This is a genomic window from Pseudomonas sp. USTB-Z (genome assembly GCF_019691255.1).
Classification (GTDB): Bacteria; Pseudomonadota; Gammaproteobacteria; order Pseudomonadales; family Pseudomonadaceae; genus Aquipseudomonas; species Aquipseudomonas alloputida.
This window is the reverse complement of sequence record NZ_JAECZP010000002.1, coordinates 57,672-169,501: the sequence shown is the minus strand read 5'-3', so window position 1 is coordinate 169,501 and position 111,830 is coordinate 57,672. Positions and strand designations below refer to the sequence as shown.

The window sequence follows — 111,830 nt, the reverse complement described above, 5'->3', positions numbered from 1 at the left end:
GGGCCGGCGACCGGGCGGTTGATGCTGGCGAACTGGCCGCCGGAGGCTGCGTCGTTGCGCCAGACTTTGGGTGGCACGTAGGCAGGCTTGCTCATGCATGAATCTCCTTCAAAGGCGCGAAAACGGTCACGTGAAAACGTTGACCTGCATCTATGCCATGGGTTCGACGCAATGCGCAAATGCACAGGGTGCAGGCGCAGCTTGCATGACGGCGGTTTCATCCAGTTTTCATCCGGCACAACGCCGTCCGGTTTTATGCTGGGTTATCCCTTCGTCCTGCAAGGAACCGCTGGCCGATGACCCTTGCACGCTGCGTGTTGGCGCTGGTCCTGCTCGGCGGCCTGTTGGCCCGCGCCGAGGCCGCGCCGTGGGTTGCCGGCCTGCACCTTATGACCTTGACCGACCCGGTCGATAGCCGCCCGATGCAAGCGCTGGCGTTCTACCCGGCCGTTGGCAAAACCCGTATCAGCCGTATAGACGGGTATCCCGTCGACGTGGCCGAAGAGGCGCCCGTCGCCATGGGGCGATTCCCGTTGCTGGTGCTGTCTCACGGCAATACGGGCAGCCCATTGGCTTTGCATTACCTGGCCACGTCGCTGGCGCGGCAAGGGTTCGTGGTGGTGGCGGTGGTGCACCCGGGGGACAACGTGCGCGACCACAGTCGCCTTGGCACCCTGAGCAATCTTTATGGGCGGCCGCTGCAAGTCAGCGCGTCGATCACCGCAGCACGTGATGATGCAGTGGTCGGGCCTTATCTGAATGAAGGCAAGGTGGGCGTGATTGGCTACTCGGCCGGCGGAGAAACCGCGTTGATCCTGTCTGGCGCACGCCCCGACCTGGACCGTCTGCGTCAGTACTGCCTGGAGCGCCCGCATGACACAGACGCCTGCAAGACCCACGGCATCCTGATTGCCGACCGTAGCGAACTGGCGCCCGAGACCGACCCGCGAGTGGGGGCGGTCATGTTGATGGCGCCGCTGAGCCTGTTGTTCGGGCGCCATGCGCTGGCCGGGGTGCAGGTTCCCGCACTGATCTACAGTGGCGACAGCGATCAGCTTGTGGCCGTAGACCGAAATGCCGAGGCCCTGGCCCGCAAACTGCCGGTCACACCGGACTACCGCCTGTTGGCCGGTGCCGGGCATTTCGTGTTCATGGCCCACTGCGATGCCGAGCAGTACGCGCGAATGCCGGCGCTGTGCAAGGACGCCGACGGCGTCGACCGCCGGCATATCCATCATTCGCTGCAGCGAGAAACGGCAGCGTTCTTCAGCCAGGCGCTGGGCGCGCCAGCGCCGGCTGAGCGTTCAGCTACGGCGGGCGCGCCGCGCCAGCCACAACGTTAGGCCAACCCCGGCCAAGGCGAGCAGGGCCGCCACGCAGAAGATCGAGGCATACCCCAGGTGTACCGCCACGGCGCCCATCACCGGGCCGGCAATGGCCAAGGCCATGTCGAAGAACACAGCATAGGCACCCAGCCCTGCGCCGCGGCTGCTGCTGGGGACTTGCTTGATCGCCTCCACGCCCAATGCCGGGTACACCAGCGACAGCCCGAAACCGGTCAGCCCGGCACCAACCAGCGCCCAGGGCGGTGACGGCGCCAGCCACAGAAGGCCCAAGCCCAGCACTTCGGTGGCCATGCAGGCGACCGCCACGTTGTAGCCACCAAAGCGGTTGACCGCGTTGACGAACAGCAGCCGCGAGATGATGAAGCACACACCAAACGCACTCAGGCACCAGGCCGCACCGGCCCAGCCGCGCTCGAGGTAATACAGGGTGACGAAGGTGGTCAAGGTGCCGTAGCCGATCGAGGCCAGGGTCAAACCCAGGCCACACGGGGCAACCCGGCCGAACGCCGACCAGAAGGGCAGGCGCTCGCCGCGCACCACGACCACGTCGGGGCGCTTGCGAAGCACCAGCAGGGCAAGGGTTGCCAGCACCAACAAAGCCGGCCCCAGCACGCTGAAGTTCAGCCCGTCCACGGCCAGCACGCCGATCGGCGCACCGATGGCGATCGCGCCATAGGAGGCGATGCCGTTCCACGAGATCACCCTGGCAGTGTGTTCGGGGCCGACCTGGCTGATGCCCCAGCTCAAAGTAGCCACGCCGATCAGCCCTTGAGCGATGCCCAGCAGCAAACGTCCACCGAGCAGCAGTGCCAGGCTCAGCAGCGGTAAGGGGAGGGTCCAGGCTGACAGCAACGTCAACACCCCGCAACCGGCAATCCCCAGCAGGCCAAAGCGGATGGCCTGTTTCCCTCCCAAAGTGTCCGCCACCCTGCCTGCAAACGGGCGGCTCAGCAGCGTGGCCAGGTACTGCAGGCCAATGGTTACACCGGCGATCACTGCGCCAAATCCGAGCTGGTCGTGCACATAGCTGGGCAGCACCGCAATCGGCAGGCCGATGCAGAGGAAGGCAATGAAGGTATAGAAAACGATCGACAGGATCTGCAGGGTGATGTGCAGCGTGTGACTGGCGGGGGCAGGTTGTTGCGCGGTCATGGGCTCTTTCGCGGGCGGGCGGTTGGGCGTGGACCCATCATGGCCGTTGCGCGAAGGAAAAGAAAGCAGGCTAACGAATTATTCGTCGGGTAGTGTCAGTCGGTGGGAGGGGGCTACGCCGGCAAGCCCGCGAAGCGGCCCAGCCACACAAGGTGGCCAGGCCTTGGCCTTCAATCAGACCAGCACACCCTGGCTACGCAGGTAGTCATCGTAAGTACCGCTGAAGTCCACCACACCATCGGGCGACAGCTCGATGATGCGCGTGGCCAGCGACGACACGAACTCGCGGTCGTGGCTGACGAACAGCAGAGTACCCGGGTAGTTTTCCAGCGCCAGGTTCAGCGCTTCGATCGATTCCATGTCCAGGTGGTTGGTCGGCTCGTCCATCACCAGCACGTTCGGTTTCTGCAGGATCAGCTTGCCGAACAGCATGCGACCTTGTTCACCACCGGAAATCACCTTCACCGACTTGAGGATTTCGTCGTTGGAGAACAGCATGCGCCCCAGGGTGCCGCGGATAACCTGCTCACCAGAGGTCCACTGGCCCATCCAGTCGAACAGGCTCATGTCGTCTTCGAAGTCGTGGGCGTGGTCCTGGGCGTAGTAGCCCACTTCGGCGCTGTCGGTCCACTTTACCGAGCCCGCATCCGGGGTCATCTCGCCGACCAGGGTGCGCAGCAGGGTGGTCTTGCCAATACCGTTGGGGCCGATGATCGCAACGCGCTCGCCCGCTTCGACGGTGATGTCGAAGTTCTTGAACAGCACCTTGTCGTCGAAGGCTTTGGCCATTTTTTCGACGACCACGGCCTGGCGGTGCAGATTTTTCGTCTGTTCGAAGCGAATGAACGGGCTGACGCGGCTGGACGGCTTGACCTCGGCCAGCTGGATCTTGTCGATCTGCTTGGCACGTGAAGTGGCCTGCTTGGCTTTGGAGGCGTTGGCCGAGAAGCGGCTGACGAAGGTCTGCAGCTCGGCGATCTGGGCTTTCTTCTTGGCGTTGTCCGACAGCAGCTGCTCACGCGACTGGGTGGCTGCGGTCATGTACTCGTCATAGTTGCCCGGGAACAGGCGCAGCTCACCGTAATCCAGGTCAGCCATGTGGGTGCAGACGCTGTTGAGGAAGTGCCGGTCGTGGGAAATGATGATCATGGTGCTGTTACGCGCCGTGAGGATCGTTTCCAGCCAGCGGATGGTGTTGATGTCCAGGTGGTTGGTCGGTTCGTCGAGCAGCAGCACGTCCGGGTCCGAGAACAGCGCCTGGGCCAGGAGGACACGCAGCTTCCAGCCCGGTGCCACTTCGCTCATCGGGCCGAAGTGCTGGTCCAGCGGAATACCCAGGCCCAGCAGCAGTTCACCGGCGCGGGACTCGGCGGTGTAGCCGTCCATTTCGGCGAACTCGGTTTCCAGCTCGGCGACGGCCATGCCGTCTTCTTCGGTCATTTCCGGCAGCGAGTAGATACGGTCACGCTCGGCTTTGACTTTCCACAGCTGGCCGTGGCCCATGATCACTGTGTCGATCACGGTGAATTCCTCGTAGGCGAACTGGTCCTGGCGCAGCTTGCCCAGGCGGGTATTCGGCTCGAGCATGACCTGGCCTGCGGACGGCTCCAGGTCACCGCCGAGGATTTTCATGAAGGTCGACTTGCCGCAACCGTTGGCGCCGATCAGGCCGTAGCGGTTGCCGTTGTTGAATTTGACGGAAACGTTTTCGAACAGCGGCTTGGAGCCGAACTGCATGGTGATGTTAGCGGTGGAGATCAAAGGGCTTACCTATCAGTAACTTACGACGCTGGGCTTTCAGCTGATACCGATTTGATACCAATCTTGAGTTTTTCCAGCTCGCTCCAGTTGGAGCTTGAATTAAGCCAACGGGCATACGTCGACAGCAGCATCTGAATGCTGTGACCCAGCTGTTGGGCGATAAATGCGGGGTTGAGGCCGGACATTAAGCGTATTGTCGCATAGGTGTGACGGCAGTTGTATGGGGGCGACGCTTGATCCCCAATTCAATCAACACAGGCACCCACCGTTTGTGGGGCTCGGAGATCTGCTTCACGCACTCCGCATTCCTCGACGGCGGGGGCGGGAACGGTGTTTCGGTCACAGCTCCCTTTTCATCTCTGCGGCGATTCGCGTGCAGAACGACGAGTGGTGCCTGCAAAGACGCTACATGCAATTGGAGGCGTTCGAGGCGGTCAGCGCTTATCCTCCAACCAAGCTGCCGGCCGTGCTCAACCAAACGGCGAACTCAGTGGCCAGAGCCACGATGAGTTACACCACTTGAGGCGTGATCAGCTGCCGACTTGCAACGGACGCCCAGAGCATGAGCGCACTTGCAGTTGACCACGTCGCCCATTGCCGTAAAATCGCGCGCCCAAATTCAGCAGGCATGGCAAGAGGGAGCTTGAATGCAGCGGGTGATGATCATTGGTCAGCCAGGGTCTGGGAAAAGTACCCTGGCGCGCAAGCTTGGCGAGCGCACAGGCTTGCCGGTCGTGCACATCGACACGATTCATTGGCAGCCAGGGTGGGTCGAGCGTAGCCGGGACGAGAAGACGCGTCTTTGTCATGAGATCGAGGCCCGTGAGCGCTGGATCTTCGAAGGCGGGCATTCCACCACATGGAACAACCGGCTGGCCCGCGCTGACATGGTGATATGGATTGATCGCTCGGCTCCGCTTCGATTCTGGCGCGTGCTCCTCAGAACGATGTTGAACCGCGGTCGATCCCGGCCTGATTTGCCGGACAACTGCCCGGAGTTGCTGGCCAACCTGCCGGAGTTTTTCAGGTTCATGTGGCGGACGAAAGCCTCGTCTCGGGAGGCGATGAAGCGATTCGTGGCGACGGCCCCGCCGGGCTGTCGCGTGGTCTGCCTGCGGACCAATCGGGATACCGATGTTTTTCTCGCGAGTATGGGCACGCAGCCTGATCAGGTTGTGCAAGGTCATTAGATGCCAGATGAGCTTCTCGCCAATCACCCCGCAGGCAGCACGGCTGTACCGAAACTTGCAGCCAGCCTGAGATCGATGTGCTGGCCGAGGTTTCAGAGCATCGCAATGAGGCCGCGCGAGACGAGGTGTTGCTGACGCAGGGCTAGATACGCGGCAGTGACCTGTCGGCGTTTAAGCTCACTTAGCTGTTGGAAGCCGATCTGTGCTTGGCCGCGAGCGATCACCTCGCCGACAGGCTCGGCAGGTATCATGTGAGCCTTTGCCTCGAACTGTTTGCCGAGCTGCATGCGAGGGACCAGGATTTTAGAGAGGTATACACCGCTTGCGCTGTCGGAGTAAGCGACAGAGGTGCTGTTTTGCTGCACTTTGCGCAAGCTGCTCACCACGGGCGAGCCTGTTTGGGGCGGCCTGAGGGGGTTCACCCATCAAAGGAGCGACCTCTCGTGAAAGCGTACCTCGCCCTTTCTATTGATAGCGTCGCTTAGAAGCCATTGTTAAACAAAGGAAGCAGTTGTATTCAGAACAGCTAGTCCTGATGCTTGATAACAGCACTGCATCTGATAGGGAAGTTGACTGAGTTGGCAATAAAACATTCGTGGTGAGCATCGTCATGCAGGCGTCTTGCAAGATCCAGATCTGACTGGCTGCTGATAATGACCTGAGGCCTTAACTCAGCGTCTTTGAAATGGCCCTTGCGCTGGCCATCCCCTTCAAGCATCCGGCCCACCGGGTAGTCGACATATTCCAGGACGTTCACGTTGTTGACTGCGCACAGATGAAGATACCAAAGCTTGTGGCAGGCCGAGATCGAGGCCAGCAACATGTCTTCAGGGTTCCAGCGTTCAGGGTTCCCGCGAAAGGCGGGGTCGGCAGAGCCAAGGATAGGTGCCTTGCCTGGAGCCTCCACGTTGAAGTCTCTCTGGTACGCCGTATAACTGGCAGTCCCTTCACCCGTGTTACCTATCCAATTTACGGTGACAGCGTAATGGTGTTCTTTCATGGTCACTCCTGTGTCGAAAGACGGCCGGAAAACCTTGCCCATCGCTTGGGTGCGGTTATCTTGCTCTCGATTGAGGGCTTTCCACCAGCATCTATTGTTTGCAGCGACGCATGAGCAATCCGAGCACATGCAATGATCCGAACTGCGAACAGTCCTGATTGCTGGCTTCCTCGTGCTCTCTGTCGTGTCCTGGGCTTGAGGGTATCAAAGCCCTGTCTCAGGCTTGGGGACTCAACACGCACAGTGGTGCTTCAGCTCAACGGCGCCTTCGCCGCCGCCTCGATCGTGTCGAGGTCCAACTCAATTGTTTCGGGCATGACGATTCCTTGGCCGTTCTTGTGACCGGCCTGTGCTTTAGTGGGCGATTGTTGGAATGGATTTTTCTAGCGAGGGATAACGCTTATGTTTGCTGTCGGAATTGCGCTTCTTGCCGTTGGATTAGGCACTTCAAATCCTGGGCTCTGGATACCGGGCGCCGCGCTCATGGCTGCCCGCATCGTGAAACGAGCACGCAGCTGACCCCTTGGCCGCCATATCGCGGCACTGAATAGAGGGGGAAGGGGACAGGGGTTACATCAGAAAGAGTACGGATTTGCCCTCAGATCAGAAGGACCTGCGCTGCGGTGCGGTCGTCCCCGGCTTTGCCCGGATGTGCGCCCACTTGTATCTGTGTGTCCGTAAATGTGTAGTGCGAGACACGGCCTACTACACATGGGCGACAGCACCCTGTAGAGGCCTGACTTTCCGATCATGTCGTAAAGTCACACCGTTACAAAAGGACCGCGCGCGTCAATTCGTTTACCGACCGCCCCTTTGACAGGGGCGGAGGCGGCTCGCGCACAGCGCAGTACAGTGCTTTAGTCGTCGTAGTGGTAGCGGCATTGCAGAACGGTGAGCATACCGGCCTCGAAGAAGTAGACCAGGCGGTGCTCACGGGTGATGCGGCGGGACCACAAGCCAGATAAATCGCCTTTCAGCGGCTCAGGCTTGCCAATACCGGTGAAGGGGGTGCGTAGGCACACGTCAATTAGGCGGTTGACGTTGCCAAGGATGGTGAGATCGGTACTCTGCCAGTGACAGTAATCCTCCCAGCCCTCCTTGGTGAACTTCACGCTTACCTTGTCGCGGGCTTCATTCTTGTTCCGCTGCTTCTGGTTCTTGCTCATTGAGGTCCAGTTCCTTCGTCAAGGCGTGGCCGTCCCGGAGCTGAACGATGGATGAGCGCAAGCGCGAAGCGTTTTTGGACGATCCCAACAGGTGAATGGTCTCGTTCATCCCGTTGTAGTCCTCCAGAGACATCATCACTACGGGTTCGCCACGCTGTCGCGTGATTACGGCGGGCTCATGGTCCCGGCAAACATCATCCATTGTCTGCTTCAGTTCGGCGCGAGCCTGGCTAAAAGTCAGTACGTGCATTTGTCCATCCTCCAGGCTCTGCCCGGGTAAGGGTTGCTCTTTGGACCGCCACAGGTGACGCCCAAAGTTCTAAGAAAGTGAAGCCTGTCGGCCCGCACAGCGGCTCCGTATTGACTCACCGTGCTCTCTCATCTGGATCAGAATCAGAATCGTCATTCCAGTAGCCACAGGCCACAGGTGTCCAGATGGATCCAGCCGTCGCTGGCAACCGCAGGCATTGTACCTAACATTGTACAAGTCAGTAAACCGATTATCGGGTTAGGGCTTGATATGCCGTACGGCCTTCAGCTGAGGCAGTCCTAGTCATGGGCCTTTGCCATTGGTGGGTACTTCCCATCCCGTATTTGAGCGTTCCGGAAGGATGCTCAACAGTCTGGCGGCGAACCTTCATCTTCCCCGGATCATGCTCCAGTCGAATGATGGGCTGGTGATGCGCTTACCGCTGTTAAATGAAAAAAAGCAGATGTAAAAAAATGTAACACACACCTTCAGCAGTGGATTCATTGGAACAGCTGTGTATTCTGTCTCTCCAGTCAAGAATATGAGTTCAAGGTCCGTTCCATGCGTAATCGCGGCAAAATCTATTGGGAATGGGCCAATTCTGCGTTGCATTCCCGCAACTACGATGAGCGCCTTCCCTGCGGCACTTTAATCAACATCCAAGCCCGACTCTCACTTGAAAACGTCACTCAACTTTTCTTGGGTATCTACGGGAAAAAAGGCGTGCTCTTGCTCGAAGAGGTACACCCTGACTGCCGTGGACAGAAACTGTCTGCGGCGATGACCTGGGCGCTCGAGCGTGCTCACGACTGGGTCGCCAAGGCGTTTCCTGCGCCCAAAGCACCAGGGCCTGAACCACTCCCGCGCAGAGGCTCGCGTCTTCACGGATAACGATGCAGGGAAAACGGAACGCTCGTCAGATCGCTTGAGTCGTATCTCCATCAAAAGCGCATTGAGGCGCCCAGTTGGAGAAAGTGATGAGCCTTCAGTCCACCAGTCATGACCTTTACGTGCATGCCTACCTTGGTTACCAGGCATCGATTTACGTGCTGTGGGAGTCGAGCGTCGAATTTCCCACGGGGATGTTGGTCGAGGTAGGGAAGCCGGGCGCAACGGCGCGAACCCTGCGTGTGAGTCGACCATTCTCCTCTTCGACAGAAGCCATTCTCGAAGGGAAGGTTATGGCTGAACAGTACGTGGAAAGTCAAAAAAGCGGAGCTTGTGCTGCCAGGTGAGTTCGCCGAGGTCTGATCGGACCCACCGCAACCACGGGCAGGTCGACCACCTGCGAATCTGTGCAGCTGTTGATAACGGTATTCCCTGTTCGTCGAGTCGAGCCATTTCAACAGTAACCGCTTGCGCAAGTGCCATTGTGGACGGTGGTGTTACCAATCGTCGTGCTGTGCGGGTTCCAAGTCGACGCGGTCCCCGAGTCGAAACCCTGCACATCAGTGGTCGATGATGTTGCGCTACCGGTACTTGGGCCGGCATGGTCTACTACCGCTTCACTGAAGCGGCTCTATCAGCTCGGCGCCTTGGTTGCGCACATTGCCAATGGCTTTGCTCACTCGATACCACTCGAAGGCCTCGGCTGGCTCACCCAGGTTGAGCGCCATCTGCTCGGCCTGTTCCCCGGGCATCGCGGTTTGCATCCACTCACGCGCAAGGTCTGGGGCCAAAACCACTGGCCTGCGGTCGTGCACATCCACCATTCCGCCCTGAGCATCGGCCGTAATGATGACGAACCCATCATGCTCGCTGCCAGCGAACTGGCCGATGCTGGCGCAAAGGGAAGGGCGCCCGTCCCGGCGTCGGATGTAGTACGGCTGTTTCTTCGGTCCGCCTTCATCGACCCATTCATACCAGCCGTCGATCGGCGTTATGCCTCGGTGCGGCCAGATCGCCCGGAAGAAAGGGCCGTGTGCCACCTTTTCGACCCTGGCGTTGATCGGTGCGGCACGGTCGGTCGCCCAATGCGGCCGCCAGCCCCATCTCACCAGGTCCGCCCGCGGGCCTGCTTCATCCACTCGCAGCACTGCCACCGGCGTGGTCGGCGCGACGTTGTACCGGCCAAGTGGCTGGTCGCCGACGTTGTTCCGCCAGGCCTCTGGCAGGCTCAGGGTTTCGACAAAGTCGTGTATGCCTCGGTACTGACTCAACCTTCCACACATGCGCAACCCTCCTGCCAGAGCAAGCATAGCGCTTGGGTGTATTGCCGGTGTGGATGACGCCGACGTGGTGCTGTACGCGCAGTTCTGATGGTGCCGGGCTGAATGAGCGCCCCACCTCCTTCAACACGGCGCCAAGTCTGATCTTCCAGGCGTTATAGGGTCGTTCGAAGGGACCCTTACAAAAATGCAGTACTTACCACCTTCCATCGATTCAAAGGCCACCAGCTTTTCCACCAGCGCGGCGCTCAAAACCTTGCCGGCGTTAAGCAGCAACATGCCGTTGTCGGCGTTCAGGTTGCGCGCAAGCACCATTCCCGGCGCCAGGTCACGGGTGGTACACACCTGGACTTCAGGGTCCACCAGGGTCATATCGCTGTGGAACGAGGCGCAAACCTGGACGAAATCCTCAAGGAGCGCCGGGTCATACAACCGGCCGGCGTACTTGCGCAGGTAGAGCAAGGCCTCATCGCTGTTCATCTGCCGTTCAAGAATCAAACCCCGTTGCAGCTCAACGAAGTCCACGGCCAGCTTGAGCAAGCGAGCGCCGAACGGGATAGCTTCACCCTTGAGCCGGTCGGGGAAACCGCTGCCGTCCCAGTGCTCCTGATGATGCAGGATCAGGCGCGCGGCATCTTTCATGGGCTCAAGGGTCATAAGCAGCGCTTCACTCTGGCGTGGGTAGTCGCGATAGCGGTCGCGGTCGCCGTGCATCAGCTGGTCCGAAGGGGCAACGATCATGCTATCCGGCCAACTCAGTTTGCCTATGTTGTACAGCGCCGCAGCCATGGCCAGATCGCGGCTTATCGCCTCGTCCAAGGCGTGGACCCGACAGTAGCAACGCACCAGTTCGATGATCTGTCGATTGGTCTGCTTGGCTGGAGGCAGCCGCAGATTAGCCAACATCGAGAACACCTCGGTCCCGGTCACATAGCTGTGTTTCAGTTCTTCGTAGGCCAGATCGAGCATGTCAGCGGTCTGCTGCAGCTCCGCGGTACGGGCTGCAACGCGTTTCTCCAAGTCGTTATTGAGCAGTCTCAACTGGGCGTTCTGCCGACGTGCCAGCAGCTCCAGGCGTTGGCGCTCGCGTTCGGAATGCTGGTGGTCCAGGGCCTGGCGCAAGGTCATCAGCAATTCGTCGTCGTTCCAGGGCTTGCTGATGTAACGGTGGATTTGACCGTCATTGACGGCCTTGATGATTGCGCTTGGGTCGGCATAGCCGGTCAGCAAGATCCTGACGGTCGATGGGTGATGCTGATTGATCTGTGCCAACAAGGTGGCGCCGTCCATCCCGGGCATGCGCGCATCGCTCATCACCAGATCAACCGGGCCCTCGGCCATCTGCGCCAGTGCCTGTTCACCGCTGGTCGCCAGCTTCACGTCATAGGGTTGCCCACGCAATAGCCGACGCAGACTGTTAAGGATCGACTCCTCGTCGTCTACCAGCAACACGGTCGGCCGATAGGGTGAATTCAGGGGCGGTTGCACGTCCATGGCAGGCCTCACGTGGTCGATCGATGGAGGCACTCGAGCTCAACGAGCGCTTAGGTCAAAGGCTAGTTCATTTTTCCGTGACAGGTGCCGGGCAAGGTGTGGCGGGTGGCAGGCAAATTGTCTGGAAGGCATCTAACCTGACGGCATGGCACCACCCTTCTGTATGTCCGTCAGCCCAGGGAAAAGGATTCTCCCGGATGTCAGCGCGCACAACCTGTCGTTATCGTTCCGCTCTTCACCTGCAGCGCTTGCGCCGTTGTCTGTGCCTGTGGGTGCTGCTCGTTCTGAGCGGAGGCAGCGGTGCGGAGCCGCTGGACGAGCCGCTCAAGCCGCTGCCTCCGATACCCACTCTGACACCTGGGCGTGTCGAGTTGGGCCGCCAGTTGTTCAACGATCCGCGGTTGTCGCGCAACGGCACACGGTCCTGCGCCAGCTGTCACCGTCTGGACAAGTACGGGGCCGATGACCGGGCGTTTTCCATGGGGGCAGATGGCCTGCCGCTTACGCTCAATACGCCAACGGTACTCAATGCCAGCCTTAATTTCCGACAGTTCTGGAATGGCCGGGTCGAGTCACTCGAGGAGCAGGGGGAGGCCGTGATCACCAGCGCTCACGAGATGGGCGGAGACTGGCGCGTGATCGAGCAGCGCATCGCCGCAGACGTGCATTACCGCCAGGCGTTCAAGGATGCCTACCCGGACGCGGTGACAAAGGACAACATCCTCAGCGCGTTGGCCGATTACCAAAGGACGCTTCTTACCCCTGGCGCGCGCTTCGATCGTTACCTGCAGGGCGATACCGAGGCGCTTACCCTGGAGGAAAAATACGGCTACCAGCGCTTCAAGGACTATGGCTGCATCGCCTGCCACCAAGGGGTGAATATTGGGGGCAACATGTTCCAGAAATTTGGCGTGTTCGGCGACTACATCGCGGACCGCGGCCACCCTACCGAGGCGGATCAGGGCCGCTTCAACGTGACCGGAGAGGAGGCCGACCGGGGCGTGTTCAAAGTGCCGAGCCTGCGCAATGTGGCGGTGACCGCGCCCTATTTTCACGATGGCTCGGCGCCTACGCTGGAGCGTGCGATTGACGTGATGTTTCAGTATCAGCTTGGACGAATCCCAAGTGATGAGGACCGCAGGCTCATCATGCTGTTCCTCAAAACCCTTACTGCTGGAAAGGTGGGTCAGCCATGAGGGTGATTTCCCGGCGCACAAGCCTGATTCTATTCAGTGGGTTGGTCCTTGTACTGGCGTCGATGCTGCTGTACCTGTACCTGAATTCCGGGTCAGAGCAGACCCAGACCTACAACGAATCCCGAGATCTCATTCGTCAGCTCAAGCAACAGGATGCTGTATGGGAAAACGAGGTGCTCAAGGCCCGGGTAGCCGTCTCTCATAACTATGATCCACTCGTGACCCCCCTCAAGGAGATGAAGCGGCTGTGGGCACGATTCGACAGCCGGGAAGCCGAACAAGGGCGCGTTGACTCAGACCAGTGGCGCGATGCCTATGACGGTTTTCTCTCTGCGTTTGGGGAAAAGGCTCGGCTCGTGGAGCAATTCAAATCGCACAATGCCTTGCTGCGAAATTCGTTGGCATTTCTACCCACAGCCGAAGACGGCATTCAGGCCCAGATCAACACCATGCTGGCCCCGAATCAGCCGGAGGTACACGTATTCGTCACTGACACTTATGACCTGTTGCTAAGTGCCCTGGAGTTTGCGCAGGTTACCTCTGTGGAAAGGGCTGCCGAGATAGAGGTGGGGTTAGGTAACCTGGCTGTTAACGCGGAGAACCTGCCCAAAGAATTCCACACGTCCCTTTATTTGTTGAGCAATCACGTGGCGTTGATCCTGCGCGAGCAACCTGTCGTCAACCGCCTGCTCGAACAGATCGAGGCGATCCCGGTTGCCGAACGCCTGGATACGATCACCAGCCTCCTGGACAGGGATCAACAGCAGGTTGAAAGGATCAACCGTAAAAACCATCTCTACACGTTATGGCTATCCGGCTTGCTGATGTTCTCGGTCATTTGCCTGGCTGCGCTGCTGGTGCGCAGCTTCGCCGAGGTGAGACGGGTCAACAACGCATTGCAAAGCGCCAATGACGTCCTGGAACAGCGGGTCGAGGATCGCACCCTGGAACTCAGAAACGCTCAAAGCGAATTGCTTAACGCGGCGCGCCAAGCAGGCATGGCGGAGATCGCTACCAATGTGTTGCACAACGTGGGCAACGTGCTCAACAGCGTGAACACATCCTCTGATCTGATCGCTCGAACGTTGCGCAGCAGCAAAACCCAGGGTTTGGGCAAGGCCATGCAACTGTTCCGCGAGCATGCCACTGACATCGGTCGGTTTCTCGACGAGGATCCCAGAGGCCGGTTGCTTCCCGGCTACCTCCACCAACTGACCGAGGCGATCGCCGAGGAGCAGAAGGAGATGGTGATCGAGCTGGAGCGGATGAACAAGAGCATCGACCACATCAAGGAAGTGGTGGCCACCCAGCAATCCTACGCCGGGGCTAAAAATGTGCCAGTGCCGCTGTCGGTCAACGACCTGGTCGAGGACGCGCTGCGCATGAACGCAGGCGCGTTGATCCGGCATCAGGTGAGGGTAGTGCGCGACTTCGCAGATCTGCCTCTGGTGATGGGCGACCGGCATCGGCTGTTGCTGATACTGATCAACCTGATCAGCAACGCCAAGTACGCCATGTCCGGCCCCGGCAGCGACCCACGGACGATGATCCTCAGGACGCGCATCATTGAGGGGGGCTTGCTGGAAATGAGCGTGCTGGATGAGGGCGAAGGCATTGCGCCCGAAAACCTGCAGAAGATCTTTGCCCATGGCTTCACCACGCGCAAGGACGGGCATGGCTTCGGCTTGCACAGTTGCGCCTTGGCCGCCATCGAGATGAATGGTCACCTGACCGCACACAGCGACGGCCCTGGCCTGGGTGCTGTCTTTACCCTGAGGATCCCGCTGATCGCGGTGACGGAGCCTGCATGAGTGACCTGACCAATCGCCGGATCCTGCTGATCGATGACATGCCGACTATCCACGAGGATTTTCGCAAGATCCTTGCCCCGGCCAAAGCGCAGAACACAGAACTGGACGAGATGGAAGGGTTGTTGTTTGGCGAGCAGATCAAGAACGACCGACCGGTATTCGAACTCGATTCAGCCTATGGCGGTGAGGAAGGGCTCGGCCTGCTGAAGCGTGCGCTGCAGGCCAGCAAGCCTTACGCGTTAGCCTTCGTCGACATGCGAATGCCAGGCGGATGGGATGGCGCTCAAACCATTGAGCACCTGTGGGAAGAGGACCCGCTGTTGCAGGTAGTCGTCTGCACCGCCTACTCGGACTATTCCTGGGATGAGTTGCTCGACCGGCTGCAGGCCCACGATCGCCTGCTGATCCTGAAAAAACCGTTCGACAACATCGAGGTCCAGCAAATGGCCAGCACCTTGCTGACCAAGTGGGAAATGACCCAACGAGCCTCGCTGAAAATGCACCAGCTCGAACAGCGGGTAGAGCGGCGTACCCAGCAACTGACCCAGGCCAGCGAGGCGCTGCAGCAGGAGATCGAGGAGCGCAAGCAGCTGGAAAGCCAGCTGGTGCAATCGGAGAAGCTCGCCTCGTTGGGGCAGATGGCCGCCGGCGTGGCGCACGAGATCAACAATCCGATCGGTTTCGTGTCCTCCAACCTGGGCACTCTGGGAGGGTACTTTCAACAACTGTTAGCGATGCTCGACGCCTATCGCGAGGCCGAACTGATGCTCGGCGAAAACGAAACCACGGGGCGTTTGCAAAGGCTTCGTGAGCAGACTGAGCTGGAATTCCTCATGGAAGACATCCCGATCCTCATCAAGGAGTCCAAGGAGGGAATCGGTCGAGTGGCGCATATCGTCAAGGACCTCAAAGACTTCTCGCGCGTTGACAACGCTCAGCAGTGGCAATTAGCCGATTTGCAGCAGGGCATTGACTCCACGCTCAACATCGTCGCGAGCGAGCTGAAACATAAAGCCGACGTGGTAAAACGGTACCAGCCGTTACCCCCTGTCGAATGCCTGCCGTCGCAGATCAACCAAGTGATAATGAACCTTGTGCTCAATGCCGTCCAAGCCATGGGCCCCGAGCGGGGCACCATCACATTGGGCACTGTTCATCAAGGCGGCTGGGTGTGCATCGACGTTGCGGATACAGGCGCTGGGATAGCACCGGAGAACATCAAGAAAATCTTCGATCCTTTTTTCACCACCAAGCCCGTCGGCCAAGGAACCGGGCTAGGCCTGTCCCTTTCCTACGGCATTGTAAAGAAACACGGTGGAGAGATATCCGTATCAAGCCAGGTCGGAGTAGGAACAACATTTCGCGTGCAACTGCCGGTAAAGCAGAGCGCAACGCTGTGATAGCGCACGCGGGGTGGGTATGCCACAACCCCCAAAGGGCAGGGGATGCGTGCCCCGGCGATCCCGCCAACCAGTCAATGTTTTGCGGTGGCGAGTAGCCGATAGCGTGAGAAGGGCGTGCCGTCGATATCCACCTCTGCGTCAAGGCAAAACCCCAGGCGAAGAATACCTTTGATTCGAGTTCTGGTTGATGGAAGCAATAGGGTAATGGACGCTAGCCCCATCTCCTGGAAAGCGCGCCGTACGATCTCATCGAAAATCACTCTGCCGAGCCCCCAGTAGTCTGGATGAAGCACCAAGGCAAGATCAGCGTCGCCGTCTTCCTGCTGCAGGCCACCCCAGCCGGCGAATTGACCGTCAACGAAAAAAGCCCAGGGACCATAGCCATTCAGTGCCCATTGGGCCTCTTTTTGGGCAACCCACACCTTGCATTTGCGTTCGTCAAAGTCGGGACGACCCAAAGGCATTTGGCGCAAGACATCGGGGTTGTTATTGAGTGCGATGATGTCGGCGATGGGGGCGTCGCTCAGACGCCGGAAATGCAGCTGCATGATGTGCCTTGTCGAACGGCTTTAAACCTGATTTATAGCGCCTGCCATTGCCCCTTTTCAATCTTCAGATTCGTACCAGCTGAGACAATTCATGACATCGAAGAAACTGGGCCGAATACTCCGACGCTGAGTTCTGCGCCCTGGCCGAACGGTATTAGGCAGGATCGATGCATAGGCCGCCAATGGCGCGGCCTGAAGCCCGATTCTCGCGCTAGACCACCGCGCCAAACAAGTGTCCCACCAGTGCCGTGACGCCCATGGCCAACGCCCCCCAGAAGGTCACCCGCCAGGCGCCCGTCATGATGCTGGCCCCGCCAGCCTTGGCGGCAATAGCCCCCAACGCCCCGAGAAATACCAATGACATGCCCGATATCCAGGGGCCCACGCTGTGCTCCGGTGCGACAAACGTCACCGCCAGCGGCAAGGCGGCGCCCACCACGAAGCTCGCGGCGGACGCCAGGGCGGCCTGCAACGGTTTGGCGGTGAGCGTGGCGCTGATGCCCAGTTCGTCGCGGGCGTGGGAGCCCAATGCGTCATGGGCCATCAATTGATCGGCCACTTGATGTGCCAGCTCGGGTGCTACCCCACGCTGCATGTAGATGTTGGCGAGTTCGGCGTGCTCAGCTTTCGGGTCGCTGGCCAGTTCTGCCCGTTCGCGGGACAGGTCCGCCCGCTCGGTATCGGCCTGGGAGTGCACCGAAATGTACTCGCCAGCGGCCATGGACATGGCCCCGGCCATCAGCCCCGCCATTCCGGTGACCAGCAACGTGGCGTGGCTGGCGTTGGCCGCCGCGACCCCAATCAGCAGGCTGGCGGTAGAGACAATGCCGTCGTTGGCACCCAGGACAGCGGCGCGTAGCCAGCCGATACGATCACTTCTGTGTGCCTCGGTGTGCCTGTGTATGAATTTCATTGTTTGACGCGGCTCCCTGTCATCAGGCGGTTCACGTTGCACGGCTGCCGAGCGGGCCGGCAGCCGGCGTCAGCGGGCTTCAATTTGCACCTGCAGCTGTCCGCCGACAATGGATATTTCCCTGAACAGCTCACCTTCGCGCAGCACGAACAGTGCGTCCATCCCGCGTTCCTGAGCCAGACGAGGGCCCTCGGTTTCGCCCAGGACCATCAGCGCCGTGGCCCAGGCATCGGCGAGCATGCACGAGGTCGCCATCACGGTAACGGCGGCGAGCGCGTTGCACAGTGGTGCGCCGGTGGCCGGGTTCATGGTGTGAGCATAGGACTGACCGGCTATGTCGACCCACTGCCGGTAGTCCCCGGAGGTCGCGATTGACATATCGCTAAGCGCCATGACGCCCATGACTTCCCGCACGCCCCTTTTGGGCTTTTCCAGCGCCACGACCCAGCATTGTCCGTCAGGTTTGACGCCCCGGGCGCGCATCTCGCCATCGATACCGACCAAGTACCGCGTGATACCTGAACCTTCCAGGCAACGGGCCAGTTCATCCACGCCAAACCCTTTGGCAATCCCACTCAAGTCAAGGCTCAGCGGCACGCGCTTGCGCACCTGGTTGCGTTGTGGCTCAACCTCCAATGCGCCGCTGGCTAACAGCCGGGTGCGCGGCGCAGGGGAATCGATCACCTGCGTTGTGACCTGCCGCGCCGCTGGGCCGAAGCCCCACGCGCTCACCAGGTCACCGACAGCGATGTCGAAGGCGCCGCCGGATTGCCGGCTGACGCGCAATGCAGCAGACAGCACCGTGACCAGTTCCTTGGGCACCGATACCCATTCCTGCTCGGGGGCGGCATTGAGGCGGTTGAGGTCCGACTCGGGTTTCCAGGTGGACATTTGCTGGTCCACCCGGGCCACGGCGCGGGCCAGCTGCTGGCCAAGTTCGTCGGTATCCATCCCGGCCCCGGCATAAAACAGGGCGGTGTAGCGGGTGCCCATGGTTTCGCCGTTCAGGCTATAACGCTGCAACTCAGTAGACATCTTCACGGTAGCGTCCTTGTGCCTTGAGGATCAGCACGCTGAGGTGGAGGGGCGCCAAGACTTCATCCAGGGCCTGCATCACGCCTTTGGCCATTTCGCGACTGCCACACACCAGCACTTGGGCACCTTTTTCAATCAGCCGGCGCAAGGCGAGGGCATCACTGATCAGCCGGTCTTGTACGTAGCTGCGTTCCTGGACTTGAGAAAAGGCGGCGTGCAATTGCGTCAGGCGGCGGTCCGACAAGTATTGGTTGAGCTCCGGTTCGTAGAGAAAGTCCGAGGCCGGGTTGCGCCCGCCCCAATACAGGTGCATCGGGTGTCGGGCCTTGTTGTTGCGGATAAAACCGGCCAAAGGACCAATACCGGTACCGGCGCCGATCAGAATTACCGGGTGCGTGCCCGATGCCGGACGAAATTGCGGGTTGGGCTGAATGAAGGCGTCAATCTGCGCGCCAATGTCCAGGCCGTGAAGAAATTCCGAGCACATGCCCCCGCTATGTTTACGCACACAGATCTCCAGCACGCCGTCCTGGGAACCGCTGGCCAGCGAGTAGAAGCGCGGGATTGGGCTGCCCGGGGGCAGAATCCCGACCAGGTCGCCGGCCAGAAAATTCGGCAGTCCGCCGCGAGCGTTGAAGCGCAGGACATGGGTCGGTGCATTGACCTGTTCGCCATAGGCAATCCGCTCTGTCAGCTCCAATGAATGGGTGCGCGGCTGCTGCGGGGTGTGAACCAGCGCCAGCGCCTGCCCCAACACGTCGCCCAGCGCGTGGCCCCAACGCGCAAACGCCTGAGGGCACTGGCGGTTGACGGTCTCCAGCCCCAGCAATGGCGAGCCACCGGCCTGCAACATCGCATGCTGCACTTGATGGGCGTACCGACAGAATCGCGCAAATTGGCGGTCGCCCAGGCCCAGCACCGCAAAGGGGAGGCCGGGCTTGACGCCGGTTTTGGCCAGCCGCGTCAGGAACTGCGAAGCCGAGGCCGGCGCATCGCCGTCACCGTGGGTCGCGGTAAGGATGAACACTCGTTTGGCATTAGGGTAATCGCCCAACCAGTCATTCATCGCCGCGCTGTGCACCTGATGGCCGCTTTGGTGCAAGGCGTCATGCAAGGTTTTGGCAAAACCCCAGGTGCTGTTGTTTTCACTGCCCACCAGAATCACGCTGTCGGCGGCATAAGCAGGGCTGTTGTGGCGGAGGCGCGGGCCAGCTTTGCGGCGGCGCCACCATAACAGAATGCCGGTCACGCTCATCAACGGCACGCAGAGGGCGCAGAGCCCGAGCAGCAGGCCCAGCCACCAGAGGCCTTCGCCAGTGTGCAACTGGTAGATCAATTCATAGAGGTTGAGCATTGGGTCGTGGGCTTGATAGGACAGCAAGGCGCCGCTGGCTTGGTCCACGTAGCCATCGCCCTGTGCTGTGCGCAGGGAAAACACATCGCGAGGGTTGCCGGGGCTCGGGTAGACCAGCTCGCGCAGGTCGTTCAGGTCGGTGGCTTGCAAGGCCTGCAGTTTTGCCACCGGCAAGGCCGGGCCGGCGCTGACGTGGGCAGGGAAGGCGGGTTCAGCTTGACTGCCGTCGGCGATAAAACCAAACGTGGTGGCGGACAGGTAGGCCCCGCTCAGTGCCGACAACAACAGTCCGAGCAAGGCCAGTCGCCCGACTTCAGCATGCCAGCGCTGGCTGAAAGTGCCCCGCAGCGGCCGTAGCAGGTTGCGCCAGCCACCCAGGCGTCGGGCCAGCAATAGCGCGCCGGACACTGACAGCGCCAGCATGAGCAGGGCACCAACACCCGACACCCCATGGCCCGGCGTGCCAAGGAACAGCGAGCGGTGCAGGTCTTTCACCCAGCGGGTGAACGCGGATGGCTCGTAAGGGGCGAGCCCTTGGCCGGTCAGTGGGTCGACCTTCTCCGCCCCGGCCTTGCCGTTCTGGTTGTAGTAGACGGTCACCATGCCGGACGCTGAGCGCTGGATCTGCTCCACCCCCGTAAAGTGGTTGGCCACGCGCCCGGCAAGTTGGCCGACGTTGAGTTGCCCGGCAGAAGTGGACGTGCTGTGCAGACGCTCCAGCGCCGGCTCGACAGACAGAATCGCGCCGCTGATGGCCAATACCATGACCAACAGGGCGGCGATCAGGCCAGGAAGGGAATGGAACTGACGAAGCATGTTCAGCCTCCGGAGGTGGCGGGTGCTACAGGTCGTAAGTAAAGGCGTCGACGTAGGCATTGCCGGTCGCGGGCTTGCCTGCGCCCTTGGAGGTCAGCGGCACGCTGACATCGCCGCGGGCGTCGCGTTTGTCCTCGACGGCGCTGTCGATGCGGATCTGATACCCGGCATCAATCAGCGTGTCCGCGAGTTCTACGCTGACTTTCAGCGTGCCCCCACTGCCGACGCTGGCGCCGCTGACCCCGTCGAACTCGCTCGGGTTCATCCCGCTGCCACGGGCCCAGTCGGCCAGGTGCTTGTAATATTTGGCCTTCTTGCCGGCCACCCAGAGGGTTTTCTGGTACTGGCCATTGGCGTCGGTGACGTAGATCGCCAGGTAGGCATCATTGCCGCTGTAGTCCTTGAGCTGCGTGGTCAGGGTCACTTCACGGGCCTGGGCCAGCGCCGGTAGGGTAATGGCGCCGATGAGGCAGGTTGCTGCGATGATCTTCTTCATGAGCGTGTCCTCTTGATCGTCAGGTCGAGAGCCTGGACCTGCCGGCTGACAGCAACCTGAACGGCAGGAACATTCATAGACAGGTGAGTTGTCATTCGGCGAGCGGGCTGCCGAGATAGTCATTGGCATCGCCGTCATTGCGCAAATGGACCTCGAGTGTCTTCAGGCGCAGCGATGCCGGGGAGTAGCTGGCTTCGATGTCATTGCCCTTGCGGTCCAGGCCCTTGAGTTCGTAACAGCCGTCGTCGACCTTGATGCGCTGCACGCGCCAGCCGTATTGCCGCTCTACCTGCTGACGCAAGGTTTCGCGAGGCTGCCAGTCGCTTACTGGGTCGCTGCAGTCGTCACCGGCCAGGGTGTAACCGCTGACCAGCAAGCCCAACAGCGTGGCATTGGCAATAAAACCGGATTTCATGACTTGTCTCCTGTCGAGGGCGGCGTCTGTGGCATAACCTAAAGTGCCTACCTGACAGCCAGCTGAATCTTCAGATTCACATCAGGCAAGGCGATTAAGGTGCTGCAAGGCAACCATCTCAGGAGATGTCAGATGCGGGTTCTATTGGTTGAGGACGCTCCAGGCCTGGGTGAGGCGGTGCGCGAACAAATTGCCGATGACGGCCACGCCGTCGATTGGGTACAGCGCCTGGACCACGCGCGCAACAGCGTCCGCACCACGCCTTACGACCTGATCTTGCTGGACCTGATGCTTCCGGACGGGCGCGGGTTGGACTTTCTGCGTCAACAACGCGCGGCAGGAGACGTGACCCCCGTGATTATCCTGACCGCCCAGGATCAGATTTCCGATCGTATCGCCGGCCTGAACGCTGGCGCCGATGACTACCTGGTCAAACCGTTCGACCTGTTTGAACTCTCGGCCCGCGTGGCAGCGGTGGGCCGCCGTTATAGCGGCAACCCCAATCCACAGATCAAACTCGGTGATTTGCAGGTCGACATGAGTGCCCGCACGGTGCAGCGGGGCAGTGCGACGGTGGACCTCACGGCGCGGGAATGGGCGCTGTTCGAAGCGTTTGTGCAGCGCCCCAGCGCACTGCTGTCAAAGTCGCAGCTCGAAGAGCGGCTGTATGCGTTCGGCGCTGAAATCGAGAGCAATACCATCGAGGTATACATCAGCCGTCTACGTAAAAAACTCGGACGCGAACTGATCGAAACCGTGCGAGGCATGGGCTACCGGTTAATGTCCGCATGAAGCCGTCTTCGAGCCTGCAGATACGTCTCGGCCTGGGGCTGACGCTTGGTATGACCTTACTCTGGCTGGTAGCGACAGTGGGGGCCTGGCTCGTGGTGCGGCATGAGTTGAACGAAGCGTTCGATAGCGCCTTGGAAGAGACAGCACAACGCATCCTGCCCTTGGCTGTGCTGGAAATCAGCAATCGGGAAGAATCCCGGACTGCACAACACGTCGCGACGCTGAAGATGCACAAGGAGTACCTGACTTACCTGGTGCGCGACGCCAAGGGCAAGATCCTGATGCAATCTCACGACGCCAACCCGGAGATTTTCAACCGACAACCGTCTGAAGGCTTTTCCACTTCTGAAAAATACCGATTGTATGGCGCTAGCGCATTGCGCCAGACACTGTTCATCGAGATGGCCGAACCGCTTGGTCATCGTCGTGAAGCCGCGCGGGAGGCCTTGTTTGCGTTGTTGTTGCCTCTAATGGTGTTGATTCCTGTCAGCCTGGCGGGCACTTGGTTGTTTGTACGTTTCAGCCTGCGCAGCGTGCGGGCTTATCGTCGTGCCATTGAAACGCGCGGTGTGGGTGACTTGTCGCCGATCAAGGTGGCGCACCTGCCAGCAGAAATCGATCCGTTGGCGGAGGCGGTCAATCACCTGCTGGAGCGCTTACGCAACGCCCTTGAGGCCGAGCGCAGCTTTACCGCCAACAGCGCTCACGAGCTGCGCACACCATTGGCCTCGACCCTGGCGCAGATCCAGCGGTTACACCACGAAGCGCCGGAAGGTCCGCTGCGACTGCGTGCGCAGAAGATCGAGCAGGCGTTGCGCGAGCTTTCAAGGCTTTCAGAAAAGCTCATGCAGTTGGCCAAAGCGGAGGGCGGCGGGCTGTTGTCCGAAACGCCACAAGACCTGATTCCGTTGCTTGCCCACGGCGTCGACGAGTGGAACCAGCGCAGCGGGCAGCGCATCGAGTTGCAGTTGCCAAGTCAGGCCGGCGTGTACTCGATCATTGACCCGGACGCGTTTGGCATCCTGCTGCGCAACCTGATTGAGAATGCGCTGAAGTATGGTGCAACGGACCAACCGGTCGAAGTCAGTCTCACCGATCAGGCACAGCTGCGGGTAGTCAACAGCGGCCCGGCAGTGCCGCAGTCTGTATTAGAGCACCTGACCGAGCGTTTTGTGCGCGGTCACAGTGAGATCAGTGGTTCAGGGCTGGGCTTGGCGATTGCCAAAACCATCGTGCAGGGGGTAAACGCGCGTATGGCATTGTTCTCCCCGGCAACAGGTCGACGCGATGGGTTTGAAGTCTGCATCTGGTTACCGCTTGCCCCATCCTGAAAGACCCTGGAACTCACCACGTTCAACAGTGCTTTCCTGATACCCGAGCCTCGGCCAGGTTGAATGTAAGGAGATGAAGGCCTGCATCTAACGATCCTTGCTCAGGCAGAACGGGGATGGTCACGCGACTAAGCACTCAGCGCCCGTTTCAACACGTCGTAAATTTTGCCATCACCTGATTGGGCAACGTTGAAACGGAGGAAATCACCCGCAGCCATCGACTGGCTGAACGCATTACCAGGCGCCAGCACTACACCTTCATTCAAGCAAGCCCGAGCCAGCGTTGCTGCATCCTTGCCTTGAGGGAGTTGGCACCAGACGTACATGCCTGACTGGGGCGTTATCCAGGGCTTGATGCCAATGGCCCGAAGCCTCGCTACCGTTCTGTCCATAGCCTCGGCCAGCCTGAGGCGAACACTCTCCATGTGTTTCCGGTACCCGCTATCGGTAATCGCCAGATGGATGATGTCCGCGGCCAGGCGGCCACCCCCGAATGTGGTCGCAATCTTGAGATCGACCAGGCTCTCGATCCAGTCACTGCGAGCCGCGATGTAGCCGCATCGAATCGAAGCGGAGATGGTCTTGGAGAAGCTACCGATCTGGATGACACGAGAGAGGCCATCGAAGGCAGACAGCCGTGGCGCTGGCGCACTCTCGAAATCCCCGAAGATGTCGTCCTCTACAATCACCAGGCTGGAGTTGTCGGCCAGCTTCAGCAACCTGTGTGCCGTGACCGGAGACAGGGTAGCGCCGGTCGGGTTGTGGATGCCTGAATTGGTTATGTACAACCGGGGAGAATGCGCGAGCAGCGCTGCGCCGAAAGCATCGATGTCCGGGCCCGTCGCGGTGTAGGGAACGCCTACGATGTTCACCCTGTGCGCTTTCAGCAATGCGTGAAAATTGAAATAGCAGGGGTCGTCGACCAGCACAGTGTCCCCCGGCTCCAGCAGAAAACGGCAGATCAGGTCGATGGCGTGGGTGCCGGACTCAGTGAGCATGATCTGTTCAAGAGGGGCTTCGATCCCGATGCCTGTCAGCTTGCGTGACAAGAATTGCCTGAGCGGCAGATGCCCAAGTGGCGAGGCGTACTCCGTCAGTTTCGACGTGTCAGAACGGGCAACGGTGCGAAGCGCCTTGCGCAAGCCGGCTTCGAACATCCAGGAGGCAGGTAGCCACCCGCACCCCGGTTTCAACGCATCGCTAGCGGTGTCTAGAGACTGGCGCGAGATCCACAGCGGGTCCACTTCACGATCAAGCCTTGGGCCGAGTTCGGTGAGCACCAGAGGTGCCACTGGCCCGGCTACGTAAAAGCCGGAGCCAGGGCGAGAGTTGAGTACACCCTCTGCCATCAACCTTTCATAGGCCTCAAGCACCGTAGAAACCGACACTTGCATGGCCTGAGCCATCGCGCGGACCGAGGGGATTCTCGCGCCCGGGGTGTAGGTTCGAGAGGCTATCCGCGACTGGATCTCACCCATGACAGTTCGAATTCGCGTTGCGCTCCGTTTCATCACACCCTCAACTGTGCTGGATACATATGCCTAACAGTTCGGTTTAAGTGTATTGGATTGTACATGGCCTGGGCGAGCCTGTCGGTGATGTACTGAACCTTGGCTTATCGAGGACTTACCGATGGAAAAATCAGCAAGCGGATGGCTCAATGGTTTCATAGGCGTCGCCATCTTTGCAGGCTCGTTGCCGGCCACCCGAGTGGCAGTCACGGCTTTCGAACCTACGTTCCTGACCTGTGCCAGGGCAACAATTGCCGCCATGCTGGGTGCGCTTTTCCTGATCGTGCTACGGCAGCCTCGCCCCAAACGGGGTGATTTGTCGCCATTGGCCGTAACAGCGCTCGGCGTCGTTATCGGTTTCCCGCTACTGACAGCATTCGCCCTCCAGCACATCACCTCTGCTCATTCCATTGTTTTTGTCGGGCTCCTGCCATTGTGTACCGCAGCATTTGCGGTTCTGCGGGGCGGTGAGCGACCTCGGCCACTGTTCTGGTTGTGCTCGTTGACAGGTGCCGGGCTGGTCGTTGGCTATGCCTTGATGAACGGAGGCGAGGCATCGGCGGTGGGCGATCTGCTGATGTTGGCTGCGGTTGTGGTCTGTGGTTTGGGCTATGCCGAAGGGGCGCGCCTCTCGCGGACATTGGGTGGTTGGCAGGTAATCAGTTGGGCATTGCTTGTAGCGTTACCGGTCATGCTGCTGCTGACGGTGGTCAATCTTCCAGCCCCTGATGACTTTGCCAGGGTAAGTGCTCCTGCATGGCTCAGCTTTGGCTACGTTTCACTGTTCAGCATGCTGATCGGGTTTGTGTTCTGGTACCGAGGGCTCGTCCAGGGGGGGATTGCGGCTGTGGGCCAACTGCAACTCTTTCAGCCGTTCATGGGGCTTGGGCTGGCAGCGTTGCTTTTGCACGAGCATGTCAGCTGGACGATGCTTCTCGTGACGCTGGGTGCTGTCATCTGTGTTTACGGGGCCAGGAAATATGCCCATTAAATGAACAGCCACGCAGAGCGCAATGCTTATTGAGTCCTTCCACACCGTGCCAGGGCTTGGTCAGCTGTCGATCATCTGCGCCGCTTGCCGGGTTGCCTGGCTGGTGCGCGTGGCCAGCTTGCGCACTTCATCGGCGACCACTGCAAAGCCCCGCCCGGCTTCACCGGCGCGCGCAGCCTCGATGGCAGCGTTCAAGGCAAGCAGGTTGGTCTGGCTGGCGATGCCCTGGATGGTGGCGACGATATGGGTCAGCTTACCCAGGGTCTGCTGCATCACCTGGTGCTGTTGGGCCTGCTCCTCGCGGAGGGTGCTTTCTTCGTGGCGGGCATGAATGTCAGTTATCGCCCCGACTACCCGCAGCGGCGCACCATCCTGGGCACGGCGGGTCTGCCCACGGCCGCGGAACCAGCGGTAGGCGCCGCTTTGGTGCTTGAGCCGGTACTCCACATCGAATGGTGTGCTACCGCTGCGATCGTCAACATGGGCGACAAATGCCGCGATAGCACGGGCACTGTCATCGGGGTGCAGGCGAGAGGTCCAGCTTTCCAGGGTGTTCGGGAATTCTTCAACGGTGCTGCAGCCCAGTAACCTGCGCATTTGTGACGACCACCAGATGGTGTTGTTCGGGTTGGCCGGGTCGCCGGCCACCACTTCGATATCCCACAGGCCGTCGTGGAGCATCTCACGGGCAATCTCGAAGCGTTTGGCGGCCAACTCCACCTGCTGGATGTGCAAGTGTTGTGCATGGATGTCGCGCAGCGTGCCCGTCATAGTGATCGCGACGCCTTGTGCATCGCGCAGCGAATTGCCGCTGACCCGACACCAACGATAGTCACCGCCAGCGGCAAGCTTCATCCGCACGTCCAGCGCGAACGGTGTGCGCCCGCTGCGGTCGGCAAGGTGCCGGGCCAGTGCCTGCAGATGAAGTGGTCGATCAGCCGGATGCAGTTGCTCGCTCCATTGACCCAACTGGGCCAGCCGGGGTGCCTGCAGCGAGGCAGAGCCGGTCCACTCCATCGCGCACTCCGCTGCCGGTGGGGTGGCGACAAGGGTGTGCAGTTGCCAGAACAGTTGATCGGCCCCCTGGGTAACCTCGGTCCAGCGCGTCTGCAGTTGCCGCACGACGTCCTCGCGCTCAGCCAGTCGCTGTTCAAGCTCGCTCACCTGCGAGGCTAGCGCACCGGCCTGTTCCTTGAGTGTTCGCCGCTCGTGCAACAACTGATCAACGCCCGCCAGAATGCGGCGCAAGAGCGGGTGACTCGACGACAACGGTGCGCTAGGTTGATCGGGCCGGTCGAGGCGGTCGGCGAGCGGCGCCAGTACCCAGCGGCTGGTGCGGTTGAAGAACAGCATGCAATACCTCCAACTAGAAAACGGCATCAGCCGGTAATGACTGCGTTTTGCTGGCCGACAAGGCCCGGCTGTCAAACGCGCTCGCCCCTGGCAACCTTGCCCAGGCCAACGGACCGATGGCGATTTCTTCTGCACTCAGCAGGCAATGGTCGAGTTCGCGTTGCAGTGTCTGGGTATCCAGGTCCTGGCCAATGAACACCAGCTCCTGACGGCAATCGCCGACGATGCTGTCCCACTTGGCCATGATGCCCTGCAAGCGATACTTGTCCTGCGGCCACTGTGACGGGTCGATGAAGTTCCACCAATGGCCAACGTAGTCCCATTGAAACTGCTGGCCGCTGTGCACCAGCAAGGCGATCTCGCGGTGGTGGCTGGCAAGCCAGAAATAACCTTTGCTGCGCAGAAGACGGCCGTTGCGCCAGGGCCGTGCGAGAAAATCAAGCAAGCGTTGCGGATGGAATGGGGCACGCGCTCGGTAGACCCATGACGTCACGCCATAGGTCTGCGACTCGCCGGCCGGGGTGTCGTGCGTGTCCATCTGTTTCATCCAGCCGGGCGCTGCGGCAAGGCTGGGCAAATCGAACAGCTGAGTGCCAAGGATGCTCGACAGGGCGACGTTGCCGGCCACCATCGGCAGGATCTGTGCGCCTGGATTGAGCCCGGCGAGAACTGCCTGCAGGGCCTGGTACTGCGCCTCGTCGACCAGGTCGCGTTTGTTGACCAGAATCACGTTGGCATACTCGACCTGCTCGATCAGCAGATCGGCCAGCGGGCGCCTGCTGTCATCCGTGGCGACGTCGGCCCGCGCGACGGTTTCGGGTGAGTCGAGCATGGCCATGAACTGGCTGGCATCGACCACCGTCACCAGCGTATCCAGCCGCGCCAGTTCGCTGAGGCTGAAGCCGTTGGCGTCGAGAAAGGCAAAGGTCTCGGCGACTGGCATCGGCTCGGAAATCCCGGTGGACTCGATCAACAGGTAATCGAAACGCTGCTGGCGCGCCAGCGCGCTGATCTGCTCAAGCAGGTCGGCGCGCAGGGTGCAGCAGATGCAGCCGTTGCTCATCTCTATCAATTCATCTTGGCCACGATACAGCGCAACGTCGCGCTGGACCTGGGCGGCATCGATGTTGACCTCGCTCATGTCATTGACGATAACCGCCACCTTCAGGCCCTGGCGGTTGCGCAGGATGTGGTTGAGCAGGGTGGTCTTGCCTGCGCCGAGGAAGCCTGAAAGGACCGTCACCGGCAGCCGGCCTGCCTGGGCGCCGGCACTCATGCGCGCACCACTCGCGGGCTTTCGACCCTGTCCAGATAGCTTTCGAACAGGTCTACCACCACCAGGCCGTCGTCTGCGGCATCGCCCCACAGGTCCCGCACGCGGAACTCGACATGGTAGGTCGGTTGATGCGCAGCGCTCTGGTCGCCATGGCCAATCGCGTCCGGAAATGGCCACTGTTCAGTGGTACGGTGCAGCACTACGCCTTGTTTGCCGCGCACGTACGCAGGCATGCGCACATGCCCGGCCACGTACTCATCGCGTACGATGACCCGGTCGCCCACTTCAAAAGGCGCTCGGCCGGTAATTGCAGCACGCCCTTGCGCATGAGCGGGGTTGGCCAGCTTGAAGTGCGAGCCGAGTGTTTCATCCAGTTCGGCCTGGGTAATCACGCCTGTTTCGACCAGCAGCGTGGCAGTGGCGATCACATAACGTTCGTAGTATTCGGTGCCGACATGCTGGCGCACGTCAATGCGTTCGACGGCATGACGTATTTCGTCGACGCTGAACTTGTTCAGGTGGTCGACGCCGATGAACATCAGGCTGTAGGCCAGGTGTTCCCAGTCTTGCTTGAATACCTGCTTGTAGCTCAGGCTGTTGATGCGGTGGGGCACTTTGCCAAAGCCCTGGAAACCGCCGAGATCGTGAAAGCCATCCATATTGAACACTCCGGAAGGTGAATGGGGTTGGGCGGTCTTGCTCAGCCAACGCGGGGCAGGGCGACGCCGATCAGCACGTCCTTGGTGACCAGTTGCCGCAACTGCTCTTCGCTCATATGCTCTGAGCCCGCTGGCCGTTGCGGCAGCACCAGGTAGCGGCTTTCAGCGCTGGTGTCCCAGACCTTGACCACCATGTCGCCGGGCAACTCGGTGCCCAGCTCGCGCAATACCGTGCGCCCCTCCCGGACCAACCGCGCACGGAACTCGAAGCCCTTGTACCACTCAGGCGGCAGGCCCAGCACCGGCCAGTTCGTGCAGGAGCACAGGCTGCAGACGATCACGTTTTTCAGCTGCGGAGTGTCTTCCAGGGCGACGATGTATTCGCCCTGTGGACCGGTGAAGCCGAACTGGGCGCAGGCGGCCGTAGCGTCCTTGAGCAGCAGCTCGCGAAACTGCGGATCGACCCAGGCCTTGGCGACGATGCGCGCGCCGTTTTCCGGGCTCCAGCCGTGTTCCATCAGCTGGGTGAGCTGTTCGATGTAACCCTCGGGGATGAGGTCTTTGCGCTTGAGCACTGCAAACAATGCGCGCGCCCGCTCTCCAGGAGTTGAAGTTGCCGTCATGGGATTACTCCTCTCGTCCAACACGGTTGTTGAAATCTGTTGTTGTGCCAGTTGTTTTTTTGCAGGGGCGCAGCGCCTGCTGCCTGGGTCACAGCGTGCGCCAGTCCACCGCGGCCTCGAACGCTGCCGCTGCCTGATAGATCGTGCCTTCGGCATAGTGCTTGCCGACCAGCATCAGCCCGACCGGCAGGCCATCGACCAGGCCGCAAGGGATGGACATGGCCGGGTGACCGGTGATGTCTTGTGCGGCGGTATTGCCGAGCATCTCCAGCGCGCGCGCGACACTCTCGGTGATCGAGCAACCTGGCGCAGGCAGCGGCTGGGCGGTGATGGGCACGGTTGGCATTACCAGCAGGTCGTAGCGCTCCAGCGCCTTGTCGTAGCCCGCGCGAGCGAAACGGGCGAGGTTCTGCGCCTTTGCGTAGTAACGGCCGTGGTAGTGCTCCAGGCCAAACTGGCCGACCAGCATGCACAGCTTGAGCGAGGGCGACAGGGCGTCGGCCTGGGTTCGCCAGCCGGCCTGCTTGTCGAGCAAGGCGACGTCATACAGGCCCTTCCAGTTAAAGCCCGCGCCGTTGCCGTGCATCATCTGCATGGTCAGGCCTTCGCAGCCGATCGGGCTCCATAGCGAGCCCGCCAGCGTATGCTCGGGAACCGATACTTCCTCGACCACTGCGCCCAACGCCTCGAAGCGAGCGATGGCGCTGCGCACCGTTTCGCCAACGCGCTGATCAAGGTTAGCGAGCTGGAACCCTTGCTGGAGGATGCCGATACGCAGCCCGCGTACACCGCGCTCAAGGTAGTTGGCATAGGTATCAACCTCGGGCACGCCCTGGCGTGGGTCAAGGCCGTCGGCACCGGCCATGACTTCGAGCATGAGCGCGTTGTCGCGCACGTTGCTGGTCATCGGGCCGACATGGTCGAAGGTGGCCTCGATCGCCATCACCCCGGTATACGGCACCAGCCCGAAAGTCGGCTTCATGCCATAGATGCCGCACCACGCTGCGGGAATACGCGCTGAACCGCCCTGATCGCCGCCCACCGCCAGGTCAACTTCGCCCGCAGCCACCAGGGCGGCGCTGCCCGACGAAGAGCCGCCGGTGCTGAAACCAGGGCGCAATGGGTTGTGCACGGGTGCCGGGTCCGAGGTGTGGCTGGCGCCGGACAGGCAGTAGTGCTCGCAAGTGGCCTTGCCGAGGATGGTCACCCCGGCGTCGAGCAAACGCGTAACCACGGTGGCATCGAATGACGGTACAAAACCGGCCAGTGGCGCGGCACCGTTCATCATCGGGACGCCCGCCAGCGAGATGTTGTCCTTGAGTGCGACCGTTTTGCCGAGCAGTTTGCCGGTGCTGGCGCCCATTACCTCGGTACGGTAGTACCAGGCGTTCAACGGGTTCTCCCGGCTGGAGGGTCGGTAACCCGCAGTGCGCTCGTAGCGCACCAAGGGGATGAAGTCCGGCAGTTCGTCAACCAGGTCATAGGCGTCGAGGCTTGCCTGCATAAGCGCCAGGTATTCGCTGGCTTGTTCGGGGGTCAGTTGCATGTGGAGGCGGCTGGCGAGGGCCTGCAACTGTTCGAGCGTCGGGCGGATGATGGCCATGGGGTGTCCTGTTTCCGGTGGCAGGCCGCAGGGGCCGATAAATGACTGTTCGAGAGGCTCGCCGCGGCTGGCCCTGGTAACAAGCTAGCGTCAGCGCGCGAGCGGCACTTGGTTGAGCAGGACAGTCGCTTTGTTGAGCAGGACTGCGTTGCGCCAAGTGGGGTGCGTCCTGAATGTGGCCGGGTGGGTTTACGGTTCCAGCTTGGGCACGGCTGCCTGCTCAGCCGAATCGGTGCGTCCGGGCCACACTACGCCGACGCTTTTCATACCTTTGGCCGGGTCCATCGTGGGGTTGGCCAGTACCACATCGCGGTAGGAAGGGCTGCCGATCACGGCAGGTTTGAACTTGACCATGAACTCGTTGACCTCCTTGCGCAGCTCCGGTGGCAGGTTGTAGTCGTTGTAGCACTCCTCCAGGCAATCCAGCGTGGCTTGCCAATGAACCTCGGTAAGCCCCATGCCGCGGTGTGCGGTAACCATGTCCCGGCCGCGGTACTTGGCGTTGCCACCCCAGTGTTGCGAGAGGAAGTCGACGAAGTTGATGTGTTCCTTCTGGAAGGTCGACTCGGACATATGTGCCCAGATATGACCGATCGCCGGGTGGGCCATGGTCTTGCGCAGTACAGCGCCGGCGAACTGGTAGATAGCGTCGTAGCCGCCAAGGCGGGTATACAACGAGGGCTGCTGCTCAGTGGTTGCCTGTTGATCAGTCATGTACTGGTGCTCCGTATCTGCTGGGGGGGCTTGCTGGTGCCGTCGGGCCTGGGGTTAAAAGACCCGCACGTACCTGAGGTTGAGGCGGAAGTTTTCCTTGGGGCCGTTTTCTACCGCGAGGTCACGCCCCAGTTGCACTTGCAACTGGTCCTTGGCGGTGAAGAACTTGTTCGCGGTGACGCGGAAGTTGGTGGTTTCGGCGCGGTCGTCCTGCGCCGTTCCGTCAATCTGGTTTTCCCCGCCCCAGGTGTGACCGAGGCCAATTGCCAGTGAAGTGCCTGGGTCGACGATGTAGCGCCCCATCAGTTGCGCCCCGTAGGAAACCTCCTGTTCACGGCGCGCAGAGCTGGAGCCGAAGTCGTCGTTGTCGCTGTACCAGATGGCATCACCGACCAGGTCGACAGCCCATTTTTCGCCCAAATGTTTGACGTAGGCGGCCTGCAGATCGACCTTCCAGCGGTTCTCGCCAAGGTTGAGCGCGTCGTCGCGGTTGTAATTGCCAGTGGGTGCGGTGAGGTAAACGGTGGCGCCAAGGATGTCGTTGGCATCGTTCAAGCGGTACTTGAGCGGCGCCGTCAGGGTGAGGTCACCGACGCCGCTGGTGTCGCCCAGGGCTGAGGCATCGCCGCTGCTCGATACGCGGCCGAACGGCAGCAGAAATTGCGGCTCCAGGGTCAGTCGATCAGTCAATTGATAGACGTGCAGCAGCCGCAGGATGCCGACGTTGGAGGTCAGTTTGAAATCGGAGCTGACTTTGTGGCCGTTGGCGTAAGCGCTGTCGGTGGTGGAGTGTTGGTAATAGACCACACCGATCGTTGCACCCACCGGCAGCGCTTCATAATCACCCGGATCAACTTCGAACGCTTGCACACACACGCTTGGCACGGCTGCCGCGAGCATCAGGTAACGGAGCTGTTTCATGGACAGAGGTCCTTTATTCTGGGCAAAAAGAGCCCCACTGCCGCAGGGACGGCAGGTGAGGGGCTAAACGTGGAGTTGGGGGCTAGTTGGAACTGACTTTTGCGTCGCGCAACATGCCGGTGTGTGGGTGGCAGTTGATGTATTCGAACACCTGGCTGCTTGCATCCGACACGGAGACTTCGTGATAGAGCCGCAACTTCTCGAGCCCTGCCGCTACCCGAAAGAAGGTGACGAAAATACGCAGATGGGTGGGGTGCGATTCCGCCCAGCGTTCGAGTTTCTCCAGTGAACGCCAGTGGCCGATGTTGTAACTCATGTCGAGTAGATTGCCGTCAGCGTCGATATTGCGTACAAAGCGATTGCTGTAACAGCCCAGCGGCTGGCCGTTATCGCGCAGAAAATCCATACCATCCTGCAAGGTCGGCAAGATTTCATCCAGGTACAGCGAGCGCTCAGCCGCTTCTGCCGCTGCCCAGTCCTGGCCTGAGCGAATCAAGGCGATATTGTCATGGCCGATCACCACTACCCGACCGCCTTTGGCCGGGTCGCCAGCCACGACTCGCAGTTCGCCGTTCGGGTTCATCCAGTCCGTTTGCGACACCGGGAAACGGTCGCGCATCGAGCCCCAGTAACCGTGTTCCTCGATCTCGCCACTGGTGGTGTCCATGATCGCCCCGACCCCGGGCAAATCGCTCTGGAACGCATACAGCGTCTCGAACTGCTCGGCCCGCGGCGCGGTGATTTCGCGGTAGTAACCAAGGCCATCATTCAAGCGTTGCGGCGAACTCCACCAGCCATCCACCTCAGGCGAGCGTAACCAGCGGCAGTAAGCACCGGTATCTTTCCAGTAGCCGACGATCATCAGGTTGTCGTAGCCACTGCTGTCGGTGTGGTGCGTCAGGTCGTGAGTCAGCGGGCCGCCACTCAAGCTAAAGCTGTCGAGAATCTCGCGCATCGCCTGCAAGGCCCGCTCACGCTGGCCATCTCCCCGGTACTGCACCCCCAGATAGGCCATCACTACTTGCTTCAGCTGCTCATCAGCGCGGCCGACCCACATCGGGAAGGGCGGCTGGTAATCATCAGGCACCCGGCGCGATAACGTGCGCGGGCACATGAGGTGTTTATCGATTGCAGATTCCATCACAGGCTCCTTGTTATTTTATGTTCAGAACACGCTCAGCTTTGCCTGGTGCGTTTGCCAGCCGGGCGCGCAGTGCACACGCCGCCCACTCGAGCACCCACGATAAAAACTCTTCGGGCGCCAGGTCGCGCCTATGCAGCCACCTGAACTCGTCGGCGATTCGCTGTTGTTGTAATTGCATGGGCTACCTCATCAGCGCAGTTGCTGGAAACAACGTGAGGTCAAAATTAGGGAGGACTGGGCAACGTCGCTTTGTTCGCAAGGACAATCGTTTGGTTGGAAACGACAGCGCCGTAACACCCGCTTGAGCACGAACCGCGATGGTGCAGCGTCCAGGGAAAAGCAGCATTTTTGCCCCGAAATGGGGAGCGATATGGGAGGTTTTGGAAAGCGCCTGTTGGCGCTATAAGGACGAAGGCTGAGATGGCCGCAGCATGTACCAGCGAATACCGCTGGCGTGAATATTGCCTACGCGAACTTCTGTAACAGTGCCCCTTTTTCAAGTTGCCACATGAAGGTGAGCGCCATCATGGCTGAGACCAACCACTATTCGACCCTTGCCGTTTCGCCATCCCGTCGCTTTGATTACTGGCGGGAGGTGGTCTGCCGCCATTGTTTGTCGGCAGACAGCAAACCCTCGTCGCAGAGCAACTTCGAGGGAGCGCTGCAGGTCAACGGCATCGGCCCGTTGGATGTCACGACGCTGTCGTCGCCGCTGCACCACTGGGTGCGCTCCGAGCAACACCTGCGCAGCGACCCCGCCGAAGACATATGGTTGGGAGTCACCCTCGACGGCTACGGCGAAATTGAACAACACAACCGCAAGGCCAGGCTCACGGCCGGCAATGTGTTTCTTTACGACGCAACCCAACCGTTTCGATTCAGCCTGGGTGGTACCGAAAACCACCTTATCCGCATCCCCCGGCCGCTGCTCGCACAGCGCGTCCCGCACATTGCTGACATCACCGCGCTGGTGCTGGAAGAGGGGCGCCCCGGAGTGATCCCGCTGCGGCAGATGATTGGCCAAGCGGCCAGTTCTGCGCCGTTGCTGCGGGACGAAGGCGTCTCCCGACGGTACTCCAACACCATCGTCGACCTGCTGGTGCTCAGCCTTGAGTTGCAGGACCTGAAGACTACCCATCGAGAACTGGATCTTTATGGGCGAATCATGAATTACATTCAACGCCATTTGACTGAGCCGGAGCTGTCGATCGAGTCGATTGCCCTGGCACATCACGTGTCGACACGGACGGTGACACGGGCGTTTGCCCGGCATCAGAAGTCACCGGTTGCCGAGATCTGGAGGGAACGGCTGAATGCTAGCCGCGCGGCGATTGAGTGTGGGCAGGTAAAGAGTGTTTCGCAGGCGGCGTTGGAGTTTGGTTTTTCAGACTTTTCGCATTTTAGCCATGCGTTTCGCAAGGCGTTTGGAGTGGCGCCGCATTCGTTGTTACCGCGCAGTAGGGGGTGAGAATTGAAACCTGCGCTTGGCCACGCTCTGTGCCCCTCAAACAAAAAACCTGATCCCTATGTAAAGGATCAGGTTTAGCCTGACTTACAGGCCCAGTTCGGTCAGCCCTGGGTGATCATCCGGACGGCGACCCAGTGGCCAGTGGAACTTTCGCTCGCTTTCCTTGATGGGCATGTCGTTAATGCAGGCAAAGCGGCGATGCATCAAGCCGTCGGCTTCAAATTCCCAGTTTTCGTTGCCGTAGGAGCGGAACCAGTTGCCCGAATCGTCGTGCCACTCGTAGGCGTAACGGACGGCGATGCGGTTGTCGGTGAAGGCCCAGAGCTCTTTGATCAAGCGGTAGTCCAGTTCTTTCTTCCACTTGCGAGTGAGGAAGTTCCGAGCTTCTTCACGGTTGTTTGCAAACTCGGCACGGTTACGCCATTGGGTGTCCACCGTATAGGCCAGCGCAATCTTTTCCGGCTCACGGGTATTCCAACCATCTTCGGCAAGTCGGACCTTTTCGATGGCCGATTCGCGAGTGAAAGGAGGAAGTGGCGGACGAGCGTGTTCGTTGGACATGGTGGTGCCTCCAATCGTTTGGATGGTTCAGTTGAGTGGGTATTTCTTTAACTTAAAGCGCTTGCGCGCTGCACATCTTTGAGCAAGACCTTTGCGATTTCTCGTGCACTGTCGAGCGCGCTGTGATCACCCATGACGTGGGCCACGGTTATCGTGCCCTCTATAATCAAAAGAAGTTGCTTGGCCAAGCCAGTCGGATCGTTAACACCTAATGCGCTGGTCAGTTCTAGCGTGTAGTCCAGCAGCTTTTGTTTATGCAGTTTTGCGATCTGTCGAACAGGGTCGTCTGCGTCACCCACCTCTCCGGCGGTGTTGATAAAAGCACATCCACGAAAACCGTCAGACGCGAACCAACTTTTGAGTGCATCAAAAATGCCAAGGATGCGCGCTTCTGGCGTTTGCGCTTTTTCGCATTCACTTCTGAACCACGTCATCCAACGTATATCGCGTGCATTGAGTGCCGCTGCTGCGACCTCGTCTTTATTCGCAAAATAGCGATAAATACTTTTACGTGCGACGCCCGAGGTCTTTACCAACAGGTCCATGCCCGTGGCGTGAATCCCGTTTTCGTAAATCAGCTTCTCGGCAGTCGCCAGGATTTTTTCGCGTGTGTCAGTCATTGGCTTATCCATGTAGCCAGAGTAGAACGATCGTTCTCCCTGGTCAAGCAGCGCTTGAAATTATTCGATTGCGTGCAAGCGGGGTGCCGGCGTGCTTTCGATCAGGGCCGCTGGCTTCCCGCTGATCAGTCGCGCTCCAGTTCGGCGAAGCGGCTGGACAACCAGGCGTGCAGGTGCCTTACCGCAGGCGACAACTGCTTGCGGTGCGGGCACACCAGGCTCAAAGGCATGGTCGGCCCGGGGTAGTCCTGCAATAGCACGACAAGTCTTCCCGCCAGCACATCGTCGCTCACATCCAGCCACGACTTGTAGGTTATCCCTTCGCCGCCCACGGCCCAGCGCCGGGCAATATCGGCGTCGTCGCAGAGCAGGGCACCACGCACCTGGACGGTCTGCGTTCCCAGTTGCCACTTGTCGTAGACCCGGCCCTGTTGCATGTACAGCAGGCACTGGTGTTCGAGCAGATCTTCGGGGGCTTGCACGGTGCCTTCGCGCGCAAGGTACTCGGGCGAGGCCACCAGTACCTTGCGGTTCCAAGGTGCCAGTGGCAGGGCTACATAGTTGGCGTCGGCGTTCAGGCCATAGCGGATGGCGATATCCACCGGATCGCGGAACAGATCGGCGATCTGGTCGGAGAGGAAGAAGCGCAGGTTCAACTGGGGATGCTCTCGGCGAAACGCCGTGAGCCAGGGCAGCAGCACGTTGCGCCCCAGATCGGAGGGCGCGGCTACCTGCAACGTTCCGCTGAGCTGGGCGCTTTCCTGACGCAGGTTGTCGCGCCCGTGCCTGAGGGCTTCCAGGGCAATCAGGGCCGAGGGCAGGTACTGCTCGCCTTCGGCCGTGAGGCGCAAGCTGCGCGTGGTGCGGGCAAACAATCGCACATCCAGCTCACGCTCCAGGCGCTTGACTGCTTCGGCCGCCTGGCCGGGTAGCAGGTCGGCCTCGCGGGCCGCCGCGGTAAAGCTGCCCAGCGCGGCGCTGCGAACGAAGATGCCCAGGTCGTCGAGACGGATCATTATCACTCCTGCAATGAAAGTGTTGATGGGCAGGGCCCGTTTTTCCCGGACGCCTGGCACGCCAGACTCAATGCCAAATCAAACCACATTCAGCAGCGAGTGCCCATGAAAGCGATCAGTTTCATCCACAAAGGTTTGCCTATCGAAGACCCTGCGTCTCTTCAAGACATCTTCATGCCCAAGCCCAGCCCTGGGCCCAGGGACCTTCTGGTCGAGGTCAACGCCGTGTCGGTCAACCCCGTCGACACCAAGGTGCGCGCCGGCACTTTCACGCGTGAGCCGAAAATACTCGGCTGGGACGCGGCCGGTATCGTCCGCGAAGTCGGGGCCCAGGTGACCCTGTTCAAGCCCGGAGACCAGGTGTACTACGCCGGCTCCATCGCCAGGCCCGGCAGCTACAGCGAATATCACCTGGTTGACGAACGTATCGTCGGGCATCAACCGCGTAGCCTGGGTGCAGCACAGGCAGCCGCGCTGCCGCTGACGGCCATCACCGCCTGGGAACTGCTGTTCGATCGCTTGGGCATCGTGGAGGGCGGCGGGGAGGGCGATGCCCTGCTGATCGTTGGCGCTGCCGGCGGCGTCGGTTCAATGCTGGTGCAGTTGGCCCGGCAACTGACCCGCCTGACGGTTATCGGCACGGCCTCCCGCGCCGAGACCAGCAGCTGGGTACGCGAACTGGGCGCCCATCACGTCATCGATCACAGTGCGCCGCTGCAAGGGCAGCTGCAGGCCTTGGGGATCGAGTCAGTCAGCCATGTCGCCAGCCTTACCCATACTGATCAACACTTTGCGCAACTGGTTGAAGTGCTGCGACCACAAGGTCGCCTGGGGGTGATCGACGACCCGCAGACCCTGGACGTCATGCCGCTCAAGCGCAAGTCGCTGTCGCTGCACTGGGAGCTGATGTTCACCCGCTCGCTTTACGAAACCGACGACATGGTGCGCCAGCACGAGCTGCTCGAGCGCGTGGCCGGGCTGATCGACCAAGGCATCCTGCGGACCACCCTGGGCGAGCATTTCGGCGCCATCAATGCCGCCAACATGCGCCGTGCCCATGCGCTGGTCGAGAGTGGCAAGGCGCGCGGCAAGATCGTCCTGGAAGGCTTCTGAAACCTGTTTGACCGACAACGGCGGACTGGTCGATCCGGTCTGCCAGGCGCATGCATGCTTGAACGAACCGTGTTTCTCTGCGCCGCGCAGATTCCCGGCGCTACGCCCGGTGAAACGCATGCACACATTGAAGCAGGCACTACCGTGCCTGCTCTTTGCAACTGACCAGGAGCTTGATGTGAACCGACAAGATTACCCCCTCGTTTCCCTCGCCATCCTCAAGGCCAAACCAGCCCAGGCACCAACGCTCAAAGCGGCCTTGCTGGCGTTGATCGAACCGACTCGGGCGGAGCCCGGTAACCGCGACTACATGCTGTTCGAACGTCGTGACGAGCCAGGGACGTTCTACATGCGCGAGGCGTTCGATAACCAGCAGGCCCTGGATGCGCACCTGACCACTGCTCATTTCCAGCGGTTTGCCGAGCAGGCTGAACAGCTGCTGGCAGAGCCCTTGCAACTGATCTTCCTTGACCCGGTGTCATCTGCCGTTGTGCCCAGTCCCTGAGGCAGGCCAGGCAATGCGACCCGCCCTGGGGCACTGTTACCTCGACCGATGTGGATGGCTGTTCTCGAGGACGTTGGCGCCAGTTTGCGAGTGGGTCGCCATTTCACTTTCAAGGACGCCGCTGAACTTTCGTTGCCGGCTGATTGATGCTGGGTTTTTCTGAGCGTACGGCGCGGTGTTCAAACAGACTTATCAGGGGTGCCTGTAATTGCAATCAGCGCCAGCATGAATAATCCGATGTCCAAATTTTCCATGGTCTCGTCCTGCGGGTTGATAGGTACAGGTTGACACTATTTCTTGGCACGGCGGGTCATGCCATACGCCGTAAAGCCACGGCCATGGCCCCGCCAAGTACCGCCATGGCCAGCAGCAGCGCGGGGAACGTCAACCACCAGGGCAGGCCGACGGTCATCATGCTGAACTCCGACATGCCGCCGATGCTGGCGAGCAGGTTCAAGGGCAGGAACACCACATTGATCATGGTCAGGTTGCGCAGCGCGTGGTTCATGCCGTTGTTGGCCAGGTTGCCGCGGGCCTCGATCAGGTTGGTAAAGACCTGGGCATGGATCTTCGCCTGCTGGTAGCTTTGCTCGTTTTCGATGATCAGGTCATTCAGCATTTCCAGTTGTTCGGGCCCGAAGCCGTGTTTCTGGCCATGGCTGCGCAGCAGGGCTAGCACGGCGCCATTGCTTTGAATGGCGTTGACGTAATACACCAGGCTTTCGCTCAGGCTGTACATCTGCACCAGGTGCTGGTTGTCCATGGACCGATCGAACTGCAGCTGGATTTCGCGGGCCACCTGCTTTACCACCCGCAGGTGGCCCAGGTAGTGATGCACGCTCTCAGCCAGCATCGCCATCAGCACATCCAGCGGGGTGCTCATGCCGGCCTGCCGGTCTACCCCGGCGAGTAGCGAGTTGGCGGCGCAGATCACCACCAGGCGCTTTTCGCTGAGTACAACGCCGAATGACGAGACATTGAATACCCGGCCATCAAAGCTTTCCGGGCGCTTCCAGATCAGGAACAGGTGATCGGGCTTGATCTCGATACGCGCCACTTCATCCGGGTCCAGGGAGGACTCCAGCGACTGGGCGCTGACCCCCAGGCACTTGCACAACCGGGTTTGCTCCGCGGCGTCTGGCGCGACACACAACCATACGCTGGCTCGTTCCTCGGGGGCTTCAAGAAGCGCACCGTCTACGGCGAGGTAGTGTTCGATCATCGTTTACCAGGCCTGGCCGAGGTGTTTACGTTCAAGCCGCTGCACGAAAGCCTGCAGCACTCGCTGGTAAAGCGCGTTACCCAGCACGGCGTCTTCGGTGCCAGCATCGAGGTTGGGGTTGTCGTTGACTTCGATCACCAGTACGCGGTCGCCGGTCTGCTTCAGGTCCACACCGTACAGCCCTTGCCCGATCAGCCTGGCAGTGTCGACGGCCAGCTTTACGACTTCGGGCGGTGCCTGTTCCACCGGGACCGCGCGGCACAGGCCGTTGACTTCGCCGGCCTGGGCCTTGTGGTTGTAGATCTGCCAGTGGCCCTTGGACATGAAGTACTGGCAGGCGTACAGCGCCTCACCGTTGAGTACGCCGATACGCCAGTCGTATTCGGTGTAGCAGTACTCCTGGGCCAGCAACAGTACCGAGTGTTCGAACAACTCCTGTGCCGCCGAGGCCAGTGCCTGGGCGTCGGCGACCTTGATCACGCCTTTCGAAAAGCAGCCGTCGGGAATCTTCAACACCAGTGGAAAACCGAGGCGCCGGCCCACAAGCTCGAGCTCCTGCGGGCGGTCCTTGTACAGGATTTCCGTGGCCGGTGCGCCGAGGTTGTGGCGTTTGAGCAGATCGGCGAGATACACCTTGTTGGTGCAGCGCAGGATGGAGGAAGGGTCGTCGATCACCACCAAGCCTTCGCTTTCGGCCTTTTTGGCAAAACGGTAGGTATGGTCGTCCACCCGCGTGGTCTCCCGAATGAACAAGGCGTCAAATTCGGCCAGGCGTGCATAGTCCTTCTTTTCGATCAGCTCTACATCGATGCCCAGCTGTTTGCCGTTTTCGATGAACTGCTCCAGCGCCTCAGGATTGGAAGGTGGCAGCGCCTCGGCCGGGTCATGCAGAATGGCCAGGTCGAACCGGGCCAGGCGTTTGGAGGCGGGCTGGCGCCACGTCCGGCGGTTGAAGGCATCCAGCGCGTCGGCAAACAAATGCTGCTGCTCATCCCGCAGTTTGTGCAGCGCGCCGGCCTTGATCCCGTCGATCTGCCAGGTGTCACGCCTGCGAAACTCCACCAGCAAGACAGGGCAGGGGAACGACTCGAACAGCTGTCGGCCGATATCCTGAAGGGGTTCAATGGCGGTCCGCCCGAAATACAAGGTGAGGGTGAAGGCCTCGGTGCTGCCATAGGGGTGATCGGCCAGGGCTCGCTCCAGCGTGCGTTCCAGGTCATCCAGCCCCACGCCATAGAGCGCCTTGCGGGTAAGCTCGCTGATGGTTCGCACCGACGGGAACACCTTGTGGCCCCGTGCCTCGGCGAGCAGCGAGCAGTAGTAGCCTTGCCCCAGATACTTGTAGCTGCGGCACAGGTTGATTACCTGCGTACGCCTCGCAACGTCGTCGCTGTGTTCAAAGTAATCCTGGGCCAGCATCAGGCTCTCGCTGGGAAAGTAGCTGGCCCAGTCTTCCTTGCGCTCCACCACGATCAACAAGCGGTTACCGGCGCTCCGCTTACTGGGCGGCTCCTCGGAGAGGGTTATTGTGGAAACGTCGGTTTTGGCCAATACTTCGGCCACGTTGGCTTGCACCGCTGACATGAGTATTCGATCCCTGTTGAAGAAGACGCCCCTTCAATAAATCACGGGTTTCCCGACCTGTCCCGGTTCGTTACTCAAACATTACGGTGTTGCCATGGCTTTTGATTTTCGCTTTGCATCGGTGGCCGATATCGATGCGCTGGTTGCCCTGGAGCAGGACTGTTTCACCCTCGACCGCCTGAGCCCGCGTAATTTCAACTGGATGGTGCGACGCGCCAATGCCAGCCTTATTGTCGCTGAACAACAGGGGCATCTGGCGGGCTACGCGCTGCTGCTGTTCCATCGCGGCACGTCACTTGCCCGTCTGTATTCAATTGCCGTAAGCCCGGCCTGGCGCGGCCATGGGTTGGGCCAGCAGTTGCTGGAGCAGGCCCAGGCAAGTGCGCTGGAGCGTAATTGCGCCTGGCTGCGCCTGGAGGTGCGCGCGGACAACCCTGCGGCCATCAGCTTGTACGAAAGCAATGGCTATCAACGCTTCGCTGTGGTTGAGAACTACTACGAAGACCACAGCCAGGCGCTGCGTTTCGAGAAGCGTATCCTGCGCAGCGCTCCGCCCCCTGCACGGCAAGTGCCGTACTACGCGCAAACGACCGAGTTCACCTGCGGAGCGGCCTGCCTTTTGATGGCCATGGCTGCGGTCGAACGGGGGCGGGCCATGCACCGCAGCGAGGAAATTCAACTGTGGCGAGAAGCGACCACCATCTTCATGACGGCGGGGCACGGCGGTTGCAGTCCGCAGGGGCTTGCACTGGCGGCCTGGCGCCGCGGGTTCGAGGTGTGCATGGTGGTCAGCCAGCCTGGATCGCTGTTCCTCGATGGAGTACGCAGTGCTCAGAAAAAAGACGTAATGCAATTGGTCGAGGACGGCTTTGCCGGGGCGTTGGCCGAAACCGACGTGCATCAGGTGCTGGCGCCCGGCCTTGATGTGCGGTCAGCGTTGCAAGACGGGTTCAGGCCGGTGGTGCTGATTAGCAGCTACCGTTTCACTCGTCTGAAAGCCCCGCACTGGATCTTGGTCACGGGTTGCGATGACGAATTCGTGTACCTGCATGATCCTGATGTGGATCACAGCCGCCAAAAACGCATCCTGGACTGCCAGCATCTGCCAGTAAGCCATGCCGAATTTCAGCGCATGAGCAGTTTCGGCAGGCAGCGGGTAAGGGCCGCTGTGCTGTTGCGCGGGCGATAGAACGGCTGTGCAGGTGGGTATGTATGGCATGGGCATGGAGTGAACATGAATAGTGCTCCGGATGGGATCGCATGCCGGAGCACTTTGCGCTTCAAGCGTGAAGCAATGCCTCGAGCTGGCCCTTGCGGTCAAGACGGGCCAAGTCATCGAAGCCGCCGACATGCACCTTGCCAACAAATATCTGTGGGACAGTTCGGCGCTGGGATCGCTGCATCATTTCCGCCAGGTGCAGGGGTGACGTTTCAACGTTGATTTCGTCAGGGGTGATGCCCTTGCTCGACAGCAGTCGCTTGGCGCTCAGGCAGTATGGGCAGTGCGGGGTGGTATAGATAGTCACAGGGCTCATGGCGGTTACCCTCCTAGTTTGCCGATGGCGGAAAGTCGATATCGGTAGCGGCGATGTTGTTCAGGTAGTTGGTCAGGGTTAACAGCGTGACCTGTGCCACCACCTCCACGATCTTGCTATCAGTAAGACCTGCCTCACGCGCGGCAGCGATCTGCTCGTCACTCAACTGGCCGCGCCTTGCCGTGATCTGCTGCGCCAGTGCGGCAACCGCGCTGAGTGTGCCGGCTCGGGCTTGGCTTACGGCCTCATCGTTCAAACCCGCCTTGCCGCCGAAGAAGGTGTGTGCGGCCAGGCAGTAGTCGCACCCGTTGATTTCCGAGGTGGCGAGGGCAACGACTTCACGCTCGGCGGCGCTCAGTGAGCTTTTACCCAACGCTTGGGCGAGGCCCAGGTAACCATTGAGCGCGACCGGAGCGTGCGCCAGGGTCCTGAATGCGTTGGGAATGAAGCCGAGACCTTTTTGAATGCCTTCGAGAGCTGCGCGCGAGCCAGTAGGGGCCTGGTCCAGCGAGAGAGCGGTAATTCGAGTCATGGTCGTTCTCCAATAGGTGTATTAACCGGCTTGTCTATCAAGCGTGGAGTCCATACTAGAGAGGCAGACTTTTCTTTCGGCTTCAGATCGTCGAAGTTATGCAACAGATCGTCTAAACCTGAGTGCGCTATGGACCGATTGTCGACACTGCTTAAGCACTTCAACCTGCACGCTAGCGCGTTTCACCAAGGTGGGTTCTGTGGAACGACCCACCTTGGGCAACACAGTGTCGGCCACGCCCATCTGTTGCGCTCGGGGCGTCTGGCCCTCAAGGACAAGCGTGGCCAGCGAATCGAGTTGACCGAACCCACCCTGATTCTGGCGGTGCGCCCGCAGGAGCATCACTTGCTGGCCACCGACGCCGATGAAGCGGAGTTAGTGTGCGCCACCCTGCAGTTCGATGGCGGCGCCAACAATCCGCTGACCCTGGCTTTGCCGGACTTCATCATCAAGCCCCTTGGCGAATTGCAAGGCCTTGATGGCACCCTTGACTGGCTGTTCGAAGAAGCCTTTGGAGATGAGTGTGGTCGTGATGTCATTCTCAATCGCTTGTTCGAGCTGATGATCATTCAGCTGCTTCGCCACCTCATCGCCAGCCGCAGCATCGCCTCGGGAATGATGGCGGGTCTGGCCAACGCTCAGCTGTCTCGCGCGCTTGTGGGGATCCACGATGAGCCGCAGCGCAATTGGTCCGTGGCGGAACTGGCGAATCTTTCGGGCATGTCGCGGGCAAGCTTCGCTTCGCACTTTCGCGAGATCGTGGGTATTACGCCTGCGGACTACCTGGCGAACTGGCGCATCAGTTTGACGCAAAAACGTCTTCGCGAAGGGCGCCCCATTGCCCTGATCGCCGATGAGGTCGGCTACGAAAGTCCTTCTGCGTTAGCCCGAACCTTTCGCCGCAAGGTGGGCGCGAGCCCGAAACAATGGCTGCAGCAGGGAACGGTGTGACGCCTGGTCGACCGACTTGCACGCCAGGGAATGAGCAAGGTCCTGCGCCTCATCGGGGTGGCCTACACGTTCTCCCGAAGAAAATCGATGAACGCCATCGTCCTTGCCGAGCGGCGCCGCTCACGGCTGAACACGGCGCTGACCGGCAGCGCGGTCGTCTGGTATTCGTCGAGCAGGCTACACACGCCACCCTGCTCGAAGTCCGCAGCAAACAGCCACTGCGGAGACAGGGAGATGCCCAGGCCTCCGAGGACCATTTCACGAATGGCCTCGCTGTTGTTGCTGGTGACGTTGCCTTTGATTGCAACCTCAAGTGCTTCGCCACGATGGGTGAAGTGCCAGCGGTCGTAATGCTCAAGCAAGGTGAAGGCGATGCAGTTGTGGCCTGCCAGTTCGGCGGGCTCGCGTGGCTGGCCATGGCGATCGAGATAGGCCGGTGCAGCATAGACTCGCCGTGTGCTGGTGCCCAGGGGCACGGCCACCAGCCCCTCGCTCTTCACCACGCCAATGCGGATAGCCAGGTCGATGTTTTCCATGAGCAGGTCTTCGTTGTAATCGTTCAGGCGCAGGTCGATCTGCACATCGGGGTGGCGCTGTAGAAAAGCCCCGATCAGGGGCGCTATGCACAGCCTCCCATAGCTGACCGGTGCGGCTATTCGCAGGGGGCCGGCGATCTGCTCCTGGCCGCTGGCGAAGCTGCGTGTTGCATGCTCCAGCTGGCTGAGAATCTCCTGGCAGTGGCTGTAGAAGCGTTGCCCTTGATCGGTGAGGGCGAGGTGCCGGGTGCTGCGGGCGAACACGGCTCCGCCCAGGTACTGCTCCAACGCACGGACCTGCTTGCTGATTGCCGGCTGCCCCATGTTCAGCTCCCGAGCCACTGCGGAAAACGAGCCACGCTCCACGACGCGCACGAAGATGCGCATGCTGTCGAACAGGTCCATCGCTATTGGGCCTCTTTGGGGAATAAGTAATATCCAAATTTAGTTTCTTATCGGAATGAGGACGACGGTGCAACCTGTAAGCGTCCACTCATTCAGAGGTTCCCGTCATGAATCAGACCATGCTTGCCGCTATCGCCGAATCCGCCCAGACCCCGCTGGTCGTGCGCCACATCGCCCGCCCTGTGCCCGGTAAGGGACAGGTTTTGGTGCGGATTCACGCCGCCGGGGTCAACCCGCTCGACACCAAGATTGCGATCGGTGCAGGTGCTCACGCCCGCCAGGAGTTGCCGGCCGTGCTTGGCCTGGATCTCGCCGGGACCGTCGTCGAACTGGGCGAGGCGGTTGCTGGTTTCACGCCTGGCCAGGAGGTCTTCGGTATGGCCGGCGGCATCGGCGGCGCCCAAGGCACCCTGGCCGAATACATCGCCGTGGATGCCAGGCTGATTGCATCAAAGCCGCATGCACTCGGCATGCGTGAGGCTGCCGCGCTGCCGTTGGTATTCATCACCGCTTGGGAAGGTCTGGTAGATCACGCCAATGTTCGTAGTGGTCAGCGTGTGTTGATCCATGGCGGCGCAGGTGGCGTCGGCCAAGTTGCGGTGCAATTGGCCAAGGCTCGCGGTGCCGAGGTCTACGCCACCGGTTCGGCGGGCAATCTCGACTTCATTCGCGCGCTGGGGGCCACGGCGATTGACTATCAGACGCAGCGTGTAGAGGCCTATGTCGAACAATATACGGCCGGGGAAGGTTTCGACATCGTTTATGACACCGTCGGCGGCAGCACGTTGGACGCGTCATTCAAGGCAGTAAAGCCTTATACCGGGCACGTACTCAGCTGCCTCGGTTGGGGCCAGCACAGTCTCGCGCCTTTATCCTTCAAAAGTGCCACCTACTCGGGCGTATTTACCCTGGCACCGCTGCTAACCGGCAAGGGACGCGAACACCATGGAAGTATCCTGCGCGAGGCTGCCGTTCTGGCCAATGCCGGGCAACTGGCGATCCGGGTGGACCCGCAACAGTTTGCATTGGATGAGGTCAACGACGCATTCCGACAGGTCGCGGAAGGTCGCGGCAGGGGCAAGACGGTTATCCAGTTGGTATGTGAATAGTCTCCCGAGCTTTATTAATCAGCAATTACCTGCCAGAAATGCCCGTTTCCAGCCTTGGCTGGCCTTCACAAACAACTGCCAAAGGGGGACATGGCAAGTGATCATGAAAGTTGTTCCTTGATGTGAGGGGCTTTGTTCCAGGCGGTGCCGGCGGCCGGTCAAGCTGGCCGCAATCGAAGTGGTGACTTTGTCGCTACTGTCGGGAGGAAGGGGAGTGCCAGAAGAATCGATCATTCACGCGTGGTTATACCGGCATGAAGCAGCGCCGCGATAATGAAAGGCGCCTTTTTCTCTAGATACTCAGCCATCCCACCCGTATTGATCGACTCCAACTGAAGCTTCAGCGTTTCATACTGTTGGCGGATCGAGGCATCGCGCCTAAGCAAATCTCTGAACCCCAGCATCTGAGTGATCGTCAGGTGGTCGCGGGTACAAACATGGAGCTTGTGCGTGCGAATCCCATCCACATTGCGCCGGTAGAAATGATGGCCCTCTGACAGATCACTTCCCCGTACATACCCCAGAGCCATCAACACCTCGTCCCGCGTCGAGGTATTGCGATGCGCGTGAACCTCAATGAGCACATCGAGTTCGGGCTTCGCCGCCAGCCCTGGGACAGACGTGCTTCCAACGTGGTGGACAGCAATCAGTTCAGCGTCAAATGCCGAGGCAATGAGTGGCTTGTCTGTCAGGAAGCGGGCGGGCCATGTGGGATCGTAGGGGGCAATCTTGCTGGTCAGTGCCATGTCCGTTCCTTGGCGATAAATCCTCGAGGCGCCGGATTGTCCACCAAGGCGTGTGCTTTTGCCACCGACTTACAGGTCAATCACTGTCGCCGAGATGTGTCTTCGGAATCCGGGCGATTCACGCTTCAACACCCGCATATCGATAGACCGTCGCACTCCAATACTGGCTGCCGTTACGCGTTTGGTGTTTCCATCCGTCTGCCATCAGGTGCTTGGAGATCATCCGATTCATGAAACCATTACCGAACAATGGCTGTGACTCGTTTTGGCTGGCCGTGGCGCATCAGGATTATTTCCCCGCTCACAGCAGGCTGCCTTTTTCAAACCCGCCATGATCACGGTACCACGCCAAGGTGTCGGCGATTGTCAGCTCGAGTGCCCGGAAACTCAGTCCAAGCTCCTGTTCACTCTTGCGGTGGTCGAAACGGGTGCGGTCCTGCTCTCGTACCAGTAGACGCAACGTGGCCATGCTCAGCAGAATGGGTCTGCCGGTCAGGCGCGCATAGATCTCCTGCACAGCCGCCAAGGTGTATAGAAAGGGCAGCGGTATTTGTCGAGCGGGTGTCTTGACGCCCGCGATGCATCCTAAAACAGGCATCAGTTCGCGCATTGTCATATGTCGACCCGCCGCGAGATAGCGCTCACCTCGGCGCCCATGTCTGGCTGCGGCAATGTGTGCCAATGCCACATCACGGGCATCGACAATGGAAAAACTGCCAGGGATCAACCCGGGCAACTTGCCCTGAACCACATCGTTGACCAATTGCCCCGACGAGGTTGGGCCAATGTCGCCAGGCCCCCACATCCAGCCAGGCAAGACCATACAGGGATGCATCTGGGGGTGGCTCTCCAGGAACGACAATACGACACGGTCAGCGAGGATCTTGCTGCGGTAGTAGTCATCGGCGTCGGCCCTCAGGCAGTTCTCCTCTATGGGGGGAAGCAAGGAAACACTGACCGCCGTGGTAAGCGTCACGCCTGGAAATTGCCCGAGTTCGGCATGTCTATCTACGGCGCTACCAAAGCCTTCGTGCTGTTTCTGTCTCAGGGGCTGAGTCAGGAGCTGTCACCCAAGGGCGTGTACGTGCAAGCGGTGCTGCCAGCAGCGACCCGTACCGAGATCTGGGCGCGGGCCGGCATTGACGTCAACACACTCCCGGAGGTGATGGAGGTCGCTGAGCTGGTCGATGCTGCACTTGTCGGTTTCGACCGTCGCGAGTTGGTAACCATCCCGCCACTTCATGTTGCCGAGCGCTGGGATGCACTGGAAGGTGCACGTCAAGGGCTGATGTCTGACATTCGACAAACCCACGCGGCTGAACGATATCAGCGCCCACTGAACGCGTGATTGTGTACGAATGATCGAATTCGCGGCCTCCGCTTCCCTATGAAACCAAGGCGACCAAGTCACACGTTGTGCTTGGCCGCCCGATGACTTTAGACTTAAAGTCAACTTTAAGGTCAATAGGTTTTTCAGGGTGAGGTATGAGAATAGGCGAACTGGCAAAAATCAGTGGGCTGGCTCCGTCACGCATCCGTTTCTATGAAGCCAGTGGCTTGATTAGCGCCGTCGAGCGCAAGGCCAATGGATACCGGGACTATGCGCCTGATACCGAATGGGTGCTGCAACTTATAACCAGCGCACAGGCGGCAGGTTTTTCTTTGGAGGAGATCCGGCAATTGATGCCGATGGACGCCAGTGGCTGGCGGCACGACGAGTTGCTCACTGGGCTCAAGCAAAAGGTTGAGGAAATCAGTGCGCTGGAGGAACGGCTAGCACAAAACAAAGCGCAACTTCTGCGCGTCATCGAAGGCATCGAGGGTAAGCCCGAAGGCATGGCGTGCGCGGACAATGCGCAAATGCTGATAAATCGTTTGCGTGAAGAAGGGGTTGGCCAAGCGTCCGGCAAGCGTGCGGTAACGTCTTCAACGAGAAAAAACGCCCGCCAGGCTTCCGGGGCCTGACAGGCGCAAAAAGTCTCAGCGCTCGCCAATCAGGCCGGCGAGCGGTTTGGGGGCATAGAGCGCACTCTGAAACGCTGGCACGTATTCGTACTTCATCATTTTCCCAAGCTTCAGGGGGCGGAGGTAATTCGACAGAGCGCCGTCGCCTAGTGTGAGGGTGGCTGAATCTGCGTCGTGGCTCGAGCCGTGACGCAGTTGGCGGGAAACCGCATAACCGTATGCCAACTGGCCCTGATGATCGAGATTGGTGAAGCTGCTGGTGACGATATCGACTTCGCGAGAGAGCTTGTCGAGTTTCTTCGCTTTGAAGGACACGTCGACTTTTCCGGTCTGGCTGTCGGTGCTGCCAAGACTTCGATTGAACACCCCACTCGGTTGTCGGGCGCCCATCGGGTGACACACTTGCCAGGACCTGGCGCGTTGAAAATCGACTGACCTTGAAAAAGGTATTGACCTTAAAGTCGACTTCAAACTTAAGGTGGCCGCATATCCAATTGAGGACTGCTCCATGAATGTGTTCGACACCCTGATGCTTCCCAACGGTTCGACCGTCAAGAACCGTATCGCCAAAGCCGCCATGGAAGAGAACATGGCGGATGCCCACCAGGCGCCTTCTGAAGCACTCATGCGTCTCTATCAAGCGTGGGCCGACGGTGGTGCCGGCCTGATTATCACCGGCAATGTGATGGTCGACGGCCGCGCCATGACCGGACCGGGTGGTGTGGTGTTACAGGACGATCAGCAACTGGACAAGTTCAAGCGCTGGGCGCGTATTGGTCGATCCGGCGGCGCGCAGTTCTGGTTGCAGATAAACCACCCAGGGCGGCAGATGCAGTCCAATCTTGGGCAAAAAACCTGGGCACCGTCAGCCGTGCCGCTGGAACTGGGCACAATGTCCAAGCGTTTTGCCACGCCTCACGCGATGCCCCCCGGCGTGATCGAACAGGTTATTCAGCGCTTTGCGAACACCGCACGCCTGGGCGAACAAGCCGGATTCACAGGTGTGGAGATCCACGCGGCCCACGGCTATTTGTTGAGCCAGTTCCTTTCGCCACTGACCAACCAAAGGAAGGACGAGTGGGGTGGCTCTCTGGAAAACCGGGCGCGCCTGTTGCTCGAAATCGTCAAGGCAGTCAGGGCAGTGGTTTCTGTGGATTTTGCAGTGGCGGTCAAACTCAACTCCGCCGATTTCCAGCGTGGAGGGTTCACTACCGAAGACGCGAAAAAGGTCGTTGAGTGGCTCAACGACCTGGGCGTAGACATGGTGGAATTATCGGGAGGCAGCTACGAAGTCCCCGCCATGCAGGGTGACGCGCGCGATGGTCGCACCCTGGCTCGCGAAGCTTATTTCGTCGAGTTCGCCCGTGATCTCCAAACCGTCGCCAAAATGCCGGTGATGGTCACTGGCGGTATACGTCGCCGCGCGGTGGCCGAAAGCGTTGTGCAGAGCGGTGTGGACATGGTGGGTATCGGCACGGCGTTAGCCATCGATCCGCACTTGCCTCGTGACTGGTTGCAGGGCAAAGACAACGCCCCTCAATTGCCGGCGATCACCTGGAAAAACAAAGCCATCGCATCCTTGGCAAACATGGCAGTAGTGAAGTTTCAACTGCGCAAACTCAGCCGGGCTAAAAAGCCTGACCCGAGCGTTTCGCCGTTGCGCGCGCTGATCGTGCAACAGCTCTTCATGGCTTATCGCACGCGCCAGTATCGAAAATGGATTGAAACGTCTGCGCATGACAAGGGCCTGGGAGACGCAAGATGACGATCGCTGTAGAGGGCTCGTTGGCTGTTTGGCAATGCGCCTGAAGCAGAAGTTTGGGACCGGCATTTTGTGACTTGTGGCCAGAATCGAGAGGAGGGCGGGATTTTTGATTATTGGGTTGTCCCGGCTAGCCTGGCTTCAGATGTCTTCGCAGAGATCCAGACGTTGGTAGATGGCCAAGCAGACGGGGAGGTGGAGTTTCCCGGTAGCGGATACGTTCGCGTGTCCCCGTTGTCAGCTTCTGCGCGGCTGAAGGGTCATGACCTATGCGCGTAGCTAAACGATGTGCTACGCAGTGAGCCAGTGAGACCGAGCAATTGCTTCCGCATCTGTGGATGGCTGACTGATCTGTGCGAGGTGTGTACGCTGGCCGCTTACTCTTTAGCACTTCATTCGAGATATCCATATGACACCCAATCCGACAACCGATAACGCATTACGCGTTGCGTTGGTGACAGGATCAACGTCCGGTATTGGTGCAGCCATTGCACGTGTCCTTAGCCGGGCAGGCTATGCGGTGGTGCTCCATTCGCGAAATTCTGCGGATACGGGACGCGCGATGGTTGCCGAAATGAAGCAGGCTATTTACTTGCAAGCTGATCTTGCTGTCGAAGCTGACAGGGTCAGGCTTGTTAACGAGGCTATCGCCGCGTGGGGGCAGCTCGACGTACTGGTCAATAACGCCGGTATTAGCAGAGTCATTGCGCACGGCGACCTTGCCTCTGCCAGTTCGACGGTGTGGCACGAGCTTAACGAGGTTAATGTCGTGGCACCGTTCCATCTGGTTGCTTTGGCCGAGTCGGCACTGCGCGATGCTGCCCGTTACCGTCGAGCAGGTTGCGTCGTAAACATCAGTTCGCATGCCGGTACCCGTCCTAAGGGCGCATCGATTCCCTATGCGGTAAGCAAAGCTGCGCTAAATCACATGACCCGCTTGCTCGCGCTATCGCTGGGGCCAGACATTCGCGTAAACGCTGTGGCGCCTGGCTTGGTCGACACGCCTCTGACCGCAGAGTGGACAGAGGCCCAAGAATTGTGGCGAACTCGCGCACCCATGCGCAGGGCCGCCAGCCCAGACGACATCGCAAAAGCTGTTGTCATGCTGGTCGAGTCGGACTACTTGACCGGCGAGATACTCCTTTCAGACGGTGGGTTGAATCTGACTTAGGTTTAGCGTGTTTCGGTGGAGCAGAAGAGCCACGCTGTTTCACCGACTCGCTCATACGCCGGACGGATAGCATAGGCATCTGTAGCCAGCTTCTTGGCGTCCGCTGTCACGGGGCAGGCCCAGAGTCGATCCCCTCTATCCGCGTCTGAAGCCTTTGCATAAGTACTTTGCGAGGGTGATAGGATACTCGCCGATGTCACCCCAAGATTCTGGACAGGTCTACCTCGAAGTAATCGTAGGTCACCGGTTCAAGCGCCTTGACGATGTCGCGGTAGATAACCTGACGTTCGACCAATGCAGTGGTGTAACGTTGGAGCTGTGGGGGGCTCATCAAATACGCTTCTAGCAGGGTTTGCGCTTCGATGATGTCACTGTAGAGAGGGTACGCGTCCGCAGATTCCACCCCGTTTGCTTTGGTGACTACAATGTTATGCCGTAGTACGCCTCTTAGGAAAGTCGCCAGAATCATGATGTCGACAATGGGCGTGCCGGCGTAGGGAATGCCGCAGTGGGTCTGCCCGTTGAGCAAAATGAGTGGTTGGATTTTGAAGTCTTCGGGCAGACGGAAATCACGTCTCGCGCACTCTTCACGGAACTGTTTTCTGTATTTTTGGATGTAGTCTGTTTTGCGTTGAAGTTGGGTCTGGGCCTCAATGATCTTTTCCCGATGCTTGAATACTTCATCGGGGTCGACCGGTTGCAGAAAGCATTTTGCTTCGCCAATGACAACGACATTACCGATGCGCAACACGATGTCGATGTCTTCGAAGAGAGGTTCTTCCTCAACGTCTCCCGGTAAATTGAATTTCAACGCGTGGGGCATCAGAGCAACGTCCCGCTTTATCGGGGAGGCGCTGATGGTGTAATTCAACACGTCGCGCAGATAGTTTTCAAATGACAGCCCACGGGTATCAAACTTCGCACCGAGTTGGCGGATCCAGATGTCTACGTTGCGCTGGGTTGTGCCCAGTGAGGGGGTAAAGAGCACCAGCAGCTCGCTGTCGTTCAAGGCGATAAGGGGCTGTGTCCACAGTTCATTTTCTTCATGCCGCTGTGCTGCTGAGGGTGAATAGGTGAAGAACTCGAGCAGCTTGTGGCTGATGTCGGCGGTGACGCACAGTGAGTCACGGATGGCTTCTATTAACGCACCTCGTGGGATTCTGGGCGTGGTGAGTTCGGCCAATGCTTGGGTGGGGGTTTGCGGGTTGTTGGATACGTGAGACCCCTTCTTCAAAAGTGCCACCAAGCTTTGCAGCACGGTCCAGCACTTGATCACGTCGATTATCGTGCCTCCTGCGAGCCGAGGGCTTTGAAATCGGGCAAGTTCTGCGTAGTACGGCTGCAAGGCTTCTTGCATGAGAACGTAGCTTTCGCGGGACCGCTCACCGATTGTTTCATCCGCTGCCAGCACGAATGTGTAATTTCCGTCGACGGCAGTCACTGCAACGATGGGTCTAGGTATGCCGAGCGCGGCATGGCTGTTTGAGCGGCGGGCTTGCTCAAACATCGAGTGATGGTGAAGGCTACTGGCGTGATGAACGGCACTGCGACGACTTAAGGTTATCCACTTCCAATTTGCGTCAGAGGGCCGTGCTGGCGACAACTTGACGCCTTCAGCGGACTCGGTGAAAACGTAGTTATTCCACAGACACTCTTCCCATAAGTCTTCGATAATTTTGTAGAAAGTTCCGATTGCGTAATCCACTGCGATATCGCTTTGTGATGCTGTTCTCGATTGCGCTTCTTTGGCGTGCGACGGCTTCTGGCTAAGGATCATTCGAAGCGGGAGTTGTAGCCCGTCGATATCCGATTGCGCGATCTGATCCAACGAATGGGCTACACCATCACGGTCATGCACGCTGGGCAGGATATGGCTTGCACTTCGCTGCGCAGGATTCTGCGACCTGGACTCGCGAACAATGTCGGCAATTGATAACTGGTAGCCGATGGCGTTCAAGTTAGCATGGCTGACGAACGCTAACAGCTTGTCATTCCGGCTGATTTTCTTGTCAGCCGCGAAGCTCAACTCGCCCCTGATGGTTGAGAAGGCCCGGAAAAACCAGACACCGGCTTCGTATAAATTTTTGGACGCTTGATCCATCCCGTCGAGTTCAAAAGCCGCTTTCCATTCAGCCAGATTGAAACTTCTCTGATTTGGGCGGGCGACTTGGTTATCCCTGACACGCTTTGCAAAGGTCATCGAAACTCCTTGATTCATGATCACGCTGTAGAGCAATGGCCTTAGCGATATGCAAATAGCCGTGATCAAGAATTCCCCACCTTGGATAATGGCATTGATTTTAACCCCTGCTTAAGTCGAAACGGGAGCCTGCTTGGCGGGCTTACTGAAACAATCCGCGCACGACTTCCCTCAACCATCGATTTCCATTGTCCTGATGATAGCGGGCATGCCAATGCTGTTTGACCGTGAACCCCTCCACTTCGAACGGGCAGTCATGGACCTGTAGCCCATGCATATCGGCCAGTGTCTGCCCGATATGCCGCGGCAAGGTGCCCAGGAGATCGGTAGTCCCGATTATCATCCCTAACCCGAGAAACGCTGGCAGCTCGAGCATGATCCGCCGTTCGATCCCGGCCCGCGCCAACCCTGCTTCCAGCAGCTTCTGCCCGGTGCCGAAACTGATCTGCACATGCCCCTCGGCCCGATACCGCTCCAGGCTCATGCCATCGCCCAGGCGCGGATGCTGCGGGTTGCTCAGGCACACCCAGTCCTGCTCGAACAGCACCTGCTGATACATCCCCCCTCCCAGCCAGGGCACGAAGCCGATGGCCAGGTCCGCTTCGCCCGATTCCAGCGCGCTCTCGGTATTGCCGTCGATCCGCGCCGCCTCCAGGCGGATGCCCGGCGCATGGCTGCGCAGATGGTTGAGGATGCTTGGCAGCAAGGTGATGTGGCTGGCATCGCTGACACACAGGCGAAAACGCCGCTGCGCTGTGGCGGCGATGAACTGTGGCTCCCAGGCGGTCAGCCGGCGCAGCGATTCCAGCACCTCACGGCACGGCCCTATCAGCTGATCGGCGCGGGGGGTAGGGGCCATGCCGCCCGGCGTACGCACGAACAGCGGGTCGTTCAATTGCTCGCGCAGGCGCGCCAGCCAGATGCTGATGGTCGGCTGGCTCTGCCCTAACTGTTCGGCGGCACGGGTCACGCTGCGGCATTGGTACAGCACGTCGAACAGCTGCAGCAGCTTGGGTTCGGGCAGGGCCTCCAGGGTAGTCATTATTGAAATTCTCAATAGCTGTATTGAGGTCATTGTATAGCGCAGATAAACCCCGCTGCATAAGGTGATCGCAAATCACAGGAGGTCTGCGACGTGAAAATCTGCATTCTGGGCGCCGGTGCACTGGGGTGCGCCATTGGCGCAGCCCTGAGCGAGGCAGGGCATGAAACCTGGCTGCTGAACCGCGGCCGCGCGCATGTCGAGGCGATGAACCAGCATGGGCTGCGGGTGCAGGACGAACGGGGCGAGCGCTATGTACCGGTCAACGCGGCCATCGAAGCCGAAGACGTTGGCGTGACCGATTTGGTGGTGGTGCTGGTGAAGTCGTTTCACACTGCCGAGGCCATCGCCGGTGCCCTCGCGCTGATAGGCCCACAGACGTTGGTGCTGTCGCTGCAGAATGGCCTCGGCCACGAGGATATCCTGGCCGAAGTGGTGGGTCGCGAGCGGGTGCTGGCTGGCAAGACCTATGTCGGCGGCGTGCTACTCGCACCGGGCTCGATCCGCGCCGGTGTGGCCGGCAAACAGACTTTCATCGGTGAGCTCGACGGCCAGCTGACGCCCCGCGTGCAGGCCATCGCCGAAGCGTTCAACAATGCCGGGCTGGCCACCACGGTCAGCGACAACATCCTCGGCACCATGTGGGACAAGCTGCTGGTCAACGTCGCCACCGGTGCATTGAGCGGCATCACCATGCTCAGTTACGGCCAGCTGTACAGCGAGCCGCTGCTGGAAAGCACCGCCAAGGCCGCCGTGGCCGAGGCCATTGCCGTGGCCGAGCGCGCCGGCATCCGCTTGAGCCTGACCAGCCCCGAGGCTGCCTGGTCACTGGCCGCCGAGGGCCTGCCGGCGAGCTTCCGCACCTCGATGCTGCAGAGCCTGGAAAAAAACTCGATCACCGAAATCGACTTCATCAACGGCTCCGTCGTGCGCTGGGGCCAGCGCCATGGCGTGGCCACGCCGGTCAACGCGACCCTGGTGGCCTGCATCAAGGGTATCGAGCGCGCCATGGCCGATCAGCAGAAGAGGGAAACCCCATGAGCCAGTCAAAAGCCTACCTCGAACACGTGGCGTTCTGGGTGCAGGACATTCAATGGCATATCCGCTTTTTCAGCGAGGTGTGCGGCATGACCATGCGTGAAGTGCAGGGTGACGTCGAGCAGCCGGCACAGTACTGGACCCTCGGCGGCCTGCAGTTCATTCACCAGCCGGACTTCGCTGGCCCGGAAGGGCGCCTGGCGCACCTGGGCATCATGTGCGAAGACCTGGAAGCGGCACTGGCCGCTGCCCAGCGCTTTGGCGTCAGCGAAATGCCCCAGGGCCGTAACTGGTTACGCCTGCCTGATGGCCTGGCGGTGGAGTTCATCCAGGCGCTGCCGGCCAAATGCGTAGCCCAGGCACTGGCCATCGACCCGCGCGCGGAGGTGCAGGCATGAGCGTGATTGAAAAGTACTGGGACGATGCCCGCGAAGGCGATGAGTGCATCAGCCCGACCTACACCGTGACCCGCGAACGCATCCTGGCCTACGCCGACCTCACCGGCGACCACACCCCGGTGCATGTCGACGAGGCCTACGCCAACGCCAGCCACTTTGGCTGCCTGGTTGCCCACGGCCTGTTCGGGCTGTCGATCGCCGACGGCCTGAAGACCCAGTGCGAGTACCGCTTCCTACCGGGCATGTCGCTGGGCTGGACCTGGGACTTCGTGCTGCCGATCAAGGTCAACGACGTGCTCCACGTGCGCATGCGGGTGGGGGCGATGCGCCCGAGCAACAGCCGACCTGGCTGGGGCATCGTGGTGCTGCCTTCGGAACTGATCAACCAGCACGGCGAAGTCGTGCAACGTGGCGAGCACCGATTGATGGTGCCGCGGAGGGCAGCAGCATGAGCCAGGCATTGCCATTGGCGGGTATCCGCGTCATTGACTACAGCCACTTCCTCGCCGGCCCCTATGTCGGCCGTTGCCTGGCGGCGCTCGGCGCAGAGGTGATCAAGGTCGAGCGGCCGGGTAGCGGCGACGCTGGCCGCCAGCATGCGTTCACCCTGGACGACCAGCAGAGCGGCTATTTCCTGCAGCTGAACATGGGCAAGCAGGGCGTCAGCGTCAACATGAAAGACCCGCGCGGCAAGGCGTTCATGCAGCGCCTGACCGATTCGGCCGACGTGTTCATCGAGAACTACCGCCCCGGCGCCCTGGACAAGCTGGGCCTGGGCTACGCCGAGCTGTCGGCGCGCAACCCGCGCCTGGTGTACTGCTCGATTTCCGCCTACGGCCATACCGGGCCGGACGCCCACCGCGCCGGCTTCGGCCTGATCGCCGAGGCCAAGAGCGGGATCATGCAGATGGTGGGCGTGCCGGGCGAGGCACCGCCGCTGCTGCGTATTTCCCTGGGCGACATGTACACCGGCATCCACGCGGTGGCGGCGATCAATGCCGCGCTGCTCGGCCGGGTGAGCAGTGGCCGAGGCCAGCACATCGACATGGCGCTGTACGACACCCTGGTGTCGATGCACGAATACGCGGTGCAGTGTTACACGCTGTCCGGTGGCACTGTGTTGTCCCAGCAGACCGGACACGACATGCCCACTTCGACCCTGTACGGCGTGTTCCGCGCCACCGACGGCGACCTGGTGATCGCCGCCCAGGTCGACGATGCCTGGCAGCGCTTCGCGGCCATGCTCGAAGCCAACGGCGGCCCGCCCGGGTTCGGCAGCGACCGCCGCTACCACAGCCTCAACGGCCGCAATGCCCACCGCGAGGCGATCCTGGCGGTGGTCCGCGACTGGGTTGGCGCGCGTCGGGTGGCCGAGATCCTCGCGTTGCTCGATGGCATCGACATCCCCAGTGCCAAGGTTCAACGCATCGACGAAGTGCTGGCCGACCCGCAGATCCAGGCACGCAACATGGTCATCGAGCAGCAGCACCCACGCTACGGCACGCTGCGCCTGGCCAACCTGCCGTTCCGCTTTTCCGACTGCGATACCACGATTCACCAAGTAGCCCCGGACCTTGGTCAGCACAACGCCGAAGTGGCCGCCGGGCTTGGCTTCAGTACTGAAGAAATCATTGCCTTGCAGGCGGATGGCGTGTTGTTTACCCACGGAGATGCACGATGAGCGACCGCTACGCAGTGATCGGCCGACCGATCAACCACACCAAGTCCCCGCTGATTCATGGCCTGTTCGCCCAGGCCAGCAACCAGCAGCTGGAATACGGGGCTATCGAGGGCTCGCTGGACGACTTCGAAGCCCAGGTACTGCAGTTTCGTAGCGAAGGCGGGAAGGGCATGAACATCACTGCCCCGTTCAAGCTGCGTGCCTTCGAGCTGGCCGACCGGCGCAGCGAGCGGGCGCAATTGGCGCGGGCGGCCAATGCGCTGAAGTTCGAGGATGGCTGCATCGTCGCCGAGAACTTCGATGGCATCGGTTTGCTGCGGGACATCGAGGAGAACCTTGGCGAGCCGCTGCGCAACCGCCGTGTGCTGCTGCTGGGCGCTGGCGGCGCGGTGCGCGGGGCGTTGCTGCCGTTCCTGCAGGCGGGCCCACGCGAGCTGGTGATCGCCAACCGGGACATGGCCAAGGCGCTGGCGCTGCGTAACGAACTCGATCACCCGCGTCTGCGCATCAGCCGCTACGAAGCGCTGGAAGGGCAATCGTTCGACATCGTGGTCAACGCCACCTCGGCGAGCCTGACCGCTGACTTGCCGCCACTGCCGGCTGATGTGCTGGGTGAGGCGGCCTTGGCCTACGAGCTGGCCTATGGCAAAGGCCTCACGCCTTTCCTGCGCCTGGCCCGCGAGCAGGGCCAGGCGCGCCTGGCCGATGGCGTCGGCATGCTGGTGGAGCAGGCCGCCGAGGCGTTCGCCTGGTGGCGCGGGGTGCGGCCCGACACACGTGCCGTGATCAATCAGCTGACGATTCCCCTGGAGTAGGTCGATGGTCGCCAATGTACTGATGCTGCATGGCATCAACCACAACATGTTCGGCAAGCGCGACCCGCGCCAGTACGGCACAGCGACCCTGGCCGACATCGACCAGGCGTTGCAAGCCCTGGGCGAAGAACTGGGGGCGCAGGTCGTGAGCTTCCAGAGCAACTTCGAGGGCGCCCTGTGCGAACGCATCCATCAGGCCTATGAGGACCGGGTGGATGCGGTGCTGATCAATGCCGGTGCCTGGACGCATTACAGCTACGGCATTCGTGATGCATTGGCCATTATCGAAGTGCCGGTGGTAGAAGTGCACATGTCCAACATCCATGCCAGGGAGCCGTTCCGCCATCACTCGGTATTTGCCGAGGTGGTGCGCGGGCAGATCTGCGGGTTTGGTGTCGAAACCTACCTGCTGGCGCTGCGTGCGGCGATGAGCATGGTCTGAGCAGGGGAGCGGGTTTACCCGCGAAGCAGGTGACGCGGGGCATGGCACCGGCTGCGCCGGTGTTCGCGGGTAAACCCGCTCCTACAATCGAGACTCTCCTTTTGCAGAAGGAACTGAACCCTTGGCCACCCCCGCAGTCCCCAACACCGGCATCGCCTTGCTGGTCGCCGTCACCTTCTTCATGGAAAACCTCGACGCCACCGTCATCGCCACCGCGCTGCCGCAGATGGCCCGTGACTTCGCCGAGAACCCGGTCAGCCTGAATATCGGCATCAGCGCCTACCTGCTGGCGGTGGCGGTGTTCATCCCGCTCAGCGGCTGGGTCGCCGACCGCTTCGGCGCGCGCCAGGTGTTCGCCGGGGCCATTGGCCTGTTCACCCTGGCCTCGTGGCTGTGCGGATTGGCACAAACCTTGGAAACCTTCGTCGCCGCACGGGTGCTGCAAGGCATCGGTGGCGCGCTGATGGTACCGGTCGGGCGTCTGGTGGTGCTGCGCACCACCGAGAAGCAGGACCTGGTGAAGGTGCTTGCGGTGATCACCTGGCCCGGGTTGGTGGCGCCGGTGCTCGGCCCACCGATTGGCGGGCTGATCGTCACCCACCTGTCGTGGCCGTGGATCTTCTACCTGAACATCCCGCTCGGCCTGCTGGCCATCGCAGCGGCGTGGTGGCTGGTCCCCAATAGGCGTGCCAGTGAAGCGCGCCGTTTCGATTGGCTCGGCTTCGTCTTCCTCGCTTCGGCCTGCGCGACCTGGTTGCTGGGCCTGGAGATACTCGGCTCGCTGTCGGGCGGCAGCCTCGGCACAGGCGCTACACTGGTGGCCGTGGGGGCTCTGCTGACCTGGCTGTCGATCCGCCATTGCCAGCGTCACCCGGCGCCACTGCTACCGCTGGCTACCCTAGGCATCGCCACGTTCCGCGCCAGCATCATCGGCGGCACGTTGTTCCGCCTGTCGATCAGCGCCTTGCCGTTCCTGATTCCGCTGTTGCTGCAGATCGGTTTCGGCTATTCGCCGGTGGATGCAGGGTTGCTGGTGCTGGCGATCTTCGTCGGCAACCTCGCGATGAAACCGTTTACCACCGGGCTGCTGCGCCGCCACGGCTTTCGTCGAGTGCTGCTGGTCAATGGCTTGATCGGCGTCGGTTGCATTCTCGCGTGCTTACTCCTTCAGCAAGACATGCCGTGGTACTGGGTGGCGCTGGTGCTGTTCATCGGCGGGCTGTCTCGTTCCATGCAGTTCACCACCTACAACGCCATCGGTTTTGCCGAGGTGCCAAAAGCACAGATGGGCCAGGCGTCGACGCTGTTCAGCATGTTCTTCCAACTGGCGATGGCGCTCGGGGTTGCGATTGCGGCCCTGCTGCTGAGGGTCTCGACGATGCTGCGTGGGGGTGAAAGCGAGATGACGGTGGGCGACTTTCGCTGGGCGCTTGTCGGTATCGGCCTGATTGCTTGCGCCGCGTTGGTTGATGCAGTACGCCTGCCGGCCAATGCTGGTGAACAGGTATTGCGTACTTAGCTGTGTTGGGTTCACGGCCACGTCATCAGGGGGACAGGTGTTGGGATCGGGATCCTTTGGGCCATTAACGACCTACAGCGAACGGACAACCGATAACGGGTCGATAGCGGTCATTCACGATCGGCAGCTTTTCGCCCCAAAGCGCACGGGCGTAAAGGGCAGCGGGCACTGAACAGGACGACGCAGATCAAGGCCGTAAGCGTTCCGCCGCCAGCGACGGCTCTTGAAGTGACCGTAGGTGTGACGGCTGTCGTGCTGCCTACCCATCCAGCATGGATGGAAAGCCAGTAGCGACTTCCGTGACTGCATAGTACGGTCCGCCTTCAACAAGCCACCCGGTTCGTTGCCTTCACCCCCCCACGGACCGGGGCTCTCATGACCTGGGAGGTCGAATGGAAGTCGCTACAACGATCAGTCAACAAGAACTGGATAACGCCTTGGTCGCGTTTGCACGCTACAAAATCGGAGAGATCAAGATCTTCGACCTGGAGCAGGCAATGCGCTTCGAAGCAGGCCAAGCCTTGTCCCAAAGCGGGCTGGTCCGGTTCTCAATTACCAAAATGGTGTCAGGACGTTATCGCATCAGCGATGAAGGGGAGAACGCCATCACAGAGGCTGGGCGGGATCGCCTTGAGGTGATCCGCGGCTGACCCTGGCTTCCAGCCTTGCGAAGGCCGCAGTCATGTTCTGCGGCCCTTTCGTGTCATATCACTTTCACCGCGCGACCAATGAACTTCACCGGCCCTGTCGGCAGACCGGTCGGCGAGCCACCGGCTTTCTCCAGCGTCAGCTCGAACAGTTGATTGGCCTCCAAGGGTGGCAAACTTTCCAGCGGAACTCGATAGGGTTCGCCCGGTTTGACCAGGCCAAGCGAAACCGGAGCACGCCATTGCTCGCCCTTGGTCCAGAACTGCAGGGCCATGCCGTCGGGGACCGTGTCCCGGCCCAGCGGCAGCAGTTCGATCATGTGGCTGTCGCTGGCCTGCACCACCCAGCCGGGGGCCTGGCTGTTCGGCGCCACCAGCACCACCAGGTATTGCGTGTTAGAGGGGGGCGTTGTCAGCAAGGTAAACGCCAGCAGCAGGCTTGCAGCCAGCCCTGCGGCGCTGAGCCCTTGCCACAGGCCGAGGCGTTGCCACCAGCGAGCCTGCGTGTGCGGTGCGGGCAGCTCGTCGAGGCTGCGCTGGATACGGCGCCACAGGCGGGGGCTTGGGGGCTGCGGGGTAGACAGCGCGGTCAGCTCCAGCAGCCGGGCCTCCCAGGCATCCACGGCGGCGCGAAGCGCGGGGTCGGTACGCAGGCGTTCGGCCGCCGCGGCATATTGCTCCGGCGACAAGGTCCCCAGCACATATTCCCCGGCGAGGCTGTCCAGTTCTTCGGCAGAATCGGGCTTCATTCCAGGCACTCCCGTAGCGCTTTGAGGCTGCGTTTGATCCAGGCCTTGACAGTGCCCAATGGCGCGCCCAATAAACCGGCTATCTCGGCGTGGCTGCAGCCGTCCACGTAGGCGTGCAGGATGCAGCGTTGCGGTGCGGGCTGCAGTTGTTCAAGGCAGCGGTAAATCTTTGCTGAGCCGGACCAGAGCTCAAGGTCATCAATCCTCCCGTGCAATGTTGACGCAGTTTCGGTGTCGGCATCGGTCAGTACAGTTTCACGGCGGGTATCACGTATCGAATTCAGCGCCAGGTGGCGGGTAATGCTGTAGATCCAGCCTCGAGCCGAGCCGCGCGCCGGGTCGTAGCTGGCAGCGCGGGTCCAGATGCGGATGATCGCATCGTGGACGATGTCTTCTGCGGTGGCGTCGTCACGTGCGATACGCCGGGCAACGCCCAGCAGGCGCGCGCTTTCGTGATCGTAGAGCGCCTGCAGGGCCCGCCGGTCACCCTGTGCACAGGCTAACAGGCAGCGGTGGAAGTCGAAGGGAGTGGCCGGCGAGTTCAACGTGTGTGGCTTCCTTGTGTAAGGCAAGTACCCCGGCCATCCAGCCGGGGGGCTTGCCATCGAGCGTAGATCATCACTCGCAGGGCGTTGGGTCAGGTGCGTGTCACTTGGCTGTCCAGAACACATAGTCAGCCTGGTACTGGACGACCTGCCTGGCACCTTTGTTCTGCGCCGTGCAGTCGACTGAAGGCGCCACACCGCCGCGGGTGGCCAGGCGCTGGATGTAGCTGACCCCCTGCATGGCGCCTTTGCCTTCGGCCGGGTTGGCCTTGACCAGTTGATAGGGGATGGCGCCTTTGTCCGCCGGTGCCACTGCCAACTGGGTGCCGGTGACTTTCGAGCCATCCTTGGCCTGCCAGGTAGCGGGTGGGCCAAAGTAGTCGCCCACCTGTTTACCGCCACGGTCATTGAGCACTGCCTTGGGGCCGACGAAAGTCCATTCGGTCTGACCGGGGGTGTTGGCCTTGTCGCGGCACTCGTAGGTGATCTCGCCGACGCCGACGGTTTCGAGCAGGACGCGATGGCCATCAGGGACTTTGACCGCTTCTGGCAGCGTGGTCTGGGCGTGGGCGGGCGGCAGCGCAAGGGCGAGGCTGCAGGCGAGCAGGCAGGCGGAGTATTTGAAGTTCATGGGCAGTGCTCCTGAAAGTCATTGGGCTGGGCAGTCAAAGGCCGCCCACTAGCAATACCCGCCAACGGGCGGACTGGATGCACTGAATGAAAAAAAATGCGTAGCGAGATGAGCCTGCATGTGCTTGCCTACCCTCTCGAACGCGCGATGAGCCTCTTTGCTATCGCAGGACTGCTTTAACGCGCGCACCCCCGACAACCCCACGAGGACACTGCAAATGAAGCGTTTGTTACTGGGCCTGTTGCTCGCCGCATCGGGCGCTGCCCACGCCGGTATTCCGCTGTTGAACGCAACATGCCCCGGCAATATCGAGGTCCATGCCGATAAAGGTGGGCCTGTCTATATCAATGGCAAGGAAGCCACGCTGAAAAAATTCAATGACAACTATTTCGAGGCCAAAGGTGGCGGGGTAACGGTATCGTTGTCGATCAACCCGGACGGCTCGCCTGACGTCTCGTATACCGGTAAGAACAAAGCCAATGGCGTATGCCAGATCAAGGACTGACTGCGCGATTGCGCTGTTTGGCTGGCGCGGTGTCAGCGGGCTGCACCTGGGCGCTGGAACGAGAATTGCTGTGACCCCTGAGACATTGATCATGCGGAGTACGCAGAGATGACTCAGGATGACCGCTATTACATGATTTTCAGCGTGGTTGCTGTGCTGGTACTGGATCTGGCGGCGACTTATGTGTTTCTCAATGCCATTCCCTGACCCCGGTTATGGGTCAGGCCTTACGCGTAATCGGGGCTAACGCAGGGTGTGAGGAAAACGCCCCGAACCCTATATAGCAAACAAACCTGATGCCCTGTTGTCGTTGAGCAGTAACATGGGCAGGACAAAAACCAAAAAAGGGCAGGCTGCTTGGCAACATTTCCCAGTTTTCGAGGGGGCTGCAGGAGCGTGTCGCGTGAAAAACTCAAGTTCGCGAGCAGGTGCAATACTGGTAATCGGGGCAGCCTCGTTGTTCGTCGCAGGCTGCGCACAAAACCCGGATGTGCGTGACAGCCACGATTATACCGCTGGCACTACCGTGAAAAGCCCACCCGCCTATCTGGGCTGCGTCAAAGGCGAGCTACAAGGGAATGTGAAAACCTATGAAGTCGAGGGTGATAACGCGGTCAGGCTTTTCGTCGAAAGCACTGACCCCGACAAGGCAGAGGGTCTTGTAGAGTTGCGGGGCACGGGAAGCGAGCGCCACTTCACGGCCTATCAACGTGATGCCTGGTACGACCATGGCAGGTTGCTGGATGCTGCACTGATGTGTTCAAAAGCGTAATCATCCAACCCAACACCAATAGCCCGCCGTCGAGAGCGGGCTTTTTGTCTGCCGATCGCCTGCCCGGCAACGTTCAAAAAGGGCGGGTGGAGCCGGTATGGCCTGAGCAGCGTTGCTTTGCATTTGCCGGCCCCGCCCGTAATAATCGTTGTATTTGGATGGAGAGTCGCAGGTGGAAGCAAGAAGCGTAGTCGCCGAAATGTTCATTGGGATGCCGACGCATTTCTGGGTTTTGCCTGTTGCCGGCCTGGTTGCCTACTACGGGCTGAAGTGGTCCGCCAGATCCAGTAATCGTGCCACCCTGCTACAAGCCTCGACATACCTGTTACTGCTGGCACTGGCAGTGCTGCCCAACGGCTTTTATGCACTGTTTCCTCCTGCGCCCGAGCCAGATGTGCTGTTGAATCAAACGCCGTTGCCCAACTATGCAGGGCGCTTCTACCTGGATGCGTTCTATGTCTTCAGTGGCTGGGCGCTGAGCAAAGTGGTCAAGTTGAAGTTCAGCTGAGTCGCAGCTCGCTACCTGATGCGCTGACGGGATCAGTAATTGCATACCCCATTGAAACCAGCGCATCTGGGGGAAACGGCAATGCTCTCTGAAGATCTGTACATCATGTTCCTGGTTGTCGGCAGTGTGTTGGCCCTGGATATAGCAGCCATCGTGTTGTACAGGGGAGCCAAGCCCTGACCCCGGGTTTGGCTCGCAATGGCGCCGGAGTGTCCTCAGGGCTTCAGCTTTTCTCCTGTACCTGCAGCACCGACCCCTTGTCGTCAGTTGCCAGCAATCCGCCGGCGTCGGTGTCGTCTGATTGTCGCTCGGCAAGGGGTACGTCCGGCGAGCGAAAGATACTATGGCCCTGTTCACCGGTTTTAAGGGTGACGAGTTTGCCGTTTTGATAGAAGAACTGAGTGTGGTTGGCGTTCGTTTGCATGGTATGAAGCCCCTGCCGAGTCATGGTGTGATGTGCCATGGGTAGTTTCACTGTTGCAGCGTGACCCTGCTACTGGCAGAAATATCAGGTGCGCTGAACGGATCCCGCTTTGGCGTCGTCCTGCAGCAAGACTTTGGTTGATTAGTAACGCGGCGTCACGCCCGTTAGAATGCAGCGTATCCATAACGGTCGATTGCAAATGCCTGACATTCGTATTTTTATCGCCACTGTGTTGGTTGCCAGCCTCGCCGGTTGCGCTACCCCCGGCAAACCCACTGCCAGCAAACTGACCCAAAAATCGCCGCAGCAGTACGCCGCCTGTGTCCTGCCAAAATGGCAGGCGCTGGCCCCACAGGCCACGCAGAAGTCGATAGCCCATGGCTACCGGCTCACGGCGCCAAGCGCCGTGGCAAGCGACGATGTGCTTGATGTGGTTGACGCTCACGAGGGCAGCCGCGCGACCTTCTACAAGGGCAGCTTTCTGTCTGGCGACAAATTACGCCAGGCTGCCAAGCAATGCCTGGATTGAACCCGTGCCCCGAGCGGGTTGAGCCGCCCCGATCTCCTGCAGTTACCCCAACTCATCCCGCTTGTTCAAATGCTCGCATTTCACCTGCGCCTCCGTGCGGCTCGGATAGCTCGGCTTGAGCCGCTCCTTTGCCTGATTGTCATAAATGTCGAACCCTCCACACACGGTAGCGGCGTAGTAGCGGCTGCCAACGCGGAACGATTCCTTTTCGATCGGCACAGCGGGAACGATAACGAATCTTGGTTGCATTTTTCGTGCCTCCCCAGGCAGAGATTTAAGTATTAGTCTCGCAAGAGGTAACCATCAAGCAGCCTCATGAATTAAGGCGCTGGTCCGAACACCGGTGCGTCGACACCTGCTGTCATCAAATGAAAACCCGCTGTCGTCCGATGCGAAGCACCCCGCAAGCCAAGGGCATACAGTCCAATCACCCAACACTGACGCCTGACGTCCAGATCGATGATTGGAGAGACAAGCATGTCCAAAGTGGTACGTTTCCATCAGACCGGTGGCCCCGAGGTATTGCGCTACGAGGACGCCGAGGTTGGCGAGCCCGGCCCCGGGCAGGTTCGTTTGCGCCAGGTGGCGGTGGGCCTGAACTATGCCGACACCTACTTTCGCAACGGCACTTACCCGATCGCGCTGCCCAATGGCATCGGCGTCGAAGCTGCCGGGGTGGTGGAGGCGGTGGGCGAAGGCGTGACCCAGGTGGTGGTCGGTGACCGGGTCACCTATACCGGTTTCCTCAATACCCTGGGAGCCTATTGCACCGAGCGCCTGATCCCCGCTGCGGCGCTGATCAAGCTGCCGGAAACCATTGCCTTCGAGACTGCTGCCGCCATGACCATGCGCGGCCTGACCTCGGCCTACCTGTTACGCCGGCTCTATGACTTCAAACCCGGAGACAGCGTGCTTCTGCATGCGGCTGCTGGCGGGGTGGGCCTGATTGTCGCGCAGTGGGCGCGGCTGCTTGGGCTGAACGTGATCGGCACAGTATCCACCGAGGCCAAGGCCGAGGTAGCCCGCGCCCATGGCTGCAACCACATCATCAACTACAGCGTCGAAGACGTCGCCAGCCGCGTGCGCGAACTGACCGACGGGGTAGGGGTGAACGTCGTGTTCGACAGTGTCGGCAAGACCACCTTCACCGGCTCGCTCGATTCGCTCAAGCGCCGCGGGCTGATGGTTTGCGTCGGCACGGCGTCGGGCACCATCCCGCCGTTCGACCCTCAGTTGCTGGCAATCAAGGGTTCGCTGCAGCTTACCCGCCCGGCACTGGCCGACTTCATCGCCGATCCGGCAGAAAAGGCTGACCTGGCCGGCGAATTGTTCGACCACGTCAGCAGCGGGCGCATTCGTATCGAAATCAATCAGCACTACGCCCTGCAGGACGCGGTACAGGCCCACCGTGACCTGGAAGCCCGCAAAACCACGGGCTCGTCGATCTTCGTCATCTGAAGAGGGCAACAGCATGCACATTGAACAACTGACCTGCGCGATCGGTGCCGAGGTGAGTGGCGTCAACCTGGCCGATGCGATTCACGATGACGAACTGTTCGCCCAGTTGCGCCAGCAGTTGCTCCAGCACCGTGTGCTGTTCCTGCGCGACCAGCACTTCAGCCGTGCCGAGCACGTGGCCTTCGCCCGTCGCTTCGGCGAGCTGGAGGACCACCCGGTGGCCGGGAGCGACCCGGAGCACCCGGGGCTGGTGCAGATCTACAAGCGCCCGGACCAGCCCAACGACCGCTATGAAAATGCCTGGCACACCGATGCCACCTGGCGTGAGGCTCCGCCCATGGGGTGTGTGCTGCGCTGTGTGGAATGCCCGCCGGTAGGCGGCGACACCTTGTGGGCGAACATGGTGCTGGCCTATGAGAACCTGCCAAACGATGTAAAGGCCAGAATCGAAGACCTGCGCGCCCGCCACAGCATCGAGGCCAGCTTCGGCGCTGCAATGCCGCTGGACAAACGGCTGGCACTCAAGGCGCAGTTCCCCGATGCCGAGCACCCGGTCGTACGCACCCACCCGGAAACGGGGGAGCAGGTGCTGTTCGTCAACGCCTTCACCACCCACTTCAGCAACTACCACACCCCGCAGCGGGTGCGTTTCGGCCAGGATGCAAACCCGGGCGCCGGCGACCTGCTGCGTTACCTGATCAGCCAGGCCTACCTGCCCGAATACCAGGTGCGCTGGCGCTGGAAGCCAAACAGCGTGGCGATTTGGGACAACCGCAGCACCCAGCATTACGCCGTCATGGACTACCCGCCATGCCATCGCAAGATGGAGCGTGCCGGGATCAAGGGCAGCCGCACGTTCTAAGCCTGCCGCCGTCCCTGGCGGTAACCGCACAATAACAATAGCGAGGACTACAGCATGCAATTCTTCGACGATTCGTTGCACCCGGAAAACATGGACAAGGTGGTCATCACCGTCGCCCCTTATGGCCCGGAGTGGATGCCCGAAGACTTCCCTGAAGACATTCCGCTGACCATGGACGAGCAGGTGCAGAAGGCCGTCGACTGCTACGAGGCAGGCGCCACCGTGCTGCACTTGCATGTGCGTGAGCTGGACGGCAAAGGCTCCAAGCGCCTGTCCAAGTTCAACGAGCTGATCGCCGGGGTACGTGAAGCTGTGCCGGAGATGATCATTCAAGTTGGCGGTTCGATTTCCTTCGCCCCGGAAGGTGAAGGCGAGGCGGCCAAATGGCTGTCGGATGACACCCGGCACATGCTTGCCGAGCTGACGCCGCGCCCCGATCAGGTGACCGTGGCCATCAACACCACGCAGATGAACATCATGGAGTTGCTGTACCCCGAGTACCTTGAAGGCACCTCGCTGGCCAGCCCCGCAATCCATGCTGCCTACAGCGAAATGACCGTGCCGGCCGGCCCGGCCTGGGTCCGCGAGCACTTGCGTCGCCTGCAGGCCAGCCATATCCAGCCGCATTTCCAGCTGACCGGCATGCATGCCCTGGAAACCCTCGAACGCCTCGTGCGCCGGGGTGACTACATGGGGCCGCTGAATTTGACCTGGATCGGCATTGGCGGCGGTTTCGACGGCCCTAACCCGTTCAACTTCTTCAACTTCATCCACCGCGCCCCGGACGGCTGCACCCTGACTGCCGAATCGTTGCTCAAGAACGTGCTGCCGTTCAACACCATGGCGCTGGCCATGGGCCTGCACCCGCGCTGCGGCAATGAAGACACCCTCATCGACCAGCACGGCAAACGCTTCACCTCGGTGCAGCAGATCCAGCAGACCGTGCGCGTGGCCCATGAGCTGGGGCGCGAGATTGCCAGCGGCAAGGAGGCCCGCGCCATTTACCGCATCGGGCAGCAGTACGACAGCATCGAGCAGACGCTGAAAGCCAATGGCATGGCGCCGAACCGCCAGGCGGGTGAGAAGGGCGTGCCGCAGCGCACTTGATGCGGTTATGGCAGGCCCGGTCTCTTCGCGGGCGTACCTGCGAAGAGGCCACAAAAAGCAACGTGAGTTCTGGCGGTTACCCATAACAACAAAAACAACACCCACGCTTCACACCCAAGGAGGCAACATGGCCACCTATCTCGTCAGCGCCGAAGACTCCGGCACCGACACTGCCAACAGCATCCCCCGGCGCTATGCCTGGGTCGTCTTCGCCTTGACCTTCGGCCTGTTGATCTCCGACTACATGTCGCGCCAGGTGCTCAATGCGGTGTTTCCGCTGCTCAAGGGTGAATGGGCATTGACCGACAGCCAGTTGGGCTTGCTCAGCGGCATCGTCGCGCTGATGGTCGGCCTGCTGACCTTCCCGTTGTCGCTGCTGGCCGACCGTTTCGGCAGGGTACGCAGCCTGGTGCTGATGGCCGTGCTGTGGAGCCTGGCCACGCTCGGCTGTGCCCTGGCGGAAAACTACCCGCAAATGTTCATTGCGCGCTTTCTGGTCGGGGTCGGCGAGGCCGCCTATGGCAGTGTCGGCATTGCCGTGGTGGTCGCGGTATTCCCCCGCGACATGCGGTCGACGCTGGCCGGGGCGTTCATGGCGGGCGGCATGTTCGGCTCGGTGCTGGGCATGGCCTTGGGCGGGGTGTTGGCTCAGCACCTGGGCTGGCGCTGGGCATTTGCCGGCATGGCATTGTTCGGCCTGGTGCTGGCGATGCTCTACCCCCTCATCGTCAAAGAGGGGCGCATTGCGCCCAAGTGCGCGCAGCAGGCGCTGGACAAGGCCAGCCACCCGCTGCGCACCCTGTATAGCAGCCGTTCGGTCATCGCCGCCTATGTCGGCAGTGGCCTGCAGTTGTTTGTCGGCGGCACCCTGATCGTGTGGATGCCCAGTTACCTGAACCGCTATTACGCCATGGGCACCGACCGCGCGGGGGCGATCGCCGCCGTCATCGTGCTGTGCAGTGGTATCGGCATGATTCTCTGCGCCATGCTCTGCGATCGCCTTGGGCGGCAGCGCCCGGACCGCAAGATCAGCCTGGCCATCGGCTATTGCCTGGGCAGTTGCGCGCTGCTGAGCATAGCCTTTGCGTTGCCTGCCGGTACCGCACAACTGGTGCTGATCTGCCTGGGCATGATGATCGCCGCCGGCACCAATGGCCCGTCCAGTGCCATGGTCGCCAACCTGACCCACGCCGCTGTGCATGGCACGGCATTCGCCACCCTGACCTTGGCCAACAACCTGCTGGGCCTGGCCACCGGGCCGCTGATCACCGGTCGGGTGTCTGACCTGATCGGGCTTCAGGCGGCGCTGCAGTGGGTGCCACTGATAAGCATTGCAGCGGCGGCTGTGTTCTGGGTTGCCAAACGTCACTACCACCGCGACATGGATCGTCTGCGCTGCAGGAGTTGAAACCGTGAAACAGCAATTGTCCGTCGAAGTGTTCTTCGATTTCGTCTGCCCCTGGTGCCTGATTGGCCAGCGGCACTTGCAAGCTGCGCTGTTGCTGTTGCAGCGTGAGCAGCCACACGTGCAAGTGCAGGTTCACAGGCAGGGCGTGCAGTTGCTGCCGGGGTTGCCAGCCAATGGGGTACCCTTCAAGCAGTTCTACCTTCAACGCCTGGGCAGCGAGCAGGCAGTGCGCGAGCGCCAGGCTCAGGTGCGCGCCGCTGCCCGTGTGGTGGGCGAGGACATCGACTTCTCGCGCATCTGCCGCATGCCAAACACCGGCAACGCCCACCGGTTGATGCAGCGGGCCGGCAGTCTGCTTGGCGCGTCGCGACAGCAAGCGTTGCTGGAGCGGCTGTTCATTGCCTATTTCCACCAAGGCCGCGACCTCGGTGATAGCCGCACGTTGCTCGGCATCGCCGAGAGTTGCGGGCTAAAGGCCGCGCAGGTAATCGATTGTCTGCGTGATGATGGCAGCCCGTTCCTCGACGGTGCAGGGCGTGCAGGCAGTGCCGTGCCACGTTATCGCTTCAACCTGGGCCCTCTGATTGCCGGGGTGCGTCCAGCCGAGGCGCTGTTTGCGGCGATGACCGACGCCTTGTCAGAGGGGGTGCAGGCATGAGCCTGCGTATCGCCCTGAACCCCAGCCAACTGCCGGAGCGCAATGGCCGGGTGCTGCTGGCTTGCGAGGGCCGCAGCGTAGCGTTGTTCAATGTCGCCGGTGCGCTCTATGCCATCGACGATAGCTGCCCGCACCAAGGGGCGTCGCTGTGTGGTGGGCGCCTGGAAGGGCGGGTGATCCAGTGCTGTGCCCACGGCCTGCGCTTCGACCTGGCCAGCGGCTACCTGGTCAATTCCAAGGCGTTGAAAGTTACCTGCTACCCGGTGCAGCAGGAGGGTGATGCGGTATTCATCACCCTCGATAGTGACGGGTTTGGGGAGAAGGGCTGACACTGCTTGCCCGCCAGCTGGCCGGCGGCATGCCGTACTGGGCGATGAACCAGCGGGTGAACGAACTGGGCATCGAGTAGCCGAGCATATCGGCAATGCGACCCAGCGAATAGCTGGGGTTCTCCAGGTAGCGCATCACCAGGTCACGTCGCACGCTGTTGATCAGGTCCTTGAAGGTCAACCCGCTTTCCTCCAGCCGCCGCTGCAGCGTGCGTACGTTCATGCCCTGGGTTTGCGCCACTTGCTCGAGGGTGGCCCGCCCCATGGGCAGCAGCAGGTAGATGGTCTTGCGCAACTCCAGCTCCAGCGATGGTTCGCTGCCTGCTGGCAGCGTGTCCAGGTAGCGCCGCGCCAGGCGGGCCATGGCTTCGTTGGCTTGCGGGCTGGCACTGTCGAGGTCGGCGGCAGGGCAGACGATGCCGTTGAACTCGCTGCCAAACACCAGCGTGCAGCCGAAAATGCGCCGGTGAATGGCGGGGTCGGCGGGGGCCGCATGGGTGAAATTGGCGCTGATCGGGTGCCAGTGCGTGCCTAGCAGCGCCGCGCACAAGCGCATCATCACGCCGATAGCCAGCTCGGTGGCCTGGCGGCTACAGGGCGCGCGCTCGCTGATCACCTCTTCGCGAATGACCACGGTCTTGCCAGCTTCTTCGATATGAATGGCCAGCGCGTCATTGAGCAGATGGCGGTACTGCACGATCACCTGCAGCGCATCGCGCAGGTTGCGTTGGTGGCTGAGCAGCAGGCTGATTTCGCCGAAGTCCGACAACTGGCGCAGTTCGGCCATGCGCAAGCCGAAGCTTTCGCATTGGCTGGCGCTGGCGGAAGCTTCCAGCAGGTTGATCACGCTGGCCACCGGGATACGCCGGTTGGGGTCGTCAAGCAACGCCGCGCTGAGGCCCACCTGTGCCAGCAGTTTGTGGGGGTTCAGACCCAGGTGGCGAGACACCTCCAGGTAGTTGGTCAAGCTGGCGGCGCGGACGAGGGCAGGCATTTTTTATTGTTATCCCTATTGTTCAGGCAACCTGGCGCTTTCAGGCAGCAGCACTAGGCTGTTGCTACAAAAAGCACTTGGCTTGCAGGTGCACGGGTTTTATAGCCTGCGTGTCATCAATTGAAAAGCAAAGCCCTGTTCGAGCCATTGTCATCAAATGAAAAGTACCTGACGCCCAATGTGAAGCACCCGGGGGGAGGGCTGTTTACTGTGAACCTCAACAGCTACACCGCACACGAGGTTCACCGTGGAAAAACTGCAAACCACTGCCACCGTGTTGATCGTCCCTGGCCTGCGCGACCACGTTGCCGATCATTGGCAGACGCTGCTTGCCAGCCGCCTGACGAAGGTGCGCAGCGTACCGCCGCTGAAGGTTGACGGCCTTTGCTGCAACGCCCGGGTAGAGGTGATCCAGCGCGAACTGGAGCAGATCGACGGCCAGGTGCTGCTGGTGGCGCACAGTGCCGGCGTACTGATGGTCGCCCACTGGGCCGCACGTTACGGGTGGCCGATCAAGGGGGCTTTGCTGGCTGCACCGCCAGACCTCAACGCGCAATGGCCGGCGCACTACCCAAGCCCAGCCAGCCTGGCTGCTCAGGGCTGGTCGCCGTTGCCAACCACGGCGCTGCCGTTCCCGAGCATTGTCGCGGCCAGCAGCAATGACTACCTGGCCAGCTACGCCGCCGTTAGCGAACTTGCCCACCGTTGGGGCAGTGAACTGGTCAACCTGGGTGCCGTCGGCCATCTCAACCCGGCTTCCGGTTTCGGCCCTTGGCCGTTGGCCGAGGCCCTGATCCGCCGTCTGGACGCCGAAACCCTGTAGTAACGCATGGACGCCCCAGCCACGCCCGCAACAGACGGGCGGCGTAAAAAACAATAACAATACGTGGAGCCATCGTAATGCCAGAACACCGCATTCACCCTGCCGTGAAGCCACAGCGCTGCCTGCTCGCCTGCGCCGTCGCCCTGCTCACGCTGCCCGCCGCCCAGGCCGTCGAAGTCCAGACCGGCAATGAAGACTGGGCCGTGCGCTTGGACAATACCGTCAAATACAATTATGGCGTGCGCACGGAAAGCGCCGACAAGCGCATGCTGGGCACGCCCAACAGCAACGACGGTGACTACAACTTCCGCAAGGCCGGCACCAACATCACCAACCGGGTCGACCTGCTGACCGAGCTGGATGTGGTGTATCAGGGCAATACCGGTTTTCGCGTCAGCGCTGCCAGCTGGTACGACAAGGCCTACGACAACACCGGTTCCAACAGCAACCCGTTCGTCAATGGCAACGGTGATCAGTCGGGCATCAGCCCCAGCCTCAATGGCCTGCCGGGTACTGGCATACCCCTGGGCAGCCCGCACCTGAGCAACTACGCCCAGCGATACTACAGCGGCCCATCGGGCGAAGTGCTGGATGCGTTCGTATTCATGAGCCGTGACGTGGGCGAAGCGTCGCAGGTCAGTGCCAAGCTGGGCCAGCACAACCTGTTCTGGGGGGAAACCCTGCTCAACCCCGTGCATTCGCTGAGCTATGGCCAGTCCGGCCTGGACCTGGCCAAGCTGGCGGCCTCGCCAGGCACCGAGGCCAAGGAGCTGTTCGTCCCTCGCAACCAGCTGTCGACCTCGTTCCTGGTCAACTCCGAACTCACCTTGGGGGCGCAGTACTTCTTCGACTGGGATGCTGCCCGCTTGCCCGAAGCGGGTACCTACTATGGCGGCGCCGATGTGGTAGGCGAGGGCGCGCAGAGCTTCCTGCTCGGCCACACCGGCACCCCGGGCTTGATCCCGGTGCGCGGAGCGCTGACCACTCTCCATCGCGGTCATGACCTGACACCCGGCAAGAGCGGCGACTGGGGCATCATGGCCAGGTGGTCGCCGCAATGGCTGGGCGGCACCCTCGGTTTCTACTACCGCAAGACGTCCGAGATTCTGCCCCAGGCCTGGCTTGATGCGCGCGGCATGACCGTGGCCAGTGGCCCTTTCGGCAACCCCCCGGGCAGCCGCCAAGGGGCGGTCGGTAACCTGTACAACTCGCTGCAAAGCACCACTTACCAGTTCGCCTACGCTGACAACATCGACATCTATGGCCTGAGCCTGTCCAAGGATGTGGCCGGCATCAGCGTCGGCAGCGACCTCAACATCCGCCACAACATGCCGCTGGCGAGTATCCCGGCAATCGTCAGTGCCCCCGGCCAAGGTGGCCTGGGTGGGGGCTTCGGTTTACTGCCGGCGCGCCTGCCCAGCAGCGGGGTGGTCTACGACGTGCCCAAGGATGGTGACAGCCTGAGCGCCACTGGCGACACCCTGCATTTCACCGTCAACGGCCTGATGACGATGGGTGACACGCCGCTGTTCGACTCGGCAACCCTGCTGGGTGAGCTGTTCTACAGCAACCTGCTCAAGCTCGATGGCCACAACGAGGCTTTGTACAAAGGCAAGGGCAGCTACCGCGGCATCGACAAGGCGACCCGCGACAACTGGGGTATCGCCGTCAACTTCACCCCCACCTGGTACCAGGTGTTGCCGGGCATGGACCTGAGCATGCCGTTGTCGGTCAACGTCGGCCTGGACGGTGTATCGCCGGTGCAAGGCGGCGGCGCCGAAAACACCGGCAATTACGCGGTGGGCTTGAGCGCTGCGATCTACAACCAGTACTTCGTCGACCTCAAGTACGTCGACAGCTTCGGTGAGACCAAGGGCTGCAAGGACGGCCAGACCGACGGCAGCACCCCCAATGCCCTGGACGGCGAACAGAATTACACCTGCTACGGCGGCGGCTACGCCTCCTTCTCCGGCGGTGGCGCCACCACCGAAGACCGTGGCGCGCTGTACCTGACCGTCAAGACGACCTTCTGAGCCCTGTTTCCTACCGCCTACACAGGAAGACAACCATCATGACCTTCGTACGTACCCTGCTGGCCTCGTGCCTGTCGCTGACCGCGCTCAACGCTGCCCAGGCTGCCGTTTCCCCTGACCAGGCTGCACACCTGGGCACCAACCTGACCACCCTCGGCGCCGAAAAGGCCGGCAATGCCGACGGCTCCATCCCGGCCTACCAAGGCGGCCTGCTTACCCCGCCGGCCAGCTATCAGAGCGGTGCCAGCATGCGACCCGACCCGTTTGCCAGCGAGAAGCCGTTGCTGGTCATCGATGGCAGGAATGCCGATCAGTACAAGGGGCAACTGACCGCCACTACCCTCGAACTGCTCAAGCGCTACCCCAGCTACCACGTTGACGTGTACCCGACGCACCGCAGCGTTGCGCTGCCGCAGGCGGTGCTGGACAACACCCGCAAGAACGCCACCGGCGCCAGAAGCCAGGAGGGCGGCACTGCCGTGGACAATGTGCTGCCGGGCATTCCGTTCCCCATTCCGCAGAACGGCGCCGAGGCCATGTGGAACTTCCTGCTGCGCTACCAGGGCGTGAGCATGACCGCCAAGTACGACTCCTGGAACGTCGATGCTGCCGGCAAACCGTCCTTGTCGACCACCGGCCAGGCGCACATCAGTTACCCGATCTACGAGGACATGACCAAGCCGATCGGCGCCAAGGACACCTATTACCAGATGAAACTGGTGTACACCGGGCCCGCACGCCGTGCCGGTGAAGCAATGATGCTGCGCGACGCTGCCAACCCGCTGGTGCAGCCGCGCAGCGCCTGGCAGTACCTGCCGGGCCAGCGCCGGGTCAAGCTGGCGCCTAACCTGGCCTACGACACGCCCAACCCGGGCACCTCCGGCTCTGGCACCTACGATGACGTGTTCGTCTTCAACGGCGCCCTGGACCGCTACGACTGGACCCTGGTCGGCAAGCAGGAGATGTATGTGCCTTACAACACCTACCAGCTGACCTACAACACCGATGTCAAGCAGTTGATCACCCCCAACCACTTGGCGCCGCAGTTTGTACGTTGGGAAAAACACCGCGTGTGGGTGGTGGAAGGCAAGCTCAAGGACGGCGCGCGTCACATCTACCACAAGCGCCGCTTCTACCTCGATGAGGACAGCTGGATCGCGTTGGCCTCGGACCAGTACGACGCCCGTGGCCAGCTGTACCGGGGTTCGTTCGCCTTCCTCACCCAGAGCTATGACAAGCAGACCCCGGACGCCACGCCGTTCATGATCTACGACCTCATCGGCGGCACCTACAACCTCAACGGCGTGGTCGGTGCCTACGGCGGCATCCGTTACATCGACCCGTTGTCGAAAACCCAATGGTCGCCCGATTCGCTGGCCGGCAACGGCATTCGCTGAACGCACGGAGCAGAGGTTCCAATGTCTGTCTTCAAACGATGCAGCGTGGTGATGCTGGCCCTGGTTGCGCTGCAGGGTGCAGCCTTGGCTGCGCCATTCACCGATGTGCTGGATGTGCCCGCCATGCCCAGCGCCCTTGCCAGCAGCAGCGCCCTGCGTGATGTGACCTTGGCCGGGCAGCGCCTGGTCGCGGTCGGCCCGCGCGGGCACATTCTGTATTCCGATGACCACGGCGGGCACTGGCAGCAAGCCCAGGTGCCGGTCAGCGCCGACCTGAATGCGGTGAGCTTCGCCACGCCCGAACTGGGCTGGGCGGTGGGCCACGACGGCGTGGTCCTGCACAGCCGTGACGGTGGCATGCACTGGCAAAAACAGCTGGACGGCCGGGTACTGGCCGAACAGCTGCCAGGCGCGGACACCGACAATGCCTTGCTCGACGTGTGGTTCGGCGATGCCCGCACGGGCTACGCGGTGGGGGTGTTCAACCTGCTGCTTCGCACCACGGATGGCGGCAAGCACTGGCAGCCGTGGCTCGACCACAGCGACAACCCGCAAGGCCTGCACCTGACCAGCCTGGCCGCGGTGGGCGACGAGTTGTTCATCACGGGCGAGCAGGGCCTGTTGCTGAAGTGGGACGGCAAGCGCTTCGCTCGCGTTGGCACACCCTACGCCGGCACCCTGTTCGGTGCTGTCGGCAAGCCCGGCGTGCTGCTGATATACGGCCTGCGCGGCCACGCCTACCGCAGTACCGATGGCGGCCAGCAGTGGCAACTGATCGACACCGGGATCAACGCCAGCCTCACCGCCGCCGGTATCGACCGTGACGGGCAATTCTGGCTTGCCAGCCAGGCCGGTGACCTGCTGCTCAGCCGCGATGACGGCGCCAGCTTCAGCCCTGTACCCCACAGCCCCCGCAGCCCAGTCACCGCACTCGTCAGCGATGCCGGTAACGGCCTGGTGCTGGTGGGCGAGCGTGGCGTGCGCAACCAGGCCGGTAACCCCACGCAGCACCCCTGACAAGAGAAGACCCTGATGGCCGCTACCCGCCAAGATACGCTTCCGGTAATCCGCAACCTCGCCGATTTCGACCCACGCTCAGGCAATTGCCTCGAACGCCTGGTGTTCAACCATCGCTGGCCATTTCTGCTGTGCATGCTGCTGGCAACGTTGGTGCTGGGCTTCATGGCGGCGACGCGCCTGGAGCTGCGCCCCAGCTTTGACAAGATGCTGCCGCAGAGCCACCCCTACATACAGAACTACCTGGAAAACCGCGCTTCGCTGCGCGGATTGGGCAATGCGGTCCGGGTGGTGGTAGAGAACACCCACGGCGATATCTTCGACCCGGGTTACCTGCAGACGCTGCGCCATATCAACGACGAACTGTTCCTCAGCCAAGGCGTGGACCGGGCATGGGTGAAGTCCTTGTGGAGCCCGGCGGTGCGATGGACCGAGGTAACCGAGGAGGGTTTCCAGGGCGGCCCGGTCATGCCTGACGGGTATCAAGGCGCAGCCGGTGATATCGAACAGCTAAGGCAGAACATCGAGCGTGCCAACATCGTCGGCAGCCTGGTAGCGCGCGACTTCAAGTCGAGCATGCTGGTGGTGCCGCTGCTGGACCAGGACTCAGCCACCGGCACAGGCCTGGACTACCATGCCTTTTCGCAAAAGCTCGAACAGTTGCGCAGTCAGTACCAGGCCAGCGGCCAGTACCGCATTCATGTGATCGGCTTCGCCAAGCTGATGGGCGACCTGATCGACGGCCTGATCCAGGTGATGGCGTTCTTTGCGCTGGCTGTGCTGACCAGCCTGGTGATCATCTACTGCTACACCCGCTGTGTACGCAGCACCTTGCTGGTGGTGGTGTGTTCGCTGACTGCAGTGGTATGGCAGCTGGGTATCGTTGCCTGGCTGGGCTATGCCATCGACCCGTATTCGATCCTGGTGCCGTTCCTGATCTTTGCCATCGGCGTGTCGCACGCGGCGCAGAAGATGAACGGCATCCTTCAGGACATAGGCCGCGGTACGCACCGGCAGATTGCCGCCCGCTACACCTTCCGCCGCCTGTTCGTGGCCGGGGTCACCGCACTGCTGGCCGATGCCGTGGGCTTTGCGGTGCTGATGCTGATCGATATTCCGGTGATCCAGGACCTGGCAATCACCGCCAGCATTGGTGTGGCGGTGCTGATTTTTACCTCGTTGCTGTTGATGCCGGTGGCACTGTCCTATGTCGGTGTGGGCCGTAAGGCGGCCGAGCGAGCGCTACGTATCGATGCCCGCGCGGATCAGCACCGTGGCTTCGGCCGGCTGTGGGCCCTGCTTGACCGATTCACCGAACGCAAGTGGGCCAGCGCTGCATTGCTGGCTGCCCTGGTGCTGGCCGCCCTTGGCACCTGGGGTAGCCTCCAGCTGAAAATCGGTGACCTCGACAGTGGCGCCCCCGAGCTGCGTGCGGACTCGCGCTACAACCTCGACAACGCTTACATCACCCAGCATTACGCACTGTCCAGCGATACCTTCGCGGTCATGGTCAAGACGGCCCCCGAAGGCTGCCTGCAATACCAGACATTGATCCTCGCCGACCGCCTGGCCTGGGAGCTGCAGCAACTGCCGGGTGTGCAGACCACCGTGTCGCTGGCAAACGCGGTGCGCCAGATCACTGCGGGTACCTACGAAGGCAACGCGCGCCTGAACAGCCTGCAGCGCAACCAGGACGTGCTCAACTACGCCGCCCAGCAAGCCTCGGTCAACGCCCCGGAGCTGTTCAACAACGACTGTTCGCTGATGCCGGTGATCGCCTACCTCAAGGACCACCGCGCCGACACGCTGGCCCAGGTGGCTGTAGCGGCTGAGCGTTTCGCCCAGGCCAACAGCAATGCTGACCACCAATTCCTGCTGGCCGCCGGCAGTGCCGGCATCGAGGCTGCCACCAACGAGGTGGTGCGCGAGGCCAACCACCGCATGCTGTTGCTGGTGTACCTGGCGGTGACCCTGTTTTGCCTGGTCACCTTCCGCAGCTGGCGAGCGACGCTGGTGGCAATCCTGCCGCTGATGCTTACCTCGGTGCTGTGCGAGGCGTTGATGGTGGCCATGGGCATCGGCGTCAAGGTGGCCACCTTGCCGGTGATCGCCCTGGGGGTGGGCATTGGCGTGGACTACGCGCTGTACCTGCTCAGCGTGCAGTTGCACTACCAGCGCGCCGGCCTGAGCCTGGCCCACGCCTACCAGAAAGCCCTGGCCTTCACCGGTCGGGTGGTGGGGCTGGTCGGTATCACCTTGGCCGCTGGCGTAGCCGGCTGGGCCTGGTCGCCAATCAAGTTCCAGGCCGACATGGGCCTGCTGCTGACCTTCATGTTCCTGTGGAACATGCTCGGCGCGCTGGTGCTGATACCCGCGCTGTCGTACTTCCTCCTGCGCGGCCAGGGCGCCCCGGCAGCTGCCGATGCCCAGGCGCCGGCGCTTTCGCAAACCCAAGCAACCGAGTGCTCGCCTCATGTCTGATTACCTTGCGCCACTGCGCGACATGGATTTTCTGTTCAACGAAGTGTTCGACATCCCCACCTGGTGGGCGCAAACGCCCGAACTGGCCGAGGTGGTCGATGGTGACACTGCCCGGGCCATCCTCGAGCAGGCTGGCAAGCTGATTGCCGAGCGAGTGGCGCCGCTCAACCGCAGTGGCGACGAGCAGGGCTGCCGCTGGGAGGCTGCCCAGGTACGCACGCCTGACGGCTTCGCCGATGCCTACCGGGCATTTGCCGCTGACGGCTGGGTCGGTGTGGCCGGCGACCCGGCCTACGGCGGCATGGGCATGCCGAAGGTGATCGGCGCTCAACTCGAAGAGATGCTCAATGCCGCCAACCTGTCGTTTGGCCTGTACCCGATGCTGACCGCCGGGGCCTGCCTGGCACTGCTCAACCATGCCAGTGAGGCTTTGCAGGCGCTGTACCTGCCACCCATGTACCAAGGGCGTTGGGCCGGTTCGATGTGCCTGACCGAGCCCCACGCCGGCACCGACCTGGGCCTGATCCGCACCCGGGCACAACCCCTCGCCGACGGCGGCTACCGCATCAGCGGCACCAAGGTCTTCATTACTGGCGGCGAGCAGGACCTGACCGAGAACATCATCCACCTGGTGCTGGCGCGGTTACCGGATGCACCTGCCGGCCCCAAAGGCATCTCGCTGTTCCTGGTGCCCAAGGTGCTGGTCGACGTCGACGGCGTGCTTGGCGAGGCCAATGCAGTGAGCTGCGGCTCGATCGAGCACAAGATGGGCATCAAGGCCTCGGCCACCTGCGTGATGAACTTCGACGGCGCCATCGGCTACTTGGTCGGCGAGCCGAACAAGGGCCTCAATGCCATGTTCACCATGATGAACTACGAGCGCCTGGGCGTGGGTATCCAGGGGCTGGCGCTGGGCGAGCGGTCTTATCAGGGGGCCATTGCTTATGCCCGTGATCGTCTTCAAGGCCGCGCGCCGTCGGGTGTCGAAGCGCCGTCGCAGTCTGCCGACCCGATCATCGTCCACCCGGACGTACGCCGCATGCTGCTGACCATGAAAGCGCTGAACGAAGGCGGGCGGGCATTTTCCACCTACGTGGCGTTGCAGTTGGACCTGGCCAAATACAGCGACGACCCGGCTACACGCGCCAATGCCGAGGCCAAGGTGGCGTTGCTTACGCCGGTAGCCAAAGCCTTCCTCACCGACATGGGACTGGAGACTACCCTGCACGGCCAGCAGGTGCTGGGTGGCCACGGCTATATCCGCGAGTGGGGCCAGGAGCAGTTGATTCGTGACTGCCGCATTACCCAGATCTACGAAGGCACCAATGGCATCCAGGCGCTCGACCTGGTAGGGCGCAAGCTATTTGGTGATGGCGGCAAGGCCTACCGTGGCCTGTCTGACGAAATCGTCAGCTTTGCCCAGGCGCTGCCAGTGGCGCACGCCGAGTTCAGTGCGCCACTGCTGGCGGCCGTGCACAACCTTGACGCACTGAGTGCGTGGCTGCTGGACCGCAGCCAAGGCAACCCACGCGAGCTTGGCGCGGCGGCGGTGGAGTACTTGCACGTGTTTGGCTACACCTTCTACGCCTACCTGTGGGCGCGCATGGCCGTGGTGTGCCAGGGCCAAGCGGCACCTGAGCCGTTCCACCTGAGCAAGCTCGGTACCGCGCGCTTCTACTTTGCACGCCTGCTACCACGCATCCACTCGCTCAGCGCCAGTGTCAGGGCCGGCAGCGATAGCCTGTACCTGCTCGAGGCCGTGCAACTGTGATGGCCGCCAACATGCTCACCACTCGCGTCATGCCCCGGGCCGAGCAGGCCTATGCCTATCCGCTGCTGATCAAGCGCCTGCTGCTGTCGGGTGTGCGCTACCAGCCCAACCAGGAAATCGTCTACGCCGACAAGCTGCGCTACACCTACACCACGTTGCTGGAACGCATCCAACGGCTGGCCAACGTGTTGACCACGGCCGGGGTCAAGCCTGGCGACACGGTGGCATTGCTCGACTGGGACAGCCACCGGGCACTGGAATGTTTCTTTGCCGTACCAATGCTGGGCGCGGTCTTGCATACGGTGAACGTGCGGCTGTCCAGCGAGCAGGTGCGCTACACCATGAACCACGCCGAGGATCGGTGGGTACTGGTGCATGACGACTTCCTGCCATTGATACAGCAGCTGCGTGGCGACCTGCCGACCGTCGAGGGCATCATCCGCCTCAGCGACGGCGCTGCCGCCGCGCAGACAGTGCCTTTGCTGGGCGAATACGAAGCCATGCTGGCGGCTGCAGCGCCACAGTTCGAATTTGCCGACTTCGACGAAAACTCGCTGGCCACACTGTTCTACACCAGCGGTACCACCGGCAACCCCAAGGGGGTGTACTTCAGCCACCGGCAACTGGTGCTGCATACCCTGGTCGAGCAGGGCACCTTGGCCGCGTGTGGGGAGGTACCGTTGCTGCGCACCGGCGATGTGTACATGCCGATCACGCCCATGTTCCACGTGCATGCCTGGGGCGTGCCCTATGTGGCCACGGCGCTGGGCATCAAGCAGGTCTACCCCGGGCGCTACGAGCCCAACCGCCTGGTGCGCCTGTTCCATGACGAGGGGGTGACGTTCTCCCATTGCGTACCGACGGTGCTGCAAATGATGCTCGACAGCGAGCAAGGGCGCTGCACCGACCTGACCGGCTGGAAGATGCTGCTGGGTGGCAGCGCCCTGACGCTGAGCCTGGCCCAGCGTGCCAGCGGGCGCGGCATTAGTGTGCACTGTGGTTACGGCATGTCGGAAAGCTGCCCGCTGCTCAGCATCACCCACCTGAGCACCGACTTGCTGGCACAGCCCATGGCGCAGCAACTGCCGCTGCGCATCGATGCCGGTGTGCCGATTGCCTTGGTGGACCTGCGTATCGTCGATAGCGAGGGCAGGGAAGTACCGCACGATGGCGCAAGCCTGGGCGAAATCGTGGTGCGCGCGCCTTGGCTGAGCCAGGGTTACCTGCACGAACCGGAGCAAGGCGCGGCGCTGTGGCTGGGTGGCTGGATGCACACCGGTGACCTGGCCTGTATCGACTCGCTGGGCGTGGTGCGCATCCGCGATCGCATCAAGGATGTGATCAAGACCGGTGGCGAGTGGATCAGTTCGGTGGCGCTGGAAAACCTGATCAGCCAGCACCCGTCCGTCGCCTCGGTCGCGGTGATCGGTATTCCTGATCCACAGTGGGGGGAACAACCTTTGGCTCTGGTGGTCTGTCATGACGGTGTGCAGTTGGACCAGTCGGCATTGGCCAGGCACCTGCAGCCGTATGTTGACAGCGGGCACCTGGCCAAATGGGCCGTACCGCGGCAGGTGCGGTGTGTGGACGAGATGCCCAAGACCAGTGTCGGCAAGATCGACAAGAAACGCATTCGCCAGACTGCAATATAGAGGTGGCTTGCGATGCTTGGGGGCGCCTTGCGCCCCATCTTGTTGCTGGCGGGGTCTTTGCCCGCGCGTTCAGCAGCCCCAAAACCCCGCCAAACAAGGGAATGGCGGTTGACTTAAGTTCACCCACGTAAAGTTAGGTAAAAGCGGCCACGGCATATACACGGATCAGTAGTGTGGTTTGTACTGTCCAGTTAAAGATGCCATTGATGAACACACTTCTGTCGCAGCCAAGCGCTGAACGCGGGGCGTTCTCCGGTTTCGAGGCGTGTCGCAATTCCCAGCAGGGCCCCGTGGTGATCCTTGCCTCCGGCGCTTCTGCCAAACATTTTCCGCTGGGCGAGTTTGCGCACTTGCCCATCATCGCCATGAATGGGTCGGTCGCCATGACCGCCGAACACGGCATCAAACCCTTCTTCTACGTGTGCACCGACAAAAGCTTTTGCCAGCAACAGCCGGCCTTGTTCGCCACTGCCATGCGCGACAGCGAACGCCTGGCCCTGTGGCCAGAGCAGTATGCGCGTGCCGATGTGCCAGCCCACACCCAGTGTTATGCCTTGCACAAAGCCGACACGCCGAGCCTGCTGGACGGTTTGCGCGGCCAGGGTGACAGTTGCGTGTGCAACCGGGCACTGTGGAGCAAACGCAGCCGCTCGATCGCCTTCAGTAAAGACCTCGCCCATGGCTTTTTCGATGCCCGCACGGTGGCTTATGTGGCCTTGCAATTGGCCTATCACCTGGGCTTCGAGGACGTGTTGCTGGTGGGGGTAGACCTGGACCAGAGCGTCGGGCGCTTTTACGAGGACGGCCAGGGCCCGTCTTCGCCGTGCGGGCTCGACCAGCATTGGGACAGCCGCATCCTGCCGTCGTTGAAGCTGATGGCCAGGGAAGTGGTCAGCGAGCATTTCCACGTCTACAACCTGTCGGCAACATCACGCATTCCCGCTGAGCTGATCCCCAAGGTCACGCTCAGCCAGGCGCGGCACATTGCCGGCTGCGCAATGAACTGAGCAAGAAAGCGGGTGCATCAAGGACTGTGGATGCGTACAGTGGGCCGATCGCAACTTGCAGGAGCCCGCTATGTCCAGCGCATTCACGATCATGCCATCGCCTGTCGGCATGCTGACCCTTGTGGCCCGTGGCAATTGCCTGGCAGCCGTATTGTGGGAAGAGGAGCGGGAAAACCGCGTTCGCCTGGGCGCACTGCACCGGGACGACCAGTGCCCGGTACTGCGGGAAACCGCTCGTCAGCTGGGCGAGTACTTTGACGGCAAGCGCCAGCGTTTCGAGCTGGCGCTGGACTTTGCCGGTACTGAGTTCCAGCGCCAGGTGTGGGCCGCGTTGCTGGCGATACCGTTCGGCGAAACCCGCAGCTACAGCGACATTGCCCGGCAGCTCGGCAACCCCAGGGCGGTACGCGCGGTTGGCGCTGCCAATGGCCGCAACCCGATTTCGATCATTGCTCCCTGTCACCGGGTAATCGGCGCGTCGGGCAGCCTGACCGGCTTTGCCGGTGGCCTGGCGGCCAAGCAGTATTTGCTGGCGCTGGAAGGGCGGCAAAGCCTGGCACTGGACCTGTAAGGCGTCAACCGAACCCGCTGGCGATCAGGCAAGCCAGCACAGCCAGCACCGAACCGGCGATCAGGGTGTATTGCCGCCGGGCCTGACGTGCGCGGGGGCCGACCTCACGCAGGTACTCGCCGGGCGTAGGCGCATCGGGCCGATGGCGCAATCCCTCGGCCACATCGGCAAGTTGGCCCTGAATCAGCAAGCCGACCAGGCAGTAGGTGCTGGCGTAACTCAGTAACGCTAGAAACAGATAGATCATGCAAGGTACGGGGCCAAGGGCAGGGTGATCGCGCTGGCACTGCGGGTGTCGAGTACGATCAGCCCTTCACTGTGGTCATCCAGGCTGGCCAGCAAGTGCCCCTGGCTGTCCCATGCTGCAGAACCGCCGGCACCGATGAAAGTGTCGGCCGGCCCCACGCAGTTGGCCATCAACACCGGCATGCCCAGCTCGCGTGCCACCTCTGGATAGTGCGCATATCCCTCGCGGATACCCTTGGCGGTTTTCGCAACGCTGACCAGGTACAGGTCTGCACCGCGCTCGCGGGCCACGGCGGCATGCGCCATGAACATCGATTCGTAGCAGATCGCTGGCGCCACCCGGTGCTCACCCACCTCCAGCAGCAATGCCTGATGACCTGGGGTGAAGTAAGGCAGCTCATCATCATGCAAGCGCTGCTTGGCATAGGCCTGGCGCGGCGCATCAGGGCAGAAGACGGGCATGCCGATACGTATGCCGTCGGGCGTTGGCAATGGCAGGCCCGCGGCAACGGTAATGCCCAAGCGGTCGCAGGCTGCCTGCAGCGGGTCCAGGCGTGCGGAGGTGACGGGCAGGGCGGACTGGCGCGCCACACTCGGCTCATAGCCGGTCAGCGACAGCTCGGGGAACACCACCAGTTCGGCACCCAGAGCCGCAGCCTGCTCGATGCAAACCAGATGGCGCTGGAGGTTGCCTGGCAAATCGCCCTTGAGCGACGCCAGTTGTACGGCGCACAGTTTCATCAGAACCATTCCCTGGTGAAGATTGACGTGCCGAGCATACTACCGGCACCAACGCCTGTTCCAGTGAAGGGTTTTTCAGGAAGCCTGGGATGCGCAGCAAAACGCCCCCCGACCTGCGCAGCCACGGTACCTTGTGCCATGCTGTCCAGTGACAGCGCCATGAGCACGGCCCGCGCGAAGGTGGGCAGGGTGCTACCAGCGGAGGAACACTGTAATGGCACGGTTTCGGCGGCTGATCGCCAATATCCGGGGACGGGATCTGGCCGTGGGCGATATCCATGGCCACTTCCAGCGCCTGCAACAATGCCTGGAGGCGGTAGGGTTCGATCCGGCGGTGGACCGCTTGTTCAGCGTGGGCGACCTGGTCGACCGTGGGCCGCACAGCGAGGCAGCGCTGGACTGGCTGGCCCAGCCTTGGTTCCATGCCGTCCAGGGTAATCATGAGGCTTTGGCAATCACCCGCGTGCGTGGTGGGCGGCTCGACCTGGGCATGTACCGCGCCGCCGGGGGAGGCTGGTTCCTCGACTTGCCGCGGCGCGAGCAACTGCGTTTCGTGGAGCGGTTCGAGCAGTTGCCGATTGCCATGGAAGTGGAGAGTGCGGACGGGCTGGTAGGCCTGCTGCATGCCGACAGCCCGTTTGCCGACTGGGCAGTATTACGCTCCTGGCTGGAGCTGGATGACGACCCTGAGGTGCGCCAAGTGTGCCAGTGGTCGCGTCGGCGCCTGAAAGAGGGTGACACCCAACCGGTGCAGGGCCTGCGAGCCCTGCTGGTCGGCCACACCCCGGTGCTGGAGGCCAAGCTGCTGGGCAATGTGTGGCACCTGGACACGGGGGGCTGGGCCAGCGGCCATTTCACCTTGGTCGACATGCGCACCTTGCAACGGGTCAGCCCCGCGCCAGATGCAGCAACAACGCCCCCGCCAACATCACCAGCATGACCCCCGAGGCCCGCTCCAGCCACGGCAGGCTGCGAGCGAATCGCCGCAGTACCCGCTGGTTGCCGATGGCCACGGCAACCAGCAAGTCCCAGAGCAGGACGATGCTGAACATCCATAGGGCGTAGGCCGCTTTCCAGCCGGGGCTGACGCTGGCGACCATGCTGGCCAGGCTGGCATAGAACAGCGCGTTCTTGGGGTTGAGGATGCCGGACAAGAAGCCCATGCCCAAACTGCGCCACCAGCCATGAACCCGCTGGCTACCGGTGACTGTGCCCAGGCTGGTTTGCCCGGCGTGGCGCAGGAACAGCACGCCGATGTACAGCAGGTAGCTGGCGCCGGCCAGTTGCAGGGTGGTGAACAGCAGGCTGCCCTGCTGCAGTACCGAAAGCCCGGTGAAGGCGATGACAATGAACGCGCCATTGGCCAGCGCTATGCCCAGGCAGGCGCCGCTGGCGATGCGCCAGCCGCTGTTGATCGCGTTGCGTGCGACCAGGAAAAAGTCCGGGCCAGGTGAGAGCAGGGCAAGAAAGTGGGCCAGGGCGATGATCATGAATTGTTGCATTGGGGGCGGCTCTGCGGAAAAACCGCAGTCTGCTGCCGGGCCCGTTCTGGCGTATTGAACAATATTGCACCTGCAGCGGCCTTCAGTTTCCGCGGTACTGCCCCGGCGTAACCCCCACATGGGCCTTGAACACCCGCTGGAAATGGCTTTGGTCAGCAAAGCCAAGCTGGTAGGCCACTTCCGCCAGGGCCAGCCCTTCACTCAACAGTTGCCGCCCGCGATTGACCCGGGCATTGAGCAGGTAGGCATGCGGGGTAAACCCGGTAGCCGCTCGAAACGCGCGGATCAGTTGATAGCGCCCAAGCCCGGCCTCCCGCGCCAATACCTCCAGGCTCAATTGCGCAGGGTCCTGGTGTTCGATGCGTGCAAGCAACCCGTTCAAGGTGGCGGCTTTCAGGACGGGGGCCGCTGCCAGCGGTGGGTGCGCGGCAACGTCCAGGTCCCCCAGAAAGGCAATCAGCGCCGCATCTTTCTCGCCGTTGCAGGCACTGGAAAACAGTAACCTGTTCAGCGCGCAGAACTGCCGATATACCTCAGCCTCCCTGCAGATACGCACCGGTTCGCCGGCTTCGATACCGCCAAAGCCCGACTCCAGGCGTAACTGCGTCAGCCAGTCGGCATCCACATGCAGCATCTGATAGCTCCACGCCAGGCCGGGGGCCGGGTTGCAGGCATGCACGCGGTGGGCCGGGACCAGTACCAGCGTGCCGGGCGCCAAGTGATGCTGCCCGTCGGCAGCCCCGGTGAAATGGCTGCGGCCAGCATCCACCGCACCGATGGAAAACGTCGGGTGGCTGTGGGCCTTGTAGCAGGCCCGGCTGTGGCAGGCGCGCCGGCTTTCGACATGTGCCAGGGCCGGGTCGCGCCACAGGTCGGCGTGGGAACGGGGCATTACAGGCTCCTCGGTATTGCCGGCAGGGTAACAGGTACCGTGAACCCGTACAGTTTTTATCGCTGGCTGTTACTTGACCGCAGGGCCCGGAACGCGCCGAAATAGAGGGCTGTTGTCAGAGGAAAACGAGAATGGACCTTTCAAGCCTGCTGCTCTTCATCCCCGCCTGCTTCGCCTTGAACATGGCGCCAGGGCCCAACAACCTGTTGTCACTGCACAACGCCAGCCGTTACGGCCTGCGCACCGCCTGTGTGGCCGGCGCCGGCCGTATCCTTGCCTTCTGCGGCATGATCGCCCTGGCAGCGATGGGCCTGGCAGTGGTGTTGCATACCAGCGAATACCTGTTCCTGGCCATCAAGGTGGTGGGCGCGGCCTACCTGTTCTACATCGCCTGGCAACTGTGGCGCGCACCCGTGAGCGAGGCCGTGGTGGCAAGCGATCACCCAGGCGGCACTTGGCGCCTGGCGCGCCAGGAGTTCTGGGTTGCGGCCGGTAACCCCAAGGCCATCCTGATCTTCACCGCCTTCCTGCCGCAGTTCGTCTCGGTCGGTAGCAGCACCCCGGTGAGTGAGCAGTTCCTTTGGCTGGGTGTGTTGTTCCTGCTGCTGGAATGGGCGGCCATTGCCATCTACTCAGGCCTGGGCGCCTACATGCAGCGCTGGTTCAGCCAGCCCGGCCCACGCCGGATGTTCAACCGGGTCAGCGCTTCCTTGCTGGGTTGCGCGGGCCTCGGTCTGCTGGCTGCGCGCCGCTAGAACTGCCAGCGCACGCCCAGGTTAACGCCGCTGGCTTCCTGCTGGCGGCTGTCCAGGTTGGCGGTGTACTGCACGCCGCCATGCAGGCTCAGCGCTTCGTTGACCTGCGCGACCACACCGCTTTCCAGTTGCACTGAGGTATAGCGGTAATCGGTCTTGATCTTGTCTGCGTCATCGAAGCTCAAGGTGTCGCGCCCACCGTCGCCGTGCCACAGGTTGACCTGCGCATAGGGCTGCAACAGGCGCCCGCTGCTCCCCGTGAACGCACCCTCCAGGCGCAGGCCCAAGCGGCCGGTCAGCTCGACCTGGGCGTCATGACGGATGCGCGAGACGCCGTCGCTGGCGCTGTCCAGCGCGACCTTTTGCGCAATCAGCTGAGCTTGCGGTTCCACGCGCCAGTGCTCGGACAGGGTGATGGGGTAGCCCGATTCCAGTGAAGCTGTCCAGGCGTGGCCGTCGAGGTTCAGCGTGTCGCCACGCTCGGAGCGGGCGCGGCCATCCAGGCGGGTGTATTGCAACACCGCGTCCAGGTACGCGCCCTGTGGCCCGACCAGCGTCCAGTAGGTGCCCACGCTATCGCCATCGAGCTTCAGGTCGCCCACGCTGCGGTCGTGAACGGCCAGGGCAAACCCTTTGACGTCGGCGTCCAGGCGGCTATGGCTTACGTAGATACCAACATGCTGGCGGTAACCGTTCTCGCCAACCTTGGCATACAGGTCCTGGCCCACCTTGAAACCGTACAGGTCGCCATCCAGGCTCGGGCTGACCGTGCCGCTCCATTGCTGGCGCAGCGTGCCGCCGTAGGCTTGCCCCCAGCTGGCGGGCAGGGCGCTTTCACCCTGCAGTAACAGCTGGTCGCCCTGGCGTTGGTGGAAGGTGCCCAATGCCTGACGGGCGATGATCGCGGCACCCCGCGGCGCTGCGGCATACACCGGGACCTCGGGGCGGTACAGTGGCAGGCTTTCGCCCTGCACTGGGGCAGGCAGCTCGGCCTGGCCGGGCGCTGGCGCAGCGACGGGCGGGGTGACGGCCGGGGCGATCACTGGCGGCTCGCCCGGTGCCGGCACAGGGGCTGGGGCGGGTGGCGCAACCAGCGTCGAGCGCAGGTACCAGCTGTTTTCACTGCCGGCAGTGACGCCCCCTTTGAACAGCCGATAGTCGTAGGCTCCGGCCGATAGCCTTTGGGTCTGTACAAAGGCGGTGGCCGTGCTGGTGGCGCCGTCACGGGCTTCGACCACCTGGATGCCGTTCTGCGCCGTCGCCGCACCTGCGCCGTTGAGGTTGTTGATGAGCACCTGGGTAGAGCCGGCGATGGCGCCGCGGCTGACCACCAGGCGATCGGAAGCAGCGCCATCGCCGGCCAGCACGCTGTTCAGGCGCAGGGTGCCGTTGATGCCGGTGTAATCGCCCTCGATGCGCAAGCGGCCCATGGCATCATTGCCGGCGGTGAGGTCAAGTGTGCCTGCGTTGCTGATTGCGGCGCGCTGGCCAGGGGCAAACGCAGTGATCACCCCTTGGCGTGACGTGATGCGGCTGCTGGCGTCGAGGGCGAGGCTGCCCGTGCTGCTGTTGCTGTCGCCCATTACCAGCGTGTCATCCAGTACCAGCCGGCTGCCGTTGTTCAGCGCCACGCGCTCCCAATTCACATAGTGGGCACCGCCTGTCGGCTGGCTGGCATCGAACGTCAGGCTGTCGTTACCTTCGCCGCCGTCCAACGTGATACTCAGCACCTCGGGCGTAAGGCCTTTGAGCAGTGCCGTGTCATCACTTGGCCCGGCATCCACGCGCCCGCCAATACGGCCACCGTCCCAGGTGAAGCGGTCGTTGCCAGAGCTCAGCAACACATCGCCGCCAACCTGGCCACCGTGCACCAGCACCTGGTCGTCGCCACCGCTGACGCTGATGTTGCCGCCGATGTTGCCCTCGAAGACTTCGATGTAGTCCTTGTCGAAGGCCGCGATGACGTTCCGGTCGACGCTGCCGCCACGCATGATGAAGGTGTTCTCGTCCAGCCGCATGTTGACGTTGCCGATACGTCCGTCGTCCATTTCGGCATAGTCGCCGCTGTCGAACGTGCCCTTGATCCAGCCGCCGCTCATGTGAAAGGTGTCCAGGCCATCACCCTGGTTGAGGTTGCCTTCGATGACGCCGCCGCTCATGACGAAGTCATCGATGCCGGCGCCCTGGTTGACGTTGCCGCCGATGCTGCCAGAGCCCATGTCGATGCTGTCTGTGCCGGCGCCGAAGGTTACGTCGCCGGTAATGGCGCCGCTACCGGATGCCGGGAATACCAGGCGGTTATCGCCGCTGCTGTCCACCAACGCGGGTGCGGTGCCGCTGTCACAGGTGTAGGTGTCGTTACCCGGGCCGGGTGCGAAGGTGCAATTTGCTTGGGCGGGCGTGACCATGCCCAGCAGCGGGAGCGAACCCAGGGTCAGCATCAGGCGTAGACGCATCAGGAAAACCTCCATTCACCAGGGAAACCTGCGCACCACGCGTGGTGCACAGGGTTACCGGGGTTGTATAGAGGAGTGCGTCACGACCACAACTGGCAAAAATGTCAGGTGGCAAAGGGCTAGCGCGTTAGTCGCGGTAGAACGTTTGCACCAGGTGGTAGCCGAATTTGCTCTTGATCGGCCCGTGTACCACACGCAGAGGCTTCTTGAAGATCACCTGATCGATGGCGCCGACCATCTGCCCCGGGCGAATTTCGCCCAGGTCACCACCACGCTTGCCCGATGGGCAAAGAGAGCACTTTTTCGCGAGCACGTCGAAAGCCTCGCCGTTGGCGATGCGCTGCCTGAGCTTTTCGGCTTCGTCAGCGGTCTTGACCAGTATGTGGCGGGCTTGGGCTTTCATGGGCTACCTGTGCATCGGGGAAAAAGGCGGCATTATGCCTGATTGAATCCCGTTGAAGCGATCGCGCCCAAATGGCCGCGATGAATGTCAGCTCTTCAGCTCTGCGCGATCGCGAAACTGATCCAGCGCCTCCGGGTTGGCCAGGGCATCGGTGTTCTTCACCGGCCGCCCATGCACCACATCGCGAATCGCCAGTTCCACCAGCTTGCCACTGATGGTGCGCGGTATGTCGCTGACCTGGGCGATCACCGTCGGCACATGGCGGGGCGTGGTGTACTGGCGTATCACCTGACGGATGTGCTGGCGCAAGGCTTCATCCAGCTGCAGGCCGTCTTGCAGGCGCACGAACAGCACCACCCGCACATCCCCGTTCCAGTCCTGGCCGATGGCCACGCTTTCCACGACCTGTTCGACCTTTTCCACCTGGCGGTAGATTTCCGCCGTGCCAATGCGCACACCGCCCGGGTTGAGCACGGCGTCGGAGCGACCGTGGATCACCATGCCCCCGCTGGCACGCTGCTCGGCGTAGTCGCCTTGGGCCCACACCCCCGGAAACTGACTGAAGTAAGCATCGTGGTAACGGCGACCGTCCGGGTCGTTCCAGAAATCGAGTGGCATCGAGGGGAAGTTGCGCGTGCACACCAGCTCGCCTTTTTCGTCCACCACGGGCTGACCCTGCTCGTTCCACACCTCCACCGCCATACCCAGGCCCTTGCACTGGATTTCGCCGCGACGCACAGGCAGGGTCGGGTTGCCCAGCACGAAGCAGGAGACGATATCCGTACCGCCCGACATGGACACGAGCCACAGGTCGGCCTTGATCTTGTCGTACACATAGTCATAGCTGTGCGGTGACAGCGGCGAACCGGTGGACAGCAGCAGCCGCAGGCTGATCAGGCAGTGGCTGTTGGCAGGTTCCAGGCCTGCCTGCTCCAGTGCCGCCAGGTACTTGGCGCTGGTGCCGAAGGCGTGGATGCCCTCGGCGTCTATCAGGTCCAGAAGCCGCTCGGGGCCTGGGTGGAACGGCGAGCCGTCGTACAGCACCAGCGTGGCACCCACCGCCAGGCCGCTGGCCAGCCAGTTCCACATCATCCAGCCGCAGGTGGTGTAGTAGAACAGCACGTCATCGGCCTTCAGGTCGTTGTGCAGGCCGTGTTCCTTGAGGTGTTGCAACAGCACGCCTCCGGCGCGATGGACAATGCACTTGGGCACGCCAGTGGTGCCACTGGAATAGAGGATGTACAGCGGGTGGTCGAACGGCAGCGGGGTGAAACGGGGCTCGCCGCCGGGTTGGAAAAAGTCATCCCACAGGCTGACGTTGGCTGCCTGGAATTCGTCGGCACGCGTGCCTTTGCGGGTATGGGGCACCACGATCAGTTGCTCCAGGCCAGGCAACTGCGCACACACTTGGTTGACCTTGGTCACCTGGTCGATGGCCTTGCCAGCATACTCGTAACCGGCGCAGACGATCAGCAGCTTGGGTTCGATCTGGCCGAAGCGGTCGATGATGCCGTGCACGCCAAACTCGGGCGAAGAGGTAGACCAGACCGCGCCAAGGCTGGTGCAGGCGAGCATGGCCACCAGTGTTTGCCAGGTATTGGGCATGATGGCAGCTACCCGGTCGCCCGGGACGATACCTGCAGCCTTGAATGCCGTTTGCAGCCCGGCCACCTGTGCGGCCAGTTCGGCATGGGTGAACACTTCGCGTTGGCCGTCTTCGCGCACGGCGACCACAGCCGGGCGGTCGTCGCGGCGGCGCAGCAGGTGTTCGGCAAAGTTCAGGGTGGCATTGGCGAACCACTGTGCATCGGGCATTTGCGGCCCTTCGCTGAGCACCTGGCTGGGCGGCGTATGCCAATGAACGTGGAAATACTCGGCAAGGGTTTGCCAGAAGGCGGGGCGCTGTTCGATGCTCCAGCCGTGCAGGGCCTGGTAGTCGTTGAGTTGCAGGTTGTAGCGCAGGTTGACCCGGCGGCGGAAGGCATCCATCCGGCTGGCCTCGATCTGCGTTGTGGACGGGCGCCAGAGCACATCGTTCATGCCGAATCTCCTTTACCGGAACAAAGCAGGCTCAGGGCAGGATCAGCCCTGTGTTGCGAAGAGGCTGACCCTGCAGAGAAAGCGGTCCTGCTTACTCTACTTTAGCCTTCTGCACATCCTGCGATGCCGACCACACGCGGTAACGCACTTCGACATCCTTGGGCACATACACCACCACCGGCAGCTTGCTGTTGTAGCGCAGCAGGAAGCCATCGCCGACCACCGGCACGAAGGCCTCGGTCTTCTTGCCGTCCGGGCAGGCCATCAGCGTGCTGGCCGGGCCGCTGACGTTGTCCAGGCGGTAGTAATTGTAGCCCCAGCCTTCCAGGGTGCGTGCTTCCAGGTTGCCGCCCAGGCGCTGACGATTGCAGTCGACCTGCAGCGTCTTGCCAGCCAGGATTTCCAGTTTATAGGCCGACTCGTCGGCCTGGGCCGGCAGGTGGATAACCTGCCGGGTGAAGCCTTTTTCCGCCTCGGGGTAGGGCGCGATGTCCTTCAGGCTGGCGGCCATCGCAGGTGCGGCGGCGGCCAGGCTCAGGGCCAGAATCGCGGTCATCGGGGTAGGGCGCATAAGGCCTCCTTGCTGATAAACGAATGCGGGACCGTTGCCAGGCCCAGGCCGCCCGTCACTGGGCCAACCAGCCACCATCGACGTTCCAGGCGGCGCCGCGAACCTGGCTACCGGCCTCGCTGCACAGGAAGAGTACCAGCTCACCGAGGTGTTCGGGGGTGACGAAGGCCAGCGATGGTTGTTTTTCTGCCAGCAGATCGTGCTGCGCTTGCAGCCGATCTCCACCTTGGGCCGCACGATCTTCGATCTGCTTTTGCACCAGCGGTGTCAGCACCCAGCCCGGGCAAATGGCATTGCAGGTGACATGACTGGTGGCGGTTTCCAGGCCGACCACCTTGGTCAGGCCGACCACACCATGCTTGGCTGCCACGTAGGCTGCCTTGCCCATCGAGCCGACCAGGCCATGCACCGAAGCAATATTGATGATGCGCCCCCAGTTGCGCGTGCGCATGCCCGGCAGCGCCAGGCGTGTGCCATGGAATACGGCCGACAGGTTCAGGGCGATGATCTTGTCCCAGCTTTCTGGCGGGAACTGCTCAACCGGTGCCACATGCTGGATACCGGCGTTGTTGACCAGAATGTCGACGCCGCCGAACTCACGTTCGGCCAGGTTGAACAAGGCCTCGATCTGGATCACATCCGACAGGTCGGCCGGGTGATGCACAACCTTCACCCCGTGCCGGGCCATTTCCGCCATGGCGGGGCCCGGGTCGCCAAAGCCGTTGAGCACGATGTTGGCGCCAGCCCGGGCCAATACCTGGGCGATGCCCAGGCCAATGCCGCTGGTGGAACCGGTGACGAGTGCAGTTTTGCCTTCAAGGGTCATGCCATGCTCCTTAGACGATGCCAGTGGCGTAGAACGTGGCGATCACCACGAACACCGCCAGGGTCTTGATCAGGGTAATACCAAAAATGTCCTTGTAGGCCTCGCGGTGGGTGAGGCCGGTCACCGCCAGCAAGGTGATCACCGCGCCATTGTGCGGCAGGGTGTCCATGCCGCCGCTGGCCATGGCGGCTACCCGGTGTAGCACTTCCAGCGGGATGTCGGCCGCGTGGGCGGCGGCAATGAAGGTGTCGCCCATGGCCGCCAGGGCGATGCTCATGCCGCCCGAAGCGGAGCCAGTGATGCCGGCCAGCAAGGTCACGGTGATGGCTTCGTTCGCCAAGGGGTTGGGGATGCCGCGCAGGGCATCGGCCAGCACCAGAAAACCCGGCAGCGAGGCGATAACCGCGCCAAAGCCGTATTCCGAGGCGGTGTTCATGGCTGCCAGCAAGGCACCACCCACCGCGCTTTTGGTGCCTTCGGCCAGGCGTGTACGAATGGCGCCAAAGGCGCACACCAGGACCATCAGGATGCCCACCAACAACGCGGCCTGCACAGCCCAGATGGCCGTCAGCTTGGCCACGTCGCTTTGTACCGGTGCGCTCATGCCTGGCAATTGCAGGCTGTGACTGGGGCCGTACCATTGTGGTATCCAGTGGGTGAACACCAGGTTCATCACCCCCACCAGTATCAGCGGCGACAGCGCCAGCCAGGGGTTGGGCAGGCTCAGGTCGGCAGCGGTTTCCGGTTCGTTGCGCAAGTCGGTGCCATAACCTTCACCGGCGCGCAGGGCCTTGTTGCGCTGGCGCTGCAGGTAGGCCATGCCGGTAAAGAACACGAACAGCGTGCCGATCAGGCCCAGCCACGGTGCGGCCCAGGCGGTGGTGTTGAAGAAGGTGCTGGGGATGATGTTCTGGATTTGTGGGGTGCCGGGCAGGGCGTCCATGGTGAACGAGAATGCGCCCAGGGCGATGGTGGCCGGGATCAGGCGTTTGGGGATGTTGCTCTGACGGAACATTTCGGCGGCGAACGGGTACACCGCGAACACCACCACGAACAGCGAAACACCGCCGTAAGTGAGCAGGGCACAGACCAGTACGATGACCAGCATCGCCTGGCGGGTGCCGAGCAGGCGGATGGCCGCGGCGACGATCGAGCGGGAGAAGCCGGACAGCTCGATCAGCTTGCCGAACACCGCGCCTAGCAGGAACACCGGGAAGTACAGTTTGATGAAACTGACCATTTTCTCCATGAACACCCCCGTGAACGCAGGGGCGACGGCAGCAGGCTCGGTGAGCAGCACAGCGCCGAGGGCGGCAATGGGGGCGAAGAGGATTACGCTGTAACCGCGGTAGGCGGCCAGCATCAGCAAGGCCAAAGCAGCGAGTGCGATGAGCACGGTCATCGGGGTGGGTCTCCTGGGTGAGTCTTGTTTTTATCGTTGAGCAGGAGATAGCGGGAATCGTGCCAACTATGTAACTGGCTGATTTGTAAGGGTTAAAGGGTTTTGTTAGAAGTCTGTGTCTACCTTCAGAGACGCCAGGGGCTGCATTGCAGCCCATCGCTGGCTTGCCTGTTATCGAGGACGGGCCCTCGCTGTAATCTCAAACAAGAAACAAAAGTCTCCAATTAGAGACCAAGTGCCGCCATCTTCTTGTACAGCGTCGACCGGCCCAGCCCTAACGCTGCTGCTGCCTCTGGCACGTTTCCTCCCTGTTCGGCCAGCGCCCCGGCAATCAGGCCGCGTTCAAAGGCCTCGCACGCGTCACGGTAGCGCTGCCGCACGGGCGCTTCAGCCAGCGGGCTCAATGGCCCCAATGCCGCACGCAGGTCCGCCACCCCCAACCGGGGCTGATCCGCCAGCAGGGTCGCGCGCTCCAGCACATTGCGCAGCTCGCGAATGTTCCCCGGCCACGCATGCCTGGCCAGCAGTTGCTGCGCTTCAGCTTCCAGCTCGTACTGGCTGCCCAGCTCAGCCAATATGGCCTCGCACAGCGCGGGCAGGTCCTCCAGCCGTTGTCGCAACGGCGGGACTTCGATCGGCAGCACATTCAGCCGGTAATACAGGTCGGCGCGGAAGGCCCCGCGGGCCATGGCAGCCTGCAGGTCGATGGAGGTGGCGGCAATGATGCGCACATCGCTGCGCAGCATCTGGTTCGACCCGACCGGTTCGTATTCCTTTTCCTGCAACACCCGCAGCAGCTTGCTCTGCAGGGCCAGCGGCATGTCGCCGATCTCGTCGAGGAACAGCGTGCCGCCTTCGGCCAGTTGCAGCTTGCCGCTGCGGCCTTTGCGGTCGGCGCCGGTAAAGGCACCCGGTGCGGTGCCGAAGAATTCGGCTTCCAGCAACGTCTCGGGGATGGCGGCGCTGTTGATGCTGACAAAAGCTTTGTGTGCCCGTGCTGACGCTGCGTGAATGGCGTGGGCCAGCAGCTCCTTGCCGGTGCCGGTTTCGCCCAGCAGCAACACGGGCGAATCACTGCCGGCGCCACGTCGGGCGCGTCGCTTGGCTTCCAGGCTGGGCGCGCTGCTGCCTACGAACTGGGCGAAGCTGTATTTGGCCTGGCGGGCGCGCAGTTGCGAGCGGGTCGAGGCCAGTTCCTGCTGCATGCTGGCGTAGCGCTTGAGCAGCGGCGACAGGCTGCGCAGTTCGTCGAACAGGGCAAAGCCAATGGCGCCGATCAGCGCGCCCTGGTCATCGTGGATGGGCAGGCGCATGACCACCAACGGCTCGTTCGGCGTGTCGAGCATGTCCAGCAGGATGGGGCGGCCATTGCTCACCACGTCGCGCATCAGGCTGCCGGGGATCACTGTTTCGCAAGGCTGGCCGATGGCACTGGCAGCGTCGGCCAGGCCAAAGCGCCGAGCGTAGCGTTCGTTCATCCAGACGATGCGCGCCTGGCGGTCGACGATCACCGTGCCTTCGCTGGACTGTTCGATGATCTCGAACAACGAGCGGATTGCCAGTTGCCGTACCTGGGGGTAGTCCTTGAGGCTATTGCTGTCGTGCATGGGTGAACATCCTGAATCATGTATTGGCACAAGCCTGCGAAAAGGCCTGGCCTGAAAACTCATCGTCGGGGGTCAAACGCCTCACGCAAGGCATCCCCGATAAACACCAGCAGTGACAGGATCACCGCCAGCGCAAAGAACGCGGTAAAGCCCAACCACGGCGCCTCCAGGTGCTGCTTGCCCTGGGTCACCAGCTCGCCCAGCGAGGCGCTGCCCGCTGGCATGCCAAAGCCCAGAAAGTCCAGCGCGGTCAGTGTGGTGATCGCCCCGGTCAGCATGAACGGCACATAGGTCAGCGTGGCATTCATGGCATTGGGCAAGATATGCCGCACCATTACCTGACTGTCCGGTAACCCCAACGCCCGCGCAGCCTTTACATACTCCAGGTTGCGCCCACGCAGGAACTCGGCGCGCACGACGTCGACCAGGGTCAGCCAGGAGAACAGCGCCATGATCCCCAGCAGCCACCAGAAATCCGGTTCGACGAAACCGCTGAGGATGATCAACAGATACAACACTGGCAACCCCGACCATACCTCCAGCAAGCGCTGGCCGAACAGGTCGACCCAGCCCCCGTGGTAGCCTTGCAGGGCGCCCGCCGCCACGCCAATGAGCACACTGACCGCGGTCAGGGCAAAGGCGAACAGCAGCGATACCCGTGTGCCATAAAGCACCCGCGCCAGCACGTCACGGCCTTGGTCGTCGGTGCCTAGCCAGTTGCTGGCACTGGGCGGGCTGGGGGTGGGCACCTGCAGGTCGTAATTGGGTGTGTCGGCACTGAACGGGATCGGTGCGAACAGCATCCAGCCACCCTGTTCCGCGATCAGTTGGCGCACATAGGCGCTGCGGTAGTCGGGCTGAAACGGCAGTTGCCCGCCGAACTGTTGCTCGGTGTAGCGTTTGAGCGCCGGAACGTACAGCTCGCCCTTGTAGCCCAGCAGCAGTGGCTTGTCGTTGGCCACCAGTTCGGCACCAAGGCTCAGCAGCAGAAGGCCGGCAAACAACCACAGCGACACCCAGCCCAGGCGGTGGCGGCGAAAACGTTGCAGGCGACGGCGCGACAGGGGCGATAGCATCAGTGCGCCCTCGTATCGAAGTCGATGCGCGGGTCGAGCAACGTGTAAGACAGGTCACCGAGCAGGCGAATCAGCAGGCCCGCCAGGGTGAAGATGAACAGCGTGCCGAACACCACCGGGTAGTCCCGCGACACCGCCGCCTCATAGCTCATGCGGCCCAGGCCATCGAGCGAGAAGATCACCTCGATCAGCAACGAGCCGGCAAAAAACACCGTGATCAGCGCCTGTGGCAGCCCGGCCACCACCAGCAGCATGGCGTTGCGCAACACGTGGCCATACAGCACGCGGCGTTCGCTGAGGCCCTTGGCCCGGGCAGTGACCACGTATTGGCGGGAAACCTCGTCGAGGAAGGCATTCTTGGTCAACAGCGTGAGGGTGGCGAACCCACCGATCACCAGGGCCGCGACCGGCAGCACCAGGTGCCAGAAGTAATCGGCGACCTTGCCCAGCAGACTGAGCTCGTCGAAATTGTCCGAGACCAGGCCGCGCACCGGGAACCAGTTGAGCGAAGTGCCGCCGGCAAACAGGACGATCAGCAGCAGCGCGAACAGGAACGAAGGCAGGGCGTAACCGATCACGATCAACGCGCTGCTCCAGGCATCGAAGCGGCTGCCGTGGCGCATCGCCTTGCGGATGCCCAGCGGAATCGACACCAGGTAGGTGATCAGCGTGGCCCAGAAGCCCAGCGAGAGGGTGACCGGCAACTTGTCGAGAATCAGGTCGGTGACTTTGGCGCCGCGGAAGAAGCTGTTGCCAAAGTCCAGCCGGGCATATTGGCCGAGCATCAACCAAAGCCGCTCGGGGGCGGATTTGTCGAAGCCATACTGGCGCTTGATCTCTTCGATCAGTTTCGGGTCCAGGCCGCGTGTGGCCCGGGATTCGCCATGGACCACTTCAGTTCGCGCGCCGGGTGCGCCGCCACCGAGGCCCTGCAGGCGCGCCACGGCTTGCTCCACCGGCCCACCCGGCGCGGCCTGGACGATGGCGAAATTGACCAGCAGGATTGCCAGCAGCGTCGGGATGATCAGCAACAGACGGCGCAGGATATAAGCGGTCATGGCGAGGCCTTCTGGCGTTCGGCCATCTGCGCGTTGGTCAGCGGGGTAGGGCTGACCTCCCACCAGGTGTCCAGGCCCTCGTCATAGGTGGCCTGGACCTTGGGCAGGCCGAAGCGGTTCCACCAGGCGGTGGAGCTGCCTGGCGGGTAGTAGTTGGGGATCCAGTAATAATTCCATTGCAGCACGCGGTCCAGGGCATGGGCGTGGCGCAGCATGTCGGCCTGGGTGTCGGCGCGGACCAGGCCGTCGATCAGGTGGTCTACGGCCGGGTCCTGCAAAACCATCAGGTTGTTCGAGCCGGGGTCGTGAGCGGCCGCCGAACCAAAGTAGTTGTACAACTCGGCACCGGGCGACAGGGTGACCGGGTAGCCGGTGACGATCATGTCGTAATCGCGCGCCATCAGCCGGTTGACGTACTGGGCTGAGTCGACGTTGCGGATGTTCAGGGTCACGCCGATCTGGGCCAGGTTGCGCTTCCACGGCAGCAGCAGGCGTTCAAGGCCCGCCTGGCCATTGAGGAACGTGAACGCCAGCGGCGTGCCCTGGCTATTGACCAGGCGGTCGCCTTCGGGGTGCCAGCCGGCTTGTTCGAGCAGGGCCAGGGCCTGCAACTGCTGTTTACGGACGATCCCCGAGCCGTCGGTGACCGGGGCGGTGAACACCGTGGTGAACACTTCATCTGGCACTTGGCCGCGCAAGGGGGCGAGCAGCTTCAACTCGCCCGCATCCGGCAACTGGCGAGCGGCCAACGGCGTATTGGAGAACACACTTTGCTGGCGGATGTACAGGTTGCGCATCATCTGCCGGTTACTCCACTCGAAGTCCCATAACATACCCAGCGCTTGCCGCACACGGCGGTCCTTGAACTGTGGCTGGTCGAGGTTGAACACAAAACCCTGAGCCACTTGCGGTTTGGCCGGGCCCAGGTGGGCGCGCTGCAGGCGGCCGTCGTCCAGTTGCGCACCGTTGTAGCCCAAGGTGTAGGCTGTGGCGGAGAACTCACGGTTGTAGTCGTAGCCACCGCCTTTGAGTACCTGGCGCGCCACTTCGGTGTCGCCGAAGTACTCGATGCGCAGCTTGTCGAAATTGTAGCGGCCACGGCTGGCCGGCAGGTCACGCGCCCACCATGTCGGGTCGCGTTCGAAGGTGATGCTGCGGCCGTTGTCGATGCGCCCGATGCGGTATGGCCCGCTGCCAACCGGCTTGTCGAAGCCGGCACCGTTGGCAAAATCGCGCTGCTGCCAGTCGTGCTCGGGCATTACCGGCAGGCTGGCGAGGTCCAGCGCCAGGGTGCGGCCGTGCTCGGGCTTCAAGTGGAATCGCACGCTGTGCAGGCTTTCTACGGTCACGCGGGCCACGTCGGCGAACTGGGTCCGGTACTTCAGGCTGCCCTTGCTCATCAGCAGTTCGAAGGTGAAACGCACGTCTTCGGCGCGCACCGGCCTGCCATCGGCAAAGGTGGCGCGTGGGTCGATGTCGAAACGCAGCCACTCATCATTGGGGCCGCGCTCCATGCGCCGGGCGATCAGGCCGTAAACGGTATAGGGTTCATCGTAAGAGCGTACCGCCAGTGGCGCGTACAACAGACCATCGACTTCGCTGACACCGATGCCTTTGTCGATGTAGGGGAGGATATGGTCGAACTGGCCGATCTCGATGGCCGAACGGCGCAAGATGCCGCCTTTGGGGGCGTCGGGGTTTACATAGTCGAAATGCCGGAAGCTGGCGGCGTAGCGGGGGGCTTCACCGTAGACCGTGAGGGCGTGGGTGGGCGCGGCCTGGACCGTAAAGCCCATGCACGAAAATACAAGCCCCCACAATACTTGTGGGAGCGGGTTTACCCGCGAATGCGTCGGAGCAGGCAACGAGGTTGTCTGGTCTGGCCTCTTCGCGGGTAAACCCGCTCCCACAGGGGGGCTGATCACCGGGAGGGGTGAATCAGTCCTGGCGGCTGGTCACTTCCAGCAGGTGGTAGCCAAACTGGGTCTTCACCGGGCCTTGCACGGTGTTGACCGGGGCGCTGAAGACCACGGTGTCGAATTCCTTGACCATCTGGCCTGGGCCGAACGAGCCCAGGTCACCGCCCTGACGGCTGGACGGGCAGGTGGAGTTGGCTTTGGCGATTTCAGCGAAGTCGGCGCCTGCTTCGATCTGGGCTTTGAGTTCGTTGCACTTGTCTTCGCTGCTGACCAGAATGTGGCGGGCGGTTGCACGGGCCATGGGTACTGCTCCTTGGGGGTAAAAAGGCAAGCCTAGCGCACTTGTCCGGGGTATGTCTCGCCAGGCTTGCAACCATTGGCCTACAGTTTTTGTGCCGCCTCACGCAACAGGGTTTCGGTCGAGGCCCAGCCCAGGCAGCCGTCGGTAATCGACACACCGTATTTCAGTGTGCCCTTGCCCAGCGCTTGGCAGCCATCGAACAAGTGCCCTTCGATCATGACGCCGACCAGCGAACGGTCGCCGGCCAGGCGCTGCTCCAGCACATCATTGAAGACCGCTGGCTGGCGCGCCGGGTCCTTGCCGCTGTTGGCGTGGCTGCAGTCGACCATGATCCGTGCCTGCAGGCCGGCCTTGGCCAACGCCTGACGGGCCATGGCGATGCTGTTGGCATCGTGGTTCGGGCCTTTGTGGCCGCCACGCAGTACAAGGTGTGTGTCCGGGTTGCCCAAGGTCTCGATGATCGCCGGGTGGCCCTGGGCATCCATACCGAAGTGGCGGTGTGGGTGGGCCGCGCTGCGCATGGCGTCGCTGGCGATGGCGATGCCGCCGTCCGTACCGTTCTTGAAGCCGACCGGCAGCTCCAGGCCACTGACCATTTCACGGTGGATTTGGGATTCGGTGGTGCGTGCGCCGATCGCCGCCCAGGCCAACAGGTCGTCGAAGTAGCCGGCGGCCATCGGTTGCAGCAACTCGGTAGCAATCGGCAGGCCGCGTTCGATCATGTTCAGCATGAGCCCGCGGGACAAGGCGATACCCGAGTGCATGTCGTCACTGCCATCGAGGTGCGGGTCGTAGGCCAGGCCTTTCCAGCCTACTGTAGTACGCGGTTTTTCGACGTAGGCGCGCATCACCAGCAGCAGCTTGTCGTTGACTTCGCGGCCAAGGGCGGCCAGGCGGTCGGCGTATTCCAGGGCCGAGCGTGGGTCATGAATCGAGCAGGGGCCGACGATGACCAGCAGGCGCGGGTCGCGGCCTTCGAGGATGTTGCGGATGGCCTGGCGATGGGCCTGGACTTGCTGGGCCAGTTCGCTGGGCAGTGGCATCTGTTGCTTGAGCAGGTGCGGGCTGGGCAGGCGTTTGCTGACAGTGGTGTTGGCCGCTTGCGGCTGGGTCAGGGGCAGGGCGAGGCTGGAAGCGTGCATGGCGTTTTTCCCTGGGCGGACAGCGGGTTCAAGCCCGCATGGTCGGCCCTATCGAGGTGTTCGACAGATCGTTGAATTCGTATTGGCTGCTGCATTGCCACCTGTAGAAGACCGATCGGAGGCGGCTGGCTGGCCCGAACGGGATTGGCTAAATCGCCAGGCGGAGGTGTTTGCGTAGTAATAAGTGGCGTAGTTCATGAATCTGTCCTCAAGGTGAATCGGTGTTGGTCAAAGGCCTGAAAAGCAAAACCCCCGGTCGGGAAGCCGACCGGGGGTTTGAGTATTCTCATGTTCGGCGGCCCCTCGAAGGTGGACGCCGGGTGGGTATCGGCGCCTAGTGGCTAAACCAATACCCAAAGTAATAGCTGGCAGGTGCCACGCAGCCGGCAACGGCCAGCACAGGGCGCAGGCTGCGACCGGTGTGGTTGGCGGGGTTGCGGGTGTGTTTCGGCATGTTGCTCTCCAGTGAATGAGCCCGAGCTTACTTCAGTTCGTGCGGGCCATTCAATGGATAAATGCTATAGGGCCGATCATTTATTTTTGTACTGACTGGTTCAATGGCCGTAGCGCCCGACCAGGCTCTGCGCCCCCAGGGCGTGGCCTTGCAGCAGTTGCAGCAGGCCGCTGCGGTCCAGCCCCTCGGGCAAGGTACCCAAGGGCAGGTCGGTGGCAATCAGGGTCAGGGCGTAATGATGGGGGTTGTCGCCGGCGGGTGGACAGGGGCCGCGGTAGCTCTGGGTGCCACGGGAGTTGCGGCCCACTGTCACGTAGGGCCCGCTCAACCCCGCCATGCCTTCCTTGAGCCCATCCTGTTCGGGATCGATGTTGTACGCCACCCAGTGCACCACACCCACGCCCTTGCCACCGTCCGGGTCGAGCATGATCAGGGCCAGTGATCGCGTACCTGCGGGCAGGTTGTCCCAGCTCAGTTGCGGGGTCCGCTCTTCACCGGCACCGCATGCCGGGTCCTGGCCGACCTGTTGCAGGGCGATGACGCCGCCATCGGTGAACGACGAGGAACTGACCGACATCGCGCCTTGGCCGCCTGCGGCGGCTAACGCTGTGCAGGGCAGCAACGCAGCGAACAGCCAGTGTCTGAGGTGCATGGTCAATCCTTGGCAGGGCGTCAAGGGCTTAGTCTAGTCCAGGTCTGCCTCAGCGGCTGTCCTGGTCCTCGGCAGTGCCTCCGCTGGCTCCGGCACCAGAGCCGGTGGCTTCGCCGGTGCTGTTGGAGCCGCCAGAGGCACCGTCGGCGGCATCGGCGTTGCTGCCGGTGTCACTGCTGTCGTTACCTTTGCTGCTACCGGGGCTGTTGACGCTGCTGCCTTCACCGGCAGTCTTGCCGCCGGACTGGTCAGTTTGCGGATGGCTGTCGGTATGGGTGTCGGTGGCGGCGAAGGCAGCGCCGGTGAGGCTGGTCAGGGCCAGCGCCAGGCACAGGGACAGCGGGCGAATGCGGATCATGGGACTTCTCCTTTGTGCAAGATCTGTCATTCGTTTGGCTGGCAGCGGCTGGCGGGGTGCCTTCTGGGCGACGAGTGGCAATCAACAAGATTCCGAGCGCTGTGCGGGTGCCGGTGTTTCGACCGGCTCCAGCGGCGGATGCTCCTGCGCCGCATGCATCAGGTCTTCGGTCACCCGCAACTCGGCACCGGTTGGCGAGAAGGTGGTCGAAGCGGTGAACGGCGCCGGGTGCTCTGCCGCCGGGCGCTTGCCGCGGCGCCACATGAAGAAGCACACCATGGCCAGGTTGACCACGGCAAACGCCCAGAACAGCCCAGCCTCGCCAAACTCGGTCATCATCGGCGAAATGGCCACCGGTGCCATGGCCGACCCCAGCGAGTTGATCAGCAGCAGGCCCTGGATCATCGGCACCAGCGCATCGGACGGCGCGCGGTCGGCCGCATGGCTGACCGCCACCGGGTACAGGGTGAACACGCCACCACCCAGCAGGAACAGCATGGCCGGCAACAGGAACGAGTCCGATGGCAGGAACACCGTGACAAGCGACAGGACAACGCACAACGCGGCCAGCGCGAGCAGCACATCGAGGCGGTCCTTGCGGTCGGACCAGCGCCCGACCGGGTACTGCAGCAGCATCGCGCCAAGGATCACCCAGGCCATCATGTTGCCAACTTCACCCACCTCCAGGCCGATGCGCTGCAAGTACAGTGGCAGCAGCGCATAGATGCCGGCAATCGCTACGCCCGAACCGAAGCAGCCGACCAGGCCCGACGGTGCCACGCCCAGCAACTGGCGGGGCTTGAGGGGTTCGACCTGCTCCAGCAGCGGCGACACCCGCGGCAGGATCACGATCGGCAACACCGACAGGGCGGCCAGAACGCCGGCCAGCATGAACGGGGCGGTATCGCCTAGCTGGGTGATTTCGCCAAGGCCGGCCTGGGCGATCACCCCGGCGCCGTAGAAGGCGATCATGTACAGCGCCAGCAGGCGGCCGCGGATTTTCGCGTCGCCGGCCAGCAACAGCCAGCTTTCGATCACCAGGAACACGCCCACTGCGGCCCAGCCGTTGATCAGGCGAAGCACCGACCACCAGGTGACCTCGTAGAACAACCCTTGCAGCAGGATGGTCACGGCGATCAGCGAGGCGAAGCTGGTATAGGCGCGAATGTGGCCGATGCGCAGGATCAGCCGGTCGTTGAAGATGGCGCCGAGGGTCAGGCCGATGAAGTAAGTCGACGAGACGATACCAATGGTAGTGGCAGACTCACCGGCGGCGCCCAGGCGCAGGGTGGTCAGGGAAGACATGAAGCCGTTGCCCAGGGCAATGATGAACAGCCCGAGCAGGGGCGCCAGCGCCATGGCCAGCAAACGCGGAGACATACGTACCTCTAGTTGGATGAGCGGAATGAGCACCTTCTCGGCGCGCACACCGGCTCGACCCGGCAAGGGGCGAGTGGCGACACGGATGCGACCTGGGCAAGACTCAACCGCTGGGCGTTATGGGAGATGGGCCGGGCGGGGAGGGTTGAGCCTACTTCACATGTGCGTTCATGTGTTCAGGCGCTGACTCTGTCATTGCTACTGGTTGCCACCGTTCAAGGCGACGGGCGAAAAGGAAGCGGGATTCTACGGGCTTGGACGCGTTTGCCCAAGGGGCCTGGGTGTGCGACGAGACGCCGCAGTCTCAGCGCGACATGAACTTGTCTTCCACAGACATTTTCGATGGCGGCGCCTGCGTGCGGTGAGATCGGCCCGGTACTCTCACTGAGTGCGGCATAATGCTGAACCCCACCAAGGAAGGCCCCCCATGTTCGCGTCGCTGTTCGCAGTCCTGGCCCCGGTTTTCATCGTCGCCGGCATTGGTTTTGCCTGGGCCCGCAAGGGCCTGGATTACCCCACTGATTTCATCGCCCGGGTGGTGATGACCGTCGGCACACCTTCGCTGGTACTGTCCACCCTCAGTCGTACCGACCTGGACCCGAATGCCTTTACCAGCATGGCCGTGGCCTGCTTGCTGTGCACCTTGGGGATGGCCTTGGCCGCTTTGCTGGTGTGTCGCGCGTCGGGCATGCACTGGCGGGTACTGCTGCCGGCGTTCATGTTCCCTAACACCGGCAACATGGGCCTGCCGATCAGTCTGTATGCCTTCGGTGAGCATGGCCTGGCCCTGGCCGTGGCATTTTTCCTGACCCTGTCGATCGTGCAGTTCACCATCGGCATGGCCATCTCCGGCACGGCGGCTTCGCTCAAGGCGTTGCTGCGCAACCCTATCGTCATCAGCCTGGCCGGCGGCATGCCCATCATTTTTCTCGATTTCGAACTGCCGCGTTGGCTGGCCAACACCGCAGACCTGCTGGGCGGCATGACCATTCCGCTCATGCTGCTGACCCTGGGGGTATCACTGGCCAGCATTCGCCTGCGTCACGTGGGCAGCGGCATGCTGCTGGGCGGTTTGCGCATTGGCCTGGGGGCTGCGGTGGGCTGGGCAGTGGGCGCGGTACTGGGTATGGACAGCCTGGAGCGTGCGGTGCTGATGGTGCAGTCGGCGATGCCGGTAGCCGTGTTCAACTACCTGATGGCGGTGCGGGCCAACCGTGAGCCAGAGCAGGTGGCGAACCTGGTGATGTGCTCGACGGTGCTGTCGTTTGCCTGGTTACCGGTGGTCCTGGCCTGGTGGATGTAGGCCTTTACCGACGATAGTGCCGGTACAGGCTTCGAGCTACTGGACCGACAACTGGTCATCCACCCAGCCTTGGCTGGTCAGCACCAGGGTTCGGGTTTCCTTGAGCGGGGCAGCATGGCTGGCCACCGCCTGGCCCAAGCCGGCGATGCTGGCTTTCACCTGATCATTGGCGGCCCACGCCGGCAACTCGATGATCTTGTAGGCATAGGTCACATTCGACAGCTTCTGTCCGGTTGCCTCGCTCGGCTCACTGAACTGCTCGATTGCCGTCACTTGTGCCTTGCCGAAACACAGCCCGGCGCCCGCCTTGTAGTATTTGCGGCCTTCATCGGTCAGGTCGTAGGCGTAGTAGATATCCGTGCGTGCCGGCGACCACAGCCGGGCCGGTATTTCGGTGCGCGAAATTTCCTTCTCGCTGACCACGCCTACCTGCGCCAGGGCGTGCAACGCCTTGTTGGTGCCGTGCACGTCGAAGTCCTGGGTCTTGGTAGGGAACGAACTGATGACGAAACAGTGTGGGTACCGGGTATCCAGGGAGGCCTGGACAGCCTTGTGGAAACGGGCCTTGATGGTGTCCTGGCTGTCGGAGCAACCGGCCAGTGTTGCCAGCAATGCCAGTGGCACGATCTTCCTGTACATGGTGAAACTTCCTTGGCGACGGATCGTGCGCGATTAAAACCCACGGGTTAGAGCGGCGCAATCGTGGCACGACGGCATCCCTGCAGGGGCTGCCGGGGTTACATCACTGTTCGCCCCGGGTGTCGATACTGACCACCACCGACATCCCTGGGCGCAGATGCCTGGCAGTCGGCTGGTCGGCATCCACCGTGATGCGCACCGGTATGCGCTGGGCGATCTTGACGAAGTTGCCAGTGGCGTTGTCCGCCTGCAGCAAGGCGAATTCAGAGCCGGTGGCCGGCGAAATCTGCTGCACATGGCCCCGTAGCTTCCGGTGGTTCAGCGCGTCTACGGTAAAGCTCACGGGCTGGCCGATACGCACATTGGCCATCTGGGTTTCCTTCATGTTGGCAATCACCCAAAGGGTGTCGGGCACCAGCGCCATGAGCTGCGCGCCAGAGTTGACATAAGCACCCAGGCGGGTGCCGATCTGCCCCAACTGGCCATCGCGCGGGGCCGTGACGCGGGTGTTGTCGAGGTCGATGCGTGCCAGCTCCACGGCGGCCTTGGCGTTCTCCACCGAGGCCTCGAGTGCGGCCCGGTTGACCACCACGGTCTCACGGTCCTGGCGGGCGATTTCCAGCGCCGCCCTGGCCTGGGCCAGGCTGGCGACGGCAGCGGCCTCGCTGGCACGGGCCAGGTCCAGGTCGCGGCGCGACACCGATCCATCGTTGACCAGCGCCTGGTTGCGGCCGAGGTCAGCCTTGGCTTTGGCCGCCTGGGCCGCAGCATCGCCGATGGCGGCCTGGCGCTGGGCAATGGTCGCTTCGGCGCTTTTGCGCTGCTGCTGGTTGTTGGCCAGGGCCGCCAACTGCTGTTGCA

The 111,830-nt window shown here is 61.7% G+C and carries 110 protein-coding genes and 8 pseudogenes (2 of these 118 cut by a window edge); 51 read left to right on the top strand and 67 right to left on the bottom strand.

Annotated features, from left to right (window positions below; translation table 11 throughout):
• Positions 1–95 carry the 5' portion of a glutathione-dependent disulfide-bond oxidoreductase gene (gene yghU, locus I8746_RS02750; RefSeq protein WP_014756459.1) on the bottom strand. Its footprint begins 748 nt before the window's first position, so 95 of the gene's 843 nt are visible here — the first part of the coding sequence; its start codon is at positions 93–95; its stop codon lies beyond the left edge, outside the window.
• Between the two features lie 201 nt (positions 96–296).
• On the opposite strand from yghU, the gene I8746_RS02745 reads away from it, so the two are divergent.
• Complete coding sequence (locus I8746_RS02745) at positions 297–1,343, top strand: dienelactone hydrolase (RefSeq protein WP_221100130.1); 1,047 nt, start codon at positions 297–299, stop codon at positions 1,341–1,343.
• On the opposite strand, the gene I8746_RS02740 is transcribed toward I8746_RS02745, so the two are convergent.
• The 3 genes and pseudogenes from I8746_RS02740 to I8746_RS27060 all read right to left on the bottom strand — a co-directional run.
• Positions 1,305–2,498, bottom strand: coding sequence for an MFS transporter (locus tag I8746_RS02740; RefSeq protein WP_088512223.1), 1,194 nt, complete (start codon positions 2,496–2,498; stop codon positions 1,305–1,307). The two genes, I8746_RS02745 and I8746_RS02740, sit on opposite strands and share 39 nt — an antisense overlap.
• Positions 2,499–2,672: 174 nt before the next feature.
• Positions 2,673–4,259 carry an ABC-F family ATPase gene (locus tag I8746_RS02735; protein WP_221100129.1) on the bottom strand — a complete coding sequence of 529 codons (1,587 nt, stop codon included), beginning with the start codon at positions 4,257–4,259 and terminating at the stop codon, positions 2,673–2,675.
• A 20-nt stretch (positions 4,260–4,279) separates the two neighbouring features.
• Positions 4,280–4,635: pseudogene (locus I8746_RS27060) on the bottom strand (site-specific integrase); the annotation flags it as partial.
• A 271-nt stretch (positions 4,636–4,906) separates the two neighbouring features.
• On the opposite strand from I8746_RS27060, the gene I8746_RS02730 reads away from it, so the two are divergent.
• A complete protein-coding gene (locus tag I8746_RS02730; RefSeq protein WP_221100128.1) occupies positions 4,907–5,449 on the top strand; it encodes an AAA family ATPase in 543 nt (180 codons plus the stop codon).
• A 170-nt stretch (positions 5,450–5,619) separates the two neighbouring features.
• Here the strand turns inward: I8746_RS02730 and I8746_RS02725 are convergent.
• The 4 genes and pseudogenes from I8746_RS02725 to I8746_RS02710 all read right to left on the bottom strand — a co-directional run.
• Positions 5,620–5,805 (bottom strand): annotated as a pseudogene (locus tag I8746_RS02725) (ABC transporter substrate-binding protein); the annotation flags it as partial.
• Between the two features lie 170 nt (positions 5,806–5,975).
• Entirely contained in the window at positions 5,976–6,449 is a 474-nt protein-coding gene (locus I8746_RS02720; RefSeq protein ID WP_003248145.1) for an OsmC family protein, read from the bottom strand.
• Positions 6,450–7,306: 857 nt separating this feature from the next.
• Entirely contained in the window at positions 7,307–7,615 is a 309-nt protein-coding gene (locus tag I8746_RS02715; RefSeq protein WP_221100127.1) for a Txe/YoeB family addiction module toxin, read from the bottom strand.
• Positions 7,581–7,865 (bottom strand): type II toxin-antitoxin system Phd/YefM family antitoxin, encoded by a 285-nt coding sequence (locus I8746_RS02710; protein WP_221100126.1) that lies wholly within the window; start codon positions 7,863–7,865, stop codon positions 7,581–7,583. Before I8746_RS02710 ends, I8746_RS02715 begins: the two co-directional genes overlap by 35 nt.
• 561 nt (positions 7,866–8,426) lie before the next feature.
• On the opposite strand from I8746_RS02710, the gene I8746_RS02705 reads away from it, so the two are divergent.
• Entirely contained in the window at positions 8,427–8,756 is a 330-nt protein-coding gene (locus tag I8746_RS02705; protein WP_012052509.1) for a hypothetical protein, read from the top strand.
• 86 nt (positions 8,757–8,842) lie between these two features.
• Complete coding sequence (locus tag I8746_RS02700; protein WP_004576696.1) at positions 8,843–9,100, top strand: hypothetical protein; 258 nt, start codon at positions 8,843–8,845, stop codon at positions 9,098–9,100.
• A gap of 270 nt (positions 9,101–9,370) precedes the next feature.
• Here I8746_RS02700 and I8746_RS02695 read toward each other — a convergent pair whose 3' ends face one another.
• Together I8746_RS02695 and I8746_RS02690 are read right to left on the bottom strand one after the other, a co-directional pair.
• Positions 9,371–10,036 carry an SOS response-associated peptidase gene (locus I8746_RS02695; protein ID WP_221100125.1) on the bottom strand — a complete coding sequence of 222 codons (666 nt, stop codon included), beginning with the start codon at positions 10,034–10,036 and terminating at the stop codon, positions 9,371–9,373.
• A gap of 120 nt (positions 10,037–10,156) precedes the next feature.
• A complete protein-coding gene (locus I8746_RS02690; RefSeq protein WP_221100124.1) occupies positions 10,157–11,527 on the bottom strand; it encodes an HD domain-containing phosphohydrolase in 1,371 nt (456 codons plus the stop codon).
• Positions 11,528–11,724: 197 nt separating this feature from the next.
• On the opposite strand from I8746_RS02690, the gene I8746_RS02685 reads away from it, so the two are divergent.
• The 3 genes from I8746_RS02685 to I8746_RS02675 are packed head-to-tail and all read left to right on the top strand — an operon-like array spanning position 11,725 to position 15,934.
• Positions 11,725–12,723: a cytochrome-c peroxidase gene (locus tag I8746_RS02685; RefSeq protein WP_221100173.1), complete on the top strand. Its 999-nt coding sequence runs from the start codon at positions 11,725–11,727 to the stop codon at positions 12,721–12,723.
• A complete protein-coding gene (locus tag I8746_RS02680; RefSeq protein ID WP_221100123.1) occupies positions 12,720–14,534 on the top strand; it encodes a DAHL domain-containing protein in 1,815 nt (604 codons plus the stop codon). The genes I8746_RS02685 and I8746_RS02680 overlap by 4 nt, the downstream gene beginning before the upstream one ends.
• Positions 14,531–15,934, top strand: coding sequence for an ATP-binding protein (locus I8746_RS02675; RefSeq protein WP_221100122.1), 1,404 nt, complete (start codon positions 14,531–14,533; stop codon positions 15,932–15,934). Before I8746_RS02680 ends, I8746_RS02675 begins: the two co-directional genes overlap by 4 nt.
• A 74-nt stretch (positions 15,935–16,008) precedes the next feature.
• On the opposite strand, the gene I8746_RS02670 is transcribed toward I8746_RS02675, so the two are convergent.
• From I8746_RS02670 to I8746_RS02645, 6 genes are all read right to left on the bottom strand, one after another.
• Positions 16,009–16,485 (bottom strand): GNAT family N-acetyltransferase, encoded by a 477-nt coding sequence (locus tag I8746_RS02670; protein WP_012052503.1) that lies wholly within the window; start codon positions 16,483–16,485, stop codon positions 16,009–16,011.
• A gap of 211 nt (positions 16,486–16,696) precedes the next feature.
• On the bottom strand, positions 16,697–17,398 hold the full coding sequence (locus I8746_RS02665; RefSeq protein WP_221100121.1) for a VIT family protein: 702 nt from the start codon (positions 17,396–17,398) through the stop codon (positions 16,697–16,699).
• Between the two features lie 69 nt (positions 17,399–17,467).
• The gene (locus I8746_RS02660) at positions 17,468–18,433 is read right to left on the bottom strand and encodes an FAD:protein FMN transferase (RefSeq protein ID WP_012052501.1); all 966 of its coding nucleotides are present in this window, start codon (positions 18,431–18,433) and stop codon (positions 17,468–17,470) included.
• Entirely contained in the window at positions 18,423–20,603 is a 2,181-nt protein-coding gene (locus I8746_RS02655; protein ID WP_221100120.1) for a PepSY domain-containing protein, read from the bottom strand. The genes I8746_RS02660 and I8746_RS02655 overlap by 11 nt, the downstream gene beginning before the upstream one ends.
• Positions 20,604–20,628: 25 nt before the next feature.
• Positions 20,629–21,099: a DUF2271 domain-containing protein gene (locus tag I8746_RS02650; protein ID WP_003248166.1), complete on the bottom strand. Its 471-nt coding sequence runs from the start codon at positions 21,097–21,099 to the stop codon at positions 20,629–20,631.
• A 91-nt stretch (positions 21,100–21,190) separates the two neighbouring features.
• Positions 21,191–21,514 carry a PepSY domain-containing protein gene (locus I8746_RS02645; RefSeq protein ID WP_012052499.1) on the bottom strand — a complete coding sequence of 108 codons (324 nt, stop codon included), beginning with the start codon at positions 21,512–21,514 and terminating at the stop codon, positions 21,191–21,193.
• Positions 21,515–21,646: 132 nt separating this feature from the next.
• Here I8746_RS02645 and I8746_RS02640 point away from each other — a divergent pair, with 132 nt between their 5' ends.
• Entirely contained in the window at positions 21,647–22,306 is a 660-nt protein-coding gene (locus I8746_RS02640) for a response regulator transcription factor (RefSeq protein WP_003248169.1), read from the top strand.
• Positions 22,303–23,637 carry a HAMP domain-containing sensor histidine kinase gene (locus I8746_RS02635; protein WP_014756475.1) on the top strand — a complete coding sequence of 445 codons (1,335 nt, stop codon included), beginning with the start codon at positions 22,303–22,305 and terminating at the stop codon, positions 23,635–23,637. Before I8746_RS02640 ends, I8746_RS02635 begins: the two co-directional genes overlap by 4 nt.
• Positions 23,638–23,765: 128 nt before the next feature.
• Here I8746_RS02635 and I8746_RS02630 read toward each other — a convergent pair whose 3' ends face one another.
• Positions 23,766–25,148, bottom strand: a complete 1,383-nt coding sequence (locus I8746_RS02630) for a PLP-dependent aminotransferase family protein (protein ID WP_221100119.1) — start codon at positions 25,146–25,148, stop codon at positions 23,766–23,768.
• Positions 25,149–25,269: 121 nt separating this feature from the next.
• Between I8746_RS02630 and I8746_RS02625 the strand changes: the two genes are divergently transcribed.
• Complete coding sequence (locus I8746_RS02625; protein ID WP_017147647.1) at positions 25,270–26,139, top strand: DMT family transporter; 870 nt, start codon at positions 25,270–25,272, stop codon at positions 26,137–26,139.
• A gap of 69 nt (positions 26,140–26,208) precedes the next feature.
• On the opposite strand, the pseudogene I8746_RS27435 reads toward I8746_RS02625, so the two are convergent.
• The 9 genes and pseudogenes from I8746_RS27435 to I8746_RS02585 all read right to left on the bottom strand — a co-directional run.
• Positions 26,209–26,463 (bottom strand): annotated as a pseudogene (locus I8746_RS27435) (methyl-accepting chemotaxis protein); the annotation flags it as partial.
• A 30-nt stretch (positions 26,464–26,493) separates the two neighbouring features.
• Positions 26,494–27,156 (bottom strand): annotated as a pseudogene (locus I8746_RS27430) (PAS domain-containing protein); the annotation flags it as partial.
• Between the two features lie 349 nt (positions 27,157–27,505).
• Positions 27,506–28,768: a GTP-binding protein gene (locus tag I8746_RS02615; protein ID WP_221100118.1), complete on the bottom strand. Its 1,263-nt coding sequence runs from the start codon at positions 28,766–28,768 to the stop codon at positions 27,506–27,508.
• Positions 28,765–29,427, bottom strand: coding sequence for a nitrile hydratase subunit beta (gene nthB, locus I8746_RS02610; protein WP_012052492.1), 663 nt, complete (start codon positions 29,425–29,427; stop codon positions 28,765–28,767). The genes I8746_RS02615 and nthB overlap by 4 nt, the downstream gene beginning before the upstream one ends.
• A gap of 41 nt (positions 29,428–29,468) precedes the next feature.
• Entirely contained in the window at positions 29,469–30,050 is a 582-nt protein-coding gene (gene nthA, locus I8746_RS02605) for a nitrile hydratase subunit alpha (protein WP_014756483.1), read from the bottom strand.
• Between the two features lie 88 nt (positions 30,051–30,138).
• Positions 30,139–31,653, bottom strand: coding sequence for an amidase (locus I8746_RS02600; RefSeq protein WP_014756484.1), 1,515 nt, complete (start codon positions 31,651–31,653; stop codon positions 30,139–30,141).
• A gap of 189 nt (positions 31,654–31,842) precedes the next feature.
• Positions 31,843–32,367, bottom strand: a complete 525-nt coding sequence (locus I8746_RS02595; RefSeq protein WP_014756485.1) for a group 1 truncated hemoglobin — start codon at positions 32,365–32,367, stop codon at positions 31,843–31,845.
• Positions 32,368–32,421: 54 nt separating this feature from the next.
• Positions 32,422–33,288 (bottom strand): transporter, encoded by an 867-nt coding sequence (locus tag I8746_RS02590; protein ID WP_014756486.1) that lies wholly within the window; start codon positions 33,286–33,288, stop codon positions 32,422–32,424.
• An 82-nt stretch (positions 33,289–33,370) separates the two neighbouring features.
• A complete protein-coding gene (locus I8746_RS02585; protein WP_017147644.1) occupies positions 33,371–34,429 on the bottom strand; it encodes a phenylacetaldoxime dehydratase family protein in 1,059 nt (352 codons plus the stop codon).
• A 529-nt stretch (positions 34,430–34,958) separates the two neighbouring features.
• Here I8746_RS02585 and I8746_RS02580 point away from each other — a divergent pair.
• Complete coding sequence (locus I8746_RS02580; RefSeq protein ID WP_041167384.1) at positions 34,959–35,900, top strand: helix-turn-helix domain-containing protein; 942 nt, start codon at positions 34,959–34,961, stop codon at positions 35,898–35,900.
• 84 nt (positions 35,901–35,984) lie between these two features.
• Here the strand turns inward: I8746_RS02580 and I8746_RS02575 are convergent, their stop codons facing one another.
• The 3 genes from I8746_RS02575 to I8746_RS02565 form a co-directional block, all read right to left on the bottom strand.
• Complete coding sequence (locus I8746_RS02575) at positions 35,985–36,461, bottom strand: nuclear transport factor 2 family protein (protein WP_014756490.1); 477 nt, start codon at positions 36,459–36,461, stop codon at positions 35,985–35,987.
• A gap of 47 nt (positions 36,462–36,508) precedes the next feature.
• Positions 36,509–37,093: a TetR family transcriptional regulator gene (locus I8746_RS02570; RefSeq protein ID WP_047604926.1), complete on the bottom strand. Its 585-nt coding sequence runs from the start codon at positions 37,091–37,093 to the stop codon at positions 36,509–36,511.
• A gap of 113 nt (positions 37,094–37,206) precedes the next feature.
• A complete protein-coding gene (locus I8746_RS02565) occupies positions 37,207–38,097 on the bottom strand; it encodes a LysR family transcriptional regulator (RefSeq protein ID WP_017147641.1) in 891 nt (296 codons plus the stop codon).
• 105 nt (positions 38,098–38,202) lie between these two features.
• Here I8746_RS02565 and I8746_RS02560 point away from each other — a divergent pair, with 105 nt between their 5' ends.
• Complete coding sequence (locus I8746_RS02560; protein ID WP_161774485.1) at positions 38,203–39,210, top strand: zinc-binding alcohol dehydrogenase family protein; 1,008 nt, start codon at positions 38,203–38,205, stop codon at positions 39,208–39,210.
• Between the two features lie 118 nt (positions 39,211–39,328).
• Positions 39,329–39,715 (top strand): putative quinol monooxygenase, encoded by a 387-nt coding sequence (locus tag I8746_RS02555; protein WP_221100116.1) that lies wholly within the window; start codon positions 39,329–39,331, stop codon positions 39,713–39,715.
• A 310-nt stretch (positions 39,716–40,025) separates the two neighbouring features.
• Here the strand turns inward: I8746_RS02555 and I8746_RS02550 are convergent, their stop codons facing one another.
• Positions 40,026–40,937: a magnesium transporter CorA family protein gene (locus tag I8746_RS02550; RefSeq protein ID WP_221100115.1), complete on the bottom strand. Its 912-nt coding sequence runs from the start codon at positions 40,935–40,937 to the stop codon at positions 40,026–40,028.
• 3 nt (positions 40,938–40,940) lie between these two features.
• The gene (locus I8746_RS02545; protein WP_003248192.1) at positions 40,941–42,521 is read right to left on the bottom strand and encodes a RimK family alpha-L-glutamate ligase; all 1,581 of its coding nucleotides are present in this window, start codon (positions 42,519–42,521) and stop codon (positions 40,941–40,943) included.
• Between the two features lie 94 nt (positions 42,522–42,615).
• Between I8746_RS02545 and I8746_RS02540 the strand changes: the two genes are divergently transcribed.
• The gene (locus I8746_RS02540; protein WP_064490613.1) at positions 42,616–43,710 is read left to right on the top strand and encodes a GNAT family N-acetyltransferase/peptidase C39 family protein; all 1,095 of its coding nucleotides are present in this window, start codon (positions 42,616–42,618) and stop codon (positions 43,708–43,710) included.
• A gap of 91 nt (positions 43,711–43,801) precedes the next feature.
• On the opposite strand, the gene grxC is transcribed toward I8746_RS02540, so the two are convergent.
• Positions 43,802–44,056, bottom strand: coding sequence for a glutaredoxin 3 (gene grxC / locus I8746_RS02535; RefSeq protein ID WP_010953858.1), 255 nt, complete (start codon positions 44,054–44,056; stop codon positions 43,802–43,804).
• Between the two features lie 13 nt (positions 44,057–44,069).
• Positions 44,070–44,588 carry a carboxymuconolactone decarboxylase family protein gene (locus I8746_RS02530; RefSeq protein WP_064490612.1) on the bottom strand — a complete coding sequence of 173 codons (519 nt, stop codon included), beginning with the start codon at positions 44,586–44,588 and terminating at the stop codon, positions 44,070–44,072.
• A 129-nt stretch (positions 44,589–44,717) separates the two neighbouring features.
• Here I8746_RS02530 and I8746_RS02525 point away from each other — a divergent pair, with 129 nt between their 5' ends.
• Positions 44,718–45,539, top strand: coding sequence for an AraC family transcriptional regulator (locus I8746_RS02525; RefSeq protein ID WP_014756497.1), 822 nt, complete (start codon positions 44,718–44,720; stop codon positions 45,537–45,539).
• Between the two features lie 62 nt (positions 45,540–45,601).
• On the opposite strand, the gene I8746_RS02520 is transcribed toward I8746_RS02525, so the two are convergent.
• Positions 45,602–46,480 (bottom strand): LysR family transcriptional regulator, encoded by an 879-nt coding sequence (locus I8746_RS02520; protein WP_221100114.1) that lies wholly within the window; start codon positions 46,478–46,480, stop codon positions 45,602–45,604.
• A 107-nt stretch (positions 46,481–46,587) separates the two neighbouring features.
• Between I8746_RS02520 and I8746_RS02515 the strand changes: the two genes are divergently transcribed.
• On the top strand, positions 46,588–47,589 hold the full coding sequence (locus I8746_RS02515; protein WP_088512151.1) for a zinc-dependent alcohol dehydrogenase family protein: 1,002 nt from the start codon (positions 46,588–46,590) through the stop codon (positions 47,587–47,589).
• A gap of 230 nt (positions 47,590–47,819) precedes the next feature.
• Here the strand turns inward: I8746_RS02515 and I8746_RS02510 are convergent, their stop codons facing one another.
• The 3 genes and pseudogenes from I8746_RS02510 to I8746_RS02505 form a co-directional block, all read right to left on the bottom strand.
• Positions 47,820–48,335, bottom strand: coding sequence for a GrpB family protein (locus I8746_RS02510; RefSeq protein WP_012052477.1), 516 nt, complete (start codon positions 48,333–48,335; stop codon positions 47,820–47,822).
• A gap of 118 nt (positions 48,336–48,453) precedes the next feature.
• Positions 48,454–48,585 (bottom strand): annotated as a pseudogene (locus I8746_RS27040) (histidine phosphatase family protein); the annotation flags it as partial.
• Positions 48,586–48,636: 51 nt separating this feature from the next.
• A pseudogene (locus tag I8746_RS02505) lies at positions 48,637–49,269 on the bottom strand (oxidoreductase); the annotation flags it as partial.
• 54 nt (positions 49,270–49,323) lie between these two features.
• Between I8746_RS02505 and I8746_RS02500 the strand changes: the two are divergent.
• Positions 49,324–49,683: pseudogene (locus I8746_RS02500) on the top strand (SDR family NAD(P)-dependent oxidoreductase); the annotation flags it as partial.
• Positions 49,684–49,820: 137 nt separating this feature from the next.
• Positions 49,821–50,300: a MerR family transcriptional regulator gene (locus I8746_RS02495; RefSeq protein ID WP_221100113.1), complete on the top strand. Its 480-nt coding sequence runs from the start codon at positions 49,821–49,823 to the stop codon at positions 50,298–50,300.
• A 15-nt stretch (positions 50,301–50,315) separates the two neighbouring features.
• Here the strand turns inward: I8746_RS02495 and I8746_RS02490 are convergent.
• Positions 50,316–50,642, bottom strand: a pseudogene (locus I8746_RS02490) (hypothetical protein); the annotation flags it as partial.
• Between the two features lie 166 nt (positions 50,643–50,808).
• Between I8746_RS02490 and I8746_RS02485 the strand changes: the two are divergent.
• From I8746_RS02485 to I8746_RS02480, 3 genes are all read left to right on the top strand, one after another.
• Positions 50,809–52,065 carry an NADH:flavin oxidoreductase/NADH oxidase family protein gene (locus tag I8746_RS02485; RefSeq protein WP_012052468.1) on the top strand — a complete coding sequence of 419 codons (1,257 nt, stop codon included), beginning with the start codon at positions 50,809–50,811 and terminating at the stop codon, positions 52,063–52,065.
• Positions 52,066–52,134: 69 nt separating this feature from the next.
• Positions 52,135–52,341 (top strand): DUF6196 family protein, encoded by a 207-nt coding sequence (locus tag I8746_RS27425; protein WP_371919688.1) that lies wholly within the window; start codon positions 52,135–52,137, stop codon positions 52,339–52,341.
• 130 nt (positions 52,342–52,471) lie between these two features.
• On the top strand, positions 52,472–53,233 hold the full coding sequence (locus I8746_RS02480) for an SDR family NAD(P)-dependent oxidoreductase (RefSeq protein ID WP_017147635.1): 762 nt from the start codon (positions 52,472–52,474) through the stop codon (positions 53,231–53,233).
• Positions 53,234–53,429: 196 nt separating this feature from the next.
• Here I8746_RS02480 and I8746_RS02475 read toward each other — a convergent pair whose 3' ends face one another.
• Together I8746_RS02475 and I8746_RS02470 are read right to left on the bottom strand one after the other, a co-directional pair.
• Entirely contained in the window at positions 53,430–55,433 is a 2,004-nt protein-coding gene (locus I8746_RS02475) for a hypothetical protein (protein ID WP_221100112.1), read from the bottom strand.
• A gap of 142 nt (positions 55,434–55,575) precedes the next feature.
• A complete protein-coding gene (locus tag I8746_RS02470) occupies positions 55,576–56,475 on the bottom strand; it encodes a LysR family transcriptional regulator (protein ID WP_003248234.1) in 900 nt (299 codons plus the stop codon).
• Between the two features lie 93 nt (positions 56,476–56,568).
• On the opposite strand from I8746_RS02470, the gene I8746_RS02465 reads away from it, so the two are divergent.
• From I8746_RS02465 to I8746_RS02430, 8 genes are all read left to right on the top strand, one after another.
• Positions 56,569–57,516, top strand: coding sequence for a ketopantoate reductase family protein (locus I8746_RS02465; protein ID WP_221100111.1), 948 nt, complete (start codon positions 56,569–56,571; stop codon positions 57,514–57,516).
• Complete coding sequence (locus I8746_RS02460) at positions 57,513–57,911, top strand: VOC family protein (RefSeq protein ID WP_003248238.1); 399 nt, start codon at positions 57,513–57,515, stop codon at positions 57,909–57,911. Before I8746_RS02465 ends, I8746_RS02460 begins: the two co-directional genes overlap by 4 nt.
• Complete coding sequence (locus tag I8746_RS02455; protein ID WP_004576665.1) at positions 57,908–58,363, top strand: MaoC family dehydratase; 456 nt, start codon at positions 57,908–57,910, stop codon at positions 58,361–58,363. The genes I8746_RS02460 and I8746_RS02455 overlap by 4 nt, the downstream gene beginning before the upstream one ends.
• Entirely contained in the window at positions 58,360–59,592 is a 1,233-nt protein-coding gene (locus tag I8746_RS02450) for a CaiB/BaiF CoA-transferase family protein (protein WP_221100110.1), read from the top strand. The genes I8746_RS02455 and I8746_RS02450 overlap by 4 nt, the downstream gene beginning before the upstream one ends.
• Entirely contained in the window at positions 59,589–60,407 is an 819-nt protein-coding gene (aroE, locus tag I8746_RS02445) for a shikimate dehydrogenase (RefSeq protein WP_014756512.1), read from the top strand. The genes I8746_RS02450 and aroE overlap by 4 nt, the downstream gene beginning before the upstream one ends.
• A 4-nt stretch (positions 60,408–60,411) precedes the next feature.
• Positions 60,412–60,849 (top strand): type II 3-dehydroquinate dehydratase, encoded by a 438-nt coding sequence (gene aroQ, locus I8746_RS02440; protein WP_003248245.1) that lies wholly within the window; start codon positions 60,412–60,414, stop codon positions 60,847–60,849.
• A gap of 121 nt (positions 60,850–60,970) precedes the next feature.
• Positions 60,971–62,368: an MFS transporter gene (locus I8746_RS02435; RefSeq protein ID WP_221100109.1), complete on the top strand. Its 1,398-nt coding sequence runs from the start codon at positions 60,971–60,973 to the stop codon at positions 62,366–62,368.
• A 392-nt stretch (positions 62,369–62,760) separates the two neighbouring features.
• Entirely contained in the window at positions 62,761–63,018 is a 258-nt protein-coding gene (locus I8746_RS02430; protein WP_003248248.1) for a hypothetical protein, read from the top strand.
• Between the two features lie 53 nt (positions 63,019–63,071).
• On the opposite strand, the gene I8746_RS02425 is transcribed toward I8746_RS02430, so the two are convergent.
• The 3 genes from I8746_RS02425 to I8746_RS02415 form a co-directional block, all read right to left on the bottom strand.
• Complete coding sequence (locus I8746_RS02425) at positions 63,072–63,764, bottom strand: anti-sigma factor domain-containing protein (protein WP_012052460.1); 693 nt, start codon at positions 63,762–63,764, stop codon at positions 63,072–63,074.
• On the bottom strand, positions 63,761–64,309 hold the full coding sequence (locus tag I8746_RS02420; RefSeq protein WP_017147632.1) for a sigma-70 family RNA polymerase sigma factor: 549 nt from the start codon (positions 64,307–64,309) through the stop codon (positions 63,761–63,763). The genes I8746_RS02425 and I8746_RS02420 overlap by 4 nt, the downstream gene beginning before the upstream one ends.
• Positions 64,310–64,412: 103 nt before the next feature.
• The gene (locus tag I8746_RS02415; RefSeq protein ID WP_012052458.1) at positions 64,413–64,940 is read right to left on the bottom strand and encodes a DUF3455 domain-containing protein; all 528 of its coding nucleotides are present in this window, start codon (positions 64,938–64,940) and stop codon (positions 64,413–64,415) included.
• A 217-nt stretch (positions 64,941–65,157) separates the two neighbouring features.
• Between I8746_RS02415 and I8746_RS02410 the strand changes: the two genes are divergently transcribed.
• From I8746_RS02410 to I8746_RS02400, 3 genes are all read left to right on the top strand, one after another.
• Entirely contained in the window at positions 65,158–65,445 is a 288-nt protein-coding gene (locus I8746_RS02410; protein WP_012052457.1) for a hypothetical protein, read from the top strand.
• A gap of 403 nt (positions 65,446–65,848) precedes the next feature.
• The gene (locus I8746_RS02405; RefSeq protein WP_017147631.1) at positions 65,849–66,217 is read left to right on the top strand and encodes a hypothetical protein; all 369 of its coding nucleotides are present in this window, start codon (positions 65,849–65,851) and stop codon (positions 66,215–66,217) included.
• Between the two features lie 199 nt (positions 66,218–66,416).
• Positions 66,417–66,725: a hypothetical protein gene (locus tag I8746_RS02400; RefSeq protein ID WP_003248263.1), complete on the top strand. Its 309-nt coding sequence runs from the start codon at positions 66,417–66,419 to the stop codon at positions 66,723–66,725.
• A gap of 223 nt (positions 66,726–66,948) precedes the next feature.
• Here I8746_RS02400 and I8746_RS02395 read toward each other — a convergent pair whose 3' ends face one another.
• Complete coding sequence (locus tag I8746_RS02395) at positions 66,949–67,149, bottom strand: hypothetical protein (RefSeq protein WP_014756518.1); 201 nt, start codon at positions 67,147–67,149, stop codon at positions 66,949–66,951.
• Between the two features lie 169 nt (positions 67,150–67,318).
• Between I8746_RS02395 and I8746_RS02390 the strand changes: the two genes are divergently transcribed.
• Positions 67,319–67,678, top strand: coding sequence for a hypothetical protein (locus I8746_RS02390; RefSeq protein WP_012052453.1), 360 nt, complete (start codon positions 67,319–67,321; stop codon positions 67,676–67,678).
• A gap of 42 nt (positions 67,679–67,720) precedes the next feature.
• Here I8746_RS02390 and I8746_RS02385 read toward each other — a convergent pair whose 3' ends face one another.
• On the bottom strand, positions 67,721–67,927 hold the full coding sequence (locus I8746_RS02385; RefSeq protein ID WP_003248274.1) for a hypothetical protein: 207 nt from the start codon (positions 67,925–67,927) through the stop codon (positions 67,721–67,723).
• 228 nt (positions 67,928–68,155) lie between these two features.
• Between I8746_RS02385 and I8746_RS02380 the strand changes: the two genes are divergently transcribed.
• The 6 genes from I8746_RS02380 to I8746_RS02355 all read left to right on the top strand — a co-directional run bounded on the left by I8746_RS02380 (position 68,156) and on the right by I8746_RS02355 (position 73,500).
• Positions 68,156–69,136, top strand: coding sequence for a quinone oxidoreductase (locus I8746_RS02380; RefSeq protein WP_012052452.1), 981 nt, complete (start codon positions 68,156–68,158; stop codon positions 69,134–69,136).
• Positions 69,137–69,149: 13 nt separating this feature from the next.
• A complete protein-coding gene (locus I8746_RS02375; RefSeq protein WP_012052451.1) occupies positions 69,150–69,998 on the top strand; it encodes a TauD/TfdA family dioxygenase in 849 nt (282 codons plus the stop codon).
• A 54-nt stretch (positions 69,999–70,052) separates the two neighbouring features.
• Positions 70,053–71,105 carry a 3-keto-5-aminohexanoate cleavage protein gene (locus tag I8746_RS02370; RefSeq protein WP_221100108.1) on the top strand — a complete coding sequence of 351 codons (1,053 nt, stop codon included), beginning with the start codon at positions 70,053–70,055 and terminating at the stop codon, positions 71,103–71,105.
• 127 nt (positions 71,106–71,232) lie between these two features.
• Complete coding sequence (locus tag I8746_RS02365) at positions 71,233–72,513, top strand: MFS transporter (protein ID WP_014756521.1); 1,281 nt, start codon at positions 71,233–71,235, stop codon at positions 72,511–72,513.
• Positions 72,514–72,517: 4 nt separating this feature from the next.
• Positions 72,518–73,171: a DsbA family protein gene (locus I8746_RS02360; RefSeq protein WP_121783578.1), complete on the top strand. Its 654-nt coding sequence runs from the start codon at positions 72,518–72,520 to the stop codon at positions 73,169–73,171.
• Complete coding sequence (locus tag I8746_RS02355) at positions 73,168–73,500, top strand: Rieske 2Fe-2S domain-containing protein (protein WP_221100105.1); 333 nt, start codon at positions 73,168–73,170, stop codon at positions 73,498–73,500. Before I8746_RS02360 ends, I8746_RS02355 begins: the two co-directional genes overlap by 4 nt.
• Here I8746_RS02355 and I8746_RS02350 read toward each other — a convergent pair.
• A complete protein-coding gene (locus I8746_RS02350) occupies positions 73,463–74,494 on the bottom strand; it encodes an AraC family transcriptional regulator (protein ID WP_221100086.1) in 1,032 nt (343 codons plus the stop codon). The two genes, I8746_RS02355 and I8746_RS02350, sit on opposite strands and share 38 nt — an antisense overlap.
• A 247-nt stretch (positions 74,495–74,741) precedes the next feature.
• On the opposite strand from I8746_RS02350, the gene I8746_RS02345 reads away from it, so the two are divergent.
• The 9 genes from I8746_RS02345 to I8746_RS02305 all read left to right on the top strand — a co-directional run bounded on the left by I8746_RS02345 (position 74,742) and on the right by I8746_RS02305 (position 87,246).
• Entirely contained in the window at positions 74,742–75,317 is a 576-nt protein-coding gene (locus I8746_RS02345; protein WP_221100084.1) for an alpha/beta hydrolase, read from the top strand.
• A gap of 77 nt (positions 75,318–75,394) precedes the next feature.
• On the top strand, positions 75,395–77,350 hold the full coding sequence (locus I8746_RS02340; protein WP_221100082.1) for a DUF1302 domain-containing protein: 1,956 nt from the start codon (positions 75,395–75,397) through the stop codon (positions 77,348–77,350).
• 38 nt (positions 77,351–77,388) lie between these two features.
• Positions 77,389–78,747: a DUF1329 domain-containing protein gene (locus I8746_RS02335; protein WP_221100080.1), complete on the top strand. Its 1,359-nt coding sequence runs from the start codon at positions 77,389–77,391 to the stop codon at positions 78,745–78,747.
• A 21-nt stretch (positions 78,748–78,768) separates the two neighbouring features.
• Positions 78,769–79,764, top strand: coding sequence for a YCF48-related protein (locus I8746_RS02330; RefSeq protein ID WP_192907435.1), 996 nt, complete (start codon positions 78,769–78,771; stop codon positions 79,762–79,764).
• A gap of 15 nt (positions 79,765–79,779) precedes the next feature.
• The gene (locus tag I8746_RS02325) at positions 79,780–82,245 is read left to right on the top strand and encodes an RND family transporter (RefSeq protein WP_221100068.1); all 2,466 of its coding nucleotides are present in this window, start codon (positions 79,780–79,782) and stop codon (positions 82,243–82,245) included.
• Positions 82,238–84,016, top strand: coding sequence for an acyl-CoA dehydrogenase C-terminal domain-containing protein (locus I8746_RS02320; RefSeq protein ID WP_012052440.1), 1,779 nt, complete (start codon positions 82,238–82,240; stop codon positions 84,014–84,016). Before I8746_RS02325 ends, I8746_RS02320 begins: the two co-directional genes overlap by 8 nt.
• The gene (locus tag I8746_RS02315) at positions 84,016–85,668 is read left to right on the top strand and encodes a fatty acid--CoA ligase (protein ID WP_155295214.1); all 1,653 of its coding nucleotides are present in this window, start codon (positions 84,016–84,018) and stop codon (positions 85,666–85,668) included. The genes I8746_RS02320 and I8746_RS02315 overlap by 1 nt, the downstream gene beginning before the upstream one ends.
• Positions 85,669–85,874: 206 nt before the next feature.
• Complete coding sequence (locus I8746_RS02310; protein ID WP_041168428.1) at positions 85,875–86,675, top strand: LPS biosynthesis protein; 801 nt, start codon at positions 85,875–85,877, stop codon at positions 86,673–86,675.
• Between the two features lie 70 nt (positions 86,676–86,745).
• A complete protein-coding gene (locus I8746_RS02305) occupies positions 86,746–87,246 on the top strand; it encodes a methylated-DNA--[protein]-cysteine S-methyltransferase (RefSeq protein ID WP_004576657.1) in 501 nt (166 codons plus the stop codon).
• Between the two features lie 4 nt (positions 87,247–87,250).
• On the opposite strand, the gene I8746_RS02300 is transcribed toward I8746_RS02305, so the two are convergent.
• A complete protein-coding gene (locus I8746_RS02300; RefSeq protein ID WP_012052437.1) occupies positions 87,251–87,493 on the bottom strand; it encodes a hypothetical protein in 243 nt (80 codons plus the stop codon).
• A complete protein-coding gene (locus I8746_RS02295; RefSeq protein ID WP_012052436.1) occupies positions 87,490–88,233 on the bottom strand; it encodes a carbon-nitrogen hydrolase family protein in 744 nt (247 codons plus the stop codon). Before I8746_RS02295 ends, I8746_RS02300 begins: the two co-directional genes overlap by 4 nt.
• A gap of 214 nt (positions 88,234–88,447) precedes the next feature.
• Here I8746_RS02295 and I8746_RS02290 point away from each other — a divergent pair, with 214 nt between their 5' ends.
• Positions 88,448–89,173: a serine/threonine protein phosphatase gene (locus tag I8746_RS02290; RefSeq protein WP_012052435.1), complete on the top strand. Its 726-nt coding sequence runs from the start codon at positions 88,448–88,450 to the stop codon at positions 89,171–89,173.
• Here I8746_RS02290 and I8746_RS02285 read toward each other — a convergent pair.
• Both I8746_RS02285 and I8746_RS02280 read right to left on the bottom strand, forming a co-directional pair.
• Entirely contained in the window at positions 89,121–89,735 is a 615-nt protein-coding gene (locus I8746_RS02285) for a LysE family translocator (protein WP_161774452.1), read from the bottom strand. The genes I8746_RS02290 and I8746_RS02285 overlap by 53 nt on opposite strands.
• Positions 89,736–89,817: 82 nt before the next feature.
• Positions 89,818–90,627, bottom strand: coding sequence for an AraC family transcriptional regulator (locus I8746_RS02280; RefSeq protein WP_221100059.1), 810 nt, complete (start codon positions 90,625–90,627; stop codon positions 89,818–89,820).
• Positions 90,628–90,758: 131 nt separating this feature from the next.
• Between I8746_RS02280 and I8746_RS02275 the strand changes: the two genes are divergently transcribed.
• On the top strand, positions 90,759–91,382 hold the full coding sequence (locus I8746_RS02275) for a LysE family translocator (RefSeq protein ID WP_003248288.1): 624 nt from the start codon (positions 90,759–90,761) through the stop codon (positions 91,380–91,382).
• Here I8746_RS02275 and I8746_RS02270 read toward each other — a convergent pair.
• The 15 genes from I8746_RS02270 to I8746_RS02200 all read right to left on the bottom strand — a co-directional run bounded on the left by I8746_RS02270 (position 91,379) and on the right by I8746_RS02200 (position 109,027).
• Positions 91,379–93,853 (bottom strand): autotransporter outer membrane beta-barrel domain-containing protein, encoded by a 2,475-nt coding sequence (locus tag I8746_RS02270; protein WP_221100056.1) that lies wholly within the window; start codon positions 93,851–93,853, stop codon positions 91,379–91,381. The two genes, I8746_RS02275 and I8746_RS02270, sit on opposite strands and share 4 nt — an antisense overlap.
• 112 nt (positions 93,854–93,965) lie before the next feature.
• The gene (locus I8746_RS02265; protein WP_003248291.1) at positions 93,966–94,241 is read right to left on the bottom strand and encodes a peptidylprolyl isomerase; all 276 of its coding nucleotides are present in this window, start codon (positions 94,239–94,241) and stop codon (positions 93,966–93,968) included.
• Between the two features lie 87 nt (positions 94,242–94,328).
• Positions 94,329–96,281, bottom strand: coding sequence for an acetoacetate--CoA ligase (locus tag I8746_RS02260; protein WP_221100046.1), 1,953 nt, complete (start codon positions 96,279–96,281; stop codon positions 94,329–94,331).
• Between the two features lie 91 nt (positions 96,282–96,372).
• Complete coding sequence (gene eco, locus I8746_RS02255) at positions 96,373–96,852, bottom strand: serine protease inhibitor ecotin (RefSeq protein WP_012052429.1); 480 nt, start codon at positions 96,850–96,852, stop codon at positions 96,373–96,375.
• 55 nt (positions 96,853–96,907) lie between these two features.
• Entirely contained in the window at positions 96,908–97,678 is a 771-nt protein-coding gene (hbdH, locus tag I8746_RS02250) for a 3-hydroxybutyrate dehydrogenase (protein ID WP_221100044.1), read from the bottom strand.
• Positions 97,679–97,688: 10 nt separating this feature from the next.
• Positions 97,689–99,080, bottom strand: a complete 1,392-nt coding sequence (locus I8746_RS02245; RefSeq protein ID WP_221100042.1) for a GntP family permease — start codon at positions 99,078–99,080, stop codon at positions 97,689–97,691.
• 224 nt (positions 99,081–99,304) lie between these two features.
• The gene (locus I8746_RS02240; RefSeq protein WP_014756594.1) at positions 99,305–100,687 is read right to left on the bottom strand and encodes a sigma-54-dependent Fis family transcriptional regulator; all 1,383 of its coding nucleotides are present in this window, start codon (positions 100,685–100,687) and stop codon (positions 99,305–99,307) included.
• A gap of 59 nt (positions 100,688–100,746) precedes the next feature.
• Positions 100,747–101,763, bottom strand: a complete 1,017-nt coding sequence (locus tag I8746_RS02235) for an ABC transporter permease (RefSeq protein ID WP_088512133.1) — start codon at positions 101,761–101,763, stop codon at positions 100,747–100,749.
• Positions 101,763–102,821 carry a microcin C ABC transporter permease YejB gene (locus I8746_RS02230; RefSeq protein ID WP_014860337.1) on the bottom strand — a complete coding sequence of 353 codons (1,059 nt, stop codon included), beginning with the start codon at positions 102,819–102,821 and terminating at the stop codon, positions 101,763–101,765. The genes I8746_RS02235 and I8746_RS02230 overlap by 1 nt, the downstream gene beginning before the upstream one ends.
• Positions 102,818–104,617, bottom strand: coding sequence for an extracellular solute-binding protein (locus I8746_RS02225; RefSeq protein ID WP_259674049.1), 1,800 nt, complete (start codon positions 104,615–104,617; stop codon positions 102,818–102,820). The genes I8746_RS02230 and I8746_RS02225 overlap by 4 nt, the downstream gene beginning before the upstream one ends.
• A gap of 142 nt (positions 104,618–104,759) precedes the next feature.
• Complete coding sequence (locus tag I8746_RS02220) at positions 104,760–105,041, bottom strand: peptidylprolyl isomerase (protein WP_003248318.1); 282 nt, start codon at positions 105,039–105,041, stop codon at positions 104,760–104,762.
• 80 nt (positions 105,042–105,121) lie between these two features.
• Complete coding sequence (locus tag I8746_RS02215; protein ID WP_003248320.1) at positions 105,122–106,183, bottom strand: 3-deoxy-7-phosphoheptulonate synthase; 1,062 nt, start codon at positions 106,181–106,183, stop codon at positions 105,122–105,124.
• A 554-nt stretch (positions 106,184–106,737) separates the two neighbouring features.
• Entirely contained in the window at positions 106,738–107,289 is a 552-nt protein-coding gene (locus tag I8746_RS02210; RefSeq protein WP_192907427.1) for a YbhB/YbcL family Raf kinase inhibitor-like protein, read from the bottom strand.
• A gap of 49 nt (positions 107,290–107,338) precedes the next feature.
• Entirely contained in the window at positions 107,339–107,647 is a 309-nt protein-coding gene (locus tag I8746_RS02205; protein ID WP_003248325.1) for a hypothetical protein, read from the bottom strand.
• A gap of 81 nt (positions 107,648–107,728) precedes the next feature.
• Complete coding sequence (locus I8746_RS02200) at positions 107,729–109,027, bottom strand: MFS transporter (RefSeq protein ID WP_012052423.1); 1,299 nt, start codon at positions 109,025–109,027, stop codon at positions 107,729–107,731.
• 427 nt (positions 109,028–109,454) lie between these two features.
• Between I8746_RS02200 and I8746_RS02195 the strand changes: the two genes are divergently transcribed.
• Positions 109,455–110,330, top strand: a complete 876-nt coding sequence (locus tag I8746_RS02195; protein WP_003248329.1) for an AEC family transporter — start codon at positions 109,455–109,457, stop codon at positions 110,328–110,330.
• A 36-nt stretch (positions 110,331–110,366) separates the two neighbouring features.
• Here the strand turns inward: I8746_RS02195 and I8746_RS02190 are convergent, their stop codons facing one another.
• Both I8746_RS02190 and I8746_RS02185 read right to left on the bottom strand, forming a co-directional pair.
• Positions 110,367–110,969, bottom strand: coding sequence for a hypothetical protein (locus tag I8746_RS02190; RefSeq protein WP_012052422.1), 603 nt, complete (start codon positions 110,967–110,969; stop codon positions 110,367–110,369).
• A 103-nt stretch (positions 110,970–111,072) separates the two neighbouring features.
• On the bottom strand, positions 111,073–111,830 hold the 3' portion of the coding sequence (locus tag I8746_RS02185) for an HlyD family secretion protein (RefSeq protein ID WP_014756600.1). The gene runs 376 nt beyond the window's last position; only the last 758 of its 1,134 coding nucleotides appear in the window; the start codon falls outside the window, past its right edge; the stop codon is at positions 111,073–111,075.

Coding starts and splice junctions, on each gene's coding strand:
- I8746_RS02745 (WP_221100130.1), top strand. CDS start 297: ATGACCCTTGCACGCTGCGTGTTGGCGCTGGTCCTGCTCGGCGGCCTG.
- I8746_RS02740 (WP_088512223.1), bottom strand. CDS start 2,498: ATGACCGCGCAACAACCTGCCCCCGCCAGTCACACGCTGCACATCACC.
- I8746_RS02730 (WP_221100128.1), top strand. CDS start 4,907: ATGCAGCGGGTGATGATCATTGGTCAGCCAGGGTCTGGGAAAAGTACC.
- I8746_RS02720 (WP_003248145.1), bottom strand. CDS start 6,449: ATGAAAGAACACCATTACGCTGTCACCGTAAATTGGATAGGTAACACG.
- I8746_RS02715 (WP_221100127.1), bottom strand. CDS start 7,615: ATGAGCAAGAACCAGAAGCAGCGGAACAAGAATGAAGCCCGCGACAAG.
- I8746_RS02710 (WP_221100126.1), bottom strand. CDS start 7,865: ATGCACGTACTGACTTTTAGCCAGGCTCGCGCCGAACTGAAGCAGACA.
- I8746_RS02705 (WP_012052509.1), top strand. CDS start 8,427: ATGCGTAATCGCGGCAAAATCTATTGGGAATGGGCCAATTCTGCGTTG.
- I8746_RS02700 (WP_004576696.1), top strand. CDS start 8,843: ATGAGCCTTCAGTCCACCAGTCATGACCTTTACGTGCATGCCTACCTT.
- I8746_RS02695 (WP_221100125.1), bottom strand. CDS start 10,036: ATGTGTGGAAGGTTGAGTCAGTACCGAGGCATACACGACTTTGTCGAA.
- I8746_RS02690 (WP_221100124.1), bottom strand. CDS start 11,527: ATGGACGTGCAACCGCCCCTGAATTCACCCTATCGGCCGACCGTGTTG.
- I8746_RS02685 (WP_221100173.1), top strand. CDS start 11,725: ATGTCAGCGCGCACAACCTGTCGTTATCGTTCCGCTCTTCACCTGCAG.
- I8746_RS02680 (WP_221100123.1), top strand. CDS start 12,720: ATGAGGGTGATTTCCCGGCGCACAAGCCTGATTCTATTCAGTGGGTTG.
- I8746_RS02675 (WP_221100122.1), top strand. CDS start 14,531: ATGAGTGACCTGACCAATCGCCGGATCCTGCTGATCGATGACATGCCG.
- I8746_RS02670 (WP_012052503.1), bottom strand. CDS start 16,485: ATGCAGCTGCATTTCCGGCGTCTGAGCGACGCCCCCATCGCCGACATC.
- I8746_RS02665 (WP_221100121.1), bottom strand. CDS start 17,398: ATGAAATTCATACACAGGCACACCGAGGCACACAGAAGTGATCGTATC.
- I8746_RS02660 (WP_012052501.1), bottom strand. CDS start 18,433: ATGTCTACTGAGTTGCAGCGTTATAGCCTGAACGGCGAAACCATGGGC.
- I8746_RS02655 (WP_221100120.1), bottom strand. CDS start 20,603: ATGCTTCGTCAGTTCCATTCCCTTCCTGGCCTGATCGCCGCCCTGTTG.
- I8746_RS02650 (WP_003248166.1), bottom strand. CDS start 21,099: ATGAAGAAGATCATCGCAGCAACCTGCCTCATCGGCGCCATTACCCTA.
- I8746_RS02645 (WP_012052499.1), bottom strand. CDS start 21,514: ATGAAATCCGGTTTTATTGCCAATGCCACGCTGTTGGGCTTGCTGGTC.
- I8746_RS02640 (WP_003248169.1), top strand. CDS start 21,647: ATGCGGGTTCTATTGGTTGAGGACGCTCCAGGCCTGGGTGAGGCGGTG.
- I8746_RS02635 (WP_014756475.1), top strand. CDS start 22,303: ATGAAGCCGTCTTCGAGCCTGCAGATACGTCTCGGCCTGGGGCTGACG.
- I8746_RS02630 (WP_221100119.1), bottom strand. CDS start 25,148: ATGAAACGGAGCGCAACGCGAATTCGAACTGTCATGGGTGAGATCCAG.
- I8746_RS02625 (WP_017147647.1), top strand. CDS start 25,270: ATGGAAAAATCAGCAAGCGGATGGCTCAATGGTTTCATAGGCGTCGCC.
- I8746_RS02615 (WP_221100118.1), bottom strand. CDS start 28,768: ATGAGTGCCGGCGCCCAGGCAGGCCGGCTGCCGGTGACGGTCCTTTCA.
- nthB (WP_012052492.1), bottom strand. CDS start 29,427: ATGGATGGCTTTCACGATCTCGGCGGTTTCCAGGGCTTTGGCAAAGTG.
- nthA (WP_014756483.1), bottom strand. CDS start 30,050: ATGACGGCAACTTCAACTCCTGGAGAGCGGGCGCGCGCATTGTTTGCA.
- I8746_RS02600 (WP_014756484.1), bottom strand. CDS start 31,653: ATGGCCATCATCCGCCCGACGCTCGAACAGTTGCAGGCCCTCGCCAGC.
- I8746_RS02595 (WP_014756485.1), bottom strand. CDS start 32,367: ATGACTGATCAACAGGCAACCACTGAGCAGCAGCCCTCGTTGTATACC.
- I8746_RS02590 (WP_014756486.1), bottom strand. CDS start 33,288: ATGAAACAGCTCCGTTACCTGATGCTCGCGGCAGCCGTGCCAAGCGTG.
- I8746_RS02585 (WP_017147644.1), bottom strand. CDS start 34,429: ATGGAATCTGCAATCGATAAACACCTCATGTGCCCGCGCACGTTATCG.
- I8746_RS02580 (WP_041167384.1), top strand. CDS start 34,959: ATGGCTGAGACCAACCACTATTCGACCCTTGCCGTTTCGCCATCCCGT.
- I8746_RS02575 (WP_014756490.1), bottom strand. CDS start 36,461: ATGTCCAACGAACACGCTCGTCCGCCACTTCCTCCTTTCACTCGCGAA.
- I8746_RS02570 (WP_047604926.1), bottom strand. CDS start 37,093: ATGGATAAGCCAATGACTGACACACGCGAAAAAATCCTGGCGACTGCC.
- I8746_RS02565 (WP_017147641.1), bottom strand. CDS start 38,097: ATGATCCGTCTCGACGACCTGGGCATCTTCGTTCGCAGCGCCGCGCTG.
- I8746_RS02560 (WP_161774485.1), top strand. CDS start 38,203: ATGAAAGCGATCAGTTTCATCCACAAAGGTTTGCCTATCGAAGACCCT.
- I8746_RS02555 (WP_221100116.1), top strand. CDS start 39,329: ATGCACACATTGAAGCAGGCACTACCGTGCCTGCTCTTTGCAACTGAC.
- I8746_RS02550 (WP_221100115.1), bottom strand. CDS start 40,937: ATGATCGAACACTACCTCGCCGTAGACGGTGCGCTTCTTGAAGCCCCC.
- I8746_RS02545 (WP_003248192.1), bottom strand. CDS start 42,521: ATGTCAGCGGTGCAAGCCAACGTGGCCGAAGTATTGGCCAAAACCGAC.
- I8746_RS02540 (WP_064490613.1), top strand. CDS start 42,616: ATGGCTTTTGATTTTCGCTTTGCATCGGTGGCCGATATCGATGCGCTG.
- grxC (WP_010953858.1), bottom strand. CDS start 44,056: ATGAGCCCTGTGACTATCTATACCACCCCGCACTGCCCATACTGCCTG.
- I8746_RS02530 (WP_064490612.1), bottom strand. CDS start 44,588: ATGACTCGAATTACCGCTCTCTCGCTGGACCAGGCCCCTACTGGCTCG.
- I8746_RS02525 (WP_014756497.1), top strand. CDS start 44,718: ATGGACCGATTGTCGACACTGCTTAAGCACTTCAACCTGCACGCTAGC.
- I8746_RS02520 (WP_221100114.1), bottom strand. CDS start 46,480: ATGGACCTGTTCGACAGCATGCGCATCTTCGTGCGCGTCGTGGAGCGT.
- I8746_RS02515 (WP_088512151.1), top strand. CDS start 46,588: ATGAATCAGACCATGCTTGCCGCTATCGCCGAATCCGCCCAGACCCCG.
- I8746_RS02510 (WP_012052477.1), bottom strand. CDS start 48,335: ATGGCACTGACCAGCAAGATTGCCCCCTACGATCCCACATGGCCCGCC.
- I8746_RS02495 (WP_221100113.1), top strand. CDS start 49,821: ATGAGAATAGGCGAACTGGCAAAAATCAGTGGGCTGGCTCCGTCACGC.
- I8746_RS02485 (WP_012052468.1), top strand. CDS start 50,809: ATGAATGTGTTCGACACCCTGATGCTTCCCAACGGTTCGACCGTCAAG.
- I8746_RS02480 (WP_017147635.1), top strand. CDS start 52,472: ATGACACCCAATCCGACAACCGATAACGCATTACGCGTTGCGTTGGTG.
- I8746_RS02475 (WP_221100112.1), bottom strand. CDS start 55,433: ATGACCTTTGCAAAGCGTGTCAGGGATAACCAAGTCGCCCGCCCAAAT.
- I8746_RS02470 (WP_003248234.1), bottom strand. CDS start 56,475: ATGACTACCCTGGAGGCCCTGCCCGAACCCAAGCTGCTGCAGCTGTTC.
- I8746_RS02460 (WP_003248238.1), top strand. CDS start 57,513: ATGAGCCAGTCAAAAGCCTACCTCGAACACGTGGCGTTCTGGGTGCAG.
- I8746_RS02455 (WP_004576665.1), top strand. CDS start 57,908: ATGAGCGTGATTGAAAAGTACTGGGACGATGCCCGCGAAGGCGATGAG.
- I8746_RS02450 (WP_221100110.1), top strand. CDS start 58,360: ATGAGCCAGGCATTGCCATTGGCGGGTATCCGCGTCATTGACTACAGC.
- aroE (WP_014756512.1), top strand. CDS start 59,589: ATGAGCGACCGCTACGCAGTGATCGGCCGACCGATCAACCACACCAAG.
- aroQ (WP_003248245.1), top strand. CDS start 60,412: ATGGTCGCCAATGTACTGATGCTGCATGGCATCAACCACAACATGTTC.
- I8746_RS02430 (WP_003248248.1), top strand. CDS start 62,761: ATGGAAGTCGCTACAACGATCAGTCAACAAGAACTGGATAACGCCTTG.
- I8746_RS02425 (WP_012052460.1), bottom strand. CDS start 63,764: ATGAAGCCCGATTCTGCCGAAGAACTGGACAGCCTCGCCGGGGAATAT.
- I8746_RS02415 (WP_012052458.1), bottom strand. CDS start 64,940: ATGAACTTCAAATACTCCGCCTGCCTGCTCGCCTGCAGCCTCGCCCTT.
- I8746_RS02410 (WP_012052457.1), top strand. CDS start 65,158: ATGAAGCGTTTGTTACTGGGCCTGTTGCTCGCCGCATCGGGCGCTGCC.
- I8746_RS02400 (WP_003248263.1), top strand. CDS start 66,417: ATGTTCATTGGGATGCCGACGCATTTCTGGGTTTTGCCTGTTGCCGGC.
- I8746_RS02395 (WP_014756518.1), bottom strand. CDS start 67,149: ATGCAAACGAACGCCAACCACACTCAGTTCTTCTATCAAAACGGCAAA.
- I8746_RS02390 (WP_012052453.1), top strand. CDS start 67,319: ATGCAGCGTATCCATAACGGTCGATTGCAAATGCCTGACATTCGTATT.
- I8746_RS02385 (WP_003248274.1), bottom strand. CDS start 67,927: ATGCAACCAAGATTCGTTATCGTTCCCGCTGTGCCGATCGAAAAGGAA.
- I8746_RS02380 (WP_012052452.1), top strand. CDS start 68,156: ATGTCCAAAGTGGTACGTTTCCATCAGACCGGTGGCCCCGAGGTATTG.
- I8746_RS02375 (WP_012052451.1), top strand. CDS start 69,150: ATGCACATTGAACAACTGACCTGCGCGATCGGTGCCGAGGTGAGTGGC.
- I8746_RS02370 (WP_221100108.1), top strand. CDS start 70,053: ATGCAATTCTTCGACGATTCGTTGCACCCGGAAAACATGGACAAGGTG.
- I8746_RS02365 (WP_014756521.1), top strand. CDS start 71,233: ATGGCCACCTATCTCGTCAGCGCCGAAGACTCCGGCACCGACACTGCC.
- I8746_RS02355 (WP_221100105.1), top strand. CDS start 73,168: ATGAGCCTGCGTATCGCCCTGAACCCCAGCCAACTGCCGGAGCGCAAT.
- I8746_RS02350 (WP_221100086.1), bottom strand. CDS start 74,494: ATGCCTGCCCTCGTCCGCGCCGCCAGCTTGACCAACTACCTGGAGGTG.
- I8746_RS02340 (WP_221100082.1), top strand. CDS start 75,395: ATGCCAGAACACCGCATTCACCCTGCCGTGAAGCCACAGCGCTGCCTG.
- I8746_RS02335 (WP_221100080.1), top strand. CDS start 77,389: ATGACCTTCGTACGTACCCTGCTGGCCTCGTGCCTGTCGCTGACCGCG.
- I8746_RS02330 (WP_192907435.1), top strand. CDS start 78,769: ATGTCTGTCTTCAAACGATGCAGCGTGGTGATGCTGGCCCTGGTTGCG.
- I8746_RS02325 (WP_221100068.1), top strand. CDS start 79,780: ATGGCCGCTACCCGCCAAGATACGCTTCCGGTAATCCGCAACCTCGCC.
- I8746_RS02320 (WP_012052440.1), top strand. CDS start 82,238: ATGTCTGATTACCTTGCGCCACTGCGCGACATGGATTTTCTGTTCAAC.
- I8746_RS02315 (WP_155295214.1), top strand. CDS start 84,016: ATGGCCGCCAACATGCTCACCACTCGCGTCATGCCCCGGGCCGAGCAG.
- I8746_RS02310 (WP_041168428.1), top strand. CDS start 85,875: ATGAACACACTTCTGTCGCAGCCAAGCGCTGAACGCGGGGCGTTCTCC.
- I8746_RS02305 (WP_004576657.1), top strand. CDS start 86,746: ATGTCCAGCGCATTCACGATCATGCCATCGCCTGTCGGCATGCTGACC.
- I8746_RS02300 (WP_012052437.1), bottom strand. CDS start 87,493: ATGATCTATCTGTTTCTAGCGTTACTGAGTTACGCCAGCACCTACTGC.
- I8746_RS02295 (WP_012052436.1), bottom strand. CDS start 88,233: ATGAAACTGTGCGCCGTACAACTGGCGTCGCTCAAGGGCGATTTGCCA.
- I8746_RS02290 (WP_012052435.1), top strand. CDS start 88,448: ATGGCACGGTTTCGGCGGCTGATCGCCAATATCCGGGGACGGGATCTG.
- I8746_RS02285 (WP_161774452.1), bottom strand. CDS start 89,735: ATGCAACAATTCATGATCATCGCCCTGGCCCACTTTCTTGCCCTGCTC.
- I8746_RS02280 (WP_221100059.1), bottom strand. CDS start 90,627: ATGCCCCGTTCCCACGCCGACCTGTGGCGCGACCCGGCCCTGGCACAT.
- I8746_RS02275 (WP_003248288.1), top strand. CDS start 90,759: ATGGACCTTTCAAGCCTGCTGCTCTTCATCCCCGCCTGCTTCGCCTTG.
- I8746_RS02270 (WP_221100056.1), bottom strand. CDS start 93,853: ATGGAGGTTTTCCTGATGCGTCTACGCCTGATGCTGACCCTGGGTTCG.
- I8746_RS02265 (WP_003248291.1), bottom strand. CDS start 94,241: ATGAAAGCCCAAGCCCGCCACATACTGGTCAAGACCGCTGACGAAGCC.
- I8746_RS02260 (WP_221100046.1), bottom strand. CDS start 96,281: ATGAACGATGTGCTCTGGCGCCCGTCCACAACGCAGATCGAGGCCAGC.
- eco (WP_012052429.1), bottom strand. CDS start 96,852: ATGCGCCCTACCCCGATGACCGCGATTCTGGCCCTGAGCCTGGCCGCC.
- hbdH (WP_221100044.1), bottom strand. CDS start 97,678: ATGACCCTTGAAGGCAAAACTGCACTCGTCACCGGTTCCACCAGCGGC.
- I8746_RS02245 (WP_221100042.1), bottom strand. CDS start 99,080: ATGACCGTGCTCATCGCACTCGCTGCTTTGGCCTTGCTGATGCTGGCC.
- I8746_RS02240 (WP_014756594.1), bottom strand. CDS start 100,687: ATGCACGACAGCAATAGCCTCAAGGACTACCCCCAGGTACGGCAACTG.
- I8746_RS02235 (WP_088512133.1), bottom strand. CDS start 101,763: ATGCTATCGCCCCTGTCGCGCCGTCGCCTGCAACGTTTTCGCCGCCAC.
- I8746_RS02230 (WP_014860337.1), bottom strand. CDS start 102,821: ATGACCGCTTATATCCTGCGCCGTCTGTTGCTGATCATCCCGACGCTG.
- I8746_RS02225 (WP_259674049.1), bottom strand. CDS start 104,617: ATGGGCTTTACGGTCCAGGCCGCGCCCACCCACGCCCTCACGGTCTAC.
- I8746_RS02220 (WP_003248318.1), bottom strand. CDS start 105,041: ATGGCCCGTGCAACCGCCCGCCACATTCTGGTCAGCAGCGAAGACAAG.
- I8746_RS02215 (WP_003248320.1), bottom strand. CDS start 106,183: ATGCACGCTTCCAGCCTCGCCCTGCCCCTGACCCAGCCGCAAGCGGCC.
- I8746_RS02210 (WP_192907427.1), bottom strand. CDS start 107,289: ATGCACCTCAGACACTGGCTGTTCGCTGCGTTGCTGCCCTGCACAGCG.
- I8746_RS02205 (WP_003248325.1), bottom strand. CDS start 107,647: ATGATCCGCATTCGCCCGCTGTCCCTGTGCCTGGCGCTGGCCCTGACC.
- I8746_RS02200 (WP_012052423.1), bottom strand. CDS start 109,027: ATGTCTCCGCGTTTGCTGGCCATGGCGCTGGCGCCCCTGCTCGGGCTG.
- I8746_RS02195 (WP_003248329.1), top strand. CDS start 109,455: ATGTTCGCGTCGCTGTTCGCAGTCCTGGCCCCGGTTTTCATCGTCGCC.
- I8746_RS02190 (WP_012052422.1), bottom strand. CDS start 110,969: ATGTACAGGAAGATCGTGCCACTGGCATTGCTGGCAACACTGGCCGGT.